The sequence below is a fragment of the Methylolobus aquaticus genome (assembly GCF_054172105.1).
Genome location: NZ_JBSYXP010000004.1, coordinates 230,687 through 343,971, shown reverse-complemented (window position 1 = coordinate 343,971; position 113,285 = coordinate 230,687). Strand labels below are relative to the sequence as shown.

General features: G+C 63.2%; 110 protein-coding genes, 2 tRNA genes and 2 pseudogenes (2 of these 114 running past the window's edge). 34 read left to right on the top strand and 80 right to left on the bottom strand.

Going from position 1 to position 113,285, the window contains the following annotated elements; all coding sequences use genetic code 11:
• Positions 1-1,919: the 5' portion of a Tex family protein gene (locus tag ACW73L_RS07655; RefSeq protein ID WP_498921141.1), read on the bottom strand. The gene continues 397 nt to the left of window position 1, outside the view; the window shows 1,919 of its 2,316 coding nt (coding positions 1-1,919); its start codon is at positions 1,917-1,919; its stop codon lies beyond the left edge, outside the window.
• Between the two features lie 328 nt (positions 1,920-2,247).
• Here ACW73L_RS07655 and ACW73L_RS07650 point away from each other — a divergent pair, with 328 nt between their 5' ends.
• On the top strand, positions 2,248-2,610 hold the full coding sequence (locus ACW73L_RS07650) for an HPF/RaiA family ribosome-associated protein (RefSeq protein WP_129883521.1): 363 nt from the start codon (positions 2,248-2,250) through the stop codon (positions 2,608-2,610).
• A gap of 193 nt (positions 2,611-2,803) precedes the next feature.
• Here ACW73L_RS07650 and ACW73L_RS07645 read toward each other — a convergent pair whose 3' ends face one another.
• On the bottom strand, positions 2,804-3,289 hold the full coding sequence (locus tag ACW73L_RS07645; protein WP_498921140.1) for an NUDIX hydrolase: 486 nt from the start codon (positions 3,287-3,289) through the stop codon (positions 2,804-2,806).
• 208 nt (positions 3,290-3,497) lie between these two features.
• On the opposite strand from ACW73L_RS07645, the gene ACW73L_RS07640 reads away from it, so the two are divergent.
• Positions 3,498-4,187, top strand: coding sequence for a hypothetical protein (locus ACW73L_RS07640; RefSeq protein WP_498921139.1), 690 nt, complete (start codon positions 3,498-3,500; stop codon positions 4,185-4,187).
• 211 nt (positions 4,188-4,398) lie between these two features.
• On the opposite strand, the gene thiS is transcribed toward ACW73L_RS07640, so the two are convergent.
• From thiS to ACW73L_RS07610, 6 genes are all read right to left on the bottom strand, one after another.
• Positions 4,399-5,382: a sulfur carrier protein ThiS gene (thiS, locus tag ACW73L_RS07635; protein ID WP_129883523.1), complete on the bottom strand. Its 984-nt coding sequence runs from the start codon at positions 5,380-5,382 to the stop codon at positions 4,399-4,401.
• A gap of 4 nt (positions 5,383-5,386) precedes the next feature.
• Positions 5,387-6,526 carry a 3-deoxy-7-phosphoheptulonate synthase AroG gene (gene aroG / locus ACW73L_RS07630; protein ID WP_129883524.1) on the bottom strand — a complete coding sequence of 380 codons (1,140 nt, stop codon included), beginning with the start codon at positions 6,524-6,526 and terminating at the stop codon, positions 5,387-5,389.
• A 150-nt stretch (positions 6,527-6,676) separates the two neighbouring features.
• Positions 6,677-8,593 (bottom strand): hybrid sensor histidine kinase/response regulator, encoded by a 1,917-nt coding sequence (locus ACW73L_RS07625; RefSeq protein ID WP_498921138.1) that lies wholly within the window; start codon positions 8,591-8,593, stop codon positions 6,677-6,679.
• Between the two features lie 283 nt (positions 8,594-8,876).
• Positions 8,877-9,551 (bottom strand): protein-methionine-sulfoxide reductase heme-binding subunit MsrQ, encoded by a 675-nt coding sequence (msrQ, locus tag ACW73L_RS07620; RefSeq protein ID WP_498921137.1) that lies wholly within the window; start codon positions 9,549-9,551, stop codon positions 8,877-8,879.
• Between the two features lie 11 nt (positions 9,552-9,562).
• Entirely contained in the window at positions 9,563-10,489 is a 927-nt protein-coding gene (msrP, locus tag ACW73L_RS07615) for a protein-methionine-sulfoxide reductase catalytic subunit MsrP (protein ID WP_498921168.1), read from the bottom strand.
• Positions 10,490-10,836: 347 nt separating this feature from the next.
• On the bottom strand, positions 10,837-13,296 hold the full coding sequence (locus ACW73L_RS07610) for an EAL domain-containing protein (protein WP_498921136.1): 2,460 nt from the start codon (positions 13,294-13,296) through the stop codon (positions 10,837-10,839).
• 467 nt (positions 13,297-13,763) lie between these two features.
• Here ACW73L_RS07610 and ACW73L_RS07605 point away from each other — a divergent pair, with 467 nt between their 5' ends.
• The 4 genes from ACW73L_RS07605 to ACW73L_RS07590 all read left to right on the top strand — a co-directional run bounded on the left by ACW73L_RS07605 (position 13,764) and on the right by ACW73L_RS07590 (position 23,710).
• Positions 13,764-14,624 carry a shikimate dehydrogenase family protein gene (locus ACW73L_RS07605; protein WP_498921135.1) on the top strand — a complete coding sequence of 287 codons (861 nt, stop codon included), beginning with the start codon at positions 13,764-13,766 and terminating at the stop codon, positions 14,622-14,624.
• A 293-nt stretch (positions 14,625-14,917) separates the two neighbouring features.
• Positions 14,918-17,860: a chemotaxis protein CheB gene (locus tag ACW73L_RS07600; protein ID WP_498921134.1), complete on the top strand. Its 2,943-nt coding sequence runs from the start codon at positions 14,918-14,920 to the stop codon at positions 17,858-17,860.
• A 178-nt stretch (positions 17,861-18,038) separates the two neighbouring features.
• Positions 18,039-20,954: a PAS domain S-box protein gene (locus tag ACW73L_RS07595; RefSeq protein WP_498921133.1), complete on the top strand. Its 2,916-nt coding sequence runs from the start codon at positions 18,039-18,041 to the stop codon at positions 20,952-20,954.
• A 185-nt stretch (positions 20,955-21,139) separates the two neighbouring features.
• Complete coding sequence (locus tag ACW73L_RS07590; protein ID WP_498921132.1) at positions 21,140-23,710, top strand: M12 family metallopeptidase; 2,571 nt, start codon at positions 21,140-21,142, stop codon at positions 23,708-23,710.
• A gap of 57 nt (positions 23,711-23,767) precedes the next feature.
• On the opposite strand, the gene ACW73L_RS07585 is transcribed toward ACW73L_RS07590, so the two are convergent.
• The 29 genes from ACW73L_RS07585 to ACW73L_RS07445 all read right to left on the bottom strand — a co-directional run bounded on the left by ACW73L_RS07585 (position 23,768) and on the right by ACW73L_RS07445 (position 49,641).
• Positions 23,768-24,805 (bottom strand): threonine aldolase family protein, encoded by a 1,038-nt coding sequence (locus ACW73L_RS07585; RefSeq protein ID WP_498921131.1) that lies wholly within the window; start codon positions 24,803-24,805, stop codon positions 23,768-23,770.
• 407 nt (positions 24,806-25,212) lie between these two features.
• Positions 25,213-25,578 (bottom strand): phage holin family protein, encoded by a 366-nt coding sequence (locus ACW73L_RS07580; RefSeq protein WP_498921130.1) that lies wholly within the window; start codon positions 25,576-25,578, stop codon positions 25,213-25,215.
• Complete coding sequence (locus ACW73L_RS07575) at positions 25,575-25,826, bottom strand: hypothetical protein (RefSeq protein WP_498921129.1); 252 nt, start codon at positions 25,824-25,826, stop codon at positions 25,575-25,577. The genes ACW73L_RS07580 and ACW73L_RS07575 overlap by 4 nt, the downstream gene beginning before the upstream one ends.
• Before the next feature lie 13 nt (positions 25,827-25,839).
• Entirely contained in the window at positions 25,840-28,530 is a 2,691-nt protein-coding gene (locus ACW73L_RS07570) for a hypothetical protein (RefSeq protein WP_498921128.1), read from the bottom strand.
• The gene (locus tag ACW73L_RS07565) at positions 28,530-28,865 is read right to left on the bottom strand and encodes a hypothetical protein (RefSeq protein WP_498921127.1); all 336 of its coding nucleotides are present in this window, start codon (positions 28,863-28,865) and stop codon (positions 28,530-28,532) included. The genes ACW73L_RS07570 and ACW73L_RS07565 overlap by 1 nt, the downstream gene beginning before the upstream one ends.
• A 12-nt stretch (positions 28,866-28,877) precedes the next feature.
• Complete coding sequence (locus ACW73L_RS07560) at positions 28,878-30,494, bottom strand: hypothetical protein (RefSeq protein WP_498921126.1); 1,617 nt, start codon at positions 30,492-30,494, stop codon at positions 28,878-28,880.
• On the bottom strand, positions 30,495-31,028 hold the full coding sequence (locus ACW73L_RS07555; RefSeq protein ID WP_498921125.1) for a hypothetical protein: 534 nt from the start codon (positions 31,026-31,028) through the stop codon (positions 30,495-30,497).
• Positions 31,028-32,272, bottom strand: a complete 1,245-nt coding sequence (locus ACW73L_RS07550) for a hypothetical protein (protein WP_498921124.1) — start codon at positions 32,270-32,272, stop codon at positions 31,028-31,030. Before ACW73L_RS07550 ends, ACW73L_RS07555 begins: the two co-directional genes overlap by 1 nt.
• A complete protein-coding gene (locus ACW73L_RS07545) occupies positions 32,272-33,360 on the bottom strand; it encodes a phage tail protein (RefSeq protein WP_498921123.1) in 1,089 nt (362 codons plus the stop codon). The genes ACW73L_RS07550 and ACW73L_RS07545 overlap by 1 nt, the downstream gene beginning before the upstream one ends.
• Before the next feature lie 2 nt (positions 33,361-33,362).
• Positions 33,363-34,091 carry a putative phage tail protein gene (locus tag ACW73L_RS07540; protein WP_498921122.1) on the bottom strand — a complete coding sequence of 243 codons (729 nt, stop codon included), beginning with the start codon at positions 34,089-34,091 and terminating at the stop codon, positions 33,363-33,365.
• Positions 34,088-35,152 carry a baseplate J/gp47 family protein gene (locus ACW73L_RS07535; RefSeq protein WP_498921121.1) on the bottom strand — a complete coding sequence of 355 codons (1,065 nt, stop codon included), beginning with the start codon at positions 35,150-35,152 and terminating at the stop codon, positions 34,088-34,090. Before ACW73L_RS07535 ends, ACW73L_RS07540 begins: the two co-directional genes overlap by 4 nt.
• Positions 35,152-35,577, bottom strand: a complete 426-nt coding sequence (locus ACW73L_RS07530; protein WP_498921120.1) for a phage GP46 family protein — start codon at positions 35,575-35,577, stop codon at positions 35,152-35,154. The genes ACW73L_RS07535 and ACW73L_RS07530 overlap by 1 nt, the downstream gene beginning before the upstream one ends.
• Entirely contained in the window at positions 35,574-36,071 is a 498-nt protein-coding gene (locus ACW73L_RS07525; protein ID WP_498921119.1) for a hypothetical protein, read from the bottom strand. Before ACW73L_RS07525 ends, ACW73L_RS07530 begins: the two co-directional genes overlap by 4 nt.
• A gap of 115 nt (positions 36,072-36,186) precedes the next feature.
• Positions 36,187-36,654, bottom strand: a complete 468-nt coding sequence (locus ACW73L_RS07520) for a phage baseplate assembly protein domain-containing protein (RefSeq protein ID WP_498921118.1) — start codon at positions 36,652-36,654, stop codon at positions 36,187-36,189.
• Positions 36,651-37,748 (bottom strand): phage baseplate assembly protein, encoded by a 1,098-nt coding sequence (locus ACW73L_RS07515; RefSeq protein WP_498921117.1) that lies wholly within the window; start codon positions 37,746-37,748, stop codon positions 36,651-36,653. The genes ACW73L_RS07520 and ACW73L_RS07515 overlap by 4 nt, the downstream gene beginning before the upstream one ends.
• Entirely contained in the window at positions 37,741-39,060 is a 1,320-nt protein-coding gene (locus ACW73L_RS07510) for a DNA circularization protein (protein ID WP_498921116.1), read from the bottom strand. The genes ACW73L_RS07515 and ACW73L_RS07510 overlap by 8 nt, the downstream gene beginning before the upstream one ends.
• Complete coding sequence (locus tag ACW73L_RS07505) at positions 39,057-41,324, bottom strand: tape measure protein (RefSeq protein ID WP_498921115.1); 2,268 nt, start codon at positions 41,322-41,324, stop codon at positions 39,057-39,059. Before ACW73L_RS07505 ends, ACW73L_RS07510 begins: the two co-directional genes overlap by 4 nt.
• Before the next feature lie 100 nt (positions 41,325-41,424).
• Positions 41,425-41,973 carry a phage tail assembly protein gene (locus ACW73L_RS07500; RefSeq protein ID WP_498921114.1) on the bottom strand — a complete coding sequence of 183 codons (549 nt, stop codon included), beginning with the start codon at positions 41,971-41,973 and terminating at the stop codon, positions 41,425-41,427.
• 7 nt (positions 41,974-41,980) lie between these two features.
• Positions 41,981-42,340, bottom strand: a complete 360-nt coding sequence (locus tag ACW73L_RS07495; protein WP_498921113.1) for a phage tail tube protein — start codon at positions 42,338-42,340, stop codon at positions 41,981-41,983.
• Positions 42,341-42,350: 10 nt separating this feature from the next.
• A complete protein-coding gene (locus ACW73L_RS07490) occupies positions 42,351-43,850 on the bottom strand; it encodes a phage tail sheath subtilisin-like domain-containing protein (RefSeq protein WP_498921112.1) in 1,500 nt (499 codons plus the stop codon).
• Positions 43,850-44,041: a hypothetical protein gene (locus tag ACW73L_RS07485; RefSeq protein ID WP_498921111.1), complete on the bottom strand. Its 192-nt coding sequence runs from the start codon at positions 44,039-44,041 to the stop codon at positions 43,850-43,852. The genes ACW73L_RS07490 and ACW73L_RS07485 overlap by 1 nt, the downstream gene beginning before the upstream one ends.
• Complete coding sequence (locus ACW73L_RS07480; RefSeq protein ID WP_498921110.1) at positions 44,038-44,724, bottom strand: hypothetical protein; 687 nt, start codon at positions 44,722-44,724, stop codon at positions 44,038-44,040. The genes ACW73L_RS07485 and ACW73L_RS07480 overlap by 4 nt, the downstream gene beginning before the upstream one ends.
• Positions 44,721-45,041 carry a head-tail joining protein gene (locus ACW73L_RS07475; protein ID WP_498921109.1) on the bottom strand — a complete coding sequence of 107 codons (321 nt, stop codon included), beginning with the start codon at positions 45,039-45,041 and terminating at the stop codon, positions 44,721-44,723. The genes ACW73L_RS07480 and ACW73L_RS07475 overlap by 4 nt, the downstream gene beginning before the upstream one ends.
• A gap of 12 nt (positions 45,042-45,053) precedes the next feature.
• Complete coding sequence (locus ACW73L_RS07470) at positions 45,054-45,209, bottom strand: hypothetical protein (protein ID WP_498921108.1); 156 nt, start codon at positions 45,207-45,209, stop codon at positions 45,054-45,056.
• A gap of 3 nt (positions 45,210-45,212) precedes the next feature.
• Positions 45,213-46,226 carry a major capsid protein gene (locus ACW73L_RS07465; RefSeq protein ID WP_498921107.1) on the bottom strand — a complete coding sequence of 338 codons (1,014 nt, stop codon included), beginning with the start codon at positions 46,224-46,226 and terminating at the stop codon, positions 45,213-45,215.
• A 3-nt stretch (positions 46,227-46,229) separates the two neighbouring features.
• On the bottom strand, positions 46,230-46,601 hold the full coding sequence (locus ACW73L_RS07460) for a head decoration protein (RefSeq protein ID WP_498921106.1): 372 nt from the start codon (positions 46,599-46,601) through the stop codon (positions 46,230-46,232).
• A gap of 12 nt (positions 46,602-46,613) precedes the next feature.
• Positions 46,614-47,936 carry a S49 family peptidase gene (locus ACW73L_RS07455; RefSeq protein ID WP_498921105.1) on the bottom strand — a complete coding sequence of 441 codons (1,323 nt, stop codon included), beginning with the start codon at positions 47,934-47,936 and terminating at the stop codon, positions 46,614-46,616.
• A complete protein-coding gene (locus ACW73L_RS07450; protein WP_498921104.1) occupies positions 47,933-49,429 on the bottom strand; it encodes a phage portal protein in 1,497 nt (498 codons plus the stop codon). Before ACW73L_RS07450 ends, ACW73L_RS07455 begins: the two co-directional genes overlap by 4 nt.
• Positions 49,429-49,641, bottom strand: a complete 213-nt coding sequence (locus tag ACW73L_RS07445; protein ID WP_498921103.1) for a DUF6148 family protein — start codon at positions 49,639-49,641, stop codon at positions 49,429-49,431. Before ACW73L_RS07445 ends, ACW73L_RS07450 begins: the two co-directional genes overlap by 1 nt.
• A 604-nt stretch (positions 49,642-50,245) precedes the next feature.
• Between ACW73L_RS07445 and ACW73L_RS07440 the strand changes: the two genes are divergently transcribed.
• Both ACW73L_RS07440 and ACW73L_RS07435 read left to right on the top strand, forming a co-directional pair.
• Positions 50,246-52,570 (top strand): sensor histidine kinase, encoded by a 2,325-nt coding sequence (locus ACW73L_RS07440; protein WP_498921102.1) that lies wholly within the window; start codon positions 50,246-50,248, stop codon positions 52,568-52,570.
• On the top strand, positions 52,567-53,499 hold the full coding sequence (locus ACW73L_RS07435) for a response regulator (RefSeq protein ID WP_498921101.1): 933 nt from the start codon (positions 52,567-52,569) through the stop codon (positions 53,497-53,499). Before ACW73L_RS07440 ends, ACW73L_RS07435 begins: the two co-directional genes overlap by 4 nt.
• On the opposite strand, the gene ACW73L_RS07430 is transcribed toward ACW73L_RS07435, so the two are convergent.
• The 13 genes and pseudogenes from ACW73L_RS07430 to ACW73L_RS07370 all read right to left on the bottom strand — a co-directional run bounded on the left by ACW73L_RS07430 (position 53,392) and on the right by ACW73L_RS07370 (position 65,368).
• Complete coding sequence (locus tag ACW73L_RS07430) at positions 53,392-54,735, bottom strand: DNA cytosine methyltransferase (protein ID WP_498921100.1); 1,344 nt, start codon at positions 54,733-54,735, stop codon at positions 53,392-53,394. The genes ACW73L_RS07435 and ACW73L_RS07430 overlap by 108 nt on opposite strands.
• Before the next feature lie 30 nt (positions 54,736-54,765).
• Positions 54,766-55,054, bottom strand: a pseudogene (locus ACW73L_RS07425) (transposase); the annotation flags it as partial.
• A 708-nt stretch (positions 55,055-55,762) separates the two neighbouring features.
• On the bottom strand, positions 55,763-56,050 hold the full coding sequence (locus ACW73L_RS07420) for a Mor transcription activator family protein (protein ID WP_498921099.1): 288 nt from the start codon (positions 56,048-56,050) through the stop codon (positions 55,763-55,765).
• A 3-nt stretch (positions 56,051-56,053) separates the two neighbouring features.
• Positions 56,054-58,117 (bottom strand): phage terminase large subunit family protein, encoded by a 2,064-nt coding sequence (locus ACW73L_RS07415; protein WP_498921098.1) that lies wholly within the window; start codon positions 58,115-58,117, stop codon positions 56,054-56,056.
• Positions 58,095-58,667, bottom strand: a complete 573-nt coding sequence (locus ACW73L_RS07410) for a terminase small subunit (protein ID WP_498921097.1) — start codon at positions 58,665-58,667, stop codon at positions 58,095-58,097. Before ACW73L_RS07410 ends, ACW73L_RS07415 begins: the two co-directional genes overlap by 23 nt.
• 115 nt (positions 58,668-58,782) lie before the next feature.
• The gene (locus ACW73L_RS07405) at positions 58,783-60,093 is read right to left on the bottom strand and encodes a site-specific DNA-methyltransferase (protein WP_498921096.1); all 1,311 of its coding nucleotides are present in this window, start codon (positions 60,091-60,093) and stop codon (positions 58,783-58,785) included.
• Positions 60,094-60,216: 123 nt separating this feature from the next.
• Positions 60,217-60,978, bottom strand: a complete 762-nt coding sequence (locus ACW73L_RS07400) for a hypothetical protein (protein WP_498921095.1) — start codon at positions 60,976-60,978, stop codon at positions 60,217-60,219.
• A 226-nt stretch (positions 60,979-61,204) separates the two neighbouring features.
• On the bottom strand, positions 61,205-61,402 hold the full coding sequence (locus tag ACW73L_RS07395) for a hypothetical protein (RefSeq protein ID WP_498921094.1): 198 nt from the start codon (positions 61,400-61,402) through the stop codon (positions 61,205-61,207).
• 417 nt (positions 61,403-61,819) lie between these two features.
• Positions 61,820-64,177 carry a VapE domain-containing protein gene (locus tag ACW73L_RS07390; protein WP_498921093.1) on the bottom strand — a complete coding sequence of 786 codons (2,358 nt, stop codon included), beginning with the start codon at positions 64,175-64,177 and terminating at the stop codon, positions 61,820-61,822.
• Positions 64,174-64,380 carry a hypothetical protein gene (locus ACW73L_RS07385; RefSeq protein WP_498921092.1) on the bottom strand — a complete coding sequence of 69 codons (207 nt, stop codon included), beginning with the start codon at positions 64,378-64,380 and terminating at the stop codon, positions 64,174-64,176. The genes ACW73L_RS07390 and ACW73L_RS07385 overlap by 4 nt, the downstream gene beginning before the upstream one ends.
• A 124-nt stretch (positions 64,381-64,504) precedes the next feature.
• Positions 64,505-64,651: a hypothetical protein gene (locus tag ACW73L_RS07380; RefSeq protein WP_498921091.1), complete on the bottom strand. Its 147-nt coding sequence runs from the start codon at positions 64,649-64,651 to the stop codon at positions 64,505-64,507.
• Positions 64,648-64,797 carry a hypothetical protein gene (locus ACW73L_RS07375; RefSeq protein ID WP_498921090.1) on the bottom strand — a complete coding sequence of 50 codons (150 nt, stop codon included), beginning with the start codon at positions 64,795-64,797 and terminating at the stop codon, positions 64,648-64,650. Before ACW73L_RS07375 ends, ACW73L_RS07380 begins: the two co-directional genes overlap by 4 nt.
• Before the next feature lie 199 nt (positions 64,798-64,996).
• Entirely contained in the window at positions 64,997-65,368 is a 372-nt protein-coding gene (locus ACW73L_RS07370) for a D-Ala-D-Ala carboxypeptidase family metallohydrolase (protein ID WP_498921089.1), read from the bottom strand.
• Positions 65,369-65,435: 67 nt separating this feature from the next.
• On the opposite strand from ACW73L_RS07370, the gene ACW73L_RS07365 reads away from it, so the two are divergent.
• Positions 65,436-65,666, top strand: a complete 231-nt coding sequence (locus ACW73L_RS07365) for a hypothetical protein (protein ID WP_498921087.1) — start codon at positions 65,436-65,438, stop codon at positions 65,664-65,666.
• Here the strand turns inward: ACW73L_RS07365 and ACW73L_RS07360 are convergent.
• Positions 65,653-66,099, bottom strand: a complete 447-nt coding sequence (locus tag ACW73L_RS07360; protein ID WP_498921085.1) for a hypothetical protein — start codon at positions 66,097-66,099, stop codon at positions 65,653-65,655. The genes ACW73L_RS07365 and ACW73L_RS07360 overlap by 14 nt on opposite strands.
• Before the next feature lie 218 nt (positions 66,100-66,317).
• On the opposite strand from ACW73L_RS07360, the gene ACW73L_RS07355 reads away from it, so the two are divergent.
• From ACW73L_RS07355 to ACW73L_RS07345, 3 genes are all read left to right on the top strand, one after another.
• A complete protein-coding gene (locus ACW73L_RS07355; protein WP_498921083.1) occupies positions 66,318-66,584 on the top strand; it encodes a hypothetical protein in 267 nt (88 codons plus the stop codon).
• A 100-nt stretch (positions 66,585-66,684) separates the two neighbouring features.
• Positions 66,685-66,891 carry a hypothetical protein gene (locus ACW73L_RS07350; protein WP_498921081.1) on the top strand — a complete coding sequence of 69 codons (207 nt, stop codon included), beginning with the start codon at positions 66,685-66,687 and terminating at the stop codon, positions 66,889-66,891.
• Positions 66,892-66,998: 107 nt separating this feature from the next.
• Positions 66,999-67,376, top strand: a complete 378-nt coding sequence (locus tag ACW73L_RS07345) for a hypothetical protein (protein ID WP_498921080.1) — start codon at positions 66,999-67,001, stop codon at positions 67,374-67,376.
• Positions 67,377-67,435: 59 nt separating this feature from the next.
• Here the strand turns inward: ACW73L_RS07345 and ACW73L_RS07340 are convergent, their stop codons facing one another.
• Positions 67,436-67,681 carry a Cro/CI family transcriptional regulator gene (locus ACW73L_RS07340; protein WP_498921078.1) on the bottom strand — a complete coding sequence of 82 codons (246 nt, stop codon included), beginning with the start codon at positions 67,679-67,681 and terminating at the stop codon, positions 67,436-67,438.
• On the opposite strand from ACW73L_RS07340, the gene ACW73L_RS07335 reads away from it, so the two are divergent.
• From ACW73L_RS07335 to ACW73L_RS07270, 14 genes and pseudogenes are all read left to right on the top strand, one after another.
• On the top strand, positions 67,662-68,138 hold the full coding sequence (locus tag ACW73L_RS07335) for a helix-turn-helix domain-containing protein (RefSeq protein ID WP_498921076.1): 477 nt from the start codon (positions 67,662-67,664) through the stop codon (positions 68,136-68,138). The two genes, ACW73L_RS07340 and ACW73L_RS07335, sit on opposite strands and share 20 nt — an antisense overlap.
• Positions 68,139-68,174: 36 nt before the next feature.
• Entirely contained in the window at positions 68,175-68,765 is a 591-nt protein-coding gene (locus tag ACW73L_RS07330) for a hypothetical protein (protein WP_498921074.1), read from the top strand.
• A 356-nt stretch (positions 68,766-69,121) separates the two neighbouring features.
• Positions 69,122-69,538, top strand: coding sequence for a hypothetical protein (locus ACW73L_RS07325; protein ID WP_498921072.1), 417 nt, complete (start codon positions 69,122-69,124; stop codon positions 69,536-69,538).
• Positions 69,539-69,663: 125 nt separating this feature from the next.
• Positions 69,664-69,936, top strand: coding sequence for a hypothetical protein (locus tag ACW73L_RS07320; RefSeq protein WP_498921070.1), 273 nt, complete (start codon positions 69,664-69,666; stop codon positions 69,934-69,936).
• 1 nt (position 69,937) lies between these two features.
• On the top strand, positions 69,938-70,516 hold the full coding sequence (locus ACW73L_RS07315) for a hypothetical protein (protein ID WP_498921068.1): 579 nt from the start codon (positions 69,938-69,940) through the stop codon (positions 70,514-70,516).
• Positions 70,513-70,707 (top strand): hypothetical protein, encoded by a 195-nt coding sequence (locus ACW73L_RS07310; protein WP_498921066.1) that lies wholly within the window; start codon positions 70,513-70,515, stop codon positions 70,705-70,707. The genes ACW73L_RS07315 and ACW73L_RS07310 overlap by 4 nt, the downstream gene beginning before the upstream one ends.
• Positions 70,707-70,928 (top strand): hypothetical protein, encoded by a 222-nt coding sequence (locus tag ACW73L_RS07305; RefSeq protein ID WP_498921064.1) that lies wholly within the window; start codon positions 70,707-70,709, stop codon positions 70,926-70,928. Before ACW73L_RS07310 ends, ACW73L_RS07305 begins: the two co-directional genes overlap by 1 nt.
• A 14-nt stretch (positions 70,929-70,942) precedes the next feature.
• Entirely contained in the window at positions 70,943-71,512 is a 570-nt protein-coding gene (locus ACW73L_RS07300) for a 3'-5' exonuclease (protein WP_498921062.1), read from the top strand.
• A 28-nt stretch (positions 71,513-71,540) separates the two neighbouring features.
• A complete protein-coding gene (locus ACW73L_RS07295) occupies positions 71,541-71,888 on the top strand; it encodes a YfdP family phage-associated protein (RefSeq protein ID WP_498921061.1) in 348 nt (115 codons plus the stop codon).
• 88 nt (positions 71,889-71,976) lie between these two features.
• Positions 71,977-72,723 (top strand): DUF2303 family protein, encoded by a 747-nt coding sequence (locus ACW73L_RS07290; protein WP_498921060.1) that lies wholly within the window; start codon positions 71,977-71,979, stop codon positions 72,721-72,723.
• On the top strand, positions 72,720-73,106 hold the full coding sequence (locus ACW73L_RS07285) for a DUF7768 domain-containing protein (protein ID WP_498921058.1): 387 nt from the start codon (positions 72,720-72,722) through the stop codon (positions 73,104-73,106). The genes ACW73L_RS07290 and ACW73L_RS07285 overlap by 4 nt, the downstream gene beginning before the upstream one ends.
• Positions 73,103-74,221 (top strand): DNA polymerase III subunit beta, encoded by a 1,119-nt coding sequence (dnaN, locus tag ACW73L_RS07280; protein WP_498921057.1) that lies wholly within the window; start codon positions 73,103-73,105, stop codon positions 74,219-74,221. The genes ACW73L_RS07285 and dnaN overlap by 4 nt, the downstream gene beginning before the upstream one ends.
• A 172-nt stretch (positions 74,222-74,393) precedes the next feature.
• A complete protein-coding gene (locus tag ACW73L_RS07275) occupies positions 74,394-74,609 on the top strand; it encodes a hypothetical protein (RefSeq protein WP_498921055.1) in 216 nt (71 codons plus the stop codon).
• A 212-nt stretch (positions 74,610-74,821) separates the two neighbouring features.
• Positions 74,822-75,829, top strand: a pseudogene (locus ACW73L_RS07270) (recombinase family protein); the annotation flags it as partial.
• A gap of 42 nt (positions 75,830-75,871) precedes the next feature.
• On the opposite strand, the gene ACW73L_RS07265 reads toward ACW73L_RS07270, so the two are convergent.
• From ACW73L_RS07265 to glyA, 11 genes are all read right to left on the bottom strand, one after another.
• On the bottom strand, positions 75,872-76,222 hold the full coding sequence (locus ACW73L_RS07265) for a hypothetical protein (protein ID WP_498921054.1): 351 nt from the start codon (positions 76,220-76,222) through the stop codon (positions 75,872-75,874).
• A gap of 127 nt (positions 76,223-76,349) precedes the next feature.
• Positions 76,350-76,426 (bottom strand) — tRNA-Met (locus ACW73L_RS07260).
• Between the two features lie 63 nt (positions 76,427-76,489).
• Positions 76,490-76,987: a phosphatidylglycerophosphatase A family protein gene (locus ACW73L_RS07255; protein ID WP_498921052.1), complete on the bottom strand. Its 498-nt coding sequence runs from the start codon at positions 76,985-76,987 to the stop codon at positions 76,490-76,492.
• Between the two features lie 4 nt (positions 76,988-76,991).
• A complete protein-coding gene (thiL, locus tag ACW73L_RS07250; RefSeq protein WP_498921050.1) occupies positions 76,992-77,972 on the bottom strand; it encodes a thiamine-phosphate kinase in 981 nt (326 codons plus the stop codon).
• Complete coding sequence (gene nusB, locus ACW73L_RS07245; protein WP_129883533.1) at positions 77,969-78,415, bottom strand: transcription antitermination factor NusB; 447 nt, start codon at positions 78,413-78,415, stop codon at positions 77,969-77,971. Before nusB ends, thiL begins: the two co-directional genes overlap by 4 nt.
• Positions 78,412-78,891, bottom strand: a complete 480-nt coding sequence (gene ribH, locus ACW73L_RS07240; protein WP_498921048.1) for a 6,7-dimethyl-8-ribityllumazine synthase — start codon at positions 78,889-78,891, stop codon at positions 78,412-78,414. The genes nusB and ribH overlap by 4 nt, the downstream gene beginning before the upstream one ends.
• Positions 78,892-78,904: 13 nt before the next feature.
• Positions 78,905-80,014, bottom strand: coding sequence for a bifunctional 3,4-dihydroxy-2-butanone-4-phosphate synthase/GTP cyclohydrolase II (gene ribBA, locus ACW73L_RS07235; protein WP_139556257.1), 1,110 nt, complete (start codon positions 80,012-80,014; stop codon positions 78,905-78,907).
• The gene (locus tag ACW73L_RS07230) at positions 80,001-80,675 is read right to left on the bottom strand and encodes a riboflavin synthase (RefSeq protein WP_498921046.1); all 675 of its coding nucleotides are present in this window, start codon (positions 80,673-80,675) and stop codon (positions 80,001-80,003) included. The genes ribBA and ACW73L_RS07230 overlap by 14 nt, the downstream gene beginning before the upstream one ends.
• Before the next feature lies 1 nt (position 80,676).
• Positions 80,677-81,795 carry a bifunctional diaminohydroxyphosphoribosylaminopyrimidine deaminase/5-amino-6-(5-phosphoribosylamino)uracil reductase RibD gene (gene ribD, locus ACW73L_RS07225; protein ID WP_498921045.1) on the bottom strand — a complete coding sequence of 373 codons (1,119 nt, stop codon included), beginning with the start codon at positions 81,793-81,795 and terminating at the stop codon, positions 80,677-80,679.
• A 123-nt stretch (positions 81,796-81,918) separates the two neighbouring features.
• Positions 81,919-82,416 (bottom strand): transcriptional regulator NrdR, encoded by a 498-nt coding sequence (gene nrdR / locus ACW73L_RS07220; RefSeq protein WP_498921043.1) that lies wholly within the window; start codon positions 82,414-82,416, stop codon positions 81,919-81,921.
• Between the two features lie 61 nt (positions 82,417-82,477).
• Positions 82,478-83,734: a serine hydroxymethyltransferase gene (gene glyA / locus ACW73L_RS07215; RefSeq protein ID WP_498921042.1), complete on the bottom strand. Its 1,257-nt coding sequence runs from the start codon at positions 83,732-83,734 to the stop codon at positions 82,478-82,480.
• Between the two features lie 332 nt (positions 83,735-84,066).
• Here glyA and nhaD (ACW73L_RS07210) point away from each other — a divergent pair, with 332 nt between their 5' ends.
• Genes nhaD (ACW73L_RS07210) through ACW73L_RS07200 form a run of 3 tightly spaced genes read left to right on the top strand, consistent with a single transcriptional unit; the run spans position 84,067 to position 87,852 of the window.
• Positions 84,067-85,509: a sodium:proton antiporter NhaD gene (gene nhaD / locus ACW73L_RS07210; protein ID WP_498921041.1), complete on the top strand. Its 1,443-nt coding sequence runs from the start codon at positions 84,067-84,069 to the stop codon at positions 85,507-85,509.
• Between the two features lie 16 nt (positions 85,510-85,525).
• Positions 85,526-87,145: an ATP-binding protein gene (locus tag ACW73L_RS07205; protein ID WP_498921039.1), complete on the top strand. Its 1,620-nt coding sequence runs from the start codon at positions 85,526-85,528 to the stop codon at positions 87,143-87,145.
• Positions 87,146-87,156: 11 nt separating this feature from the next.
• Positions 87,157-87,852, top strand: a complete 696-nt coding sequence (locus ACW73L_RS07200) for a response regulator (protein WP_498921037.1) — start codon at positions 87,157-87,159, stop codon at positions 87,850-87,852.
• Positions 87,853-87,931: 79 nt separating this feature from the next.
• On the opposite strand, the gene ACW73L_RS07195 is transcribed toward ACW73L_RS07200, so the two are convergent.
• From ACW73L_RS07195 to ACW73L_RS07185, 3 genes are all read right to left on the bottom strand, one after another.
• Positions 87,932-88,150, bottom strand: coding sequence for an FmdB family zinc ribbon protein (locus ACW73L_RS07195; protein ID WP_498921035.1), 219 nt, complete (start codon positions 88,148-88,150; stop codon positions 87,932-87,934).
• 99 nt (positions 88,151-88,249) lie between these two features.
• Positions 88,250-88,672, bottom strand: a complete 423-nt coding sequence (hemJ, locus tag ACW73L_RS07190) for a protoporphyrinogen oxidase HemJ (RefSeq protein ID WP_139556250.1) — start codon at positions 88,670-88,672, stop codon at positions 88,250-88,252.
• A 2-nt stretch (positions 88,673-88,674) separates the two neighbouring features.
• Positions 88,675-89,175 (bottom strand): TlpA family protein disulfide reductase, encoded by a 501-nt coding sequence (locus tag ACW73L_RS07185; RefSeq protein WP_498921034.1) that lies wholly within the window; start codon positions 89,173-89,175, stop codon positions 88,675-88,677.
• An 83-nt stretch (positions 89,176-89,258) separates the two neighbouring features.
• Between ACW73L_RS07185 and ACW73L_RS07180 the strand changes: the two genes are divergently transcribed.
• The gene (locus tag ACW73L_RS07180) at positions 89,259-89,672 is read left to right on the top strand and encodes a hypothetical protein (protein WP_498921032.1); all 414 of its coding nucleotides are present in this window, start codon (positions 89,259-89,261) and stop codon (positions 89,670-89,672) included.
• Positions 89,673-89,765: 93 nt separating this feature from the next.
• Here ACW73L_RS07180 and ACW73L_RS07175 read toward each other — a convergent pair whose 3' ends face one another.
• The 4 genes from ACW73L_RS07175 to ACW73L_RS07160 form a co-directional block, all read right to left on the bottom strand.
• The gene (locus ACW73L_RS07175) at positions 89,766-90,695 is read right to left on the bottom strand and encodes a Tim44 domain-containing protein (RefSeq protein WP_498921031.1); all 930 of its coding nucleotides are present in this window, start codon (positions 90,693-90,695) and stop codon (positions 89,766-89,768) included.
• Positions 90,696-91,175: 480 nt separating this feature from the next.
• Positions 91,176-91,472: a HesB/IscA family protein gene (locus tag ACW73L_RS07170; RefSeq protein ID WP_498921029.1), complete on the bottom strand. Its 297-nt coding sequence runs from the start codon at positions 91,470-91,472 to the stop codon at positions 91,176-91,178.
• A 287-nt stretch (positions 91,473-91,759) separates the two neighbouring features.
• Positions 91,760-92,737: an alpha-E domain-containing protein gene (locus tag ACW73L_RS07165; protein WP_498921027.1), complete on the bottom strand. Its 978-nt coding sequence runs from the start codon at positions 92,735-92,737 to the stop codon at positions 91,760-91,762.
• Between the two features lie 2 nt (positions 92,738-92,739).
• On the bottom strand, positions 92,740-94,194 hold the full coding sequence (locus ACW73L_RS07160; protein ID WP_498921025.1) for a circularly permuted type 2 ATP-grasp protein: 1,455 nt from the start codon (positions 94,192-94,194) through the stop codon (positions 92,740-92,742).
• A gap of 462 nt (positions 94,195-94,656) precedes the next feature.
• On the opposite strand from ACW73L_RS07160, the gene ACW73L_RS07155 reads away from it, so the two are divergent.
• The 4 genes from ACW73L_RS07155 (at position 94,657) to ACW73L_RS07140 (ending at position 100,253) form a co-directional block, all read left to right on the top strand.
• Entirely contained in the window at positions 94,657-95,781 is a 1,125-nt protein-coding gene (locus tag ACW73L_RS07155) for an aminotransferase class I/II-fold pyridoxal phosphate-dependent enzyme (protein WP_498921023.1), read from the top strand.
• 63 nt (positions 95,782-95,844) lie between these two features.
• The gene (nhaD, locus tag ACW73L_RS07150; RefSeq protein WP_498921022.1) at positions 95,845-97,521 is read left to right on the top strand and encodes a sodium:proton antiporter NhaD; all 1,677 of its coding nucleotides are present in this window, start codon (positions 95,845-95,847) and stop codon (positions 97,519-97,521) included.
• 53 nt (positions 97,522-97,574) lie between these two features.
• Complete coding sequence (locus tag ACW73L_RS07145; protein WP_498921020.1) at positions 97,575-98,978, top strand: amino acid permease; 1,404 nt, start codon at positions 97,575-97,577, stop codon at positions 98,976-98,978.
• 9 nt (positions 98,979-98,987) lie between these two features.
• Positions 98,988-100,253, top strand: a complete 1,266-nt coding sequence (locus tag ACW73L_RS07140; protein ID WP_498921018.1) for a cation:proton antiporter — start codon at positions 98,988-98,990, stop codon at positions 100,251-100,253.
• Positions 100,254-100,332: 79 nt separating this feature from the next.
• On the opposite strand, the gene ACW73L_RS07135 is transcribed toward ACW73L_RS07140, so the two are convergent.
• From ACW73L_RS07135 to dapA, 10 genes are all read right to left on the bottom strand, one after another.
• Positions 100,333-102,135, bottom strand: coding sequence for a SulP family inorganic anion transporter (locus ACW73L_RS07135; RefSeq protein WP_498921016.1), 1,803 nt, complete (start codon positions 102,133-102,135; stop codon positions 100,333-100,335).
• A 458-nt stretch (positions 102,136-102,593) separates the two neighbouring features.
• Positions 102,594-103,592 carry a protein translocase subunit SecF gene (gene secF, locus ACW73L_RS07130; RefSeq protein ID WP_498921014.1) on the bottom strand — a complete coding sequence of 333 codons (999 nt, stop codon included), beginning with the start codon at positions 103,590-103,592 and terminating at the stop codon, positions 102,594-102,596.
• 36 nt (positions 103,593-103,628) lie between these two features.
• The gene (gene secD / locus ACW73L_RS07125; protein WP_129883551.1) at positions 103,629-105,479 is read right to left on the bottom strand and encodes a protein translocase subunit SecD; all 1,851 of its coding nucleotides are present in this window, start codon (positions 105,477-105,479) and stop codon (positions 103,629-103,631) included.
• Positions 105,480-105,539: 60 nt separating this feature from the next.
• On the bottom strand, positions 105,540-105,908 hold the full coding sequence (gene yajC / locus ACW73L_RS07120) for a preprotein translocase subunit YajC (protein WP_498921012.1): 369 nt from the start codon (positions 105,906-105,908) through the stop codon (positions 105,540-105,542).
• A gap of 59 nt (positions 105,909-105,967) precedes the next feature.
• Entirely contained in the window at positions 105,968-107,068 is a 1,101-nt protein-coding gene (gene tgt / locus ACW73L_RS07115; protein WP_498921011.1) for a tRNA guanosine(34) transglycosylase Tgt, read from the bottom strand.
• Between the two features lie 60 nt (positions 107,069-107,128).
• Positions 107,129-107,213 (bottom strand) — tRNA-Leu (locus tag ACW73L_RS07110).
• 37 nt (positions 107,214-107,250) lie between these two features.
• The gene (gene secG, locus ACW73L_RS07105) at positions 107,251-107,625 is read right to left on the bottom strand and encodes a preprotein translocase subunit SecG (protein WP_498921009.1); all 375 of its coding nucleotides are present in this window, start codon (positions 107,623-107,625) and stop codon (positions 107,251-107,253) included.
• Between the two features lie 177 nt (positions 107,626-107,802).
• On the bottom strand, positions 107,803-111,675 hold the full coding sequence (gene purL / locus ACW73L_RS07100) for a phosphoribosylformylglycinamidine synthase (RefSeq protein WP_498921007.1): 3,873 nt from the start codon (positions 111,673-111,675) through the stop codon (positions 107,803-107,805).
• Between the two features lie 210 nt (positions 111,676-111,885).
• A complete protein-coding gene (gene bamC / locus ACW73L_RS07095) occupies positions 111,886-112,596 on the bottom strand; it encodes an NlpB/DapX family lipoprotein (RefSeq protein ID WP_498921006.1) in 711 nt (236 codons plus the stop codon).
• A gap of 19 nt (positions 112,597-112,615) precedes the next feature.
• On the bottom strand, positions 112,616-113,285 hold the 3' portion of the coding sequence (gene dapA / locus ACW73L_RS07090) for a 4-hydroxy-tetrahydrodipicolinate synthase (RefSeq protein ID WP_498921003.1). 206 nt of this gene lie beyond the right edge of the window; only the last 670 of its 876 coding nucleotides appear in the window; its start codon lies beyond the right edge, outside the window; it ends in the stop codon at positions 112,616-112,618.

The window sequence follows — 113,285 nt, the reverse complement described above, 5'->3', positions numbered from 1 at the left end:
TGCACGCCTTCCTTGAAGGTTGCGGTCTTGAAATCAGGACGCGGATCGCGCCCCGGCTTTTCCAGTTCGCTGAGAATGTCGCTCACCGTGGGCAGACCGAAACGCTCGTCGACGTAACGCGCCGGATCGACGCCGCGCAGGAAGGTCGGGTTGCCGATCAGGCCGCGGATATCCTTGCCCGTGTGTTGCATGATCTTCTCGACCACCGGATAGGCTTCCGGGTGCACCGACGAGGCATCCAGTGGATTGTCGCCATCGGCGATGCGCAGGAAGCCGGCGGCCTGCTCGAAGGTCTTCGCCCCGAGTCGCGGCACCTGCTTGAGCTGCTCCCTGCTCCGGAACGGCCCGTGCTCGTTGCGGAACTCGACGATGTTCTGGCCTATGGTCTGCGTCAGACCCGACACATAGCGCAGCAGCGACGTCGAGGCCGTGTTGACATCGACCCCCACCGCATTGACGCAGTCTTCGACGACGGCATCGAGGCTCCGGGCGAGCTGAGACTGATTGACGTCATGCTGATACTGCCCGACCCCGATCGCCTTGGGCTCAATCTTGACGAGTTCCGCGAGCGGATCCTGCAACCGGCGGGCGATCGAAACCGCCCCCCGCAACGACACGTCAAGATCGGGGAATTCCTTCGAGGCCAGTTCGGAAGCCGAATACACCGAAGCGCCGGCCTCGGATACGACGATCTTCAGCAGCTTCAGATCGGGGAAGCGCTTGATGACATCGGCGGCGAGCTGATCGGTTTCCCGTGACGCGGTGCCGTTGCCGATCGCGATCAGCTGGACGTCGTGGCGTTCGCAGAGCTGCGCCAACTGGGCAATCGACTGCTCCCACTGCCGGTGCGGGACGTGCGGGTAGATCGTGGCGGTCTCCAGCAGCTTGCCGGTTTTGTCGACGACCGCGACCTTGACGCCGGTTCGAAGGCCCGGATCGAGCCCCATCGTCGCCCGGGGACCCGCCGGCGCCGACAACAGCAAGTCCTTCAGGTTGCCCGCGAACACCCGAATCGCCTCCTGCTCCGCGGCCTCCCGCAGCCGCTGCAGCAAATCGAGTTCGATCCGCGTCAACAGCTTGATCTTCCAGGCCAGACGAACCGTCTCACGCAACCATGTGTCGGCGGGACGGCCCTGATCGGCAATCGCGAACGTAGCGGCGACTCGGCCCTGACAGTAGCCGTGGACTGCATCCTCGTCGGCGCCGACACGCAGATTCAGGTTCAGAACATCCTCATTGCGCCCACGGAACAGCGCCAGCGCTCGGTGCGACGGAATGACATGGATCGCTTCATCGTAGGCGAAGTAATCCTTGAACTTCGCGCCCGCCTCTTCCTTGCCACCCACGACCGTCGAGACCAGCAGGCCGTCGTTCCAGATCTTCTCGCGCAATTCGTGCAACAACGCGGCATCCTCGGCGAATCGCTCCATCAGGATCTGGCGCGCGCCGTCGAGCACTGCCGCGACATCGGCGAACCCCTGATCGGGCGCCAGATAGTCGGCCGCCAACAGCTCCGGTGTCTGGGCAGGATCGGACAGCAGGGCATCGGCCAGCGGTTCCAGTCCCGCCTCGCGGGCGATCTGCGCCTTGGTCCGGCGCTTCGGTTTGTACGGCAGATACAGGTCTTCGAGCAGCGTCTTGGTATCGGCGTCGAGAATGGCCCGTTCCAGTTCGGGGGTCAGCTTCTCCTGCGCGCGAATGGAGGCGAGGATGGTGTCGCGCCGCTCTTCGAGCTCGCGGAGATAGCCCAGTCGCATCTCGAGCTGGCGCAACTGAACATCGTCGAGGCCACCGGTAACTTCCTTACGATAGCGGGCGATGAAGGGCACGGTCGCACCCTCATCGAGCAGGGCCACGGCCTTGGCCACCTGCGTCGGCGCGACGCCGAGTTCCTGTGCGATACGCGCAATGATTTCCATAGAAAACCGTCCTAGAGTCCGAGGAGGCGGCATTCTAGCAGCAATTTTCTCGCGGCCTCGGCAAAGCCGCGCGCCCTGCTCCGGCGCCGTACAGCCCTCGAAAGGCGTAGGGTTGGACAGCCGGAATCACAAATGTGTAATAATGCGCGATTCGCCCGGCCCAGGTCCGGCCGCGTTGGGCGATGGGAAACGCCAGTTCGAATACCGAGGCCACCGACTGCTGGCGCCGCGCTCCGAAGGAGCCGGAACGCTCGCAAGGATCGCGTTGGGGCGCGAGTATTTTTTCATTACACACCGAAAAATCCTAAAAGAAGTAGTGGGATACACTATGCAAGTACCATTAGAGATCACCTTTCGCGGCTTCCCCCATTCCGATGCCGTCGAAACCAAGGTGCGCGAGAAAGTGGCCAAGCTCGAGCAGTTCTGCGACCACATCATCAGCTGCAAGGTCGCGGTTTCCGCCGAGCACCACCATCAGCATCAGGGCAACCTCTACAGCGTCCGGATCGATCTCGCCGTGCCGCAGAAGCATCTCGTAGTGAGCCGGGACCACCACGACAAGCAGGCGCATGAAGACCTGTACGTCGCGTTGCGCGACGCCTTCGAAGTCGCGAAGCGGCAATTGGAAGAATACGTCCGCATGCAGCGCGGTGACGTCAAGAGTCATCGCTCGCCCCCGCCCGCCGTCTGATCCCCTCGGGAGCATCCGAACAAAACACCTTCGCGGTTTTTGTTCCGGGCCGTGACGGCAAGAGCCGCTCTCGCCGTCACGCGCTCACCTGTTCATCGTGTCCACTGGTTTGAGCCGGTGTCCCCTCCACCGCCCGATACTTCCGAATAGCGCGACGCGACACCGTCTCTCGGTGGTACCGCACCGGATGGAATCACATGGCGACGAAGTCGCTGCCGCTGCCGCCACGATCGCACAAGCCCCCGCTGCCCGGTTTCCGACGGACCCGATCCGCAGCATCGATAACGGGCCGAAGGCCCTCCACGAGCGCGTAGGCGTCGAGTTCCCGCAGCGCGACCCAGCGGGCTTCCGCCGCATCGTCCGCGGCTTGAACCGCATAGTTGCCCTGGCCGACCGCACTGGCCAGAAAATCGATGATGACGTAATGGAAGCTTTCGATGCGTCGCTCCACAACCGCGATGATGGGGCCAACCGTCACGGCCAAGCCCGTCTCCTCGGCGATTTCGCGGCGGCACGTCTCTGCCAAGGTCTCGCCGGCGCACTGTTTTCCCCCGGGCACCGACCACAACCCCTGTGCTGGCGGCCGCCCGCGACGGATCAGCAACACCCGGCCCTGATCATCGAAAACAACGCCGGCGACGCCGGTTGCCGGCGTGGGCGCATACGGCTTGGCAGTCAAGGTTCGGCCCGTCCCGTAGCGCAGGCTGACCGGCCCGGCGGCGAGCACAAATCCCGGAGGGCGGGCGTTGGCGGCGAGGTACACTCTCGGTGGGGCATATGCTATAAACGGGCGCGAGGAAGTCAGCCGAGCGCCGCTGCAGGACGCCGGGTATGGTCGACCGGTCGTAAATCAAACAAAGTCAAATAATAAGGAAATGTGATTCCCCATGAAAACGTCGCGCGAGTCATCCACACGCAATACCCGTCGGGCGGGCGCCGGTTTCCGCGCCCTCGCGGCCCTGTCTATCGCCACTGCTCTGACCGCCTGCGATGACGGCAGCAGCGGCAGTGCATCCGGCCCATCGGCGATGGAAGCCAGGATCGAGGGCAACATCCAGGATCAGCATGGTCCGATCATGAACAGTCGCCTCGAAGTCACGGACAAGAGCGGCGCGGCCATCCAGAGCACCGAGCTGACGAACAACAATCACTACAACATCAAGGTCCCCGCCGGCACCGCTTACCCAATCGTGCTGACGGCTTATCCCCTCGGCGAATCGGCAGCCAATGCGACCCCGGTCAAAGCGGTCGTTACCAGTCCGCTGGCCGACCGGATGGACGTCACTGACGTGTCGACCATCGTGGTGGATTCCGCTCGCTCACTCGGCGGACTGACTGCCGAAAATATTGCGAAGGCCTCCGGAGCGGCGATTGGCTTGCGCCAGCGTGAAGGCGTCAGCGCCGGTGCGGGTGGCGGCGGAGCCGGTCCCGGACAGAGCGGCGGCGGCGTCAGCCGTGGTGGTCACGGCGGCCACGGGGCCCCGTCAGAGGCGGGGGCGCGACCGACCGACAAGCCGGCGACCGAGATGCCGCAGGGACAGCACACGATGCCGGAAGGCGGCACGATGAACCACTGATCGCAGGTCACAGATCCGTAACGATCGCGAGGCTGGCGCCCCAATGGACGGCCTCGCGATTCCGCCGCCTGGTTAGCAACTCCCGCAGCCACTCGCCACGAATCCGGGCACGAGCGGCTGGATCGCCGCCAACCTGGCCAGGATTCGGGCCTTCCATCAAGAGGAAACCCTTAATCCAGCCGGCATCTCCGATGCCGGCCCTATGGGCGGGCTAGAGTGGCAACCCCTCCGTGGGCGACGAGGCCGAAGCAAAACGGCGCCGCGGCATACGCCCGGCGAGAAAGGCCTCGCGACCGGCGTCGATCCCCTTCTTCATGGCCGAAGCCATCAGCACCGGGTTCTTGGCCTCGGCGATTGCCGTATTCATCAGCACGCCGTGACAGCCGAGCTCCATCGCGATGGCGGCATCCGATGCCGTCCCGACACCGGCGTCCACGATGATCGGCACGGACGCATTCTCGAGGATCGTCATGATGTTGTAGGGATTGCGTATCCCCAGCCCCGACCCGATCGGCGCCGCCAGCGGCATCACCGCCACGCAGCCGATATCTTCCAGGCGCTTCGCGACGATGGGATCATCATTCGTATACACCATGACCTCGAATCCTTCCGACACCAGCGCCCGCGCAGCCTCCAGCGTCGCGACCACATCCGGAAACAGGGTCTTCGGATCGCCGAGCACCTCCAGCTTGACCAGGCGGTGCCCGCCGAGCAGTTCGCGCGCCAGCCGACAGGTTCGCAACGCGTCCTCCGCCGTGTAGCAGCCGGCCGTGTTGGGCAGAATCGTGTAACGGTCGGGCGAAATGACATCCAGCAGATTCGGCTGGGAAGCATCCTGGCCGATATTCGTGCGGCGGATCGCGACCGTGACGATCTCGGCTCCGCTGGCCACGATCGCATCGCGGGTCTCGTCAAGGTCGCGGTATTTTCCGGTACCGACGAGCAGACGCGATCGGTACTCGCGTCCCGCTACGACCAGTGGATCGCCGGCGCCTTGTCCGCCACCGATCGCCTGAACGATCTCCACGCGGTCACCTTCTCGCAGCCGGCACTGCGCATAGGTGCCATGCGGCACGATATCCCGGTTCACTTCCACAGCGATACGCCGACCAGCATAGCCCATCGCCTCCACCAGGGTTTGCAGGCTGTCCGCTTCGCGGAGTTCCCGCATTTCGCCGTTTACAAAAACGTTCATGGTCTCACTTGATCGCAACATGAGGGTTGACGTGAGCCGATTCGCGCCGGCCATGTTGACGGCGGCGTTGCACGACGGCATCGGCCAGTAACTGAAGAACGGCCTCGCTGGCCTCCCACCCGAGACATCCATCGGTGATGCTGACACCGTAGGCGAGCGGTTTGCCGGCTTCCAGCGGTTGACTACCGGCGTTCAGGTGGCTTTCGATCATCACGCCGAAGATCCGGTAGTCGCCGTTCGCGATCTGCTCTCCGACGTCCTGGGCAACCAGGGTTTGCCGCTCGGGATCCTTCAGGCTGTTCGCATGACTGAAATCGATCATGATGTTCGCTGGCAGCTTCGCCGCCTCGAGCGCATCCGCCGCCGCGGCTACGCTCACCGCGTCATAGTTCGGCTTCCGGCCGCCACGCAGGATGATGTGGCTGTCTTCATTGCCCAGGGTCGAGACGATGGCCGAATGGCCCGCCTTCGTCACCGACAGGAAATGATGCGGACGCCGCGCGGCGCGAATGGCATCGACTGCGACCTTGACACTGCCGTCCGTGGCATTCTTGAAGCCCACGGGGCAGGAGAGGCCAGAGGCGAGTTCACGGTGCACCTGGCTCTCCGTCGTCCGCGCGCCGATGGCGCCCCAGGCGATCAGGTCGGACACGTATTGCGGGGTGATCAGATCAAGATACTCGGTCGCCGCCGGCATCCCCATCTGGTTCAGGTTTACCAGCAGCTTGCGCGCCAAACGGAGCCCCTTGTTGATGTTGAAGCTCTCATCCAGATCGGGGTCGTTGATCAGGCCTTTCCAGCCCACGGTCGTGCGCGGCTTCTCGAAATACACGCGCATCACGACGACCAGATCGCGCGCCAAACGGTGCTTCAACGACAGCAAGCGGCTGGCATAGTCGAGGGCGGCCTCCGGATCATGGATGGAGCACGGCCCGATGATCACCAGCAGGCGGTCGTCCTCGCCGGCCAGGACCTGATGAATGTCTCGTCGCGCCACCAGCGTGGTGGACGCGGCCTGCCGCGTGATCGGGAATTCCTCCAGCAACTGCTGCGGAGCCATGACCTCGCTGATGGCACGAATCCGAAGGTCGTCGGTGCCGAAATCGGCGCCTGGCGAATTGGGGTCTACCGAGTGATCTTTCATGATTTCTGGGGACGGAGCGCATGTGGCATGGGCCACCGCAGCCGCGGGAAAAGCCCGATATCATACTAGAGAACTTGCCGATTGAGTTAAGTGGCTGAGCCTCCTTGGAAAAGCCTCATCCACTCCTCGCCGCCCGCGACCGGCAAGCGCTCAGACTGATTGGTTCCGCACCAACTCCCCCAGCCGGCGGACCAGGGCATCGGGGTCGATTGGCTTGCGGCAGACTTCCCAAGGCGCGTCGAAACCGTCCGGCGGCGCGCGCCAGTCGACTTCGCCGGTCAGGAACACGACCGGGGTGGCCGTCGCCCATTCGAACCGTTCCCGCAGCACGGCGACGATATCGACACCGGTCTCACCATCCCGCAAGCGGTAGTCCGTTACGAGTGCATCCGGACAGCGGTCGCGGGTCGCCAACAGGCCACGGGCGGTCGCGACACGCTCCACCCCTTCGGCGACACAACCGGCCGAACGCAGTGACTCGACCAGCCCATCCAGGATCAGGCGCTCATCCTCGACGACGAACACGTACTTTCCCTGCAGCGCGTCGCAGCCCGCCCGCGCCGTGGCCCGGCGCGACGCCGCTTCCCCCGCGTCGACAGCCACAGCCAGCGGCATGGTCAGCGTGAAGCGCGAGCCCCGCCCGTCGCGCGACCAGAGGTTCACACGATGATCCGGAAGAACCTCCTGGATCCGGCGCACGATCGCGAGCCCGAGGCCCAGGCCCGGCTGCCTCTTCCCGGTGGGATGATTGACCCGGAAGAACTCATCGAACACCCGCGTCTGGCAGATGGCGGGGATGCCAACCCCGGTGTCGCGGACGACGACACGCACATGACTTCCCGCACCTACCGCGCCGACCACGAGTCCGCCGCGCTCGGTGTACTTGATCGCATTGCAGACGAGATTGCACACCGCCCGCTTCAGCAACGCGCGATCGCTGATAGCCAGGCAAGGCGCGCGGCGCGAAACCCGCAAACGAAGACGGAGCCCCTTTCCGGTGGCACAGGCGCGCAACTCTGCGGCAACCTCGCCCAGCAAACGGTTCACGTCAACCACGACGAGTTCGGGATCGCTGCGCCCGACGTCCCAGGCGTCGCTGACCTCCTTGAACATGGCCCCGATCTCGCGCGCTGCACCTTCGATGGCCGACAGATCGGCCTTGATTTGCCCGGCCGCTGCACGGCCGCATCGTCCCTTGGCGAGACGGACGTACAGTCCGATGATCGAGAGTGGCTGCTGCAAGTCATGAAACGCCGCCGAAAAGAGACGCTCGCGGACATCCGTGAGGTCGGTCAGCCCAGCGCTTGGTCGTTCCAGCCCCCCCGCGGAAAGCACGCCGCGCGCTAGCCCACAACCGGCACGCACTGCGGGTATGCCGATTTCCCTACCCCTGCTCCGCAGCGACACGGCACGCCCACGAGCACGCTGTCGAAGCCGGAACAGCAATCGCAAGCTGAATTCGTGGCGAACGCACAGGAGCATGCCTAAACCATTCGCGACCACCAGAACCGGCAGCCCGCCGAGTGCCGTCGCAGCGCTGACGTCGGCGGCGGAACCCGAGCCGAGGAGGACCAGCGCGCTGACAGCGCCCAGCATGAGCGCCGGTAGGAATAGCAGACCGAGCACGGCCTGGGCGAACAGCACGACACCGGCAAGGCCCGGGACCACCCCGACGGACGCCTGTTCCGAGCCCGCCGGCTCCACCACTCCCTGTATCAGTGCCAATCCGCCGACGGCCGCGAGTGGACCGCAGAGCAGATAGCACGACGCGCCTCTTCTGAAGGCGAGGGGCCGCGTCGCAACCAGCCACCACGTGGCGGCCAGAACCGGCGCCACCCACAGCAAGCCGATCACGCTCAGTTCGCGCGAGAATTCGGGAAAGCGATGAATGTCCCAGACCGTGAACAGGCACCAGACCAGGCAGCCGAGCGCCAGGGCACAGCGGGCCTGCGGATAGATGCGCTCCGCTTGGAATACGCGGAAGGCGGTTTCGTCACCGGCAGAAAACCGGTGGGGCCGCCAGCGGCGACGTAGCGGCAGCACGCTGCGCCGCAGGAGGCGCAGCAACGCGCGGCCCCCACTCCAACCGGATGGGGCCGTTCCTGGCGCCAGCCGCAACCAGTGCGGAAGAGTCTGGATTCGCAATGCCGCCTTCCCCCCGAAAAGACGATCGATCGCCCAGCGCGGATATCAACGTGCCGACATCGTGCTGCGGTACCAAGCAAACCATTGGAACTACACCTTATTGCTGCGGAAGTTGGCAATACGTAAAAACACGTAGAGGGGGTAATCCGGGGTGGGCAGCACGTTAGAGCGGCATAGCCGCAGCCGCCGGGCAGGTCGAGAGCGATCAGGAGCCGGGAGGGCTTGCCTGGCGCCGTTTGCGCGCTAGCGGCGCGGTCGGGTTAGGCGTGGGACGCGCCGCGTTGCTACATGCATCCACCGCACGCCAGCCGAGCAGAGCGGCGACGGCGAAGCCGAAAATCAGCGGCTCCGTGATGTCCTTCTTCACCAGCCACGCGAAATGCAGGACCCCGGCGCCGGCAATGACATAAACGAGTTTGTGCAATCGACGCCAGCCTTTGCCGCCGAGCCGACGGATCATGCCGTCGGTCGATGTTGCAGCGAGCGGGATCAACAGCACGAAGGCCGTAAAGCCGATCGTGATGTAGGGCCTTTTGAGTATGTCCTTGCCGATGGACATCCAGTCGAAAAACTGATCGAGAACGAAATACGTCAGGAAGTGCAGCAGGCCGTAGAAGAATGCGAAGAGTCCCAGCATCCGCCGCAACCGGCCCAGCCAGGGCCAGCCGGCGAGCTTGCGGGCCGGCGTCACGGCCAGCGTGACCGCCAGGAAAAACAGAGTCCACCAGCCGGTTGTCCGCGTGATCTTTTCGATCGGATTCGCTCCCAGCGCATCCCCAAGGCCCTTATGGACCAGCAGGGCCAAGGGCACCAGGCTGGCGGAGAAGACCGCCAGCCTGGCACTCGCCACGAAGGCAAGCGGGGGTTGGTTCCAGCGCATCCCCATCCGCCTCAAAAATACCGCTGCAGATCCATGCCGGCATAGAGTTGAGCGACCTGCTCGGCATAGCCATTGAACGGCAGTGTCGGCCGCTTGAAGAATTCGCCGATCCGGCGTTCCTTGGCCTGGCTCCAGCGAGGATGATCGACGTCCGGATTCACGTTCGAGTAGAAGCCGTACTCCTTCGGGCCGGCGAGATTCCAGGTGGTCTCGGGCTGGGTTTCGGTCAACCGGATACGGACGATCGACTTGGCGCTTTTGAAGCCGTACTTCCACGGCACGACGATACGGATCGGCGCCCCGTTCTGGTTCGGCAGGACTTCGCCATAAAGCCCGACCGTCAGCAGCGTCAAGGGATGCATCGCTTCATCGATCCGCAGCCCCTCACGGTAGGGCCAGTCGAGCACCGTGCCACGCTGACCCGGCATCTGCGTCGGATCCAGCAGCGTGGTGAACTCGACGAATTTGGCGCTGCCGGTGGGCTCCACGCGCTTCAGCAACTCCGCCAGCGAAAACCCGACCCAGGGTACGACCATCGACCAGGCTTCGACACAACGAAGTCGGTAGATGCGCTCCTCCAGCGGAGCCATCTTGAGGATTTCTTCGATGGCAAAGGTCCTGGGCTTGCCGACCGCCCCATCGACGACGACGGCCCACGGGCGTGTCCGCAGCGATCCCGCCCTTTTCGCAGGATCCTCCTTGCCGGTCCCGAATTCGTAGAAATTGTTGTAAGTCGTGACGGACTCGTACGGTGTCGGTTTCTCGTCGATGCGATACGCACCAGGCTTCAGATCGGCGAATTTCTCGGCCGCCGCAAGGCCTCGCGGCAACAGGGCCAGCGCCGATGCGCCCGCCGCCAGTTGCAGCCACCGCCGCCGATCACGGAATACCTCGGACGGTGTGATTTCCGACGGCCTGATATCGGACGCTTTCTTGATCAGCACGGCAAATCTCCTGAATTTGGTCAGCCACCGGCTGAGATTCGCAGATCGGGCTTCGGTTCCGCACCGGGGCCGGAAACACTATGACAAGGCGCCGCCCCGACGATTAAAAAGGCTCCCGGCCGGACATCGCCCCGCGGGCATCGACACGAAAGCGCATCGCTGGCAAGGAGGATCGGCGCATCTCGCTGATGCGCGGCGATCGCCCACCGAGCGGGTAGACAAAAATGTAACGGGGCGCGGCTCGAAACGCCAGACGCGATGAACACCGGGAACAGGCCGCAAAGCCCTCCGGAACGGCGTTGCGTCGAACGGGGCGGGAATGGCCGGACAGGTTGCAGCGCTCACATGGGCCTGGGGGAGCCCAAATGAAAACCCTGCGCGTAGTCGATGTTCATCGCGCTGACCTTCTGCAAGGTCTCGGCGTTCTCGACCCACTCGGCGACGGTCTTCAAGCCCATGACCTTGCCGAGGCGGTGGATGGCCTCGACCATGGTCTCGTCCACACGGTCGTTGGCGATCTCCTTGACGAAGCGCCCGTCGATCTTCAGGTAATCGACCGGCAACGTCTTCAGATAGCCGAAGGACGACAGGCCATTGCCGAAATCATCCAGTGAGAAGCGGCAGCCGAGTTCCCGAAGCTGCGTCATGAAAGGCAAGGCATTGGTCAGGTTCGAGATGGCGGCGGTTTCAGTGATCTCGAAGCACAGGCTGGAGGCCGCGATGCCGCTGTCCTTGATGCGCTCGCTGATGAAATCCAGCGCGTCAGGGTCGCCCAGCGACTGACCGGACAGATTGACAGACAGCCGCGTTCCAGCCCCCTGCACGGCACCGCCACCCTTCAGGGCAGTGATCGTCTCCCCTACGACCCAGCGATCGATCGCACCGATTTGTCCATAGCGTTCCGCCGCGGCCAGGAAGGCGCCCGGCAACACGATGTCGCCCTGCTCGTCCACGAGACGGACGAGCACCTCGCCGAGTTCCAGGCCCTGGTCGGCGGCCCGCACCGGAACGATGGGCTGCCGATAAAGCCGCAGACGGCCTTCCGCCAGCGCCTGCTGCAGCCGCGGCAGCCACTGCATGTCCCCCTGACGTTGCGCCTCGAGGCGATCGTCCGGTTCATAGACATGGACCCGATTCCGGCCGCGGTCCTTGGCCAGATAGCAGGCATTATCGGCCGCTCGCAGCACGCTGGCCGCGTTCTCCCAGCCCCCTGCGATCTTGACCAGACCGATACTGACCCCCACGCCGAAACTCTTGTCCTGCCAACCGAAGCGAAAATCCTGGGCCAGCTCACGCAGCGTATTCGCAATCCGGGTCGCCTCGTCGACACGGCAATGCTCCAGCAACACGCCGAATTCGTCACCGCCGAGCCGGCCGAACGTGTCTCGCGCCCTGATGCGATTTCGCATCAGGGCTGCAATCTGCCGCAGCAGTTCATCACCCGCGACATGCCCGCAGGTGTCGTTGACGACCTTGAATCGATCGAGGTCCATGAAGAGCAGCGCATGCGGATCATGGGGGGCGGCGTGCTGCAGGACACGCTCGAGGCGGCGCTCGAACTCCCGCCGATTGACCAGCCCGGTCAACGCATCATGGGTGGCCTGATGCGTGAGCTGCTGAGCGATGCGGCGCTCTTCGGAAATGTCGCGAAAGGTCAGAACCGTGCCGACCTTCGCGGCCTGCCGGTCGAGAATCGGCGCCGCGGTGTAATGGACATGACGACGGAACCCGCTGCGGTCGGTCAACAACAACTGTCCGGTCGAACGGGACTCAACCACCGGCGGCAAGGCCGTCACGGCGCGCTCGCGCTCATTTGGATCCGCGGCCTCATGCGCCACCTGGAATGCCTCCGCCAGAGGCCGACCGCTCACCTCATGACTGTGCCAGCCGGTTACCTGTTCGGCGATCGGGTTCAGAAAGGTGATGTGACCCTGACGATCGGTGGTGATCACGCCGTCGCCGATGCTGGCGAGGGTGATGCGGAACAATTCCTTCTCCATCTCCAGCCGATCACCGATCTGCTCGAGTTCCACCGTGCGCTGCGCGACGCGCTCCTCGAGCACCCCATGCGATTCCTCCAGCGCCCGCTGAACCTGCCGCTTCTGTTCGACCTGCGCGGCCAGCGCAGCGTGCACTTCGTCCTGCCGTTCCCTCGCCCGGCGAAGATCGTCGATCAGATCGAGGTTCTCGAAGCGCAGCCGGAGCGACCGTTCGACCGTCGCATGCAAACGCCGGGAGATGACCCACAGCGAGACGACGAAGAGCGCGAGCATGGTGCCCATCAACGCATGAGGCTGTTCCTCCTGCAAGAACATGCGGATCGTGAAGGGCACCAAGGCCGGGATCAGGAACAGTGGCGACGCGATCTTCAGCGGCGACAGCGTCGTGACGGCACCGGCCCCCATGCCGGCCAGCACGAAGGCCAGCAGCATCTGATGCGGAACGCTCTGGGGTGAGAAAAAGCCGACGCCGGCCACCCCCCAGAGTATGCCGTTGACTGCGACTCCGGCCAGGAACGGGCGCTGCCACACGGAGCTACTGTCGGCCACGGACGCCGAACGCCGGTACCGCAACAGTAACCCATAGCGCCACACGGTCCAGCCGATCACGATCACGAGCCAGATGCCCAGGAATGCAGGCGACACGCGTTCCCGTAAGCCGACGGCCAACAGCAGGCCCAGTATCACCGTGGCCAGCGCGGCGGACGGGAATTGCTCGTAAAGCAGAGCCACCTGACCGGATTCGATGGCGCGCCGCCACCGCACGGAGCTCGCGAGCCCGTCGTCGCGCGGTGTGTTCATGGCGATCCTATCCGGCCCGCTCCGCGGGCTGCCCGCTTGCGCCGGCTCACGGTTGCCGGCGCCACAGCAAATCCCACCCAAACCGGTCGGGTCGATCGAAGCACATGCCGTTCAAGGAGTCTCCGCGGGTTTCGGTCTGCCGGGTAGCGGCATCCGGTGAGAAATACGAGGCGGGCAATGAACAAAACGCGTTAAGGCTTTCGCTGAACTTTGACTAAGGGCTGGACCGGCCAGGGTTCGGGCTGGCTTACCGCAGATTAGCTTACACCGGATGCGGTGGCGAAGGCATCTCGTGGATTTCCTGAAATCGGGATCACGAGCCAAACGCGAACACCGCTGCCGGAGGCTATATCAATCTCTCCCTCGACCGTAACCATTGCGTCCTGTCAGGTCTACACTAGCCCTCCGTCCACGCTAACCTCGCGCGCCCGGAGAGCTGCGCCCGACTCAACCCACGGAGAACGCTCGTGTCACACCGCACCCTTCCCCCGCAGAAAAAGATGACCGGCATGTTTGGCCACCCGGTCGCCGAAAACCCCATCGACCGGATGTTCGACGCCGTCTACGCGCATTACGGACTCAATTGGCAGTTCTGGAAATGCGACATTCGGTCGGCCGACGAGTTACCCGCCGCGATCCGCGGCGCCGCGGCTCTGGGCTTGTCCGGTTTCTGCATCACCGTTCCTTACAAGATCGCGGCAATACCCAATCTCGATGACGTGGACGAAGATGTCCGCATCATAGGGGCGGCGAACTACGTCACCTTCGACGAGGGCCGCATGATCGGCCATAACAACGACGGGAAGGGTGTTGTGAAAGCCATAGAGAAGGTCACGCCCATCGCCGGCCGGCGCGTCGCGATGTTGGGGGCGGGCGGCGCGGGCAGAGCGATGGCAGTCGAAATTGCGCGGGCGGGCGCGGCCCAGATGACCCTCATCACCCGACGGGAATCCCAGGGAACCGAAGTTGCCGACCGAGTGACACGGGCGACCGGCGTCCCAGGTGTCTGGATGGCCTGGAAGGGTGACGTCACGATTCCGGAGGGCACCGACATCCTGCTGAACGCGACCCATCTGGGCTCGGCCCCCGAGCTGGAACCGGTACCAATCGACTGGAGCCGCATCGCCCCAGGCACCACCGTCGTGGACGTGATCACCAATCCCCGGATCACGCCCTTTCTCGAGACCGCTCTGGGCAGGGGCTGCAAGGTGGTCGACGGAGTGGAAATGCTGGTACAACTGGCCATGCAGATCTTCGAGGCATGGACCGGAATCTCCCCTGATGAGGCCGTGTTTCAGAAGGCCGTGGCGGCGGCTTTGGCGGAGTAATTCGGACGGTAAATCCGTCAAGGACCACGCAACCGAGCGCATAGGTGTGGGCACTGCGTCGGTATGACCCGGGCGCGAGCACTGCCGCAGATGGCCTTATCAGTCGGCTGTCTCCGCTCGTTCGCATCAGCCTTTTGGCGTAAACTTGGTTCGCGCGCAACGGGTGGCACGACGGAATTCCGGAGCCTGCGGGCCCCCGGTGAGGCGCGCCTCGGCGCCGATCTGCGCTGCTGCCAGCCTGGCAGGAAAGGTGAATTTGCGCTCGACCCAGGGGGCCCCGCCCTAGACCCATCATGATCACTGAGACTCAGAAGGACGACCGCCGAGCGCCAGGCCCACCCGATCGCTTTGGTGGACATGTCGTTTGTATTGGCGCCTCCGCAGGCGGCCTGGACGCACTCGAGAAATTCTTCGACGCCTGCCCCGTCGAGACTGGCGCTGCTTTCGTCGTGATCCAGCATCTGTCGCCGGATCACAAAAGCATGATGAGCAACCTGCTGGCGCGGCACACGCTGATGCCGGTCAAGCTCGTCGAAGAAGGCATGCGGCTCGAGGCCAATCAGATCTATCTGATACCACCGGGCGCGATCATGCATGCCAGCGCCGGTTGTCTGCACCTTACGCCGAAGAACCCCCGCGGGCTGACGCTGCCGATCGATATCTTTTTTGCATCGTTGTCGGATGTTTACGGTCCGAACGCCGTCGGCGTGATCTTGTCGGGCACCGGAACGGATGGCACCCGCGGGGCACGGGCGATCAACGCGGCGGGCGGGTTTTTGATGGCCCAGGATCCGGACTCCGCGAAATTCGACGGCATGCCGCGCTCCGCAATTGCGACCGGCGTCGTCGATGCGATCCTGCCGGTCGAGGACTTACCGGGCCGTCTGATCGCACATATCCAGAAACTACCGTACGACGTTGCCAAAGCGGCGCCCAAGGTCGTGCCCTATCAGGCCATGCCTTACGACCAGGTGTTCGCTGCGATTTTGCAGTTGCTGCACCAAGTGTGCAGTATCGACTTTTCGGAGTACAAGCCGGCCACGGTCCTGCGGCGTATCGAGCGGCGCATGCAGGTCCTGCGCATTGGCGAACTCTACCAATACCTCGACCTGCTGGAATCGGACCGCAGCGAAATTCTCGCCCTGCGGCGCGAAATGCTGATCGCCGTGACCAGTTTCTTTCGCGACCCGGAGGCCTTCGCGTTGCTGTCGGAGAAGGTCATCTCGCCAATGGTCGCCGCCAAGGAACGGGGCGATACGGTACGCGTCTGGACCGCCGGCGTGGCCACCGGCGAGGAAGCCTATACGCTCACCATGCTGTTCATCGAGGCCTTCGAGCGGGAGCGACGCTGGCCCAACCTGAAGGTCTTCGCGACGGACGTCGACCAACAATGCATCGAGACGGCCGGTGCCGGTCAATACCCGGAATCCGCCGCGGCGGAACTCTCGCCCGAGCGCCTGGAGCGTTTCTTTGTCCGCCGGGGCGACACCTTCGTCGTCAAGAACGAGTTGCGGCAGTGCATCGTGTTCGCGCGCCACAACGTCTTGGCCGACCCGCCGTTCACGCGCATGGATCTGGTGGTTTGCCGAAACACGCTGATCTATTTCAAGTCAACCGCACAGGAGCGTGTGCTGCGGGCGCTGCAATACGCCGTCAAACAAGGCGGCGCGCTGATGCTCGGTTCCAGTGAATCCCTTTCGGCCGTGTCTGAAGGACTGGAACCGATCAATGCCAAACACAAGCTGTTCCGGCGCAAGGGCGCCCTGTCGCTGCCGTTCATGGACCACAAGACAGGAACGGTTTATGCGCCGCCCGGACGCAGCGCCGCCGTGCCGGGTGCCTACCGGAACCGGCGTGCTCCGGTCGACAACGCCGTCGCCGATGCCGGCATGACCACCCTGCTGGGACTGTTCGCGCCACCGTCCGTCATCGTCAATCAACAGCACGAGGTCGTGCATCTTTACGGTGACGTGAACCCCTACCTGCAGACCCGCGAGGGCGCGGCCAGTCTGTCGGTCGACCGCCTGTTGCCGGACGCCCTCATCCCGGTCGCCTCGGCCCTGTTGTACAAATCCGGCCGCGACCAAAGCTCAATCGTTTCCGACGTGGTCGAGGCGCAGCTGATCAACGGCCAGCGGCGCCGGCTGCGACTGTCCGCACATCCGCTGCAGGGGGACAAGGAAGAGCACCGCGTCCTGTTGTGCTTCCAGGAAGAAGCAGGAGATGAGCGGAACGGGGAAGTCGAAGCGGTCAATGTCGATGCGGAAACGCTCGCCCGGGTCCAGATGCTCGAACGCGAACTCGCGGCCACGCGCGAAAGCCTGCAGGCGACCATCGAGGAGCTCGAAACCTCGAATGAAGAACTCCAGGCAACCAACGAAGAGCTGATGGCATCCAACGAGGAACTGCAAAGTTCGAACGAGGAATTGCAATCGGTCAACGAAGAGATGAGTACGGTCAACGCTGAATTCCAGGAGAAGCTCCTCCTGTTGAACCGCATCAACGCCGACCTCGACGGGATGGCCAAGGCGGCCGGAGTGGCCTCTGTCTTCGTCAATTCCCAACTGCAAATCACGCGGTTCAGCCCGGATGCGACCCAGATCTTCAAGCTGCGCGAGTCCGATCTCGGCCGGCCGCTGGACGACATAACGCACCGCCTGAACTACCCCGGTCTGATGGCGGACCTCGAAAACACACTGCGTACCGAACGGATGACGGAACGCGAGGTATCCTCGGCCACCGACGCGGCGGCCTATCTGGTCCGCATTCTGCCGTACATGATCCCGTCGACGACGGACCGCGGCGCCGTCGCGACCTTCATCGATGTGACTGCCTTTCACGATGCGAAGCGACTGCAGGCGATCCTCGATGCCCTGCCCGAACACATCGCGGTGGTCGATCCCACCGGCACCATCGTCGTCATCAATGCTGCCTGGCGCCGCTTTGCCCAGGCCAATGGTGATCCCGACCTGATCCACTCGGGACTCGGCGCCAACTATCTCGATGTCTGCCGGACGCAAGACGGTCAGGATAGAGAAATCGCCGAACGCGCGTATCAGGGCTTGCGCAGGGTCCTGGAAGGGTCTCTGCCCCACTTTTCGCTTGAGTATCCGTGTCACTCGCCGACCGAGGAACGTTGGTTCCTGATGAACGTGGCGCGGCTCATGGGGGAGGAACTGGGCGCCGTGATCAGCCACGTGAACATCAGCGCCTGGCAACGCGGAACACCGCGATGACCGCCCCGACCTCTGCGGACAGCGGTCGCATGGAGCGCTCAGCATCCGGGAAAAGACACCCGATACACCTCGGGCATTCGATGTGGGCAAGCATGCGGGGCAACGCCTCAATCGGTGATATTGAAGCCGCCGCGCGTTGCGGTTACACGTTGGGCCGCGGCCGGACGGAGACGAGGACATGACCGGCCGGTCCGTCAATCTCGATGCCTTGCGCCAGCGCGCCATGCGCGCACTGGAGCAGAGCCAGGCAGATCTGGGAGACCCTGCCCTGACGAGCGAACTCGACCTTGCGCGGCTGATCGAGGAACTGCGCATCTATCAGACCGAGCTCGAAATCCAGAACCAGGAATTGTCCGCGGCGCAGGAGACCATCGTCGGCGCCCTCGCCCGCTATCGCACGCTGTTCGAAGATCTGCCCCTGCCCAGCGTCGTGGTGGACGACAATGGATTCATCTCCGAGGCCAATAGCCGCGGCGTCGAGTTGCTCGGCCTGAGCCGCTCCTCGGCGCTGCAGCGCATGTCGGTTCTGCAATTCCTCGACCTCCCCAACCGCAGCCGGTTGTATCCACTGCTGCGCCACAAGCGCTACGGTGATCCGGTTTGCGTCGGAATGCTCCCGCTGCGTCTCCATCACAGTGGCGAGATCGTCTGCGACATTCATGTCATCAGTCTGCCCGAAGACTCTGCGCTCGGCGGCAAGACGCTGCTGGTTCTGGTCGATCAGACCACGACCCTCGCGCTGCGGGAACGCGAGCTCAATGAAGAACGCTATGAGCTGGCGAATCTCGCGAGCTTCTATGTGATCTGGGACTGGAACCTGATCACCGGACAGGTGTGGTGGAACAAGTCATTCGAGTCCACCTTCGGCTTCGACGCGGGTGAGCTGCACGCCAGCGCCGAAGCGCGCACGCTGCGTATCCATCCCGATGATCGCGCACGGGTCGAATCCGGTCTGCAGTCAGCGCTGGACTCCCGCGAAGAGACATGGTCCGAGGAGTACCGGTTCCGCCGTAAGGATGGCAGCTACGCCGACGTCGAAGACCGCTGCGTGATTCTCCGCGACGGGCGGGGCAAAGCGATCCGCATCGTCGGCGGCATCCGCGACATCACCGAGCGCAAGCGATCGGAGCAATCCCTGAGGTTCAGCCAGTTCGTGCTGGAGCGGGTCACCGACGCCGTCTACTGGATCCGCAGCGATGGCTCGTTCCTCTATGTCAACGAATCGGCCAGCCGCATGCTGGGCTATCCGCGGGACACGCTGCTGCATATGGTGGTCGCGGATCTGAATCCCGCCGTGCACGGCGCAGCGTGGGAAGCGCACTGGGCCGCGCTCAAGGAACAGGGCGCCATCCTGCTCGAAACCACGCATCGCACCCGCGACGGGCGGCTGCTCCCGGTCGAGGTGAGCGCCAATTTCATCTCCTACGAGGGGCTGGACTACAACTGCGCGATCGTTCGGGACATATCGAGCCGCAAGGCCGCCGAGCATCAACTCGTCGTCGCGGCCAACCGCTACGCCAAGATGCTCAGCACGACCAGCGACGCATTCTGGCTCGTCGACTGGGCCACGGGACGCCTGCTCGATGTCAACGACACGGCCGTCCGCATGAGCGGCTACTCGCGGGGTGAACTGCTGACGATGCGGATCTCGGACCTCGACGCCCGCTTCTCCGGACCCGAAATCGCTGCCGTCTCGGAGCAGGTTGTCAGCCAGGGGTGGCAACTGTTCGAGACGCAACACCGAACCCGGGACGGCCGGATCATCGATGTCGAGGTCAGCACCTCGCACGACGCCGAGACGGGAACAATGGTCGCGTTCCTACGCGACATCAGCGAGCGGAAGCGGACCGAACGCGAAATTCGCGAACTCAACGCCCATCTGGAGCAACGGGTTGCGGAACGGACCGTCGAGCTGGCGAGTGCTCGGGACGCAGCCGAGTCCGCCAATCGCGCCAAGAGCGCGTTCCTGGCCAACATGAGCCACGAAATACGGACGCCCATGAACGCGATCCTCGGTCTGGGGCACTTGTTGCGGCAAGATCCGCTAACCGCGACCCAGGCCGACCGACTGGCCAAGATCGAGGCTGCCGCCAATCACCTGATGGGGCTGCTGAAGGACATTCTCGAACTCTCGAAGATCGAAGCGGAGCGCCTGGTTCTGGAGCAGACCCGGTTCTCGCTCGCGGTGCTGCTCGACGAGGTCCACGGAATCATCGCGCACGAGGCCGCCAACAAGGGGCTGGCTGTCATCGTCGAGCGCAGCGACGCACCGGCCTGGCTGACGGGCGACCCGACCCGGCTCCGGCAGGCTCTCCTCAACTACACCAGTAACGCCGTCAAGTTCACGGAGCAGGGCGAGATCCGCATCCGCGCCCGCTTGTTCGAGGAACACGACGACACCGTGGTGGTCCGTTTCGAGGTCGAGGACAGCGGGCCGGGTCTCGCACCCGCCGATTGCGAACGGCTCTTCGACGCTTTCGTGCAGGCGGACGTCTCCACGACCCGGCGGCACGGGGGCACCGGTCTGGGGCTGACGATCACACGCCGCCTCGCGCGCCTGATGGGCGGTGAAGCCGGAGTCGACACGCAACTCGGACGGGGCAGCACGTTCTGGTTCACCGCATCCCTGAGAAAAGGTCAGGCGCCGGAGTTCCGCTGGGAGGACGCCGACCATCGGGAACCCGGCGATATCCTTCGGCAGCAACACCGCGACGCACGCATCCTGCTGGTCGAGGACAACCTGATCAACCGGGAGGTCGCTCTGGAGCTGCTGCTCAGCGCCGGCCTGCGAGTCGACACCGCCGAGGACGGCAACGCAGCCGTTACCCGTTGCCGGGCTGCGACCTACGCACTGGTTCTGATGGATCTGCAAATGCCGGTGATGGATGGATTCGAAGCGACCCGCGCCATCCGGGCGCTGCCGACCGGATCTTCCGTGCCGATCCTGGCGATGACCGCCAACGCGTTCGAAAACGAACGCAGCCTATGCGCTGCGGCGGGCATGGACGATTTCATCGCCAAGCCCTTCACGCAGAACGATCTGTACAAGCTGCTGCTGCGCTGGCTCCCCGCTACGAGGCCGGCGAGTCACTGACGGGTGCGGGTCGGCGCGCTCGAACGCGCGGCATCGGCACGCCAGGCGCCGCCACCGCCGCGCGCTCGGTTAAGCACCACACCATAAACTCCGTGACACGCGCTGCAGAGTGTGCTGTGATCCGCCGTTCCGCGGGCGGGCGGACGTACTATCCAAAACGATGGCTCCCAACTGGAGGCACTCGCATGATTACCGCGAACTCGACACCGCTCCGCATCACACTCACGCTTTGCCTGGCCGCTGTTCCGACGATGCTGCTCGCGCTCGGTAGCGCGGTCGCAGCCCCCGCCACTTCCGATCCCTCAGGCCCCGTTAGGCGGCCGAGCCTATCGCCGGAACTTTCAGGGGAATGGCGGACGGGCGAGTTCAGGGGCCGCATGCTGCCCTACCGGGTCGTCGGTGGCCTGGCACTGTTCGAGGGGGATATCGTGCTGGGACCGGCCTCGGAGCTTGAGACCGCGCTCACGCCGCCGGATGCCATCGCCCCAATGAGCATCGGTGTAGCCCATAACGGCTTCCTCTGGCCCAAGACCGGCACCGCCTACCGCGTGCCTTTCACCATCACTTACGGCAACGACGCCATACCGACGGCGATCGACCAATTCAACGCGACCTTCGCGGGCCTGATCCAGTGGGTACCACGGGCCGGGGAAGCCGACTACGTGGACTTCAACCTCGATCCCAACGACTTCAGCGGCGGCGGTTATTCGGCCGTGGGTCGCGTTGGCGGCAAGCAGACGCTGGGCGGCTCCATCGAGCAGTCCGTACCGACCCTGCTGCACGAGATGGGGCATGCCATCGGCCTGTGGCACGAGCAGTCCCGCAGCGACCGCGACGCGTACCTGACCGTCCAGACGGTCAACCTCATCAAGCGCGAGAAGCTCAACTTCGACACGCTGTTGGACAACGCCGAGAACCTCGGCCTGTTCGATTACCGCTCGGTGATGATGTACCACCCGTATGTGTTTACGAAGAACGGGGCGCCGACGCTGGAGACGATTCCCTCGGGGATTCCACTGACCAATACGGAGGGTTACTCGGTTGGGGATATCGACGGGGTCAAGCGGCTGTACAACGCGGCGCCGACATTGGTCACGGTGACCAGCAACCCGCCCGGATTGCAGGTCATCGTCGACGGCGTCACGATCACGACCCCGCAGACCTTCAATTTCGCGCTGAACTCGACGCATACCCTGAGCGTGGCATCGGCGCCGCAGGCCCTGGGCCAGCTCGCCTACACCTTCGGTCGCTGGAACGACAGTATGAACCGGACTCACACGATCAACGTGTTGCCCGGCAACGGCCTGCGAGGGTCGCCCGCGACATCGCCCGCCACGACGGTCTACAGCGCCGAATTTCGGGAACTGCTTCCGTTCAGCCCCTGGATTTACCCGCCCGGCTCGGGATCACTTTCCGCGAACCCAGCCCCTAAGAGCTATCCACCGCTGGCCGGCCAGTACCATATCCGCCGCCAGGCCGTGACCCTGCAGGCCACGCCCGCTCCGGGCTACAGCCATTACCGGACGTACACGGGCTATGACCGGGCGACCAGCGTCAACCCCAAAAGCACCACCGATTTCTGGCCGCAGTATGCCTACTTCACACCCGACCCGATCGTTCGCTTCTCGACCAATCCGACGGGTCTCGGGGTGTGGATCGATGTGCTGGACAACCGCGGGCTGCTGCACTGGTACGGACCGGTCAACCAGTCCCGCTTCTACCCGGCTGACGGGAACTGGTCGCCGGGTTCCGTGCACGCGATTGACATCCTGGACTCTCCGTACAGCCCTTACACGTGGACGATCCGTTACCCGTGGCTGAACTGGAGCGACGGTGGCGCGCGCGCGCGCACCATCACGGTTCCCAGTGGCAACCGGACGATCACGGCCAACTACGGGGCGGCCCAGATGTACGTCGAGACCCGCGCAACCGGCGGCGCGTATTGGTACTGCGGCGGCGGCGTGACGGTCACGCCGGCGTCCGGCGACGGGTTCTATACGAAGGGCAGTTCCGTGACCGTGTCGCAGACAGCCTGGCCCGGCTGGGTGTTCACCGGCTGGAAGGGCGACCTGACCGGCGCCGGCAACCCGCGGACGATTGCCGTCAACGATGAGCAGCTGATCCTGGCCGACTACAACACCATTGCCGCCCCACTGGGGATCATGGGCTTCAACCCGGTGTCGGCCGTCGTCGGCAGCAGCGGCTTTACGCTGACCATCACAGGCAGCGGCTTTACCGGGAACAGCATTGTCTATGTGAACGGCACGCTGCGATCCGGTGTGACCTATGTCAACGCCACGACGCTGCGAGTTCCGGTCACCAGCGCGGACGTCGCCCAGACCGGTGCATTCCAGGTCAGGGTCGAAAACTTCCCCCCGGGCTCGTCGTGCTCGGCAGCCGCCCTAAAGAGTTTCTTCGTGCGGTCGACTTCAGCCCAACCGCTGGCGGCCACCACGCCATCCGCGCTGACCTTCGCCCCGCGGGCTGTCGGGACAACCAGCGCCGCCCAGACGGTCACCCTGAGCAACAACGGAAATCGTGGGATGGGCCTCTACAACGTGTCCGTGGTCGGCACCCACGCGACCAATTTCATCCGCACCACGACCTGTGGCACCTCGCTGGCGGCCGGGGCATCCTGCACGATCAACGTCAGCTTCAAACCCTCGGCTGCGGGCAATCGCTCTGCGCAACTGATCCTCGTCAGCAGCGCCTTTGACAGCCCGCGCACACTGCCCTTGGCGGGCACGGGGCAGTAACCCCTTCGGTAACCCCGTGGCGCAGCGGTCTCTGCCGCCGCGCCACGGGCCTAGTGCTCAGCGAGCGCGGCAGGCGCCGAGAGCGGCCACCAGGGCATCGATACGCTCGGGCGTGGTATCCCAGCCGCACATGAAGCGCGCCGCCCCGTGGCACTGGCTGACATAAAAAGTCCAGCCCCGTTCCCGGAGCGCAGCGGCTTCCGCGGCCGACAACGCGATGAAGACGGCATTGGCTTGCGGAGGAAACGCCGGCTCGATGGCGTTCTCCGCCAGACGGCGGGCAAGATAAGCCGCGCAGTCATTCGCGTGTCTCGCGTTGCGCTGCCACGCACCGGTTTCGATCAGTCCCAGCAGCGGCGCCGTCATGAAGCGCATCTTGGCCGCCAGCTGTCCGCCCTGCTTGCAGCGATAATCGAAGCCGCGGGCAAGGTCCCGATCGAAGAACACCACCGTATCGCCGATCCCTCCACCGGTTTTCGATGCACCCAGGCTCAGCACGTCGACGCCACAGCGCCAGCTCAACGCGGCCGGGCTTACACCCTGCGCCATGACTGCATTCATGAACCGGGCGCCATCGACATGGACGGCCAAGCCGTGCGCCTTTGCCCAAGTGCACAGGCGGGTCAGTTCCTCGACGCTGTAGACGGTACCGACCTCGGTGGATTGGGTCAGACTGAGGGCCGCAGGACGCGGAAACCGCAAGTCGCCCTCGCCGCCGAGGAATGAGTCGGCCGACGCGGGGTCCAGCTTGCCGTAGCGACCCTGCCCCAGCAGCAACCGCGCTCCGTGGGAAAAGAAGCCCGGCGCACCGCATTCATCGGTCTCGATATGCGACCACTCATGACAAATGACCGCCTGATATGGCCGGCATAAATGCGCGAGTGCCATGCTGTTGGCGGCCGTGCCGTTAAAGGCGAAAAAGACCTCGGCATCGTGCTCGAACAATGCGCGGACGGCATCGGCCGCACGGGCCGTCCATTCATCGAATCCATAGGCCGGTGCGCTCCCGGCATTGGCACGAATCAGGTAATCCAGGGCTTCCGGACACAGTCCGGACCAGTTGTCGCTGGCAAATTCAGGCAAGGGATGCTTCATGATTCCGCTGAACGTTGAAGACCGCTCGATGGCACCAAGGGCTCGACGCCGCCTTGCTGGTGGTCCAAAGACGGCTTTACCGAGGACCGGCAACGGCCATGAAGGTTCCCGCTACGAGTCGGATCTCGCGGCAGGCGATCAGATACGGATACTCGGGGCAACGCCAAGAGATCCGGAGTGCGTCCGAGGCAGCGGAACGGCTGGCGCGTGTCGGGCACAAAGCGCTCCTCCAAGGGAGCCTAACGATTGTGGCGGCGTACAACAGACGCAAAAAAGCCCGCATCGTGCGGGCTTTTCGGGCTTTCTGACGTTTTCGGAAAGCTACATTTGGTAGCGGGGGCAGGATTTGAAACCCGGAGACGCACCATCACCCTGACGTGATCATAGGTCATGGCCGACAGCCAGGTCTACTTCAGCGTTCTCTCAATGAATCGCTTGCCGGCGTACCCCGCCAGGATCACGGACACCCACATCAGCCGGCGGTCACCGCCTGCCGCTTCCGACAATAGGAACGCGATCAGGCCGCATGCCGGCGCGGCCCATAACTCGATGAGGAACACCGACACCCGGAAGATCCGTGGATCCCCCTTGATCGTCTGCAGGTAGCGGATTGACGCGCCCCACAGGGACAGCCATCCGACCCACAGGTAGGTTCCGAGAGGGTAATCCCACGGGCCAGGTGGGACTGACGGATCGGGGAGGTCAATACTTGCGGCAGCCGACAGCGCGGCAGCAGTGAGGACGCCCCCCCAGGCATCCCCGTTCAAGCTCACGGGTCATCCGCCTTGCACTCCGCGCGAACGTCCGCGTGATGCTCGATGTGGGAATTGACCTTAGCCCGCAGCGAGTTCACATCGCCGGCCAGGACCTCGATATGCGAGGTCATGCCCGTTGTCAGGTTCCAGACCAGCCAACCAAGCAGGGCCGAGACACCCATCAAAACCACAATGACGGCTGAGAGCGCTCGCTCCTGACCACCGGCTGACTGAACGACACCAACAAGCTCACGTTCGTTGTCCATACGTGCCCCCTGGTTAAATGCTGGCGATCGTGGCCCGAGCCCGACCCGATATCCCGAGCGAGCGGCTCCGGCGATTGCCAAGCAGCTGCTTGGTCTCACCGGCGGACCATGACCGAAACAGCCGTCGCAGCACCCGCACGTCCCGTGTGGTGCCTTCGAGGCGCGCGTAGACCTCCGCCGCGATCGGAACGCCGGCCGCCGCCGAAGATGTCAGCAGGATCCGCTTCAGCGCCTTCGCCGACGCGAACTCGATCTTGATCACGACCTTCTGTGTCGCGGTCATGTCGGTAGCGGTCAACCCGTCGGTCAGGTTTCCGACATTGCTCCCGCCGGCGGACACGGTCACGGTGGCATCGCCGATCAGGCTCGGTCCGTTGGCACTTTCCATGACATCAAGCTCGGCAACGGCGAAGTCGGTATCGTCCGGCTCGGAACCCTCCAGGTAGACGTACCAGATCCTCGAGCTAAGCGCCAAAGGGTCGGCGTCTGGCGAGGACGGCGTCGGCCTCGACGGGTACACGAACAGGGCGTCACGATCGAAGGTCCCGGACGGCCGGCGCTCGTAGCGGGTGATCTGGTCGGTACGGAGGCAGACGTCGGGCGTCCCGAATCCAATCTCGTCGATGACCTTCCCGTAAGCCCCCACGGTCGGCGGCGGGTAGATGACGTGGTAGGCCGTGACCTTCGCGGGACTTTCAACTTCCAGCAACGACGAGGCGAAGTCGGTACCACCGCCCGGCGAGTACCCGCCGGTATACCCAATGACCACATCCGAGTCGCCGATAATCCGGCCGGCCGTGCCTACCGTCTCGGTCTTGAGGCACCCGATGTCGATAATCGAGTCCTCGATGATGAAAAACGGGTTATTCGAGAACTCGGAGATACCGCCGTGCTCGGGGTCCAGCATCCCGACGCGGAGGTTAATGCAGTCCTTGAAGTGAAACTTCACGTATCCCGCGTGGATAAGCCCGGCGTTGTTCGGCATCGCCTGCGAGTGATCGACCAAGCACGCGTGATCACCGCCCGAGCCTTCGAAGAAGTACGACTTGCGCGGCTTCAGCTCGCCGGTGGCAGACCACGACCCGAACTTGATGTCCATCGATCCCGAGTTGGCACCAGCGGTCCAGTGCAGCGCGCCGAGCGTGTGCGATGTGACCGCGCCATTCCAGGTCGTGGTCGGGTAGTCAAACACAAGATCATAGACCCAGGTCTGTGCATACTGGTCGTCGGAGTCACCCCTGCCGACCCGCCAGATCCAGTCGAGATCGGTCGCGGAAGCGGCCTGCCAGCTCGCCGTCGCCATGATCCGTGTCAGGCCACCGGGTACCCCGAATGACTGCACGTCGCCCCACTGCTGCGGCTGCTCCGAGACGTAGATTTGCCCTTTCGGAAACTTGATGCCAATCGCGACCCCGGTTTCGATCGAGGCCTGCCCGGCTTCGTCGAGCGCGGCCTGTATCTTGGCATAGTTGCTCTCGGCCTGTGCCGGGTCATTGGCCACGATTCCACGGGCCAGCATGTCGATTACGCCCGGCGTGGCAAAGTCCATCCGGTCGATCTGCCGCCGCCAGCGGGTATACAGGTTCGAAGGAATCGAGCCAGCAGACACAGGAACGATGCCTTGAACCGTGCCCGCCGTCCTCGTCCCGTTGACGAGGGCCACGGAGGCCATCGTAGACGCGAGTCCGTTGGTCGACAGTGCGGTCCAGGAGGTCCCCGGCACATAGACCCCATCCACCCGAATGATCGACCCGGGCGTGCCGGCGACGTCGGTCGCCTCTGCTGAGTTAGCCGGGTTCTGCGTCTCGATCACCTTGCCACAGTTCTGCAGGTAGACATTGACCAGCGCGGTGCCTTTGTCCTCCTCGGTATTCTGAATGAACGTCCCAGGCGCGTCGGCCCAGATGCACGACACGTCGCGCAGAGTAATGACCCCGCGCATCGGCGTGAGCTGGTTGCCCTGCATGATTGCGACCGGTGGCGCGTTGAGAATGCGGATGCCGTCGAACGTCGCGCCGCGGTAGCCGAAGTGATAGATGGCATTGACGCTCTGGCCATCGAGCGTCACCAACCGGTAGTGGTAGCTCGACCCGTTCTGGTTGGTGCCGAGCATCCGCTCGTTCCAGATGCCATACTGGCCGCCGACAATTTCGACGTCGTACAGGATGGCGCCGGGGCCTGCACCGCCCACCAGCCCAACATATCCGCCCGTCGCGGTGATCCGCAGATTCTCGAACGAGCAGTGCTGCGCGACGTTGGCGTGCAGCACAATACCTTTGCCATTCCCTGACCCAATACGCAGGTCCAGATTCCGCAGGATGGCGCCGTAAAAGCTCCGCGATTCCTCCGTTGTGACCACGTTACCGGAGGCGTAGGAGCCAACCCGGATCAATGCCTTGGCCGAGCCGGCAGACGGTGCGGCGCCGTCGATCATCTGGATGATCGGTCGGGTGCCGCGCGCCTCGCCCATCAACCGGCGGCGGTTGTTCCAGCCCTGGTTAGTGGCCTTGTGCGGCGACATCATCGAGACCTCGGTCGCCATAAACTGCACGCCGTTCGGGATCCAGGGTGCGATATTGTTCGCGGCGCCGTAGGCGATCGCAGCATTCAGACCATCGGTCGAGTCGTCATTGCCGAGCGGGTAGATCCCGTCGAACTGCGCGACGTCGAAATAACTGTCGTTGTCGTAGGTGTAGACCGGCATTACTCGGCACCCCCGGCTTCGTCAATCTCACGCGCCAGCGCCAAATACACGCAGCGCAACATGTGCGCGACTTCGTGATCGGTCACGAACTGGTCCGGCACTGGCTCGTCGGTCTCGGGATCGACCACCGGGATGAGTCGAGGCTCCAGCGGGTCGATCGTCAGCACCAACTCGCGGCCGGTCGGCTTTTCCGCCAACAGTACGCCGTCCACCGCGACCCTCTGCACTTCGGCGAACGTCGCCTGCCCGCGGCCGTTGTGCGGGTTATCGATGATGATCTGACGGGCCGCGTGCCAACTTTCGGATATGCCCGTCGTGGCTTTGTATAGGGGCATGCGTTGCTCCGGTTATGCTTGAATGACTTGTGATCCGGAACCACTCGCCGTCCACAGCAGGTTTGTGGCGGCGAGTCCGGTGACGGTGATCTTGAGGGAGTCGTTGGTATCGTCAGCCGTCACTGCCACGGTGCAGGCAGAAAGTGCCGCATCGACGGCCACGGCTGTTACGGTCGCCGACCCGACGATCCGCGTCGTGCCGGCGTTGTTGACGATGAATGCGGTGAATTCCCAGGCACCCGCTGCGGCGTAGTCCGAGCGCATGCACACGACATTGCCGCGCACAAAGAACCCGCCCTTAGCCGGCACTGAGAACCGGGAGTTGGTCACACCCGCAGCAAAAATTTCGGTTGGCGTGGCATTGGTCGTCGAGGCGCGACCGCCCATCATCTGCCACTGGTTGGCTCCGGCGCCCGACCCGCCGAATCCGTAGGCGAGACAGCCGCGACGGTTCGCGTACGCGTTGAAGCCGAGCGCCACCGCCCGCGGGGACGCGGCAGAGCTGGACGCGCCCAGCGCGACTGCCCCGTCACCCGTCGCACTGCAGGTGTCGCCGATCGCCACCGCGCCTATCGCTGTGGCCTTGCAGTCACGACCGAGCGCGACGGCATTGGCCCCGGAGGCTACGTTGGTCGCATCTGTCCGCAACGTCTGCAGATCGACCGCCCCAGCGCCGCGGGCATTGCCCGCCGTCTGGCCGGCAACCTCGCACCACAACCCGCCATCCGCCTTCAGCTGCCAGAATGTGTCGCCGACGACCAGCTGCAGATCGCGCTGCGTGCCAGTCCCGGTTTTCGACACGACCAGGCGCGCGAGGTTGGCGAGCCACTCCAACGCGATCCGCTCCCGGTTAGCGCCCGCCGTACCGGGGTTGTCGAGCGGGACGCTCGTGTCTGATGTCAGTACGGCAAGCCCGGCCGGCTTGGCGTCCGTGAGCCGCAGATAGAGCAAGTCAGCCTCATCGACCAACAGGTACTGCTCAAACGGGTCATCGTCGTCCAGGATCGCCTGGATCTGCGACAGCACCCATGACCGATCAGCCTTACTCGTCAGATCGACCAGGCGCGCATATTCCTCATGGTCAGCGATCGGCGCACCGTCCGCCCCGAACCGCACGAGCACCGGCTTTTCAAGCGCAACAGCGGTGTCGGGCATCGCGGCGATGGCGTCCAGTGCGTTGCTATGCGCCTGTACATCCTCGCCGGGGACCAGCCCCAGCAGCGCGGCAACAGCTGCCTGGTCAGTACATTCGAGCAACTCCGGAGCGATAACTCCCAGCGAAATCGGCTCCGCCGCCGGGCTGCCCGACTCCATCCGTAGCGCAAATAGCCTGCCTTCCGCGATCAGCGGGAGAGCCGAGAGCAAAGCCAGCAAGGCGCCATGCGCCATGACGTGCACGCCGGGTTGTAGCCCGAGCGCTTGCTGCGCCTCCTCTTCGTTGTTGGCCGAGAGGACTTGGCGGCCCACCAGTCCGGACTGCGCCAACACGTAGTGCAACACGCCGAGCGGCGTGATCTTTTTCGATACAGCACCATCGCGGGCGTGCCATTGCTCTCCACCCGTGAGGATCGTTTTTTCGGAAAGCTTGTTCGCGATGATATCGATCAAGCGCAATCGTTCAGCCGGCATTTACAGCGCCTCCAGGGTGGTGATGGCCGCATCGCGCGCCGCGGCAAGTTGCGCCAGTCCGGACGCGATAGTTACGGCACGCTTGCCCGCCATACGGGTGCGCTCAATCGCCACACCTACCGTTACCCACGCTTCAGCGGTGGTGATAATGGTGGCTGCAGCAGCCTGCGGGGATATTTCCAAGGCCTCCGCTTCGCCCGCGATGAATGGCCAAGGGCTGGCGTCCGGCGGCGCACCGGCAGCGACGTAGGCTTCCGCCTGAGCCAGCTTCTGCGCATAGGTTTGGGCCTGACCGGCCCCCGGCGTGATGTACCGCAACCGCGCGCCCTCCGCCGCTGCATCAATGGCCACCAACGCAGTGGCCCGTGTCGCATCCATGTCGGCCAAATCTGCGGGTGCTGCCCACGCCGCCGCGTCGACAGTGAGCGCCTCCTGTGCCAACGCAAAGTCGCGATTCTCCGGCTCCTTCGGGATCAGCGCGCCATCTGAAAGGCGCCGGAGATGTGTCCCGTGATCGATGTATAAAGCGCCCATCAATACCTCGCGTCCGCCACCCAATGGAATCCGTTGACGTCCCCCACCGCCGAGCCGGCAGCCGTCGTGAACTCGGCAACAAATGCGGACACCCCGGCCGCGCGGAACAGGCCGCTGGCTGAGCAGTCAGTCCCGCGCGTCAAATTCCTCACTTCGTTATTCGCGGCGCCCGGATTCAGGAGCGTCAGCGTCGGCGCGACCCGCTTTTGCTGCGCATAACGGACCGGCGCCGCGATGGTGGCGACCGACGCGCCCACCACCTGCGCCGTAATGCCGCCACCCGAGAACCAGTTACCCCCACCTGGCGCGGTGGTCCCACCAAACTCGTAGTAGCGCCTCAGCGCGGCAAGCTCGGTGCGGTCATCGCGCAACTCAATCGGCGGCACAGACGGGCCAATTACCAAGCGCACGTTGGTGAGCTGAAACTCCCACGATTGGTGACCAACCGTACCCCCCGTCAACGGACCGAGGTCGGCACCTGCGCTTAGCCACAGCTGAAGGTCCAGGTATGAGTTAACGACGTTGCTGCCACCCAGCACCTTGCCGGCAACGCTGGGTAGATTGATGGTGTGCACAAAGCGTTGCCAGGCGGGAGTGATGCTGAACAAGCGCCCTCCCAGTCCAGGCACAGGAGCGGACCCCCCCGGGCCGAATGACTGCTCCAGCGACAACCCGAGATTCCATGTGCCGCCGGCACTGCGGGCGTCGAAGGCGACTGTGACCGTGCGGGCAGAGAACCTTGTGCAGTCCTCGATCGGTTGCGACAACCGGACATAGTCGCCACCGGCGCCGGCACCCGCCGCGGCCGTGACGCGCAAGTACGCACGCGGATCGCCATCGACGGCCGTATGACCAATTGGGAAAATCGCCGTGTCCGCCGCGAAGGTCGAGCCCGCGGACTGCACCCGCCATTGATCGGGCCCGTACAGGTTGCCGGAGGATCCTGCTGGCAGCGGCTTCGGTGCCGTCCAATACTGGAACTGCCCGTTCAGCGCTTTGTTCTGCCGCGCGGCGATGACACCGATGGCCTGCAGCAACTGCATATCATCGTCATCGTCCAGCACCAGTCCGGCGGCCTCGATAGGCCGCACTAGCGTCTCTGTGACGCCGTTCGCCCATTCCGGCGTGGGTATCGTGGCAGGGATTCCCTGCGCTGGGTCGCCGCCGTGGAAATACCCTGGCGCGCCAGTCGCGGATGACGGCGGCCGGGTGGCGTAACTGGTGGGGTGGCGGTTGCGTTGCATTAGATGGCTCGGATCATGAATGCCAGCGTGATGTTTTTGGGCCGGGTCTCGGCGGCGCTGTTACCGGTCACGGTGATGCTGTGCGTGTGCGGCGGGATGTCGACGGCCGTCTGATGGCTGTGTGGGTCGTGAGCCGGAATCGCGACGAAATGCGTGTGAGCCGGAATCGCGGGAACGCTGACCGGGTGTGTGTGCGCTCCGCCTTGCGCTATGCCGGCCCAGTGTTTGTGATCGACGGTCTCGCCCTGCGTGTGGCCGCCGCCGTAGTACGGCTGGCCAGGCTGGATGCCGTTACCGATGAACTGCACCACGTTCACGCTGTTGGGCGCCTGAGCGTCGTATTTGACCGTCGTGTACTGGCAGTACAGGTTGTGCGTGTGACCCACCGTGCGGCCAGAAGTCTGCGACTCCACGCTATCTGTCGACACCAGATGCCCGTGCGTGGTCGACTGCGCCGTCAGCGTCTGCGCCCCAACCGCGCCCGCCGCGTCGGTATTCGCACCGTAATGGCCCAGCGCAGCCGACGTGCTAGTCAGTACACCGCTGTAGGCGCCGGACTGCTCGATGGTCGCTGAGAGCGCCGGCAATTTCGTCGCATCCGCCTGGGTCGAGCCAAACGGCCGTTCGGTGCGCGCGTCGTGGCAACGCGGAAAACGGTCGCGCAGATCGGGCACATTGAAGGTGGTGCTGCCGTCACCCCCACCGAAGGCCTCGCCGATGGCCGCGAACAATGCCGGATAGGCGGCACGGCCCAGTTCAGCGCCATCGCACATCAACCACCCTGCCGGCGCATTGTTCACAGCGCGCATCATGATGGCGCCGACGGGGAATACCGCCAGCGCCGCCAATTTTGCGTCGATCAGGATATGCAGGGCCTGGAGCAGCTGGGTATTGTCGGCTTCGTCCAGCTCAAGCCCGGCCGCTTCGATCACGGCGGCCGGCTCCTCCTGCATACCGTTAAGCCAGTCCGCCGACACGTGCGTCGGCGGATCGCCGCCGGGTGCGCCCTCACGGAAGAAACCGGGCTCGCCCGTTGACGAGTAGTCCGGCCTAACCGCCGCGGCCGTCGTGTGTCGTATGCGCTGCATCCTTATCCCCTGAAGTAAATTGGCTGGTCGTAGTCACCGAGCAGCACGATGCCGGCATCGTCCGTGACGAGCCCGTCCGCACCGAAGTCATCCTCCGCCCACTCCAACTCCTGCTCGTCGAGGACGAACCGAAAGATCACTCGGGTATGGGCTGGCTTTAAGGTATTGATCAAGCACACAATGGCCTGCGCGCTCCACTCCTGAAGTGGGTCGCCGGCCGTGCTGTTGCCGGCGCGGAAGTGTCGGTACGCCGTATCGACCGCCGATACCTGCCACCAATACGCCCACTGGTCGCTGTACAACGGCGCGCTGCCAATGGGCGTCTGTCCGATCCGAAAGGCCGGGAACTCGCGGATCCGAAACGGGATGTCCAGCTTGCTCAGGATGAACGCGAAATAGGCCGGACTGGCGCCTCCGAGTGCAGACCACGCGTACAGCACTTCGGCGCGCTGCTGATCCGGGTTGTCCGCGCGCGGCAGACAGGCGAACGGCAGCGAGGCCTCGTCGTAGCGAGCGGCCAACAGCTGCTTCGCCGTCATCGGGTTGGCTTCCTGGACGAGCGCTTGGCAGCGGTCGTCAAAGGCCTGTAGTGCCTGCGCGAAGGCATCCAGGAGCAGCGAGAGGTTGCCGCCAACGACCTTGCCCCGGCTATTGCGGCGCACCTCACGGCTCCATGCCGGGCCCGCCGGGAGCAGTGCCTGGAGCAGCGCCAGATAGTCGCGAGCGATCACGTAAAGGTCACCGTGCCCAGCACCGGGATCTGACCTGCTGCGACGGTCACATTGCCGGCAGGGGCAGCGATCACATGGTGCCGACAGCCGGTCGCCTGCGACACGGCCTCCCAAAACCAGCTTTGATACAGCGTGCCGCCCGGACTTCCTTCGCGGCGGATCATCTCCCGCAGCTCAGCCGTCGAGCTGGCGCGGACCTCTGGGTTGTCTGGGGTCAATGCGCTCACGGTGACATTCACCGGCGCGGCGACCGGCGCATAGACCGAGACGTCCGCGCACACCGGGCGGCGTGGCTCAAGATATGCCGCCAGATCGGTCACATCGCCCGCCTCGGGGATACCGTTGGCGCGGCCATCGTCCATCATGAAGCGCACCACAACAGTGCCTGGGCCATTTTCATTGGGGTAGCACCACGCGCGCGTCACGCCTGGCAGCTCCATGGCCCAGGTGACGTAATCCTGCGCCGCGCCACCGTGTGGTGCCTGGTGAATGCGCGCCAGAATACGGGCGCGATAGGCGGTGTCGCCCTCGATGTCGGAGCCCCCGGACATATCGACGATGGTGGCTCGGCCATTGATGCCGGCCACCGGCGTTACCAGCGCCAGCGTCACGCCCGCTGCGAGGTTGCCTCCTTCGCCGAACTCGCTCGCCTCCAATGCCAGTGTGGCCACACCGGCCACCACCGTGACCGGATCGGTGGTCATGTATATCATCCCGGTATCCGTCGTCCGCAGCTCGGCACCCTCCGGGATCACGGACCCATTCGCGCCGGGAATCGTCGCCGTGCCGGAGGCCAGGGTCGCCTGTTTCCGGGTAATGCCCCAGATCGTCCCGTACATATCCAGCGCCTCATCGGCGCAGTACAGCACGTTGGTCTGGTCCGCGATCCAGTCCAGGTACCCATAAAGCTGGTGCAAGCCAGCCGCCAAGGCACGCGTCAGCACGTAGAGCGGCGTGCCGGGCAACCGGTTGTCGATCGAGGGCAGCCGCGCCGCCACATCCGCCTCAAGTTGTCGGATGAGCTGATCGATCGGCGGACGCTTGAAACCGGTGAGCGACATCAGCGCAGGTAGTCGAAAAGGTTTTGGAACTGCAGCGTCAGCGCGCTGCTTTCATCTCGTGCCAGCCCGACCTGCGCATACAAGTGCCCGGTCTCCGAGTGCAGCTCAACATGCACGGCGATCGAGGACACGACGGCGCGATCCACTAGCCACTGCAAGGCCTCTTCGATGTACCCGCGCGCGACCGCGGCAAGTCCGGGCAACATCTTTGTCCGCTGCAACAAGTAGAGCCGTGAGCCGAAGTCTTCAGCCCACCAGCCGTACGTGTCGGACGCATTGTCATCTGGGCGCGCCCGGCGCCAACTGAATAGAGAGGCAATCACCGCCGACTCGATGTCATGCCCGGCAAAAGCGAGATCGCACTGCGCCCACCCGGTCATCGCGGTGGATTGGTCGCCGAAGCGGAGCTGTAGCGAGTGGCTCATTCGGATAGTGCCGACAGCAACAAGGAGCGCGTCTTGCAGCTCGCCGCGTCCTTTTGCGCGCCGAGCAGGCTCGGGGCCGTCGCGGCCATATCCTCAGCCTTCTGTAACCGCGCCATGTGATCAGCCAGCTGGCCCAAGAGTCCTGTTTTTTCCGCCTGCAGAGCGGCCAATTGCTCCGGCGTCAAACCGCCGGCCTCGATGGCGGCATTGATCGCCGCGATCTGGGCATTGAGCCCCTCGATGGCGGCATTCAGCGCACCCACCAGCGCACTCAGCGAGCTGACCACCGACCCGATAATCGCCTCGAGCTCGGCGGCCATGCCATCGACCAAGCCAACGGCCATTTCCATCATCAGCGCCTTGAAGGCGGCCGGATCGAGTGCGTCGATCAGCTTCTGCACCAACATGAACCCGGCTTCAAAACCGTTGTAAAACGGCATCATCACGGCGGCCGCTGCGGCGGCAGGCGTCTCTGCCAGTGCCGCCACCAGCATCGAGATTCCCTTGTAGTGCGCGGTGATGTTGTTCTCCGCCTGACTCAATCGCGCCTGCAGCCCCTGGATCTGCCGATTGAGTTCGCTGTTGCACGCCTGATCCGTACCGGCCACGCTAACCTCCTGCGGTGAAGTGGATCTGGCCGGCGGTCATCGTGATCGTCGCGCCACCGTACTGCAGCTTCAGATGCTCCTGATTCGCCGTGATTCGCGCCGCTCCGATCCGCACGAACAGCGCCGGACCCAGCGTTAGCGCGATGCGCGACACCGCGTCAGCGTGCTCCGCGTCAGGATCATCCGCGGCCGTATAAATGACCACGTCGCCCTCAGCGCAGGTGCGCGGCCGCGACCGGCGATCCGACGCCACTGCGACGATGCGATAGGTCGTGCCGCCGATGTCCAGCAGCAGGCACTCCGCGCCTTTCCCATCGGAGTCGATCGGCAGCGGGTGTGCGGTGTACCCGTACGGCTGCATATGCTCGATCTGGTCGAGCAGCTGGCGCGCCACACCGTGCACTTGCACCCGCTGGGCCTTGCCCGCGTCGTCCACCACCCGATCGATCACCCCGCGCCGCACCGTCATGCGGCCTCCCGGTCGGCATCCGACAACACACCATCGGTCGACACTGCGGCCGGCATGCGGGCCTCCGGCAGCACCAGCGCCAACCGGCAGGTCGTACCGCCGCTTTCGTCCTGGATGTAGTTCACGGTATCCACCAGCAACTGCCGGCGCACCCCGAGAATGTCGTCACGCACATTGACCCGCTCGTTCTCTCTCCAGAGTGCGCCCGCCGAGCCGCGCCACCCCTGCACGATGTACTCGATGCCGAAGGACTCCGCGATCGCCGCCTGGCGCTCCTGGATCGCGCGCGTCTGGGCTTGCACCGTCGTCAGGCCTGTTTCTGCCGTGATGATCTTCAACCGGTTGCGGCCGATGTCGGGGTCGGTGACTTCCGCCATGATCTGCGCGGCATCCAGGCCGAACGAATCGTCGGTCGGTGCGGCTTGTCCGATCACGCGGTACGTGTTGAAGCGGTGGGACTCATCATTGCGGTAGGACGCGCCGAGCGCGTTCACCTGCTGGCCCGGCATCACAATGATCTCGTTGCGGGTTACGGCGCCGGCGGTGCGCGACAGCACCAGATTGCCCTCGGGCGAGTCGGACAGATACCAGCCGGCACGACCTGCTGCATCCTGGATTGCCTCGAACGCCAGGCCGTCGCGCGCATGCACGGCGAAGTCCTGGTCCGGCACAGCCGAGAAGCCGTTCGAGCTCATCTGCAGCCCCGTCGCATCGCCGATGACGCTGAGCTCGACGCCAAACTGGCGCGCGATCCGGCGGACAATCTCTTCGACAGCCAACCCCCGAAACTGCAGCGGGTCCAACCACGAGTCGATGATGTCCCGCGTCCGACTACGTCCGGAGATCGCGATATCGTGCGAATCAGCGGTGTAACTGATTTCTACCGCATCGATGCTGCCCGTGATCAGCGTCTCGGCGCCACAGCGCACCTCGCAGGACTGGCTTGGATGCAGGTCCACGCGCAGCTCGGCCGAGTCGTTCAATGACAACTGGAAGGCCGAGCAGGCTTGCGTGATGGCGCGCGACACTTGCACCTGTGTCCAGCCGGTGTACTCCCTGCCATCCACGATCAGCATGACGCGCTCGTCAGCCATCGACTGCCCTCAGTAATTCCAAGCGGTCTGACTGCACGAACCCCGGGTGTCGCACACGATTGCGCTTGACGATCGCCGACTCGTGCGCGACGTCACCATATTCCCGGTAGCTGATCACCAGTGCCGGCAGTGGCTGTGGCACGGCCCGGTAAACGATGCGATCCAGCGTCGGGGCGCGCTCGCGAATGTCGTCCCCGACACGCGCTTTCTGCCCACTCAACTGCCGATACACCACATCCATGCCCTCGTCGGCGGCGCGCGACATCACCGCATCCAATGCGCCGAAGGCCCGCTCCCAGGCCCCTTGCGCTTCATCGAGGCTCTGGAAATCGATGTACGTCACGGCCCGAGAAATCTCCATGGCCGCCGCGGCCTTGAGGGCGACCTCGGCCGCGACGATCGACTGGCGTGCCAGCCGCTTGGTGGGCGTATTGGGGCGCAGAATGGTCGGCGGTACCGCAATCAACTCTTCCAGCGTAGTGATCGCCTGGTACGGTGTAATCAGGGCCGAATCGCCCACTGGCGCCGCGGCTGTGATGCTCCCGGACCGCTCGCGCAGATTGCGCGCCACGATGTCGGCCGTCAGGCTGCCGGGGATCGCGATCAGCCGCGCCACGGTCTCCGGCGATTCGATGTCGGTCGCATCGAGCCGGGACAGGGCCTTTTGCACGGCATTGCTTGGCACCCGCCGCACCGGCTTGGTTGAGGTGCCGAGGAAGGTCTGCACCGTAGCTTTGAGCGTGGCGGGCAGGCGGCTGACCACATAGGCCAACGTGAGCAGGTCCTTGATCGCAACGAACGCATCGGCAATCGCGTTGCGGATTTGCAGGGCAAAATTGACCACCGGCTGCGGGATCGCGTTTTTCCCGCTCTCCGTGAACCGCAGCTCGAAATCCGCCTTGAACAAGGCACCAACGCGGGATTCCGTGACGGCGCAGGATTCACAGATCACCTGGAACGCACCGTAGTCCGGGTGCTGCAGGGTGCCCAGCCCAGGCATCTCGCAAGCGGTGATCAGGTCGTTGCGGGCCGACTCCCAGGTAGGGCCGATCACAAAGCCGGTGATGCCGAACTCGCGCGCGCGCCGACCCATATCCTCCATGTACGGCACGTCGTACTTGGGGAACTGGTGCGGTGCCACCCGTCGTCCGAAATTGTTGGTCGTCACTACGGCGTAGAACGGCACGCCGCGGAACGCGCACGGCAACGGGTCCGGCCGACCGGCCAGCAGGTTGCGGATGTCATCCAGCGCCGAGCGGCCGGCACCAACCGCGCCTGCGACGCCCCGAATGGGATCGTAGGGCGTGCTCATGCCGTCCCCCGCACCGGACTCAGACCGAAGCGGTTTTTGCCCACGTTCACCCGAGTACGAGCAGCCCCGTCACCGCGCGTCTTGGTCAGCACACGCTGGCGCTGATCGTCCTGGATGATGGTGATTTCGTTCTCTACCCTGACGCTGCGTTCCGCTGCGCGCCCGATACGGTACTCGCGCGGGGCGTTGATCGGCTCGCCCCGATAGGTCGACCAGTGACTAGACTTGCCGTGGGCGAAGGCCCAGGACGCCACCGCGGCCTGCTGGTGCCAGTTTTTCCAGTCGCGCGGACCGAGCCGTTGCAATAGGTCGGACCGATCGCGCATCGCCTCCTTATATAAGCGGTTGAAGGTGGGCTCGATGAACTGAAAGGGCCCGTAACTGGGCGTGCCTTTCCGCGCATTGCTGTCCCAGCCATTGAATCCCGCATCTTTCCCGGACGACGACTCGCGGGCGAAGATCGTCCGCATCAGCTCATCGCGCACCCCGAACTCGCCGGCCATGCGCGAAATGAAGTCCGCGTAGCCGGGCGGCGCCGACGGGGAAACGACGAACGACTGCTTCAGCGCGCGCGGGACGCCGAACTCAGCACCGTCGCTGTTGTTCATGTAGTCCAGCACACTGCCCAGCCCGGACCGCACAGAGGCCACAGCGGAACGGATCCCTTCGACGAACGCGACTACCCGCGACTCAACGCCGTCGATCGCTGTGCTGATCTTTTTCCGCAGATCATCCCAGGCCCCGGTCAGATCATCGCGCATGCCCTTCAGCCCCGAGACCTGCCCGTCGAAGAACTCGCGAAACCACCTCTTCAGCGGATCCCAGTTCTGATAAATCGTCAGGCCAGCCGCCGCCACAGCCGCCAGCACTACGCCCCACCCGGCCAGCGGCGCGGATGCGGCAGCCAACAGGCCGACCGCCGACGCTACACCTCGCACCCATCCGGCTAGGCCTACGCCCGTGATCGCCCTGGACGTGACCTCCATCGTCGCCAACCAACCCAATGTCTCCCGTCCGCGGCCCCCAGTAATGGCATCCAGCGCGGAAACCACATTCCCCCAGGCGCTGCTCAACATCTCGACCGCGCCCGAGGCACCCCTCGTGACGGCCCGCAGGTCTGACCACCACTCACTGATCTCGTCGCGTGCCTGTCGTGGGATCAGTCGCTGAACCTGATCGGCGACGGCGCGCAGCGCATCACCGACCACGGCCATCGCACCCCTGACATCTCCGCCAGCCAGTCGCTCCACGAAGCGTTCGGTGGCGCCGATAGCACTTTCCATGTACCCACTTATCTGCCGCGCGACGCTGACACCAGCGCGGGACTCGGTAAACCGGGCAAAGCTGGCCAGTAATCGGCTGGCAGCGCGGCCAGCGGCCGCAAACGCGCCGGCGTCGCCAATCTGGCGCAGGAAGCCGGTCCATGTGTCGGACAAATTGCTGACGATGCCCTCCCATGTGCGGGACAGCCGATCCATACCTCCGGCATACTTCTCGTTCCAGATGGTCTGCAGCGTGCTGGCGATCAAGCGCTGATTGCTGCTATCGATCGTCTTCTCTCGCTCCTTTCCTGCCTTGTCCAGCCAGCGATAGGTCACCAAGTGATGTTTGGTGTCGACCGACGCCTTGATCCCGAACTCCTTCAGCCGCTCGTTCTCTCCCATGACCGCGTCAGCGATTGCCTCCACCGCTGCCATCATGGGCTTGTGGAGCCCAGCCGCGGCGTCACCCAGTGACCTGAGTGTGCCGTCCATGGGATCGATGCCGTAGGCCTTCAGGCGCACGAAAGCCTCGGTCACCCCCGCAACCTCATACGGCGTTGTCTTCGCAAACTGCTGAATCCACTGCAGCGCCGACTGTGCCTTATCCACCGATCCGAGCGTCGTCTCGAGCTGCGCCTGGTAGCCTTCGAATTGCGCACCAGTACCGATCACCGAGCGCACCAGACGCTGCACACCATAGGCGCCGGCTACCGCTCCGCCGAGTGCTGTTAGCTGGGCAGCTGTCCCGCTCAACACCGACCATGAGGCGCGCAGGCCGCCGACAAACAGGCTATTGGACCGGTGCGCTGACTCAAATAGGCGCCCCAACGACCCCAGCGGGCGGTAGGCATCCCGTACGCCTCTATCGAACAGCTGACCCGCAGTGCGCGCCAGGGCGGTCTTTTCGCGGAACTGATCTACTGTGTCCGTGATGCGCCGGAGACCCGGCGTCATCCGATCCGTCGCGCTGAAGATCGTCTCGATGGAGAACAGCTTGTTCATCGGTCGTCGTCGGTCAGCATCTCGGCTCCGCGGCCGAACAGGTCAAAGTCCTCTGCAGTCGCGCTGTAGAATTCCGCGCGCGACCAACCCCAAAACTTCGCTATGGCGAAGCAGGTTTCGAGGGGCGGGAAGTCAAAAAACGGCTCAGCACCTCCCGAGCCGTCGCAAAATCTGCGGCCGCCAGTTTGTGCATTTCCGCGGGCGACGCACCGCAGCACGCGGCCAGCTCACGCAAGTCTTTGGCGGCCTTGCCGCGCACGGCATCGCGCTCCAGCAGCGCGCGGGTGCGGGGGCGCTGAATCGTCAGCTCGTTGGCTTGCTTACCAGCCACCGTCACTGGCGCGCGGAGCTTCAGCACGACAGCGCCATCGGGGCCGGCTGGAGTCGTCGCCGCTGCCAACTTGTCTGCCGCGATATGCTCTTCGAGCATCTCCAGCACGGCCTCACGGTCGGACTTGTCCAGGTCGATCGACGCCATGTCGGTCCCGGCGAGCGTGGCGATGAGTGCTATCGCGGCGCCATCCACGTCGGTCGCGTTGTCCATCGCGAGGATGTCGCCAGCGATCGGCGCGCGGAGTGAAAGCTCGGTCACCGGGCGGCCGGCGATCGTGCATGGCCAGGACAGTGGGATCAGGATCGGCTCACTCATGGGTCACCTAGTTCGGCAGCCAGCGGCCGCGGCCGGAGAACTCCACCTGCATCACACCGGTCTTGGTGTTCGTGTCGCCGTCGCCCGTGAACATCGCGCCCTCCAGGACACCGACGGTCTCGCTCCCCATCGCCACCAGAATCGTGGCATTGGTCAGCTCCGTCAGTACGTCCGGATTGAACCCGGGGACCATGAACACGGTGCCAGTGACCACACCCGGCACGAGCTCTTCCGTGTGATGGCACTCGCCGTCACTCGACATGACCGGCGAGCGTTTCACCGGCTTCAGCCGTAGCGTAAAATCCCCCTCGGTCGAGAAGCTGGCCCCGTTTGCGGAAAACGTAGCCATGTTGCCAATACGTGACATGCTGATCTCCTTACAGTCGGAACTGGACCTTGGTCGCGACCACGCTGAGCGAGCTGGTCAGAATCGGCGGGTATAAGATGTTCATGCGGGAAGGGTCTTCGCCGTCGATCTCCACCTCCAGCAGGCTTTCGAACTGCTCCTGGTTGCGGCACCATCCGCGGCGGCAGAATCCCTCGTACTGCGAAATCAGCGTCGCCCGCATCATGCGCGGCGACACGTGGGGCACCCCGCCATCCAGCTTCGCGTTGTTCGGCACCACCTTGACTCGACCGTAGCGGCGCGTAATCAGGTTCTTCACGCGGCGGATGACGGCGGCGAGTGTGGCTAGCCGGGTGGTCTCCAGGAAGCTCGTGTCTTCCGCGCCATAGGCGTTGACCTGATACGTCGTGATGGAGCGCGCAATACGGACAGCCCCACCCTCATAGACGAGCGGTGAAATGCCCGCGTAGAGCAGGTTGTTGACCTGGTCCGTGTTCCAGCGCTTATCGAAAGGCGGTGGCAACACGCCGACGAGCTCCAGATCCTGCAGAGTCAAGGAGGGATCGGCGGCAAACGCGCGTGACGCCACACCCCCGTAGGCAGCGCCGATCTCCACATCCCATGTCGGCGACCCGTCCAGGCTGGAGATACTCAGGGTGCGCTCGTTCAGCGCCTCGCCGAAGGAGCGTATGTTGCTGTAAGTGTCGCGCTTGCCCGTCCAGATCTGGCCGTACAATTCCTTCATGGGCCCGTAGCGCGCCTCGAGGAAATCGGAAATCGTCGCCAGATCGCCCGGGGCGTTGAACGGTGTGATCCAATGGTCGAACGGCTCATCGCCGATGGCGGCGAGTGCCGAATCCAGACCCACGGTACCAGTGCCGGTGACCACCTGGGCAATGGTGGCCGTCAAGCCGGGCGGCAGACGCTCACCGGAATCCCGGTAGTAGTTCAGCTGAATATCGATTGCGTTGCCGTGAATGCCTTTGTTCTTCGCCGTAAAGGTGACTGTTTCCGTGCCGCTTTCGTCCACCTTGTTGGAGGCGTTGACCGGCAGGTCGCGGAACACATCCACCAGATTTTTCTGGCGATTGATGTACCGAGCCACCAGCGTGGCCGCGCTCACGGCCGACGTGCCGGCCGGAATCGGCACCTGCACCCGCTGACCGGCCACGTACAAGTACACGTGCCCGGCTTCGGTCGCTGGCCCGCTGAAAGTCAGTGCCCATGACGCCGCCGCGCCCGATGTCGGCTGCTGCAGGGGGTAGACCCACAGGTCGCCCGTAGGACGGTTGGCGCGAAACGCCGCGACCTGTCGCGCCAGCATTGAGCCCCAACCAAACTTTGCCCGCGCCTCATCCGGTGTGCTGATGGGCTGCAGATGCCCCGCCTCGCCCTGGTTGGCAAACAACACATACCCGAAGATGATCGACCGGAGATTCTGCGTGTAATAGCCGGCCCGCGAGTTGTCGATTTCCGCGTAGAACAGCGGGGCGCGAAGGTCGATCGGGATCTCGTTGAACGTCATGGTCATTATTTGTCACCTCCGGCGGACTTCTTCGGCGGCACCTCAACCACTTCAATCAGGTCGCCCTGATGATGCAGCCGCAGCAATGACAGCCGAGCGGCCGTCGTGGGAGCTGCATCGGTGTCGACGATGCCGTCGACCGGCAGCCCCGTGTGGGGGTCGATGACGGTCTGCCCGTCGCGCGCACGTAGTTTCATGCCGTTAACTCTTGCGTTGGTTCATGGACTGGAGGCCCACCTCGCGGCACCTCCCCAGCTTCTAACTCGGCGGAGTCCCGACTGATCACCGACTCCAGCGGCCAGTCCTCATCCAACATCACGGATTCCGACTGCACTTCGAACACCGGCTCGTCGAGCGCAATCTCCGTTTCGTCTACCACGTCGGCCATGACCGTGGCGCCGCCTCGGACCGTGCCGACCCTCGTCGTGATGTGCACTGACTCCAGGTCTGCCAGCGTCGGTGTGTACGTCTCTGCCCAGATGCAGGTAATCCGCACATAGGCGAGGGCAAGGTCGACGTTGCCTGCCGCGACGTATTCGTAATCGGTCACCAACGAGTCGATCGCCTCGAACTCGCTCACCCAGGCGAGATCTGTCAGTAGCGCGGCGTGCACTGCCAGCACCGTCTCATCGAGGACCTCCGGCGACAGCGCGCAGATCGCGACATCCAGCGTGCCCGCGGCGCGGAACATGGCCGCACTGCTGATCAGCTTCCGCTCCACCCGTGAAAAGGCGATCGCCACCAACGTCGTCTTCGTCTCCGCCACGATCGACGCCGCCTTGACCGGGTCGGTCAGGTTCTCCACCACGTTCGCCGTGGGCACCACCGCACGAACGCGGTTGGCGGTCATCGTGCGCAGCTCGGGGGTGCGCTCGCTCATGCCTTCTTCAGCGTGACACGCACGAAGCCGGCGCCGTCCGGCTGCATATCCCGGACCGTGTACGCAACTGCATTCACCATGAGCCCGTCACCCTGCCCGAGCCCGACAACGTCCGTGTCGGACGCCGTGATCACGGGAATCGGCCCAGAGAACAGGCCCGACACATCGCCCGGCATGTGGTCGAACACATCCTGTTCCGAGGTACGGTGATCGAACACGGCCTGAAACGGTGGATAGCCGGTGCGCGCCACGGTCGCATTCGCGAAGGTGCTCAGCGTTACCCGATTCAACCGTTCCAGCGCAGCACCGAACGCCATCAGGAGCGCCCCTCAGCCCGCCGCCCGGTCGAGCTTGTGCCCGATGCCGACGATCGCCAGACCCTCAATGATCCGGTTCGCGCCCTGCTCCGGCTGGCCATCGAGGATCAGGTACACACCGAACACGATGGCCGCGCCGCCGGCGGTGTAGGTCTTCCAGCCGATCATGGCTTACAGGACCGTCGCGGCCAGAGAACCGTTGACGCGAGTCGGCACGACCAACGGCGCGGACTGCATCAGCAGATTGCGCACCGATGGATCCTGCTCGACCCACGACTTCGGGTAGTACGGCATAGCCTGGAATCCGGCCGCCTCGTCGCGGATCGCGCCGAACGCCCGCACTCCTTCGATCTGGGAACCGGCCAGCAACACCGTTCCCGCCGGCAGGATCGGCTGTTCCGTGCCGTTGTCGTCCACATACCAACCGGCGTAAACGTAGATGTTGAAGCCGTCGATTTGGCCCATGAACACGCCGCCCTCGGCGATCTGCGCATCCACTACCATCGAGGTGTTGGCGCGGAAGCGGTCGAGCCGCGTTTTGATGTCGGCGTCGGCGCGGAACACCTTCCAGACGTCCACCGTCATGATGACGTCGGTGGGCATCGCGCCCGACTTCTGCAACACGAGCTGTGCCCAGTCTTGCAGCAGATCCAGCGGCTTCACACCGGCCTGGCCCCATCGAGCACCGCCGGACAGCGTCACCGACAATGCATTGTCACGACCGAACGACACGTTCTGCGTGGGGTACTGGTCGCCGGTCACGGTCACCGCGCCGGTGCGGAGCGCCTCGGCGGACATCACCTCCAAGCGCCGGTTGACCATGTCGACCTGGTCGGCCAAGTCCATCGCCAGCAGGGCCCGGACGCGGTCCATCGGCGACAGCGAACCGCCCATCTGCTCGCCGGCGGAACGCTTCAGCGGACGAGTCGTGTCGAAGACGCGCTTATCCTTGATGTACGCCGGCTTGAAGGTCTTGGTCGTGAAGCCCTGGCTCGCGACCACCTTGCCCGCAACGACCGGAGACACGAACGGCGCCAGCCGACGGGTCTTGGTCATCACGTCGAAGTGGATCTCTTCGCTCGTCTCGGTCTGCTCGATCGGGAAATAGCGGCTGAGCAGGAACTGCGGCGTCGCGATCAGCGACTGCACGACGCGGATCAGCACATTCGTGGAGAACAAATCCATGGGTTACGCTCCGACAGCGGGCAGCAGTGCGATGCCCTTGGTTCGTAGGCCCTCGGTGATGCTGGCCACGGTGTGGCCGGCGCCCAGGGTGAGTTTCGCGGCCAAGAAGTCGCCGCGACTGTAGGCCACGGTCACCTTGTCGCCGCCCGTGGCGTCGGTGTCCTCGGCCAGGATGAGGTCGGGCGTCTGCGAGCCGTCAGCGGACGCCGAGGCGCTCAGCTTGTACTTGCCGCCGGTCGTGATCTTGCCGAGTACCGCGCCGCGCGGCAGGTTCTCTCCGCTCAACAAGGTGATCGAACGCGAGATCAGCAGGCCCGAGTTACCGGCGACGATGTCACCGGGCGTATACGCTGCGCTGGAAAAAGAAGCTCCCATGGTCAACTCCCGTTATCGGATGGTGCGCTTGGGCAGGAACGCGATGACGCGCGCCGCCTCGTCGACCGCGCCTTCGCTCCCACCCTCGGCAGCAGACAGGTCGGCACCGACGGTCGGATTGGCGACGGCGGCCATCGCGGTCAGGAAGGGATTGTCGGCGGAGGCTGCCGGCTGCACCTTCGGCGACGCGGCCAGCACCTTGCCGGCCTGTTCCGCGGTCAGGTCCGTCTCCAGCGCCAAGGTCTGCGCCTGTGCCGAGCGGCCTTCCGCCTCGGTGTGGGTCAAAATGGCGGCGATGCGGGCGCGCTCGGTCGCGCTACCCTCAGCGCGCCCCTGCTGCACACCGGTGGCGTGCGCCTGGTCGACGTCGGCCTGCGAGCGGCCGCCATCCTGCGTGGGTTCATTCATGGATTGACTCCGTGGGTTGGTAATCCGGACGGCAGCCGCCCGCTTCGAAACCTGCTGTGCCATGTCGGCAATAACCTCGTCCGGCGTCGCGACACGGTCGGCCAGGCCGACCCGAACTGCTTCGGCGCCGCGATACATGCCGGCCTCGGTGCCGCGGATGGCGAGCGGATCAAGCCCGGTGTTGGCTGCGACCGTCTCGACAAAGAGGCCGTACAGATCGTTGATTTCCGCCTGGAAGCGATCGCGCACGGCGACGGGCAATTCGGCGTAGGGGTTGCCGTCGATCTTCTGTGCGCCGGCAAAAATGTGCGTCACGCGGATGCCCTCGTTGCTGAGGGCCTGGGAGAAGTCGACGTGGCGCATGACCACACCGATGGATCCGGCGTAACCGGTCTGGGTGATCGCGCGGGACTCGGCGGCCGAGGCGATCAGGTAGGCCGCCGAGGCGGACAGGTCCGCCATCACCGCCGCAATGGGCTTGATCGAGCGAGCGGCTTTGATTTTGGCCGCCAGGTCGAACGCACCGGCGACTTCACCGCCGGGCGAGTCGATATTCAGCACGATGCCGCGCACGTCGGTGTCGGCCAGCGCAGCATCGAGCTGCTGCGCGAAGTCGCCATACCCGGCCACATAACTGGACAGGCCCTGCAGGCGACCGTGGTGCGCCAGGACGCCCATGATGTCCAGCACAGCCACGCCATCGATCACTCGGTAGGGGTAGGTCTGCAGCTCGGCGCCGGCCATGCTGCCGGGGCGAGACGTAAATGCCGAGGGCTCCAGCGCATCAACGGGGGCGCTCGGGACCAAGCCCTGAGCATCCGGCCAGATGCGCCCCGACAGGCCCGCGATAATCGCGTCCAGCTTCGCCGGATGCACCATCAGCGGGGTGTTGAACAGCCGCGCGGCGATCTGCGGGTAGCGCATCATGCGGCCTCCGCCTCGGCCGGGTCGGCAGACACCGCGCTGCGCGGCGCCGACGGCTGGGCGAATTCAATCCCCAGTTCCTCAGCCCGGAGATTTTCCGCGGCGCGCTGTTCGAACACCTCTTCCCAATCCAAGCCCTGCTCGGCGCATTCCATCTCGTGCGTGGACAGGCCCGACTGGATGCGCAGCTGTGCGGCCTCGATTTCCTTCACCGGGTCGACCCAGCCGCGACCCGCGAAGATCCAGCGGCAACGGCGCCAGGCGAAAGGGTTCGCGTAGTATTCGGCGGGGGTGATCGGCACGCGGCCGAGGTTGATGGCTTCCTCCAGCCACAGCTCGTAGATCGGCGACAACCAGTAGTCGACCAGCCAGCGACGTCGGCCGAGGAAGTACCGCCACGCCTCGAGCATCGAGGCCCGGGCCGAGCTGTAGTTGGTCTTGCTGAAGTCTTTCATCAGCAATTCGTACGGAATGTTCAGCCCGGCCGCGATGTGGCGCAGGACCGACGTCATGAACCCATCGAAGGCCGTGTTCGGTCGGCCCGGCGTGAAACCTGACATGCGCGTGCCGACCGGCAATGTCATGAAGAGGCCGCTCTCCATCTTTTTGCGGTTGTACTTCTGGGCGACGTCCTTCCAGTAGTCGCCGTTCGCATCGGCACCAAAAAGGTCCGCCACCGCATCGGGCGAGAGATCGGATTCGAGGAAGCCGGCCACCAACGCGTTGGCCACGGCCGCGTGGAGCTCCGCGCCCAGGTAGTTGCCACTGAGTTTGAAGTCCGCCATCACGGCCGTCAGGATCGGCTTGCCGCGCGACTGCTCGGCTCGCTCCTTGTCGTGCAGATGGATGACCCGGCGACGGCCCCACTCAGTGAACGCGGGAATGCGCTCCCACTCCTCCGGCCCGCGGAAGCCCAAACCGTAGCGATCGCCGGGGTGCTGCTTCTGGATGTGATAGGCGACCGGCGCGCCATCGTCGTCGACCTCGACCCCGCCGCGAATGCGCGGGTCAGACACCAATCCGGGCGGTGTCGACAGCCGGTCGGCCTCGATCACCATCAGCCGGGTGGCCCAGCGCGCCATCGGGCGTGGGCGCCACAACGGCAGAGCCAGCGCATCGCTGTTCAGCAGCGTCCCGCGTAACGCCTGCGTGGTCAGGCCCAGCAGCGGCAGGGTGCGCGCAGCATCACACTCCGTCGAATCGGACCAGGTCCGGAATTCGCCCTCGATCACATTGCCGACCTCGCGGGCCCAGGCCTTGTCGCGGCCCAGCAGGCGGTAATCGATGGTGGCAGAGAGCCGGAGCTGCGCGCCGACGATGTTGTCCGTGAGGGTTTGCATCGCCCCGGAGGCGACGCCGTTGTTGCGCGCGAGATCCCGCGCCCGCGGGGTGATGACGGCCAGTTCGTCGAGCAGATCGGCATCGGCCGACCCGGGCAGCGGCGCCCAGGCCGCGATCTTCGCTTCGTCCAGTGCGGCAGCGTTGTGGGCGGTCATCAGAGCACCACCTGGACCGGACGGCGACGCGGCACGGTCGATCCGGTTTGCGGCTCGGTGCTCGCCCGCGCCTCCCACTCTTGCCGGCCAGCACGGATCTCGGCCAGGTCTTCCATCGTCAGGTCGCGATCGCCAAAGCGCACCCGCTTGCCGTCCAAAATGGCACTCTCGGCGGCCAGGTACTTCGCCACCATGTCGGAGGCTAGCGACATGCTAGCCTCCGCCCGGCCTGCGGGTCGTCGCTATGGGGTGTGAGGGCGCATCGTGCGTGCATGGCAAGATGCTAAGGCGGGTCGCTGTCCCATTTCGCCGGCTTTTGGGACGATTTTCGGGACTTTTGGGACGATTTTCGCCTGATAAGCTAATCGGTAGGCCCGAAGCCGCTGCCGGGTGGCGCGCGAAGCATCAAGGTGGCCGCTGTAGATAAGGCAAGCCGTGAACTCCCCGGGCGTCACTAAACTCCCGCCCAATCGGCCCGCGTTGGATCAGCGGCCGTTGTACCGTGCGGCGGGACGGCTACCACAAATCATACGATGCCGCTGCCATTCCCATGGCCACGCGTACGAGAAGCACCAATCGATTCCCGTGCAGCATCAGATCTTCATTTCCTAGGCGAAGCGCTGCCACACGAAGCATCCCTCAGCTTGCAGGTGACCGCCCAAGCGCCCAGTTTCAACCCGCAGATTCGGTGGGGGATGGGTGGCCGGGTCTGCGTTTACCGGTACCGCCGAAGAGCGCTTTTTTTTTGCCCGCCGACATGCGCCGTACGACTTTGCACTTCTCCGAGACCAGAATATAGGCTAAATTGCCGAAGTCATGACGTCACAGAATTTCAAAGTCAGTTCCCATCTCAAGGACATCATTGGCCGCGACCTCGTAACAAACGAGTTTGTAGCCATCTTTGAGCTTGTAAAGAATTCTTTCGATGCTGCTGCGACTAGAGTAGACATCGAGTTCTCCCCGGACGATCACAAGATTTCTATCGTCGACGACGGCCGTGGAATGTCCCGCTCTGACATTCTAAACAAATGGCTGTTCGTCGCGTACTCCGAAAAGGCACAGGCCGAACCTGAGTCTTATCGCGACAAGATTAAACCACAAGGCCAGTTCGCCGGTAGCAAAGGCATCGGCAGGTTTGCGTGCGATACGCTGGGAACACAACTAGAGCTATACAGCCGGGTCACTGGTCAGAGTGACGTGTCAAAGCTTGAAATCGATTGGACCAAATTTGAATCAGACAGCAAACAGGAGTTCAAGGATATAGAAGTCGAGTTATTTAGCGCACAGGATTTCCCAAAGATCTACAACGCTAAAGCTCCTTCAATTCAAGGAACTATTCTCGTAATTCGAGGTACCCGGCATCACTGGAACGAAGAGGCAATCGGGAGGTTGCGGAGAGACCTTGCAAAGCTAATCGACCCATTCGGAACGACGCCTCGCGTAGCCGTATCCACATGGCTGGTAGATTCTACCGATCGGAAATCCGAAGGAGTTGATGGCCCGATCGGTAATGACATTGCCGACCTCCTCCGAGAGAAGACTAGTCGTATCGAAGTTGTCATCGAAGATCGAACTATCACGACTGATCTCTACGATCGCGGCAGAAGAATTTACAAAATTCGCGAGCCATCACCGTATGAAGAGTTGATTGATAGCCGAGTTGCCGGCCAGATATATTTTTTGAACCGATCTGCTAAGCATACGTTTACCAGTCGAATGGGCGTTAGGCCTGTGGAGTTCGGAAGCGTTTTTCTTTTCCTCAACGGGTTCCGAATATTCCCTATCGGAGAGGAGAACGATGACACACTTGGGCTAAACCGCCGAAAGCAGCAGGGCCAATCTAGATACCTTGGTACTCGCGACCTCTTAGGTCGCGTAGATGTAAGAGCACGGCCCAAGATTTTCCGAGAAGTGTCGAGTAGAGACGCGGGGCTAGTTAAAGATGCACGTAGCCGCGCTCTATTCGAGGCGATCCGGAAATACATGATATTTCGCCTAGAGCGATACGTAGTTGGCGTAAATTGGAAGGATAAGCTCGATCAGAATCGTGACACTCCAGAGGGCTTGGAAACCGACAGAGCTCGAGCGAGAATTCTGGACATCGTGGGTTCTCTCGCGAGGTCGAAAGACGTCGAAATTCTAGAGTACGACGAGGATCTAGTAAGAGTTTCGGACGACCCTGATCAAATCACCGACAACGCAATAAAGGCAATGTCCGCATTGGCTGAGATTCGCGGAGATACTTCTTTACTCGCGCAAATCGAACATGCCAGGCGCCGGATCGAGGAGCTTAGGTTATCCAGAGAGGAAGCAGAACAGGAAGCTAAACAGGCAATAGCAGAACGGCAGCGCGCCGACTCCCGTATCGCACTACTTGAGAAACAGGCAGCGTTTTTAGGAAGCAGCCATGATTTGAACGTAGAACGGGTGCAGCTGTTAATGCACCAAGCCACAATTCATATGGGGCACTTGCGCTCCGCGGTGACAAATGCAGCGCACGAAATTCGAACCATATTAGCTATGGCAATTATGCCGAATGATTTGGAGGCGGTTAGCGACATTGAGGACCTGTTAGCTGCTATCCGGCAGTCTGGGAGACGGGTTTCGGCATCATTAGCAGGCGCGAGCCTTTCTGGCGACAGGCTTCGCACCGTTCTATCCTTCGCGCCGAATATACGGGTAGATTTACAAACGGATAAGGTGCGTGGCGACCTGCTGCAATTCTTGACGGAATACTTCCATGTCCGTTTGCTTGGGATCCCGGATTTCCCGAATGTCACTTTCGATGCGTGCGGCCTCTCGCTTCAGCGAGAATTCTCCCCTGTCGACATTGCGGTAATCATCGACAATCTCGTAGACAATGCTCGCAAGGCTAAGGCGAGCAAAGTCGAGTTCAAAGCTGCGCGTAAAGGACCAAATTTAGTAAAGATCATGGTCATTGACGATGGATTAGGTATTGATGATAGAAAAGTTGACCCGTCCAAGATCTTTGAGCGAGGTTATTCTGGAACGGCTAATGGCCAAGGCTTAGGCCTATATAGTGTTCGCCAACTCCTTCACGAAATGGGCGGAAATATCGAGATCGTCGGTGACGGAAGCCGTGCAGATTTTGAAATCGTAATCCCAGAGGAGAAATCATGAATCTCGACTTCGGTATCCTTTGGATTGAGGACTCCTACTCCCAGCAGGAGGATGAAAGTCTCAGGCGCCGTATCAGTGAAGCCGGATTTATCGCTCGCATCGAGTCAATCCCCAACGGTCTTGACCTTGAGAAACATGCCAGAGCGCATCGACTGTTCCATCGCTACGACATGATACTTCTCGACTATCATCTCACGAATGAGAATGGCGATGAACTAGCATTGACCATTCGGGAGTTATTCCCTTCGACCACCATACTATTTTACTCAGGAAGCGCTCCAGAAAACTCTCTACGGCAGATGATCGCAGAGAAACAAGTAGAGGGTGTCTACTGTAGCGCACGGGAACGCTTCATTGAGCGCACAGGAACACTCATTGACCAAACGGCACGGGCTCTGGATCGGCTCTCGGGTATGCGAGGTTTGGCAATGAAGGTGGTGGCGGAGTGCGACGAGCTTATGAAGGGGGCATTGCTATCGATGAGCGATCGTGACCCGAATTTCGCGGCCAAAGTCAACGAACTTGATAACGATGTTCTTAGCTTTCTGACGGAGTGCACCGATAAATACAGGGAAGCTATCGATTGCGATCTAAGGAGGCGCTTTGAGACCCGTGTAGTCGATAGCGCTAAGTTGTTTAAGCATTTCAGACGCCTTACAGACTATGTTGCGAAATGCCCGGACACAGTCGGCCTAAATACAGATCAAGTTGAAACGCTACGTGCACTAAGAAGATCGAGCGCGCAATACGTTGAACACGTGCTAAAAAAGAGAAATATGCTCGGCCATGTTAATGAAATAGAGAGCGATGCTGGGTGGCTGTTACAGGGCAGCGACGAAATCAGTGTCGCGGATTTTCCTGAGATTCGAAGAGTCTTTTCCAATTACGTCGGCGCGTTCCGAGACATCTGCAATTTGGTCGGGGGCTAGGAGTGGCAGCAACTCGATCAACATTTCACCAAGAGCTTCCGCCAGAAGCGGCGGGACTGCGTTCGCAACCTGAGTGAATCTTGGGCATGCACCTTGCCTCCCTCTCCCTCCCGCCGTGTAGGGCCCTTGGAACGAGAACCAGTCAGGGAAGGACTGAAGGCGCGCCTGTTCTCGCACCGTCATAGATCTGGGCCGAGAATAGTGGATAAAATCATCAGGCAAGGTGCTGATTGTCAGTGCTGGAGCATCAGGATCAAGCGGAGCCGTGGCACGCTTCTTGATGCCAAACCGTTTTCTGTGCTCAATTGTCAGGTTTTTTCCTCGCTCGCAGTTCTCAAGAATGGCTTGCATCCGCTGTATAGATGCCAAGCCATGCCTCGGGAGCCGCATATCCTTCGGTTGATCCGGGCACCCTTCCCTCATCAATTGCTGATACGCGCTACCTGCTTCAGCCGCCCGCTCTAACGTCCTGAATCCAGCATGCCCCCATTCCGGATCTGGAATTGTCTGTCCGTCGCGTTCTTCAAGATCTGAAAGGGCTGATTTTGCGGTGGTAAATCTGGAGCAAAGACCTCGCGCTTCGAGGAATTTCTTGCGCCCTACACGCATGCGCTGAATCGGGTCAATTCCCCGCAACGCTCCCTTTGGCGCCGCGATGAGAACGAACCTTGGTCTACGTTGAGGGACCCCCCAGTCGACGGCCTTCAAGATAGAGGACCAAGTGTCGTAACCCATGTCACACAATACTGTTGTAACGTATTCGCTATAGGTCCCGCCTGTCCGGTGTTTCATGGAACAAAACCCGACTACGTTTTCGAACAAAACAAGGCGCGGCCTAATGGTCTCAACATATTTCAGATATACGTCGACCATTTGGCTTCTGGGATCGTCGGACCTCCTTAACCCGTTCGTACTGAATCCTTGACACGGTGGCCCCCCGGCGATTAAGTCGATTCTTCCGCTTAGTGCTGCGAGTTCCTCCCTGTGCTGTTGAAGGAGTTCTTTAGCACACCAAGGGCGCTGCTCGAGCCACGTTGGCCACTTATGCCTTTCCGCAAACCTTTCTAGAAGATTGTACCGATAGGTTGCAAATGCATGGGAGTGCACCTCGACGCAGAACGCGGTTGAGAACCCGGCAGCCGCTAATCCGAGCGAGAGGCCACCACAACCGGAAAATAGATCGATGCATGTCGGTTTCACGCGGGCAACTTCGTAGGTTGGCCTGAAATTGTCCATGGCGGGATCACGAAGATTTGATTGTGTGCGTCAAGGCGTGCAAAAGGCGGTCATGGTTAAGGTGACTGGACGGGCGACGCAATCCGCCAATCTCGGCAGTACCTTTTTCTGCTCGACGAGCAGGGTTATCTTCAGGTACAGTTATCCTTGAGCGAGGCCTCGTGGGTCTCGACGCATAATGCGCCAAACAATCGCAGGCAGAACGCGCTGTCGGGGAAAATCGGTACCACCCGGTCGCGAGACGTTTGATCTCCTCGTTCAAACGCTCCAACATTTTGGTGCTTTTCATGTGCGTGTGGTGCTGCCGCGGTGAGCGATATAACAAGGGTGGGAACCGCACGCGGGTTAGCAGACCGGTCACAGGTAACCGGCCACCCCGAAGGGTGCCCACGCACGGCCCCAAAAGCTAGGAATCCGCGCATGCGAAAGGCGCCCGTAGCGCCTTTGTCGGGCCTGTGTGTTCGGGCTGCTAATCCCGGGTCGCCGTTGTGCGGCCACCACCACAGCCTAAACCCAAGGCCAGACCTACGTCAATCAGTGTTGTCGAGGAGCGCCAGCTGACTGCACGCGCCAGCCGTGACGTTCCAGCAAGCGGCGCGCGCGGTCCAGCTCCGCGGCAGTCACCTTCCGTGGTGGCCGCTCATACGGCGCCACACCAAGCCAGCGCGCACCTCGTTCAGGACGGAAAAGCGGCAGTGGGTGAGCATCCTTTCCGCTGGTATGGACCGAGTTCAAGTAATTGCGCCTAAGTACCAACTCATCCGCGGCACACGCCAAGCATTCCTCGCGGCTGTAGAAGCCCTTGCATTGCAGCGCGTCGGGAGTTTTGTTCGGCATGCCGTCCCACCATGGGGCAGGGTGCCGCCGGATTCACGGCCTCACAGGTAAGCCACTCATCTCTAGGTCGAACTGCCTCGACCATTACCCGAACTCTTGAGGCGCTTAGGCCCATAGCCACGCCCACCGCATAACTTCCCTTCATCAGAAGACAGCATGCCAGGAATACTTACCCTTGAAAGGTAAGTAGTCATCCCTCAGCCCGGCTAACAATTCGGTACAGCGTCGTCCGGCCGACCTGGTACTTCTCCATCAGCTCTGGCACATTCCGCCCGTTCCAGTCACGGCGGATCAGCGCGTTCCGCTCCGCCTTTGAAGCCCACTGCGGCTGCCCACCGATGGCAATTGTCAGCCGCTCTTCCACCCGCGCCGCGACGTCCAGGGCCGACCGCACGCTGATCCCGACATAGACCGACGCAGCGACAATCTCAGCCCGCAACGCCTTCAGCAGTTCCCGATCGATAGGCGGCTGTTCCATGACTCAGGCGGGAATGTAGTAGGCCTGACGGGGCCCTTCCGGGGGCACCGAGACAAGCGGATTGTTGGGGCCGGCGGTCTCATCGCCTCCCCCTTCATCTGGGATAACCTCGTAGGCATCCGGGGCCAGAGTGAAAATATCGTGCTGGGCGTGGCGGCGCTCCATCTCATCCCAGAAGCGATCGATATCCCGGTAGCGCTCCACCAGCATCTCCAGCCCCCACAGCGCGCCCACGGTGCAGTCCAGAACCTCGTTGCGGGTCGTTGGGTGGGGCTTGACCCACTTGTAGACATGCTGGCCACCGACGGGCCGCTGGATCCGGACCTCAGAAACCAATTGCTCGAAGAACGCGGGCGGGAGCTGGGCCGAGAAGTGGACATAGCCCGGGCCAGGCGCCTCGACCTGCAGCCGGCCCCAGATCGTGTCCTTCGCGGCGTCGGTGCCGATCCAGTGCAGCTTGCAGCCATTCCGGATGGGTTTGCCGCTGCGCTGGCGCACGTCGACCAGGGTGCGGCGGCTCTTGATCGGCCTGTTGTCCTGGGTCTCACCCTTGGTGGCATGGACCCGCTTCCGGTCGCGTTGGCGACAGAACCGATACGCCTGGTGCGTGGCATAGCCGGTGTCGACGCCGGTGATCTCGATACCCATCACGCCGCCGCCGGCATGCCGGTATTTCCGTGCCAGGTGCTCATCGAGTTGCTCCCACTGCTCATCGACGAAGGGGTTCACATCGTCGAGGATGCGGTAGTCGATCACCCACATCTGCTCGCCGCGGCCGACGCCCCACACGACCAGCTCAAAGCGGTCGCCCTGCACGTCGACGAAGGCGACCAGGACCAGGACCTCCCGCGGGCAGGTGCGGAGCGGATAGGGCTCGACGCGGCGCATCAGCTCCTGGGCGTCGCCCTTCTCCACCTCCTCCTCGTACGGCTCGCCGAGCGTGGTGTTGGTGAAGGTTTTCAGCGCGGTCTTGTCGCCCGTAGCCGCGCGAGCCCTGGCCGCAACAAACTCGCGGACGATGCCGGGCCAAGTCGCCTGGGGGCTGTAGGCGGTCCAGATCAGGAACGCGACGTGGGCCGGCGCCGGTATCACTTCCCCTTCAGCATCGCGGAACACCGGGCCAGGGTCGACCGAGACGCCAGTCGAGGGGTTGATCCAACGGCCACGGTCCCATACGGAGAGGTACTCTGACTGGGTGTAGATCACGCCGCAGCCGGGGCAGATATGGCCCGCGGTCTCAGGGTCATCGTCACGCCATACGAATCCTGTCGGATCCTTCTTCTCGCCCTTGCCGCCCCAGGTGATCGGGTGCATGTGTCCGCAGTGCGGGCACGGGATGTGGCGCACGAAGACTTCCTGCGCGCGCTTTACCCGATCTTCGATATGGGACAGGTTTTTGGTCTTCGGCGTCGTGCCCGCGATGATCTTCGGGAACACCGCGCCCTCGAGGCGCTTGAACGCGAGCAGAAAGGGCGAGCCTTCGCCCTCAATGTCCTGGTCGAATCCGTCCAGCTCGTCCAGGATGCAGACGTCCACCGAGATTCGGCGGTAGTTTTTCGCTGCCGTACCACCGCGCAGGTGGAGCATACCGGTGAGGAACTTCTTGGCCTTGAGCGTGTTGTCCTTGTGGCGGGCCAGGAACGCGGGAAAGATCTTCTCCATGATCGGCACGTCGCGCAGCATGGGCTCGAGCTCGACCTTCGTGAACTCGTCGCGGTCAGCGTCTGATGGCTGCCACAGCGCCTGGTTGCGCTTCTTGTGCTCCGCAAAGTACCCGACCGCGGCCAACACCATCTTGGTGTAACCCACCCGAGCCGATTTCATGAAATCGATCTCGACGATGTCGTCGTGCCCCATGCAATCCATGATCGCCACCTGGAACGGGTACGCGACGAAGCGCCCCTCGGTGTACGATGATTCGGCCGACAGGTAGAAGTGCCGCGCTGCCCACCCCGAGAGCGTCACCGGCGCCTCGACCCGTAGCGGTTCGAGACCGGACGCGACCGCCGAGACGACGCGGCTCGCCGCAGCGTGGCGGGCGACATTAATCGCCAGGACTGCAGCCATCGTCGTACTCATCGACATAGTCGACCAAGTCCATCGCCTCCGCCTCGATGGCCTTAGTCCCAGCGGATACCAGCAGATTCCGGGCCTTCGCCAACTCCTCGCGGATGACGCCCATCTGCTCGGCGGTGACGCCGGGAAACCGCCGCTTCAGTTGCACCGGGATCCCGTCGAAGGTGGACGCCATTTGCGACGTCACACGCGAGAGCACGAGAGTGATGTTCTCGATCGGCGCCCACTCGCCCAGCTCGCGCCGTTTCCTGATCCGCGCCAAAAGCTTCTGCTCGCGGGCGAGGCCAGCCCGCTCCTCGGATAGACTTAGATCACCGCTCGTCGCGCGCCCCGCGGCTTGCTCGCGCAACCGCCGAATGTACGCGACGCGGACTTCGTCTCGGGTGCACTGTTTGTGATCGATCCCCAGGTCGGACAGCAGGTCGCGGAGCGCGCGTTCCGACAAATCCAAGTGCTCCGCCAATTCGCGCTGTTTCGGCCGCTGGTTCCTGCGATCGTCTTCGGATCGGAGATGGTCCATATAGTCTCTGACCAGGGTCACAATTTGATATTCGTTGCGCCCAACGCGCCCCACCACCCCAGATGAACCAAGCCGGTCGAGCTCGACCGGCGCTATGCCTAACAACTTCGCAGCGGTATCGAGTGAGATGTTGCCGCTACTCATGCCGGGCCGCAGTCACCTCCGAGAACGTCCGGCCGTCCCCGTCGAGCAGTGCGTCCTTACCGACAAAGGACTGCCAACGCCTTACGATCATGTCGGTGAACCTGGGGCTCAGCTCGCACCCATAGCAGACGCGGCCAGAAGTCTCGGCCGCGATCACGGAGGTCCCGGAACCGAGGAATGCGTCGTAAACGATGGCACCGACCGCTGAGTTGTTTTCCATCGGTCGACGCATGCACTCTACCGGCTTCTGCGTGCTGTGGCCGGTGTCGTTCTTCACGTTTTCGATGAACCAGACGGTCGACTGCTTCCGCCCGCCAACCCAGCCCGCGGTCCGACCGGTGCGGACGACATAGGCCGCCAGATCGTGTTCGTTCGCTGCCGCTTCACTGGCAGGCTCGCCGAGATCCTTTGACCTGTCCACGGCGAAGCACGGCTCATGCTGCGCGTGATAGTGCCCACGCGACAGCACGTGCCGGTGCTTGACCCAGACGATCTGCGCCCTAATCTCGAAGCCGCTCGACAGCAGGCTCTCCGCGACGATGTGCGCCTTCGTCCCCGCGTGCCAGACATAGGCGACATCACCCCGATACAGCTGCCACGCCGCGCGCCAGTCCGCGCGGTCATCGTTCAAGACGAGGCCCCTTGCGGCGTCGCTGTGCTGCGCCCCCGCTATGGCGATCCGCCAGGCAGGGTTGTACTCGACCCCATAGGGCGGATCAGTGACCATCAGCGCGGGAGTCGCACTCCCGCAGAGCCGCGCCACCGTCGCGGGGTCGGTGCAATCGCCACAGATCACCCGGTGTTCCCCGAGCAGCCAAAGATCCCCCGCGACAGAAATGGCACGCTCTTCGAGCTCGGGAGTCTGGTCCTCATCAACCAGCCCGCCACGCCGGAGGCCTCGAAGGCACGCGGCAATCTCATCCGAACTGAACCCAGTAACCGAGAGATCGAAGTCGAGCGCGCTCAGGTCCCCCAGCTCGAGGCGCAGCAGTTCCTCGTCCCAACCCGCATCCTCGGCCAAGCGGTTGTCGGCCAGGATGTAAGCTCGTCGATCCGCGTCGCTGAGGTGTGTGATCTCGATCACCGGCACGGTCGACATGCCCATCCGCGTCGCTGCCAGAAGGCGGCCGTGGCCCGCGATCACGGTGCCCGTAGGGTCCACCAGGATCGGGTTCACGAACCCGAACCGACGGATCGACTCCACCAGCTTCTCAACCTGCTCGGCGCTGTGCGTGCGGGCATTCCGCTCGTAGGGGACCAGCATCCGTGGATCGCGGTACTCAACCCCAACAATCTGATTCATATCCACAAAAAACCGGAACCCCCCTAGAAAAAGTTGGTGACTAGCGAAACATCGGGGGCCGCATGACTCGCGTGCAGCAGGCCTCGGAAGGACCCACCACGGGGCTGGCGATGGGATCGGCTCTCATTTGACCACCGACGCCAGCGCCTCGACCATCAGCGCACCCCACCGCCGGTCGGCGACAGACTGGGCGACGCGGTGCAGATCGATGCGCTGTTTGTAGCGGGGCCCCTTCTGGAATAGCAGCACAGGCCGTATCGACGGCTGATCGTCCGACCACTGCTTGTCGTCTGTCGCCCAAATCCCAGGCTTGAGCCCCCTCGTGCGTGGATCCGACCGTAATGCGAGAAAGAAGAACTTCTTGGTCTTCTTCCTGAATACCTTGCGGCGTTCGTCGGACATGTTTGCCCGGTAGCCAGACTCGCGCCATGCCTGCATGTACGACATCAGCTGCGTCAGCTTGCCACGCGGCAGATTGCCGAACGGATCGGTGCGTTCATCTCGGAATGGCACGGCATAATGGCCGGGAGGAAGAAGCCGCGCCTTCATCATTGCGCGCTCGAATCGCTTCACTGTGCGACCTCCGCCCGTGAACTGGTGACCGAGCACCTCGGACCAGTAGCCGCCCTTGCCCAAGGTCTCATCCTGCAGGCCTACGCGGGACCGCAGCGTCTGTTTCGTCGCCTTCTCGATCGCAATGGCCCGCATTGCCCACGGTGTCGGGCGGTCAAACTTAGAGCGCATCTCGGCGTCGATGGCCCGCTTCGACTCGCTTGCCAGCCGCGTGAGACCGACTGCCGCGATGAACGGCGCCTCCGCCTGCAGCTTTTTCGGCAGGTTCAACAGCTGCTCCAGACCCTTCACCTCGACCGTGACGCTGCTCACTCCCTCTCCCCCTCTTGGGCCTGTTGTAGCGGGGCCAGGAGATCGGGAGGGTATGGCATCCAACCCCAGCATTTAGCAGTGGGAAAGGCCAGCGACTGCGGCCGGTTGACCCATGCCTGCAACTCTTCAGCCCAGAACGCGATCTCCACCGTCCCCCTCATGCCGCCGAAATAGACAATGACATCGGTCCCGTCTTTTGGCGCAGTCGCCATCGGTCGCCACTCGCTCACTCCGTCCCCTCCTCGAACAACACCCGACCACCCAGCGGCTTCGTGCCGATCTCGTGGCCCGCCTCACTTGCCCAGAACATCGGATCACCCCGCATTCCCGCTCGGATCTGCGCGTCGACAGATTCCTTACCGAACACGGCCCGCAGATCGTCGATGAAGGCCGCGGTCTGCGGCATCTGCTCCCGGAGGCTCATCCGTCCCACCCCCAAAGGTACTGGGACGAACCCAGGACGTTATCTATCTCGCTGATACCTAGAGAGAAATGATCATACGTCCATACGTCCCGCCACGCGCGTGTATGTGCGGGTGTGCGCGAGTGCCACTCGCGGGCGGGCGCCCGCAGGTGCGCGCATTGGGCTGGGACGCTGGGACGCGAAGGCCGCAAGCCGCCAGCGGCGCGGCTTCCCGCTCCGTCCCAGTTCCGTCCCAGCATCACCGCCACTGGGACGGATTGCCTGAAACGCACGGCTGGCGCGGCTCTCAGCCGTCCCAGTATGATTTTCAACAACATACGAATATCGGCGCACAGCGACAGATCACCGCCCCGCAGGACGGCTTGATACGAGGTTTCTGCGCGCCCATTCCGGCGCGCCAGGCCCTGCCGTAGCGTCTCAGAGCGGCAGATTCGCATCTGCGGCCCCCTCTGACGTCTGTCTGGCTGTTGGTGCCTCCATCACGTACGCCCACTCGCGACGACCCGTTGCACGGCGCCTGCGGGCGTACCCCAGGCGCTTCATGATCGTCCCAACCCGCGCGGATTCCACCCGCGCACCACCGATCTTCGAGGCGTCCATCTTGATCGCCTCCTTCAACACCCGAGCGACGGTCACCCCGTCGTGCTTCAAATCGAACTGCGCATCCGGCGAGTCGCACCAATCCGCGATCGTCGTCTCCCACGGATCGTCCAACAGCCGCCTGTCGATCTCGGGCTCAAAATGCGTCTCGAACTCCTCACGGTCGGGGTACCAGCGCTGACCGGCGCGATACGCCACACAGGCCTCCGCGAAGAGCTGCTCGCGCCATGCGGCGAGCTTAGTCAGGTCGATCTCATGGCATCGCACCGGCCAGAACCGGCGATTGCCGGTCAGATCGCGCAGGTACTCGTACTGATTCGTTGTCGCGGCGAAGACGCACTGCCGCTTGTGATTCTCGGGCCGCGCCTCGTAGGGCGCCCGGTAGTTGTCCACCTGGCTCGACAGGAAGGCCTTGGCGCGGGTGATATCGGCCCGGTTCAGCGAGTCAAGCTCGCTGATCTCGTACAACCAGCGCCCCCGCAGCGCCAGGAATGAATCCTTGTCGCCCATCACGAAGGGCGTATCCGAAAAATGCTCTCCGGCCAGCAGGCGCAGACTGGACGACTTCCCGCCCCCCTGCTCGCCCTCCAGCACCACCATCGCGTCGACCTTGCACCCCGGATCGAAAATCCGGGCCACCATCGAAATCAGCCAGAAGCGCCCCGCCAGGGCGTGGTACGTCGTCGGCGCAGCGCCCATGCACTGCGCCAGCCACTCACTCAGCCGTGCCGTGCCGTCCCAAGACAGGCCCTGCAGCCAGTCCCGGACCGGGTGAATGCGGCGCTCAGAGGCCGCCAGCGTCACCCCGTGGCGCAGCGCCTCGGTACTGCGGATCAACAGCCCGTTGCTGTCAGCCAGCCAATACCCCAGCCGCAAATCGTCGATTTCCTGCCACTCAGCATCGTGCGAGGCCCATGGCAGCTTGTCCGTCTTGACGATCGCGTTCGCGAACTCGTCGACCGCGATCCGCTCGGCGAGGGCTGGGTGATTCGACAGGAACAGGTAGACGTTCTCCCGACACTCCTGGAGCTCTCCGGTGCGCGGCTTCCGCAGCAGGAGCTCTCGCCACGGCAGCGCAGCGTCAGCGGGATCGGCCTTTTCTTCAGGTTTCGGACTATTCACCGGCTCGGCGTGCTCGACGACCCACGCCGCAAGCCGTTCGCCCGTCACGCCAGCCTCGATGGCATCCGCCACATCCCAACCGCTTGGCTTCGTGCCAGGCGCCGGAATGGTCATTCTGAGCACCTCGCAGCCCAGCCCTTGCAGCGTCTTGGCGATAGCGGCCATCGCCTTCGTGCCGGGCTGCTCCTTCTCGGCCAGGATGTCACCGGCCTTATCCGTCTGCGCGTCGCAATCGGGCCATAGGATCACCCGCCGACCGGACAGCGGCGTCCAATCGGCCAACTTGACCGCCTTCCCTCCACCGGGCCAAGACAGCACCGAGAAGTCCCCGCCGATCTCTTTGTGCGCCGCATCGCGGCACTTCTCGCCCTCGACCACGAGCACGTCGCCATCCGGCCGCAGATCCCACAGCCCGTACAGCGGGCGCGGTGCAGGAAACGCCATCCAGCGCCACTGACGGACGCCGGTTGTCTCGTGTTCGGCGTAGACACACGGCAACACTTCCTTACCGCCGTCCGATGTCGTAAACCGGCAGACGATGCCAAGGAGATGACCGGCCTGGTCGTGATAAGCCCATGTGTAATCAGGGCGACCGCGGAACGTGTGCGCCTTCGGCACAGGTCCCGAATCTGCTGGAACGGGCACGATCGGCCGCCATGGCGACGCCGTCTTCGGTTTCTTTTCCGGCTCCGGTACTGAGCCGCGCGGCGTCTTATCCTCCGGCCAATCAGGACCGCGCTGGCTCCGATCATGGAACGGCGACAACGTCTCGCCCAGGTGCTCCGCCAGTTGCTTCAGCGCGGCCAGCTGATCGCCGGCATGGAACAAATAGGCGCACAGCGCGACCAGATCGCCGCCAGAATCGCCCGTCGCAAAATCAGACCATTTCCCCGTGGCGAGGTTGACCGAGAACGACCCCCTCGACGTATCGCCGCGCGTCGGATTCAGCGCCGACCATTCGGACCCTGACCGGCGCCCATCGGGCAGCCACATCGGCACCAGCGAATCGGCGCGGGCCAGCGCGGCATCCGCAATGCGGCGAAAATCACTCATCCCTGCAGATCCTCTGAGACCGAGAAACTCACCCTGTCAGGCGGAGTCGCGATGCGGCGGTTCGTCACCTGGTCGATCACCGAATCCATAGATCCGGCCGTAACCGTGATCGTGACGACACGGCCATCGAGGCACTCCACACGCACCTTGAAGCGCCGTTGCGGGCTCACGCTGATCGAATCCGTGTCACGCCAATCGCTCATCGCCCGCACTCTGTCATCGCCCGCATGACGCGCGATAACCCCGAGCAGAAATCATCAGCGGCGCGCCACTCGACGGCACTGCATGACACCAGTACGCAGACGATCGCCAGAGATAGCACCCGACTCATCTCGCACCCAACAGGCCGGCGATCAGCGGTGCCAGCGTCCAGAACAGGAACCATGCCACTAGAGTCCGCAGCGCCAGCCTCGCGGCGTGGTACTCCCAATGCCGCCGGGTGCGCGCGAGCGCGGCACTGATCGGGCTGCTCATGCGGGCACCCAGAACACAGCCAACGCGAGTGGGAGCAGGCACAACGACAGGCACACCCGAGTCCATCCCCACCGGTCAGCGGCCAGAGACGCCAGCAGATACACCACCATCACCACGATGCCCGCAAGCTTCCAAATCGCACTCATCTCAACCCCCCGAGAATTGACGCCAGCCGCCAACCGGTACAGCTGATGTCGCAAGGCCCGCATCGGTCAGCATCCAACTTCATGCTGATGCGTCCGGTTGTCGCCGCTACGGTGGGTTGTAAGGAGCCCGCTATGGTAGGAACGGCACAGCCGCGCGAAGAGGCGCACGCGGCAGCACCGTGAGCGGGCATTGGGATCATCAATTCGTCCCCCACCGAGACGGTGACAGCCGCACATCGACGTGTGTCCAGGTCCGATACCGGCCTACCCCGTACGTGCGCGGATACGCCTGGCACAGCCAGTCGGCAACCTGTCGCGGCGTCACACCCTGCACCTTGATGTCGGCCGCAGTGCCGCGCAGATGCTGGGAGGCTGCGGCGCCCCCGACATTCCGGTTATGCCGCTGGCAACGACAGCCCGACACCACCGTCACGGGCGCATCGAACTGCTGCCGGATCTGCTCCAGAAGCACCAGCAGCCGCGGCGACACGTCGCCCGGCCGGGTGCCAAATCCGCAGCCGCAGTGGCAAGCGAATTCGGCCTTCGAGAAATGCACACTCAGATCGCCCATGGCCTATCCCCCGTCCGTGCCGTTAATCACGCTAGAATCGCGAGGGCACCACCACCGAAGACCCACCATGAAGCACCCCAATCCCTTTGATACCAAGCTCGAAATCCAGTCAAAGAACATTCCGGAAGACCTCCGCGTCGCCGCCGTCTACGTCACCGACACACTGGATCTGGCATGGGCGGCCGCGCAGTCCGTCTTCGAAGACCAGGCGCAGCCCGAGCATGCCATCGCCATCCTCAAGCTCTGGCTCGATCGACTTCCCCCGCGCAGCGCATCTGCACGACTCACCCGCAGTTGACGAACTCCGTTGAAAACGGCCGTCGCACCCGCGTCGGCCGGTCCGCCTCTGCCGCGTCACGCATAGCCGCCGCACAGTGACAGTTGACGAACTCCGCTGAAAACGGCAGGCGTACCCGCGGCCCATCGCACACCGGACGCTCGCACGCCGGATTAGGCCACGCAGACCGGTCAGCCTCTGCGGCGACCAGCGCCGCCGCGTCCTGGTAACTGAGCGCGACCGCGTCGGGCACGCTCGCATAGGGCGGCGGTGCCCCGGTATCCGCGATAGAGTCCGCATCCAGCGTCGACGCGCCAGCGCCATCCCACCATTCCTCGACGATTCTCGTCTTGCCACAGAGCGCGGCGAGACGCGGCAGCAGCCTCGTCTTTCCACACCCCTGCGGGCCGTAAATCACCACCGGCCGTCCGGCGTACTGCGCTGCATTGCTCATCGGCTACTGCTCCTACACACGTTGATGTTGTCGCCACGCCACCGCGCCGGCACAGAGACAGCGGGCGGGTGGGCGCGGCATCAGGCAAAACGGGCACCGCAGCAATGGCTCGCTGCCCGACCGGGTAATACGCACCGGGAAATCCGGTAATTTTTCACAGCCCGACGATGGGCGTTCAGGGAGACTGGGACCCACACGTTCCATCGTCACCAGCAGCCATGACCAAAGCCCAAATCGAAGCCGTCATCGGACTCATTGCCGGCCTTGAGATCGCGATCGTCCACCTGGCGCGCATCGTCGCAGCACGCGCGGGACTGAGTCCCGAGCAAGTCGCAGACTCGTTCCGAGCCACCGCGACATCCCTGCCCGCAGATTTCCGGCAGCGCGACGAAGCGGCGCTAGCCCTAACCCAGCTGGCGGATGGCATCGACGGCAGCACGGGTGGCCAGACCCTGGCTGACACGGCTCGCCGAACGCTGCAGTGAGCGCGGCGGCCGACCCATTGGCCCACGCGACATCGACCACTGTCGCCGGGACGTCCAGCGAGCATTGCTGCGACCGCTCCGTACTACCCAGGATCCTGTCATGAGCCTGCTCGACCTCCACGAGATCGAAATCACCTGCCCCAATTGCCGCGCACAGATCAAGCGCCCACTGCGTTGGTTTAAGCAGCACGGCAACGCCTGTCGGTGTGGGGCGGGTTTCGAAACAGACGAGTTGCGCCGCGTGCTTGAGCAAGCTGAGCGCTCGCTGGCGGACACCCTCCGGCGCCTCGGCAATTTCCGCCTCTAATCGAGGAAGGAAGCCCAACAGATCGGAACTGTCGGCGGTGATCGTCACGGTGTTCTTTGTCACGTCGAATACTCCATCAAGCCCAGCATTCACCCACGGAGAAGCCCATGGACCTGTCACCCGACAAGAGAACGCTGCGCGTGGCGCTCACGGCCGAGCTCTCTGCCACCGAGGTTGACGAACTGATTGCCAAGCTGGCCGCCCACCGCGCATCAATGGAGCCGCCGGTTCCCAAATACCCGCCACGGCCCGGCAGCGGCGTGACGCTCTCGGTGCAGAATGACCCATCAGTCACCGCCCGTTCGCTCGTCGATGGGGGCGTCCGCCTCTACATGAGAAGTGGCGGACTCGGCTGGCTCGCCTTCAATTTCACCGCCTCCCAGGGCATCGCATTGCGGCACCTCTTTACGGCTTGCGCCCTGGATGAAAAACACGGGCCCAACCTCAGCGCGGACGAGCTCGTCAAGCGAGGCACGGCGCATTGATGCCCGCGGGTCTCCGACCAGCGAAATTACGCCGTCCCGCCATTTCGAGGCTTGATGAGTCATGCGGCTTCTGCAGGCTGGGAAGTTGGCTGATGCCTGTCGGTATCCGGCGAAGGACCACCAGCCTCGGCGACTGGTGGCGCCCATTCGTCCCGAAGTTGACCCCCAGTGATCCGCTCTATTTGGAGTGCGCGGCCCCATGGAACCCTGTCAGGCCACTTGCTAACTGCGGATTTCGAGACGCCCAGCGCCGCTGCTGTTTTCGATACCCCCCCGAAGAATTCGATGACACGCTTCTTTTCCATGATCAAAGTTGAGCATACGAAACCTTTCGCGTCAACCATGCTCCACTCATGCCGTGCTATTTACGTCGCCATGAACACCATGGCGGAACGCATCAAGCTGATCTGCGACGAACTCGAACGTGAGCGCGGAATGACGCGCGAGCGCGTTGCCACCGCACTGAATGTCAGCAAGAGCGCGGTCAGCAAATGGGAGGGGGGGCAGACGAAGAACCTCAAGAACGAACACCTGTTCTTGTTTGAGGATCGGTTCGGCTACTCGGCGCGATGGATTGCTACTGGGCAAGGGCCCCAGCGCGCGGCTGACGTTCGCGAGGTAATGTGTCGTGACTACCTAGCGGACAAGCTCACATCAGGCGACATGATCGACATAAGCGCGCTGCCACCGGAAGCCAAGAGCGCGCTTGAGGCGACAGTGGATGCGTTTGTGGGCACGCATGTCAAAAAAAAAGCGGGATGAGGTGCCGATGGCGGCCGATCGCGCGCGGGACCAACAATGGAAGTGGAGACCATGATGTTTTTAGTCGCCGGCCGGCTTACCGCGATCACAACCTCTCTTTTCATGGCATGCGCACCACAGGCCGCCACAATGGTGCCCGCGGATGGGCTTCGCGTCCTTTCCTATGACGGAGTTGAAGTTACCGACGCGACCGGCGCACCAATCGGGAGGAATGGCGACGGCAGGGTATCTCTTCTAATCAACGGGCGCGCTTATGCGTTCTCTGCAGGGGACGGCGGATATATGCCAAGCGGCGAGGTCTATTACTCCAAGAGCGACTGCTTCGGCGACGCCTACTTGCAAGTTACTCCGCCACCGACGCCTAGCATCCATGCCGATTACGCGGTGCTGGACGACGAGATCAGCACAGTGCTCTTCGCGAGGCGGACAGAAAAGGTCCGACGGGCAGTCATCTTATCGTCATGGTCGGCGCACCCGACCCCGGCATGCCGGCCGTACTTCGCCGGCACCGGCACGGTGGTTTACTGGCTGAAGCCAGCCACCAAGCTAACGGACCTACGATCACTCCTGTCCTACGTTCCACCATTCCGGATGGCTGTAAAAACGTCGCCGTTCACGGGGCGGTGAGGATATTGCGACGCCCAGGTGTAGGATGCATGTCTGCGTCACGCAATGCGCGCCCCCTGAAATTGCAGCGCAGTTCGACATAGCGCGCCGGTATATCTGTGCCATAATCCAAGATGCCGCGCCGAACATTGCCATCGGCACGAAGTGACCGCCCACCGAGAGTCCAAGATGAAAACCCTATCCGCGAAACGATTGGAGAGGCAGCGCATCACCGTCGAGACATTTCTTAAACTGAGCGATGCGCAACGAAGGGATATCAAGAGCGTTCGCATCTTACCCCCGAGCCTCGAACAAAAAGACGACTTCGGCTCACTTCTGATCTACTGGAAACACCCAGTGTACAGGGCAGAGTGCCAGTGAGCAGCCGCAACAACACCCAGCAAATCCCTGCGATGCAGGTCTCCCCGGAGGTTATAGCGAAGTTCATCGAGAACCAAGGCAGAGAGTTGGACCTGAAGGCACGCGAGCTGCAGCTTCAGGAGCAACAGGACAAGCACAGCTTCGAATACAGCAAACAAGCGTTGGCCGCGAAAGCGGACGACCTGGAGCGCCAGCGCGCACACGAGCACAAAGCCCATACCAGCTGGCTCATTTTCCTGGGCGCGCTTGCGCTCCTGATCACCAGCATTGTCCTGGTAGCCCTCTTTCTGAACCAAAGCGCGATCGCCACGGAGATCATAAAGGCCATCGTATTGGTCGCTGGCGGTGGTTTCGGTGGATACGGATTGGGCCGCAGAGCAAAAGCCAAACAATCAGGCACCGACGACGAGTAGCGCTAGAGACAAGCCGGACCAGCCCGCACCCGCGGGCTTTTTTGTGCGGCCTAGTTGAGCATAGTTGACATCCGAATTTTCGAGTGGTCCACTATACTCAACCCTCACCCCGACAGGACCACGCCATGACCCACACCGAACTGATCTCCCGTACCGAGCACCTGCTGATGATGCTCAAGGTGCACCAGCAGCTCGTACCTGATCACGCCCCGCCAAGAGCCCTGTGTCGCGCGATCCGGCGGATCGACGACATGGCCCTTGAGACGGTGCGGTCGGCAGCCGCCGCCGTGGCAGCCCGCGAAGCCAGTGGTGAGACCTGCCAACTACCCCCTGTTCCCTCCTCCTCTAGCCTGGTCGCGACACGACGAGGACCGGCCGGGCATCTTTTGGGAGCCTGACATGCACATCAAAGAATCAAGCACGCTGGGGCTTATCTCTCGCACGTGGCGCACGGCCCGCGCAGGCATTGAGGCCAATCCGATGGACGCCGTCACGATCGGAACGCAGGCGGTCGACACGCTGGAGGGCGTCGTCCAACTGCTGAAGGAGGCTCACCAAAGCCCCGACGTCGTGCGGGCGATCACAGCCGCCACCGTGGCACAAGCCCGGATCCAGACCCACATGTCCGAGGCAGGCCAAGACCGGCCACGCCACACGCCGCCCCCGGCAGTCACGGGCGTACTCGCACTCCAGGTCACCCAGAACGACTTGGCAGAACTGCTGGAGGCATTGGAGATGGGTGCGCGCCAGGCCGTCCAGCAGCACCCCAATGACGCGGATTACTGGACCGGTCACGCCATTGGCAAGTGCGACATCCTGATCACCCTGCTGTCGAGCTCTCCCGGGGGCGCCCACCTCGTCGAATCCGCCGAAAAAGCGAAAAGGCGTATCCGGTCCTACGGCGAGGTGACGGCGAGCCACCGCACCTTGCACACCCAACCCAGCCGCGCCGCATCTGGCACAGGAATCTTGCGATGAGCGATTACGACCGTCCGCCAGGCCCGCTGGCGAAACTTCTAATCGCATTCTGCCTGGCCGTCATCGCGGTGATGACCTCCGCCAGCATCATCGGCATGACCGGCGCGCTGGATCGAATGCACAACGCCTATCCCGACGACGAGTGCGGGCTGGCGCGCGAATTCTGCGACGAGCGGCGAAGGGTGCACTGATGCGCAGCGCCCTGCGACGGCTCACCGACGATTACGGGGCGACGCTGATTGTCGGGGCCCTGGCCTGTGCGTGCTGGGCCATCGTCGGCAAGAGTGTCGCCGCGGCGTGGTTGACCTGCGCCACGCTCGCGGTGGCCTATTTCGAAACCGAAATCCGTGCCGACGACTCACTCAGCCGCCCGGCCGACCTTACGAAAGATCCCGAGGACCACTACCGATGACTACCGACTGCGCCATGCGCGACATCCTGATCGACATCGAAACCATGGGCACCGGACCCAACGCAGCAATCGCCTCGATCGGCGCAGTCGCGTTTGACCTGGGGTCGCTGGAGCTCACCGAGAACTTCTATTGCGTCCTCGACCTGCAGGCCGATATACGCGCCGGGGGCGAAGTGGACGGTAACACGATCGGTTTCTGGCTCGGCCAGCCGGACGCAGCGCGGCTTGCCATCACCGAGGATTTCGTGCTGCCGACGCACCCCGGCGAGGCGCTGCTGAACTTTCGCATGTTCGTCACCAAGGCCGTTCCCGGTGCAATCGACAACGTCCGTGTCTGGGGCAACGGTGCGGCCTTCGACAACGTCGTGCTGCGCCAGTGCTACCGTCGCCACCACCTGCCGGAACCGTGGCAATACTGGAACGACCGCTGCTACCGCACCATCGCCTCAGCGTTCCCCGACATCCAGAAAAACCCCTTCGGCACCAAACACCATGCCGGTGACGACGCGATCGCTGAAGCCAAGCACCTGCTCGACATCTTCCGAGCTCACCCCGAGTTGCGATCTGCGGCCGAGGCCGCCTAAGCGCAGCCCACCACCAACGGAGTCCCCCATGCACATCCGAACCGACCTGTTCAACTTCGTCGTCGCCCACCTCAACTACGGACAGACGCTCGATGAACTGAGCGAGAAGCTCAACGCCTGCGTGCAGGCCAGCCGCGACACCGGCAAGCAGGCCAAGCTCACGCTGGAGCTGACCATCAAACCGAACGGGGCCAGCGGACAGTATGAGCTCACCGAGCAAATTAAAACCAAGATCCCCGAAATGGCCCGAGCCTCCACGCTGATGTTCGGCACCCCCGAAGGCAACCTGGTGCGCGATGACCCACGGCAAACGTCGCTGGATCTCCGCACCGTCGACGAGCAACCCAAACCCACCACGCTGAAAGAGGTCATCTGATATGGACTTTGAGCACAACTACGACGGCATCAACCACCCGGCCATCAAGTCGCTACTGGCGACCGGCGCGGCACTGAGCGCCGGCGAGATGTCCCTCGACATCGACGGCACCCCGGCCCATCTGGTGCCCGAAGGGTGGACCCTGGTCGAACACGTCGAAGCCCGCGGGGCACCGCGGCGCGTAGAAGCCGACGTCACCCTGACGACGCTCGAGTCCTTCATCGCGTTTGTCAGCGCGCACGGCGACGCGCAGTCGGCCATCTTCGTCGACACACTGTCCGGCAAGACGGAGTTTTGCGCCATCCTCGACTATCACCTCGGCCAGAAGGCCGACTGGTGCAAGTTCAAGGCGCGCTACGAATGCCCACGCACGCCCGAGTTCCAGGACTGGCAGGAGAAAAGCGGCAAGTCCATGCCGCAGACAGACTTCGCGGAATTCATCGAAGATCACCTGCCGGACATTGTCGACCCGCCGGCGGCGGAGATGGCCGAAATCGCGCGCGGTCTGGTCGCCGACATCAAGATCAAATTCACCAAGGCCGTGCGCCTCGACAACGGCGAAACGCAGCTGCAGTACCGGGAGGAAATCAACGGCGCCGCCGGACCATCAGGCCAGTTGAAAATCCCGCAGACGATAAAGCTGGGCCTGCCGCTATTCATGGGCGGCGAACCCTACGCCGTCGAGGCTCGCTTCAAGTACCGCATCCGCGACGGTGTGCTCAGCATGTGGTACGAGCTGATCCGCCCCCACCGGCTGATTGACGACGCGGTCGACACCATGGTCAAGGCTGTGCGCGCCGAGTGGCCAGGCCACATTTACTTCGGCAAGCCATGATCAAGCCCTCCCGTCAGATCCTGGCTTACGTCGCCGGTCCCTACCGTGACCGGCGCGGAACCTACTACGTCGACCAGAACATCTGGGCGGCGCGCCAACTCGCTGCGGGGCTCTGGGCCCGTGGTTTCACCGCCGTCTGCCCGCACTTAAACACCAGCCACTTCGACGGTCTGGTCAGCGATCAGGCCTTTCTCGACGGTACGCTTGAAATGATGCGCCGCTGCGACCTGGTCGTCATCACCAGCACCTGGCACACCAGCGCCGGGACGATCGGCGAGATCCGCGAGGCCCTGCGACTGGGCATTCCTGTCTACATCTGGCCGGATCTGACCTACCCGCTGACCGCCGATTGCTTCAACTTTCCGGATGAGTGCGTCGCATGAAATTCGCCATCACCCGCGAGCGTCTGCTGCGCCCGCTCAAGGCCGCCGCGCCGGTGGCACGACCAACATCCACACTGCCCATCCTCAGCCATGTGCTGCTGAAGTTGGACGACGACACCCTCACCATCACCGCCAGCGACATCGAGTCGCAGATCGAATGCCGGCAGCGCGTCGACGGCGGCGACCCCGGTGCGCTGGGTGAGGTCTGTGTACCGCACGCCAAACTTTTCCAGATCGCGCGGCTGGCAGACCCCGAGCGCGTCATCACACTGGAACAGGAAGCCGGGCGAATGATCGTCCGCTATGGCCGCTCGCGCTTCCAGCTGCAGACCTTGCCCGCTACCAACTTCCCGGCCTTCGACGCTGACGATCTCGTCCACCGCATCGACATCGAGGCCGAGCAGCTGCTGCGTGCGCTCAGCGCGGTAGCCCACGCCCAGGGCATCAAGGACGTCCGCTACTACCTCAATGGCACGCTGCTCCGCGCCGAGGGCGACCGACTGACCGTCGTGGCCAGCGATGGCCACCGCGTGGCGCGCTATATCGTCAGCGACTGCGCCACGCCCTGCAGCGAGGTGGACGGTGTGCTGGACGCCATCCTCTCGCGCGATGCGGCCGGCGACATCGTCAAATTGCTGCGCGACGCCACCGGGCCCGTCACTCTTAGCCTCGGCCACCGCAGCGTCACGCTGACCGCCGGCGGCGACAGCTTCAGCAGCCGCACCATCGAGGGCCGCTACGCCGATTACGAACGCGTCCTGCCCAAATCCTACGTGACCGAATGCACTGCTGGCCGCGCCGCATTGCTAGCCGCGTTGCAACGCGTCGCCGCCCTGACGGCCGACTCAGGCGCCGTGAAAATCATCAGTGCGGACGGCGGCCTGTCGCTGTCATCGGCGAACAAAGAGAACGAAACCGGCGAAGACTTCGCCGAGGCCGAGATCGATGGCGCACCGCTGCTGGCCGGATTCAACGTCGACTACTTGATCCAGACCATCAGCGAAGTGACCGGCGATACGGCACGACTGGAGTTCACCGAACACCCCGGCTCCTGCGTCGTCACCGACCCGGCCAACGACGCATTCCTCGCCATGATCTCGCCGATGAGGTTGTGATGCGCTTTGACATGACCCGCGAAGAAATTCAGGCCCGTCGCCAACGCGCTGGCCGGAAGCGTGACGCGCAACAGAAATCCGACAAGGCTGCCGGCTGGACCAAACACACCCGCGAGCGGACGAGGCTGTCCGTTGAGAGACCGACCCACCAGCCCCAGTCGGAGGTCGACCGATGAAAAGACTTGCGATACCTCTGGCGGTAGCGCTGACGGCCTGCGACCCATCAGCCTACTCCGAACAGGACCAATGCTTCCGCACCGAGATATTCATCCGATGCCTGCAGTCAATCCCTGACGCGGCTGATGACGTCGTCCGTGAGTGTGCGAATGCTGCGGATTTTCAGTCGCTGCGGATGCGCAAGCACATCGACGAGGACTGCCGAGCATGAAACAACGACGACCCGATCCCGGCGGCGTGGCCGGCGTCTGTTTTGCCCTTGCGGCACTGATCGCCATTGTGGCGCAGCTCGTCGATCTCGTACGCTGATCTGCGCACCCTACCCTATGACTGACCCATCCACCCGAGACGCCGCACGCCTCGACATGCTCCGATTCCTCGGTGCCATTGTCCTCGATCGGCTCATGGTCCAGAATCCGGCCAATGAACAGAGCAGCACTCTACGCCCGCTTCAGCACCGACAGACAGCGCGAAACGTCGATCGCCGATCAGCTACGACTCTGCCGCCTGCGTGCGACTGACCTCGGGCTTACTGTCGTCGCCGAGTTCCGCGACGAGGCGACAAGCGGCAGCACTCGCATCATGGACCGGCCCGGGTCGCGGGCGCTGATGTCAGCCAGCTATGACGTCCTGATCGTCGAATCGCTCGATCGTCTCAGCCGCGACATGATCGACCAGGAGACCACCGTCCGTCGTCTCGAACATCGCGGCATTCGTCTCATCGGTGTGTCGGACGGCTACGACTCAGAGTCCTCCTCGAGGAAACTGCAACGCGGCATGCGCGGCATCATCAGCGAGGTCTACCTCGATGACCTCCGCTACCGCACCCACAGGGGGCTCAGCGGTCAGGTCTCGCGCGGACTGTTCGCCGGCGGACTCCCGTTCGGTTACCGCACCATATCCGTCGACGGTGGCCACATACTGGAGATCGACGAGCCACGCGCCGCCATCGTGCAGCGTATCTTCGCCGAGTTTGTCTCTGGCACCTCGATCACCCGCATCGCGCACGACCTCAACCGGGACCGACTACCCTCGCCGCGCGGATCCACGTGGGCCGTCTCCGCCATCTACGGCAGCCCCAACAAGGGCACCGGCATCCTCAACAATGAACTGTATCGCGGACGGTACACATGGAACCGTAGCCAGTGGGTCAAAGACCCCGACACCGGCAAGCGACGGCGCATCGAGCGACCCGAGTCGGATTGGCAAAGTGAGGACCGCCCCGATCTGCGCATCATTGACGATGCGACGTGGCTCGCCACCCGCGACCGCATGAACACCCCCGCAAGACTCAACGGATCCCAGCGCGGCAGGCGCCCCACCACCCTATTTGGCGGACTGCTCATCTGCGGCCACTGCGGCGGTGCCGTCGTCTCGATCAACGCCCGCGCCTACGGCTGCGCGGCCCGCAAGGATCGGGGGCCCACCGTCTGCGTGGGTGTCATGGCTCGCCGTGACCGGGTCGATGCGCGGCTACTCGCCGAGGTCCGGTCGATACTCATGGAGCCCCAATCGATCCGCGACCTGGTCCAGATCGTCGAAACCGCAGCCAGGCAGATGACGGACCCGACCGCGACGGCTAGCACTGCCCGGCGCCTCCGCGAGCTGGATGGTGAGATTGGCCGCATCGTCGACGCCATCGCCTCTATCGGACTGTCGCCCGCACTGCAGTCGCGGCTGAAACTCCTCGAATCCGAACGCACCGAACTCGAACGGCGCAGCGCGAACGCGCAAACCGTGCGCGTACCCACCGCCAGCGAGATCCGCCGGGTGTTTCGCGAGGTCGTGATTGATTTGCAGGACGCATTGAGCAGCGACATCCATCGCGCTCGGCAGTTACTGCTGGGATTGATTGGTCGGGTTGAAGTCACCCACGAACGGGGTGACACCCATCTGACATTTGACGAGCCAGTTGCAGCGCTTGCGGCCGCATCCGGACTATCTCTAGGACTGGTAGCGGGGGCAGGATTTGAACCTACGACCTTCGGGTTATGAGCCCGACGAGCTACCGGACTGCTCCACCCCGCGTCAGATAAGAGTATCTTAGGGCAATCGCCCGATTCTTGCAAGCGAAATGACGGGCACTGCCCGTCAGAGTGGGACCAGGGCGCGAAGGACCAGCAATGCCGCCCAGGCAAAAAGGCCCGCCAGTATGTCGTCCAGCATGATTCCCAGTCCCCCGCCGACCCGGCGGTCAGCCCAGGCGATTGGCCAGGGCTTGGCGATATCGAATAGGCGGAACAGCAGAAAACCGCATGCGACCGCAGTCCAGGAGAACGGCACGCCCCACATTGTGATCAGGAAGCCAACGATCTCGTCCCAGACGATGCCGGGATGATCGCCGATCTTGTGGCGGCGTGCTGCGGCAGCACAGAACCAGACCCCGGCGAGCGCAAGGACCAGAACGAGCGCACCGTACGCCGGCATGGACAGGTCGGCCCACAGCCAATAAAACGGAATCCCGAGCAGCGTCCCGAAGGTTCCCGGGGCAAACGGCACCAGCCCTACCCCCAGGCCGAACGCGAGCAATGAGGGAGGATGCATCAGTACCGACCGCACCGGGACAGGTTGCCGCGATTTTTCTCCCATGGCGTTACCGTCCTGCGAAATGATCGTATCCGCCGGGCCCAAAGGCATCGACGCGGCCTTCGCGGCTGAGCCGCAGGCCCGGCTCGCGCTGGATGCGGCCGATCACCGTACAGGCGCATCCGATCGAGGCGAGCGCCGTTTCGATCGCGACCCGTTCGCGCTCAGGCAGCGTGAAGCACAGTTCGTAATCGTCGCCGGCAACCAGCGGCATGCACCAATCACCGGTGCGCTCGATGTAGTCGAGCACGGCTGCGGACAACGGCAAGCGCTCCCATTCGAGCGTTGCCCCTGCTCCGCTCGCCGCCAGGATGTGGCCGAGATCGGCGGCCAGTCCATCCGACACGTCGATGCAGGCGCTGGCCCGTCCCAGCAGTTGCTGACCGGCCGCTACGCGAGGCTCGGGACAAAGCAGCCGCCGGGCGGGCTCGTCATCGCGGCATTCCCATCGGCCCTGCAGTTGCTTGAGACCCAGGCCGGCGCTGCCGACTTGACCGGTCACGAAAATGAGATCACCGACATTCGCGCCCGAGCGGCGGAGGCTGCTGCCTGCCGGAAGCTGCCCGATGGCCTGCACGGTGATGCTGAGCGGTCCGCGCGTCGTGTCGCCGCCTACCAGCTCGACGCCCTGTGCCTGCGCCAGTTGGGTGAACCCGGCGGCAAAACCCTCGAGCCAATCCTGATCGAGCTCGGGCAGGGTCAGGCATAGGGTGACCCAAGCCGGCGTTGCCCCCATGGCCGCTAGGTCGCTGAGATTCACCGCGAGACTCTTGTGGCCCAGATCGTGGGGATGCACATCCGCAAAGAAATGGACGCCCGCCACCAGTGTGTCGGCCGTCACCGCAAGCAAGGCGCCGGCGGACGGTTGCAACAGAGCGCAGTCGTCGCCGACGCCGAGCACGGTCTGCGGGTGCGGCGCGCTGCCCCGGGCGAAATAGCGGCGGATGAGGTCGAACTCGCCGAACGACCCTGACGGAGGGGGCGTCAAGCGCGGCGAGCGTTAGGCCGGGCGCCGATTTCTAGCGCCCGATGCTGTCGCGCGACGCGATCGAGGATCCCGTTGACGTACCGGTAACCCTGCTCGGCTCCGAACTCCTTCGCAAACTTGATCGCCTCGTTCAAGACAACCCGATAAGGCAACTGCGGACGGAACAGCAATTCGAACGCACCGATACGCAGGATCGCGCGCTCGACCGGATCCACCTCCGCAATCGGCCGGTCCAGATATTCAGCCAGCGCCGCATCGAGCCGGGCCACATGTTCCGGTATGCCGTGCAGCAGCGCCTTGAACGTGTCGGGATCCCCTTTGCCAATCCCATGTTCCTCAAAGAACTGGCGCTCGATCTCGGCAGGGCTCAAACCGGTGATCTGCCACTGGTAAATTGCCTGCACCGCCGCACGACGCGCCAGACTGAGCCCGGCCGGATTCATGCCTCCTCCAGGGCACGGACCAGATTCACCATCTCGATGGCGGTCACGGCCGCTTCTGCACCCTTGTTGCCGGCCTTGGTGCCCGCACGCTCGACCGCCTGTTCGATCGTATCCACGGTCAGCACGCCGAAGGCCACCGGAATTCCATACTTCAGCGACGTGGCCGTCAGCCCCTTCACGCACTCTCCCGCGACGTAGTCGAAATGCGGCGTCGCGCCGCGGATGACCGCGCCGATGGCGATGACGGCATCGCAGCTGCCGCTCGCGGCGACCCGGTCGACCGCCAACGGCAGTTCGAACGCGCCGGGTGTCTTGACGATGCGGATCGCATCGGACTGCGCCCCATGGCGATGGAGCGCATCCACGGCACCAGCGATCAAGTGATCGACGATGAAGCTGTTGAAGCGCGATGCCACGATACAGAAGCGCCGCCCCTGGGCCGACAAATGGCCCTCTATCGTCTTGATATTGCTCATGGTTCAAATCACCTCATTCTGACGAAACGTAATCGACGACTTCGAGATCGTAACCAGACAGTCCCAGGTATTTCTTTTGCGAACCCAGGATCCGCAGCTTGCGTACACCGAGATCGGCCAGGATCTGGGCGCCCGTGCCGGTGGTGCGCCAGTCGTCGCCACGCTCTTCACTGACCCCGAGGGCGATACCGTGGTCCTCCATCTGATAGTGATGGATGCGCTCGACCAGCGACTTGTCGTCCTCCTCGTTCCGGATCACGACCAGCACGCCGGCGCCTTCCTGGGCGATCCGCTTCATCGACGCGCGCAGGGACATCGTCGCATCGCCCCGCTTCGCGCCGAACAGATCCCCGAGCAGGTTGCGCCCATGCACGCGCACCAGCGTCGGGGCATCGCCGGACACGGCCCCCAGGGTCAGCGCCAGGTGCAGTTTGTTGTCGATGCGATCCTGGTAGGCATGCAGGCGAAAATCGCCGAACTCGGTCGGGAAGGCGCAACTGCAGATGCGCTCCACCGTCTGCTCATTCTGCATGCGGTAATGGATCAGGTCCGCGATCGTCCCGATCTTCAGCCCGTGCTTCGCGGCGAAGGCCTCGAGATCGGGCCGTCGCGCGAGCGAGCCGTCCTCGTTCAGGATCTCGACGATCACCGCGGCCGGCTCCGTCCCGGCGAGACGGGCCAGATCGCAGCCGGCCTCGGTATGCCCGGCCCGGTTCAGGACACCGCCCGGCTGGGCCATCAGCGGGAACACGTGGCCGGGCTGAACCAGGTCCTCGGGTTTGCAGCCGGGCGCGACGGCGCACTGGATGGTCCGCGCACGGTCAGCCGCCGAGATGCCGGTCGTCACACCGGTCGCCGCTTCGATCGAAACCGTGAAATTGGTCGAATGGGGCGTGCGGTTGTCGTTGACCATCAGCGGCAAACGCAGCTGCTGGCAGCGATCGCGGGTCAGCGTCAGGCAAATCAGGCCGCGCCCGTAGCGCGCCATGAAGTTCACATCCTCGGGCCGGACGTGCGATGCGGCCATGACCAGATCGCCCTCGTTCTCGCGCGCCTCGTCATCCATGATGATGACCATCCGGCCTTCCCGGATGTCGGCGATGATTTCTTCAATCGTGTTCATGGGTCCCCTGGACGAAACCCGCCCGCATCAGCTGTTCGTGCGTCAGACCGCCTGGCGCGGCAGCGACGTCCGTGCCCGTCAGCAGGCGCTCCAGATAGCGCGCCAGCAGGTCGACTTCGAGATTGACCTCACGCCCCGGCATGGCGCTGCCCAGCGTCGTGACGGCGAGTGTGTGGGGCACGATATTGACCTCGCACCAGTCCGGACCTACGGCATTGACGGTCAGGCTGATGCCGTCCACGCAGATCGACCCCTTCTCGGCGACATATTTCGCAAGACCCGCCGGCACCGTGATGCGGAACCGCACCGATCGCGCGTCCTCCGTACGCGCGGCGATCGCGCCGATGCCGTCGACGTGACCGCTGACGATGTGTCCTCCCAAGCGGCTGGACGGCGTCAGCGCGAGCTCCAGATTCACCGGATCGCCCGGACGCAGGCGCCCGATTATCGTCCGGGCGAGCGTTTCCCGCGAGACATCGGCGGCAAAGCCATTGGCCGACCGGCTGATGACCGTCAGGCACACGCCGCTGACTGCGACACTGTCACCCAGCGCCAGATCTTCGACCGGAAGCGTGCCGGTCGCGACGCTGAGTCGCTGATCGCCGCCGCGCGGTTCGATGGCAGTGATCCGTCCCACCGCCTGCACGATACCCGTAAACATCTCAGTCCTGGTTCTCCTCAGTTGCCGCAGCAACACTCGCCAGCGTCAAACGCAGATCGTTACCGATCTGCCTGACGTCCGTATAGCGCAGTTCGGGCCGGTCGCTCATTCGCCCCAGACCGCTCAGCTCGAACAGGCCGCGGCCGTCACTGCCCAACACACATGGGGCGACGTAGACCCGCCATTCATCGACCAAACCCGCTCGCAACAGTGCCCCGTTCAGGACCGCGCCGGCTTCCACCAGCGCCTCGTTGAACTCGGCATCGCCCAGAAAGCGGACCAGCTGCGCCAGATCGACACCGCGACCCTGCGCAGCGCCCGGCAGCGTCACGACCTCGGCCCCGGCATCGCCCAGCGCCTGCCGACGTCGCGCATCGGGGGATGTCGTCACGACCACCGTTCGGCCTGGTTGCCGCAGCAGTTTCGCCGTGACCGGCAGGCGGAGCCGCGAGTCCAGCACGACACGCACCGGCTGCAGCACCGGTTCCCCCGGATCGAGCCGGGCCGTCAAAGCGGGATCGTCGGCGAGCACCGTATCGATGCCGGTCACGATCACGGAACTCCGTGCCCGCAGCCGGTGCACGTCATCGCGCGCCGCCGGGCCAGTGATCCAGCGACTCTCCCCGGAGGCCAGTGCGGTACGTCCGTCGAGGCTCATCGCGAGCTTGCTGCGCACGAAGGGCCGTCCGGTGCGCATCCGGGTACAGAAACCGACATTCAGCGCCTCGGCCTCGCGGCTCAGAGCGCCGCATTCGACCCTCAATCCGCCCTGTCTCAGAATCTCGAGACCACGCCCGGCAATCGCCGGATTGGGATCTTCCATTGCGGCGACCACGCGCACCACCCCGGCCGCGATCAGGGCCTCGGTGCAGGGCGGTGTTTTCCCGTAGTGGCAGCAGGGCTCCAGACTGACATAAGCCGTGGCGCCACGCGCTTCCGCACCGGCGGCGCGCAAGGCTTCGATCTCGGCATGCGGACCGCCGACACGGCGATGCCAGCCCTCACCGACGATACGGCCGTCCTTGACCAGCACGCAACCGACGCGCGGATTCGGGTCGGTCGTGAACAGCGCGCGCGCCGCCAGATCCAGCGCCCGCCGCATGAATTGAGCGTCGTCCATCAGGCGTGAATCCGGCACAAATACGTGAGGAGGGGCGCCGCGTCCATACCGAATAAAGTGTCGCGGCGCACCGATTGCCGCGCGCAGGATGGTAGCAGGTGAGCGCCCCCTGTGGGAGCCGAACTATTCGTCGAACAGGTCGGGCTGTCCCGCCACCGCGTTCGAACGTGGGTCATTTTCGAGGTGATCGATGACTTCGCGAAATTCGTTGACGTCCTCGAAACGGCGGTAAACAGATGCGAAACGGACATAGGCCACATGGTCGAGGCGACTCAATTCATGCATGACACGCTCCCCGATCAGGCGCGAGCGGACTTCGCGGTCACCGCGTGCAAGCAGGCTCTTCTTGATCCTGGCGATCGCGGCTTCGATCAAATCGCTGTCGACCGGCCGCTTCTCGAGGGCGCGCAAGAATCCGTTGCGCAACTTCTCTTCCTTGAACGGTTCACGATGGCCGTTGCTCTTGACCACCCGCGGCATGTTGAGCTCGGCACTTTCGTAGGTCGTGAAGCGCTCCTTGCACTCGGCGCATTCCCGACGCCGACGAACCTGATCCCCATCCTGAGACAGGCGCGAGTCGATGACCCGGGTGTCACCGGCACCACAAAAAGGACAATGCATGATCGCGCGCGGAACGTAAGGTCAGCGAAACCCGGGCTGATCGAAATGTCGCGGCCGTTGGTCAGGAAGGATACACGGGGAAGCGATGACACAAATGCTGGACTTCGCCCCGGACCCGCGCGACGACCGCTTCGTTTTCCGGATCGTCCAGCACATCGCAAATCCATCCGGCCAGCGTTCGGCATTCCCCTTCGCCGAAACCGCGCGTCGTCGATGCCGGCGTTCCCATGCGCACACCACTGGTCACGAACGGCGACTGTGGATCATTCGGCACGGCATTCTTGTTGACGGTGATGTGCGCCCGGCCAAGCACCTCTTCCGCGAGTTTTCCGGTCAGACCCTTCCCAATCAGGTCCAGCAGGAACAGGTGGTTGTCGGTACCGCCCGAAACGATCCGATATCCCCGCTCGATGAAGGTGCCCGCCATGACGCGCGCATTGCGGATCACTTCTTCCTGGTAGGCCTTGAATTCAGGCTGCAGCGCCTCCTTCAGCGCCACGGCCTTGGCGGCGATCACGTGCATCAGCGGTCCGCCCTGGATGCCCGGAAACACCAGAGAGTTCAGCTTCTTCTCGATGTCCGGATTGGACTTCGCGAGAATCATGCCGCCGCGCGGGCCGCGCAGCGTCTTGTGCGTGGTGGTCGTCGTGACGTCTGCGATCTGCACCGGATTTGGATAGACGCCCGCGGCCACCAGACCCGCGACATGCGCCATATCGACGACGAACAACGCGCCGACTTCGTCGGCAATGTCACGGAAACGCTGCCAGTCGACGACGCGCGAGTAGGCGGAGAATCCGGCGATGATCATCTTGGGCCGGTGTTCCTTCGCCAGCGACGCCACCTGTTCGTAGTCGATCTCGCCGGTCGCGGGGTCCAGGCCGTACTGGATCGCGTTGTAGATCTTGCCGGAGAAATTGACCTTGGCACCGTGAGTCAGATGCCCGCCATGCGCGAGGCTCATCCCCAATATCGTATCGCCGGGGCTGATCAGCGCCATATAGGCCGCGGCGTTCGCCTGGGAGCCCGAGTGCGGCTGGACGTTGGCGTAGTCGGCACCGAACAGTTCCTTGGCCCGCTCGATGGCCAGCGACTCGACGATGTCGACGAATTCGCAGCCACCATAGTAACGCTTGCCCGGGTAACCCTCGGCATACTTGTTGGTCAGCACGCTGCCCTGCGCCTGCAACACCCGCGGGCTCGCATAATTCTCGGACGCGATCAGCTCGACGTGGTCCTCCTGGCGAGTGACTTCGTCCTCAATCGCCTGCCAGAGTTCGTCATCGAACCCCGCTATCTCCATCCCCTTGCTGAACATAACTACCGCCTGGATCAGTGTGCTGTGTTTCCAGCTATGTATTCTACCGCACCCGACCCACCATGACCTAGCTCACACCAGGGTTATTCCGGTCGACAGCCTATCCACTCAGCGTATCGGACCCTGACTCGAGGACGCTGACGTCCCTCGGGCAAGCTCCCTTTATGCCGTCTTTATGCCGTTCCCGTTAGTCTTTTCTCCACTGGCGAGGCCAACGACGTGACCCGACCGAAGCCCGGGGTCAACGCGCGGCGCCCCGACGCGAGACACCACGGATCTGTCTGCCCGTCCCCCGGCCGTTCTTTCTTGTGCCGCGCTTCATTTGGAGACCTATGTTCAAAAATCGCTCCTGGCTCCTGTGCGGGCTGCTGTTTCTGTGGCCCACTGTTTCGCTGGCCGAAGGAGTGCATCAGTCCACGGCGATCGATCTGACGCACCATTGGGTGGGTTACCTTTCGCTGGCAGTCATCGTCCTGGCCTACGCAGCCGCAATGCTTGAAGACATGACCATGCTGCGCAAATCCAAACCGATGTTGTTCGGGGCAACCCTGGTCTGGCTCGCGATCGTGCTCGCGTACCGGCAGCAAGGGAACGGCGACGCCGGACCGGCGGTCGCCGCATTCAAGGCCAACTTGCAGGCCTACATGGAACTGTTGCTGTTCATCATGGTTTCCATGACCTATTTGAACGCCATGGAAGACATGCGCGTGTTCGAGGCACTGCGCAACCGTTTGGTCGGTGCCCGGCTCGGCTACCGGCATGTGTTCTGGATCACGGGAGCGCTCGTGTTCATCCTCTCCTGCGTCGTCAACGGCTTGACCTCGGGTTTACTGATGGGGGCTGTCGTGATGGCCGTCGGCAAACACAACCCGCGCTTCGTGACCCTTGCCTGCATCAACATCGTCGTGGCCACCAATGCCGGCGGGTCACTGAGCCCGCTGGGGGGAATCTCGACCCTGTTCGTGTGGCAGAGCGGCAAACTTCAGTTCACGGAGTTCTTTACGCTGCTGTTACCCTGCTTTGTCAACTTCCTGGTTCCCGCGTTGATCATGAGCTTCTTCGTACCCAAGGAGCGTCCGGCTCTGCAAGCCGCCACGGTGAACCTGCAGCGCGGCGCCAAACGCGTCATCGCTCTGTTCGGCGTGACCATCGCACTCGCTGTGCTGTTCGACATGAAACTGCGCCTGCCGCCTGCGGCAGGAATGATGGCGGGACTCAGCCTGTTGCAGTTCCTCAGCTTCTATCTGGAACGATCCCAATCTCGAGATGCCTTCGAGAAGACCCCGGCCCCCATCGAGGTACCCGACGTGGCGTCTCACCTCGTTCAGGAGCGGCCTTACGACATCTTCCAGAAGGTCGCAAGGCTGGAATGGGACACCCTGCTTTTCTTCTACGGTGCCATGCTCGGAATCGGCGGACTCGGGTTCATTGGTTATCTGGACATGATTTCGACTTGGCTGTACGGTCAACATGACCCAACGGTAGCCAACGTCTTGATCGGCCTGTCGTCGGCGTTCGTCGACAACGGAACGTTGATGTTCGCGGTACTCAGCATGAACCCCGACATCCCGCAGGGCCAGTGGCTGCTGGTCACGCTGACCTTGGGCGTCGGGGGCAGTTTGCTCGCGATCGGCTCGGCTCCGGGCATCGGCCTGATGGGAATCAGCCAGGGACGTTATTCTTTCATGGCACACTTGCGTTGGTGTCCGGCGATCCTGCTGGGCTATTTCTCCGCCATCGGTGTTCATTTCGTCGTGAATGCCGGCTCCTTTTGAACGTAGAGCCAACGACTTGAAGGCAAGGCCAACACCCTGCTCAGCGGACAGCCGTCACGCGGCAACCTACGGCAACCTATCACCAGCGGTCGCAGAGCCCGAGGCGGGGGATGCGAAGATCCGGCGATCTCACAACGGCTGGCTCGACTGGTGCGCCGCAGGCTTTGTCGCCCCGGCTCTATGCACCGTATTGATCTGGCCGCTGCGCGACCATTTCCTTTCGTCCAGCATCCTGATCTTCTATCTGCTCGGCGTGTTGCTGGTCGCGGCCCGGAAGGGCCGGGCCGCATCCTTCCTCGCGTCGCTCATGAGCGCAGCGGCCTTTGCCTATTTCTTCGCACCACCGATCTTTTCACTGGCAGTCGCCGACACCGAGAACGTCATCGCGCTGGCTGCGATGCTGATCGTCGCCCAGGTCACTGGAGCCCTCGTGGAGGCCCTTCAAATACAGGTCGGCATCGCAGCTCAACGCGAATCGCACGCTGCGGCACTGTATCGGCTTAGCGCGGCCCTCGCGCAGGCGCGCCACGAGACGGAGGTGATCGAGACAGCGGTGCGCAAACTGCACGAGCAATTCGGCGTTCGGGCCGTTCTATTGTTCCCTGACCGCGATGGTCGCCTGCGCTACCCGACCGCCCCGCCACTGCCCGAGTCCCTGCGCAGCGCGGATTTGACTACGGCCGGACACGCCCTGCATACCGGCCTGCGGACAACAGACCAGCCTGACAAAGGCGATATGCTGCGTTACCACGCAATCGAAGGCTCAGGCAGCGTCTTCGGCGTCATGGTTCTGGCAGGGCGGGACTCGGTTAGTGCCAGCCGCCCGCAACCTGGGCAGAATGCGTTCCTCGACCTGTTTCGAACCCAGATCGCACAGGCACTGGAGCGGACGCGGCTCGCCGAACAGGCCAAAGAGGCGTCGCTGAAAGTCGAGGCGGAAGCACTGCGGAACTCATTGCTCGGCGCCATTTCCCATGACCTGCGGACGCCGCTCACTCGCATCATGAGCGCAGCCGGAATTCTGGCTGAGCAACAGGACCAACTGACTTGCGATGAGCAAAGGGAACTCAGCACCTTCATTCAGGACGAGGCTGAGCGCATTTCAGAACTCACGACCAAGATCCTCGACATGGCGCGTATTGCCGGCGGCACCATCGCGCTACAACGGGAATGGAATACCGCAGAGGAAATCGTCGGCGCCACGCTGACCCGCCTGGACCGTGTGCTCGATGGGCGACCGGTCAACATTCAACTGGCTGACACGATGCCACTGCTATGGGCAGATCCGGTGCTATTGCAGCAGGTGCTGAGCAACCTGATCGAGAACGCGATCAAGTACACGCCCGCATCGAGCCCGATTGACATCAGCGGTAACCGCACCGCAGACGGACTCAAACTCGAGGTCGCCGATCGTGGCCCAGGCATCCCTGACGGATTCGAGGCCCGAATCTTCGACAAGTTCTTTCGGATCGAACCGGAAAGTCCCCACGGCGGGGCCGGACTGGGCTTGGCGCTTTGTCGGGCAATAGTGGAGGCTCACGACGGGCACATCAGCGCGGCCAATCGGACCGGCGGTGGCACCGTGTTCACGCTTTCGCTACCGATTCACGAACCGCCTGCGATGGCCTTCGAGTAAGGAGCGGAATCATGAGCCCGAATTGCCCCTTGATTCTGCTGATCGAGGATGATCCCCATACACGACGATTCCTCAACACCAGCCTTGCAGGATGGGGTTGGCACACGCTGGAAACCGGGACCGGCAGGGATGGCCTTGCAGCGGCTCGATCGGCTCGCCCCGACCTCGTCATCCTTGATCTGGGGCTGCCCGACATCGACGGCATCTCGTTGATCCGGACGCTCCGGCTGACCGCCGACATTCCCACGCTTGTCCTCTCGGCACGGGGCCGCGAAAGGGACAAGATCGAAGCGCTAGACTCGGGTGCCGACGACTATCTGACCAAACCGTTCAGCACCGGCGAACTGGCTGCCCGCTTGCGGGCCTTGCTGCGCCGCTCTTCGAAGCCGGAAGACACAGGAGAACCCTTCGTGGCAGGACCGCTGAAAGTCGATTTGAGGCACCGCCGTGTCTACAAGGACTCCGTCGAAGTTCGCCTGACTCCGATCGAATTCCGTCTGGTTGCAATGCTCGTGCGCCATGCAGGGCGGGTCGTGACACACCGCCAGTTGCTAAAGGAGGTCTGGGGTCCCGATCACGTCCATGACAGCCACTATCTGCGTATTTATATGAGCCAGTTGCGGCACAAACTCGAACGTGACCCGGCTCGTCCCCGCTACCTGTTAACCGAAGTGGGGGTCGGCTACCGGCTGGTTGGTGACGAGTGAGGTCCGTCTGAGCAAGCCCGCGAACCGATCATTGGCTGGCTCCGGGTACGCCACCAGAGCAAAGACTCGAGATGTGATTTCAGTGACGGTGCCCACAACCGGCACCGCAACTATGGACCGGCGCAGAGCTGGGCGCCGATGCGGCCTTTGCGCCCCCGCCGCCGTGCACCGCCGGTGCAGAAAGCTGCTTTTGAACCGGACCGCCGCAGTTGGGACAAGCCGGGGCCGGGTCGGCAATCTTGTGCATCGCGGTAAAGTCGTGATGGCAGCTATCGCATCGATAATCGTATGTAGGCATGGTCGTTTACACCTTGTCAGAAGAACGCCTGGCGCTTTACGGTCCTGGGGCTCGCTCTGTCGCACCGACGGAACGCCGCGATATGGCGGGCCCACCCGATCAGAACGGCTTCAGCGTCGCGAGAAACACGATGGCGAACAGAAACAGTACGGGAACTTCATTGATCCATCGGTAGAACACATGGCTGCGTCGGTTGCGGTCGGCCTGGAAATCCCGCAACCATAGTCCGCAAGCCACATGGTAGGCAACCAACAGCGCGATCAACAGCAGTTTCGCGTGCAGCCACCCGGACGTACCGAAGGCCTCCCAGGCATAATCGGCCAACATCCAGAAGCCGAATAACAGTGTCAGCACCATGCCCGGCGTCATGATCCCGTAGTAGAGCTTGCGCTCCATGATCTTGAAGCGCTCGATGCTGACGACGTCACCGCTCATCGCATGGTAGACGAATAGCCGCGGGAGGTAAAAGAGCCCGGCAAACCAGGTCACCATGAAGATCAAATGCAAGGCCTTAAACCACATGCTCAAGACGCTCCCAACAGGGTCTCAATTTCTTGCCGCACCCGCCCAAAATCGACGGCGCCCGCAATCCTGTGCCGGATAAATCCATGCGAATCGATCACGAACGTGCTGGGCACCCATTCCACTCCGCCGAAGGCGGCCGCCAGACGCCCGTCCAAATCCAACGCAACTGTATACCCCAGGCCGGTCTCCCTGACCAGAGAGAGCACGCGGCTCGGAACGTCGTAGCCCATCGCCACTGCGAAAACGCGGACGCCACGCGCTCGGTAGTCCTCGCTCAACCGGTTGAAATCAGGTATCTCGAGCAGGCACGTCCGGCAGTCGCTGGCCCAGAACGTCACGACGACAGGATGCCCACGCAACTGCCCCAATTCGGTACGTTCCCCGCCAAGGCTCGTAAACGTCGCAGTCGGTCGGTCCTGACGCCATACGGCGAACAGCACCGCCGCCAGCGCGATGGCACCAAACGCCGCAAGCACGATCCGACGCGCTGTCCTATTCATGCCGCGCGACCGTGCCGGCACTTGGCGCTGGGGAACGCAGCGCGTAATCTTAAGTTCCCTACCAAATTGCCAGGAGATGTTCGATGAAGGATTTCCCCGGCGCATGGATTCTGCTTATTGGCAGCCTCTTCGCGATACAGACCTGGGTCGTTCCGGCGGTCATCAATGGGGCGACGGGAACGACCTTGATGAAGGGCACGCCCGAGGAAGGTGGCAGCAGCCTGCCGGTATCGAATGCCTATACGGATCGCGCGTTCGCGGCCTGCAACCATCACGCGGAGACCCGCGACCGTTCGACGCGGCTGACGCTGGCTCCGTCGCCGGAGAAGAGCTGGGACATCGGGTTCGGCCGGTATGTCATCCAGGCTTCGGTAGCCGTCGGGGACGAAACCAGGCCCCAACGGCGCGATTATGTTTGCCGAGTCCATTTCGCCGGGGGCGATGAGCAGGATCCGGGGAACTGGACCGTGGACGGCCTCGAATTCAGCCAGCCCTGAGCCGTTTCCGCGCACACCTAGCACCGAGGTGAACTGACGATCCGAGCGAGCTCACCTCGGCCTGCGCGGGAATTTTGCCCTCGGGAAGCCGGATCAGTCCTCGACTTGCTGGATACCGTCCAGATACCAGGTTGGCTGGCGGCTGGCTTCGCTGCGAGTGAAATGCCAGACCTCGCGAGTCATGGACGGTTCCTGGCTGGCGCCTTCACGCAACCGGGCAGCGAACAGCACACTGGCAATCAGTTGATCGCCGGATCGTTCCACGCCCAGCAGCTGTGCATCGAGGCCCAACACCTGCGTGGGCTCGTCATCAGTGCGCTCACGCAGCTGGGCTTCCAACTCGGCATACACACGCTCGGTGGCCAGTGCCCGCAGTTCTGAATAATCGCGCGCATCCCAGGCCTGCTGCAGATGCCGGTACGCTTGCTTGGCACCGGCAAGGAAAGCAGCGTGGTCGAACCCGGCCGGGACGTCCTGTGCACCGACGGGGGCGGCGCCGCCGCGGAACATTACGTCGGTATCAAATCCGGCCGGAGCGCCGGCATGCGGAGCCCGCCGCGATGAACTCTGATCCGGTCCACCGCCGAAGCCGCCTGCCGTCCCACGCCCGGTATCCCACTGCGGTGCGCCCCGACGCGCTGCCAGCAAGCGGAAGGCCAGATAGGCGACGAAACCCATCACGACGATATCGAGGAAATTGATGTGCTCGAAAGCGCCGCCGAAGAACATGGCGCCGAGCAGGCCACCGAGTGCGAGTCCTCCGAGCATGCCCATGAGGCCGCCCCGGTTGCGGAATGATTCGCGCATGGCCTGATTCCGCTGGACCGGCGCGGGCGCAGCCGAGGGTGCGCTGCGCGGCATTGCGCCGTAATCCGGTCCGGGACGGTAAGGCTGGCTGTACGAGGGTCGCCCACCGAAAGACTTGCCACCGCCGAGGCGCTTCGCGAACGCATCCCCGGGCTGAGCGAGCATAAGCACCAGGCCGACCAACACAAACAGAGAGATCTTCAAATACGGTTTCATACGGGCCTCAGGCAATTTCAACGGCTACGGTTTCCGGGACTTTACGGTTCGGACAGTTCTCGCCGCGGCGCCGGACCCAGCGGGCGCAGAGCATAGCACACGCCAGGGTCAGCTACGTCGAGTGACCGCGAACACAGACTCCAAGCTTCGGACTGATGGAAATTCAGGAGGTTCCCCCGGGAGACCGTGAGGACGACAGCGCGTGCCAAGAGAAATGTGCGGCTCGGCGGGTGCGGATTCAAGAGAGAGTTACGAGTCGCAGATGGACCCGTTGTTTGGCTGTCACCGCGTGTGAACGATCACCGGCGGCGGGGAAGTAAGTCTGGACGGGCCCGCCGGGACCCAGATCAGGGCCACGAAGCGATATGACGAAAGCCCAGTGTTGCGGCATGCATTCGGCAAACGCAATGCCCCGTCGCGCGGGTCGTCCAGGTCCGCTACGGGATCAAGCGCTCAGCAGCGAGGACGCCGCACGGAAGCTCAGTTGTGCATTGACCGCAGGTTGGAGAATCTGAAACCCGAAGCGTCCCTCTCATCCACGAAGTCGATTACGGCGCCCTCGACGTAGGGAACGCTCTTCGGATCGATGAACAACTTGACTGCACCACAATCGACCACCTCGTCGTTGGGCTGCGCATGTTCCTCCAACCTCACCCCGCACTGCAGCGTATCGCCGCAGAGAGAGGAAACGATGATCCGAATCCCCGTCGCTTCGAAACCAGAGGTTTTTACGAACTGCCTGGCGGCGCTGATCGCTTTGTCGGTGAGCGTGACCACGGCTTCGACCCTCATCTGCTATGAAATCTCCTTATATTCTGCAGGGTCTGTGCCAAGCCTTGATGCCGGGCGAGGTCACCTCGTGAGCACTTGATTTTCCGGGATCTCAGTCTTCCGTCATTCGCGCGGGGCTGGTCGTGTGAACCGCCGACCCGGCCGACGGCGCGCCAAAGCTGTGCGCCCCGCCGTGCCGACGTCCTTTCACGGTGCACGATTGGCAGGGCACTCGAGGCATAGCCCACCCCGTCCGGGTTTCGCCAGGAGTGCGCAGAAAGGAGAAACCCGACTCACGCGGCGCGGGGGCGACTGATCGTCGCGGCATCGGGACCGGCCGGCGCCTCGAAATAGCACGCGCTGACCGAATCGTGGATATGCCCAAGGCAGATCTGGAGTTCGTCCACGAATTCATGCAGTTCCTTCTGGGTTACTGCATCCGAGGAAAATGCGCGCAGGAGCCGATCGACCGGTTCCAGCACCTTCAGCGGTTCTTCGGAGCGGGGAAGCCGGCGCAGACTGTCTTCCATCTCGAGGACGCAGAATCGCACAGAGCGGGGAAAGGATTCATCCTTCATGAGGAAATCGACCGCCTCCGTGCGGCGGACCGCCGCCTGTCGGTGGCGCCGGTACATCTGGTAGGCAGTCAGTGATTTCAGCACGCTGGTCCACAGGATGTTCTCGAACGGCTTCACCGCATCGGCGGTTCCCAGTTCGTAATCCTTATAGCGCACATCCAGAATTCGGGTCGTCATATCCGCCCGTTCCAGATTGCAGCCCAAGCGATAAAACTCATAGCCGGCATCGTGGCTCATCGTGCCGGCACCTATGCCGGCAATCTGCTGCACGCCGAGTATCGTATCCTGCAGATAGCCGAAGCGCCGACGGGCGGACAACCCGTCCGCTAGGCGCTCACTGGCATGCAGGTAAAGGCCGTTGATCTGCTCCCACAACTCGCGCGGCACGATATCCCGGATCGTTCGTGCGTTCTCACGCGCGAAGCGCAGGGCCGACAGAATCGAGCCTTGCCCCCGGTCATCCCCGATCAGGAACCGCAGCACGTTGTTTTCATTGGTGACTGTGTGGCGATCGTAAAAGCGCTCGTGTGACCCGGTGATCGCGATCAAGGCGTCCCATCCAGGGCGAATATCTTTTGGCAGGTCCAGAATCAGGTTGCCATTGGCGGTGATCAAACGGGCCATGTTTTCGGCCCGCTCCAGGTACCTAGCCATCCAGTACAGATGCTCGGCTACACGCGACAGCATCGCCATGCTCAGGTCTCCTCGCTTTCGACGATCCAGGTATCCTTGCTACCGCCACCCTGTGACGAATTCACGACGGTCGAGCCCTTCTTCAATGCGACCCGGGTCAATCCGCCGTTGGTGACATACGTATCCCGTCCGGACAGGATGAACGGCCGCAGGTCCAAATGTCGGGGTTCGACGTGTTCGTCGACCAGCGTAGGCGCGGTCGACAGCAACAACAAGGGCTGAGCCATGTAATTCCGCGGGTCTTTCTTGATCAGGGTGGCGAAGCTGTCCCGCTCCTTCTTGGTCGACTTGGGACCGATCAGGATACCGTAGCCGCCCGACTCGTTGGCCGGCTTGACCACCAACTGGTCCAGATGGGCCAACACGTACTCCCGGTCCGCCTTGTCGCTGCAGCGATAAGAGGGCACGTTGGCCAGGATAGGCTCCTCGTTGAGGTAATAGCGGATGATTTCCGGCACATAGGTGTACACCACCTTGTCGTCGGCAACGCCGGCGCCCGGCGCATTGGCCAGCGCAACCTTGCCCTTCTTCCAGGACCGCAGCAGACCCGGCACGCCCAGGACCGAATCCGGGTTGAATGCCTCCGGATCCAGGAACAGGTCGTCGATGCGCCGATAGATCACGTGCACGCGACACAGGCCCTCGATCGTGCGCATGTAGACGCAGTCGTCGTCGCCGACGATCAGGTCCGTACCCTCGACCAGTTCCGCGCCCATTTGCTGCGCCAGATAACAATGTTCGAAGTACGCGGAGTTATAGATGCCGGGCGTCAGCACGACGACCTCGGGCACCTCGACCTCCGGGGGCGCCAGCGAGGCCAGGCAGCTGTAAAGCTTGGATGGGTAATCGTCGACCGGTTGTATGCTGATGTTCTCGAACAGTTCGGGAAACACCCGCTTCATGACGAGCCGGTTCTCCAACATGTAGGACACACCGGACGGCACCCGCAGATTGTCTTCCAGGACGTAGACCGTTCCATCCTTGTCCCGCACCAAATCGGAACCGCAGATATGTGCCCAGATGCCCTGCGGTGGGTCGATACCCACGCATTCGGGCAGGAAGTTCTTCGAATCTGCCAGCAACTCCCCGGGAAAGACACCATCGCGCACGATCTTCTGATCGTGGTAAACGTCGTCGATGAAACGGTTCAGCGCGCTGACACGCTGCACGAGTCCCTTCTCGATAGTGGCCCATTCCCGCGCGCCAATGATGCGCGGGATGATGTCGAACGGCCAGTTCCGGTCGATCGAACCTTCGTTTTCCGAATAGACCGTGAAGGTGATGCCCATGCTCTTGATCTGGGCCTCGGCCGCGGCTTTCCGTTCCCTGATTTCCTGGTCGGAGAGCTCGCCGAAGTGGGCGATCACCGACTGTGCGGCGGCCCGTGATCCGCCGTTCGCTGCGATCAGTTCGTCGAAGAAGCCGCTTGCATCGTAATCCTGCCAAGCGATAGTCATGCGGGTGGGTAAATTGAGGTTGGGTTGTTCAATGGCGTCTTGGGGCGGAGCGCATTAACCCGGGCATCCTGGGGTCATCGCGACTCTAAACTTCGGTTAAGCAAATTACACGCCATGGTGTTGTGTGCGAGATTCCCTTAACGCGCGCGGTCGTGTGATCCGCCCGCCGAACAATCGCGCGCCGTAGCCTCGGCCGAAAACGTCTCCGGACAAGATATTACGATGAAACGACCCGCTCGATGCGCTGCACATCGGCGGGACGAGTCGCGTATGATCTTCATAGTCGATGGACGCGGCTAGCATCTGCGCGTCCGCGCCGTCGTCAGTGGCAAGCCCTCAGTGCACCAGGAAAGAGCACGTGCACCGACACGATACACCGTCTCTGCCCGAGGGCGCACCACATCCTCTCGCCTCGGTCCTAACCGATCCATCCAACCCAGGCTTTTTTTGCCGATGCGTGCAATGACGCCTTTCTTCGTCATGGAAATCCTCGCCCGCGCCAAGGAGCTGGAACGCCTCGGCCGCGATGTGATCCATCTCGAAATCGGCGAGCCCGATTTCCCCACTCCGGCCCCGGTCATCGCCGCCGCGACTGAGTTCCTGCGCACCGGCCGCGTCGCCTACACGCCCGCGATCGGGCTGGCATCGCTGCGCGAGACCATCGCCGCGCACTACCTCGAGCGCTACGGGGTCGAGGTTCCACCGCATCGCATCATCGTGACGCCAGGCGCGTCGGGCGGTTTCCTGATCGCACTCGGCCTGATCATGACGCCTGGCCGACGCCTGCTGCTCAGCGATCCAGGCTATCCCTGCTACGCGAACCTCGTCACCCTGTTTGGCGGGAACAGCCGATTGATACCGGTGGAGGCCGAGACGCGCTTCCACCTGAGTGTCGACGCGGTGCTGGACCATTGGGATGCAGACACCGTCGGCACCATCGTGGCGTCCCCGGCGAACCCGACCGGCACCGTCATCGACCCACCGATGTTCGAGCGCTTGATCACTGCGGTCATCGAGCGCGGCGGCCACTTCATTTCCGACGAGATCTACCACGGACTGGAGTATGGAAGTTCCAGCCCTTCTGCCCTGAATTTTTCCGATCAGGCCTTCGTCGTCAACAGTTTCTCGAAATATTTCGGCCTGACCGGCTGGCGCATCGGCTGGGTGATCGTACCGGAGTCCTTCGCTCGTGCCGCAGAGACTGTCGCACAGAACCTGTTCATCTCGGCCCCGACACCGAGCCAGCACGCCGCGCTCGCCGCCCTGGGGCCCGAGTGTCGAGCCGAACTCGAAGGTCGCCGACAGGAGTTTCAGGCCCGGCGCGATTATCTGGTCAGTGCCCTCCGGGCTCTCGGCTTCGGCATACAGGCCGTACCGGAGGGTGCCTTCTACGTCTTTGCGGACGCCAGCGCCCACACCGACGACAGCTTCGAGTTCGCCCGGCGCCTGCTCGAGGACCAGGCCGTCGCCGTCACGCCGGGCAAGGATTTCGGTCGGTATCGGCACGAGCGCTATGTAAGGTTCGCCTACACGACGTCGATACCCCGGATGGCCGAGGCGATCGAACGGATACGCCGATCTTTATAGGATCTTTACGCCGGCAACGGATTCCGTCTGTTAGCATCCGGCCGAGTAAGGCAGGCATTCCTGATGCAGACTCCTGCCGAACCCCAGGCCCGCAACCTGTTCAAGCTCGCTCTCGGCGTCGTTTACGGTGACGTCGGGACCAGTCCTCTGTACACCATGAAGGAGGTCTTCAACGGCACCCACGCAGCGACGGTCAATGCCGCCAATGTCCTGGGGACGCTGTCGCTGATCTTCCGACAGTTTATCCCCATCCGTTCGACGTCAAAACTTGAGGAAACCTTGTCTGAGATGAACGCTGCCGTCCGAATTCTCGCTGCATTGCTGCCGGCTGCGCTGCCCGGCCTTGCCAACGCGACCGAGGCTGATGCTTCGCGCACCATCGATCTGAGCGGAAACTGGGTCGGGATCGCCGCCATCGTCATCTTCTTCCTCGCCTATGTCTTTGCGATGCTCGAAGAGAGCACGATGCTCCGCAAGTCGAAGCCGATGGTGCTCGCCGCAAGCCTGATCTGGGCGCTGATCGCGGCTGTGTACGTCTCCGGCGGACTGGGCGAGATTTCTGGCAGCGCGTTCCGACGCTCGCTGGAGGGTTATGCCGAGTTGTTCCTGTTCATACTGGTATCGATGACCTATCTCAACGCCATGGAGCAGCGCGGCGTTTTCGACACCTTACGCATCTGGCTGTTAAGCAAAGGTTTCGGTTATCGCAATCTGTTCTGGATCACGGGGATCCAGTCGTTCTTCCTGTCTTCCGTCTGCAACAATCTGACGACCGCCCTGCTGATGGGCGCGGTCCTGATGGCGATGGCGAAGAACAATCGCCGCTTCATCACCATCGCCTGCGTCAACGTCGTGGTGGCGACCAATGCCGGCGGATCGTTCAGCCCCTTTGGCGATATCACTACCCTTCTGGTCTGGCAAAAGGGCGTCGTACCCTTCGTCGATTTCTTTACGCTGTTCATTCCGTCGGTGGTCAACTTCCTGGTACCCGCGTTGATCATGCAATTCTGGATCCCGACGGGCAAGCCGGCATCGGCCGGCAAGGCCGTACCCTTGCGCAGGGGCGCATCGGGCATCATCATCCTATTCCTGTTGACGATTCTGACCGCGGTCTCGTTCGAGCATTTCCTCCAGCTTCCGCCCGCGGCCGGCATGCTCGCCGGCCTGAGCTACCTGAAATTCTACTTTTACTATCTCTACCGAACGCGCATCCGACCTTCGTCAACCATACCGGCCCAAAGGGACACCGACGATCTGGAAGGGGCGGAGATACCGGGGGATCCGGGTGAGACGAAGCAGTTTTTTGATGTGTTCCACAACGTCGCTCAGCTTGAGTGGGACACCCTGCTGTTCTTCTACGGTGTCATGGTCAGCGTCGGCGGCCTCAGCTTCATCGGCTACGGGACCCTGGCGTCGCAACTCCTTTACACGGACCTGGACCCCACGGTCGCCAACGTGCTGGTGGGCATCGTTTCAGCCTTTGTCGACAACGGCACCATCATGTATGCGGTATTGACCATGCAACCCGCCCTGTCCGAGGGGCAGTGGCTGCTGGTCACGCTGACTGCCGGCTGCGGCGGCAGTCTGCTCGCCATCGGATCGGCGGCGGGTGTAGGACTACTGGGACAAACCCGCGGCCTCTACAATTTCGTTTCGCATCTGAAATGGGCGCCGGTTATTGCCCTGGGCTACGCTGCCAGCATCCTGGTCCATTTCGCGATGAATGCTCGATTCTTCTGACCCGCGCGATTGTTCGACGCCGCATCCCACCCCCGCAGTCCAGGAGTAGCCATATGCAGATGTTTCGCACCAAGACCAGCACGCCGGACGATTTCGAGGAGAGCGGGCTCCGGCGCTGTCTCAGCGCGACCGACCTGACGCTTCTCGGCATCGGCGCCATCATCGGCACCGGAATCTTTGTGTTGACCGGTATCGCCGCGGCCACGCAGGCTGGGCCGGCGGTCACGATTTCGTTCGTCATCGCGGGTCTGGCCTGCGCCTTCGCCGCCCTGTCCTACGCCGAACTCGCCTCCAGCGTCGGCGGTTGCGGTAGCGCCTATGGCTATAGTTACGCCGCCTTCGGCGAGATCATCGCCTGGATCATCGGTTGGGACTTGATGCTCGAGTATGCGATTTCGGTCGCCGCGGTCGCGAACGGCTGGTCCGGGTACCTCTGCCAGGCGCTGAATGCGATCGGCTTCCCGCTACCGGATGCGCTGACCAAAGCGCCCGAGCTCGGCGGCATCATCAACCTGCCCGCCTCGGCCATCATCTTTTTCCTGATGGCGCTGCTGATCGTCGGGGCCAAGGAAAGTGCCAGACTCAATGCCGTGATGGTCTCGGTCAAGCTGATCACGATCACGGTCTTCGTGACCATCGCCGTATTCAACGTCAATCCGGCGAACTGGGATCCTTTCATGCCCTTTGGCTGGTTCAGCCACAACGCCGACGGCAAGCCCGTGGGTGTAATGGCCGGCGCATCCATCGTGTTCTTTGCATACGTGGGCTTCGATGCGGTCTCGACCGCCGCCGAGGAAGCGCACAATCCGAAACGGGACGTCCCGATTGGCATCCTCGGCTCCCTGGCCTTCTGCACGACGGTCTACATCATCGTGGCCGGCCTGCTGACCGCGATCGTGCCCTACGCCGATCTCAACGTGGCATCGCCCGTGGCTCATGCGCTGCAGTTGATCGGCTTTCGGTGGGCCTCGGCGCTCGTGTCCACCGGGGTTATCGCCGGGCTCACCACCGTCATGCTGGTGCTCTATTACGGCCTGACCCGGATCATCTTTGCCATGTCCCGCGACGGGCTTTTGTCGGACTGGTTCTCCACGGTGAACGCGCGCACGCAGACACCGATCCGCGTCATTGTGATCTGCGGGCTGTTCATCGCGGCAGTCGCCGGACTGGTACCGCTCGGAGAACTCGCCGAACTGGTCAACATCGGTACCCTGTTCGCGTTCGTTCTGGTCTGTTTCGGCGTGATCACGCTACGTATCACCCAGCCCGAAATGAAGCGTCCGTTCCGTACCCCGATCAATCCCGTTTTCCCGCTGCTCGGTGCGGCGATGTGCCTCGCGCTGATGGGCTTTCTGCCGACCCTGACCTGGGTGCGTTTTGTCGTCTGGCTGGGCATCGGGCTGCTGATCTATTTCGGCTATTCCTACCGGCATAGCCGTCTCCGCCAGCCGACCTGAGCCGCGCGCATGGCGCCTCAGGGAGCCCCTCCAGGCCAGGGACTGGAGGAGGTTCTCCTGTTCGTTCTCCTGCAACTCAGCCTCATCATCGTAATGGGGCGAGTTGCCGGCGGGCTCGCCCAGAGGCTGGGACAACCCCGGGCCGTCGGCGAGATGCTGGCGGGCCTGTTGCTGGGCCCCTCCCTCTTCGGGCGGCTGGCACCGGCCGCGCAGGCCTTCGTCTTCGAATCGACCGATACGCTCCCGATCGGCATCATCAGCCAAATCGGACTCATCCTGCTGATGTTCCAGATCGGCCTCGAGTTCGACTTCAGCCACCTTCAGGCCGGACGCAATAAGCGCGCGGCGATTGCCGTGGCCCTGGTCGGCATCGTCTGCCCCTTCATTTTCGGCTTTGGTTTCGGCTTCGGATCATCCGCCACCCTGGCCCCATTCATCGACAGGTCGGCCTATTCCCTGTTCCTGGCGACCGCGTTCTCGATCACCGCAGTTCCGGTCCTCGGGCGCATCATGATGGAGTACGGACTGACACAGACCCGCATCGGCGTGATCACCATCGCGGCAGCAGCCATCACCGATGCCATCGGCTGGACCTTGCTGGCCCTGATCAGCACCTGGGTGACGAGCCGGCTGGCGCCTCTCGACACGCTGCTACAGCTCGGCTACCTCGGCCTCTATGGCTTGGCGTGCTGGTCGCTGCTGAGACCGCTGCTCCGCTGGCTGGTGCGTGTCATGCGCCGGGGCGACGACGTTCTGACGCAGGACCTGATGGCGCTGTTGCTGGCGGCCGTGTTTCTGTCTGCGATCGTTACCAACTGGCTGGGTCTGTTCGCGATCTTCGGTGGCTTTGTGATCGGTATGCTGCTACACGACCAGCGCGCCTTGGTCGACGCCTGGAAAGCCAGGGCAGCCGACCTGGTCATGGTGTTCTTCATGCCGGTTTTCTTCACTTACACGGGGCTGCGCACGGATGTGGGCCACCTCGACAGCCCTCAACTGTGGGGCGCCTTTGCGCTCGCGCTGCTACTCGCCGTCACGGGAAAGTTCGGCGGCTGCTATCTCGCCGCGCGCTGGAGCGGGCTGGATGCGTCTTCGTCACGGAATGTCGCGATCATGATGAATACGCGTGGCCTGTTGGAACTGGTCATCGCGAATGTCGGGCTGGACCTCGGCGTCATTCCACCATCGGTCTTCACCATGCTGGTGCTGATGGCGGTGCTGAGTACGATGATGACGGCTCCGGCACTGCGGCGTTGGCTCCCGCGGTCCGCCTAGCCCACCGACGGCAGGCATCTGTCGGCCGGCTGAGACGCGGAGGGGCGGAACCGAATCCGCCCCTCCGCGGGGGACTACGTCAAGGAACGAAGTAGAGCGGGGTCTCGCCGATCGGCGTGTCGCGACGCGGACAGGTGGGGCACGGCTCCGAGATCAGCTCGTAGGCATGGCGGACGGCCAGGATGGTGCTCGTCAGCCGAACCGGTTGCTCCAAAAAGAACTCCTTCTCCCCGAGACGGTCGGCAAAGCCCGTTCTCTTCATCACGTCGTACAAGTGCCGGCTGACACCGCACAAAATGACCTTGATGCCGCGCTCCCTGATCCTGTCCAGAAACTCTTCTATCAGCCCCAGCGCAACGGCATCCGGGTTTCGCGCTCTCTTCATGCGGAGGAGCAGCACTTCCGTATCTCTGCCGACTCGGCTTTCGATATACGCGAAATGCCTTTCCAGTGCCGCCGAAGACCCAAAGAACAATTCGCCTTCCAGGCCGAAGAGCAAAATCTTCGTACAGGGAACGTCTTCCGGCAGGCATTCGTGAATGGCCCCCTCACCGGTGACGACAAACTCCGTCAAGCGCATACGGCCTGCCCTGGGCACCGCAAGGAGGAACGACATGAAGATGCCGATCAATACGCAGAACTCGATCGAGATACCCACGGCAGAGAAGGCGGTCACGCCAACGATTACTGCGTCGAAGCGGGTCGCGCGGAAATGCAGCGAAAGCGCGTGCCAATCCACCATCTTCCACGCGGAAACCAGCAGAATCCCCGCCAGGACAGCCTTAGGTATGAAACGCGCGTACGGTGCGAGAACGAGCATGATGACCGCCACCGCAACCGCAGACACGACGCCAGACCACTGGGTTACGGCACCCGCCTGCTGATTGATCGCCGAGCGCGTCAGCGATCCAGAGCCCGGAATGCACTGGAAGAAGCTACCGACCAAATTCGCCAGCCCTTCGCTGAGACATTGCTGGTTCATGTCGAGCTTCTCACGAGTGGCTGAGGCTAGGGCCTTCGCCATCGACAAGGCTTCCAGCAAACCCAAAACGGATATGGCAAGTGCCCCTGTGGCGAAATCGCGCATCATTGCCGCGTCGAAAACCGGAACCTCGAACGATGGCAGCTTGGCGGGGATCTCACCGATGACCTTTACGCCCCGGCTTTCCATACCCAAGTAGGTCGCCAAGCAGGACATTGTGACCACCACAATGAACAGGTCCGGTAGAAGTCCCCAGCTCAACCGCCCCTTGATCCAACGCAACACTACGACCAGAGCGATTGTTGCGATGCCCAGAAGCAGAGTCTCTTGATGGATGTCACCACCTTCGGTGAGAGTTCGCCAAAATCGGTAGAGGAAGTGATCATGCACGTCACCGACGGCCTTCAGCCCCAGGAGGTTCTTGAGCTGATCCAGCACGATCAAACTGCCCGCACCGAGCGTGAAGCCAATAATTACCGAATGCGAGATGTAGCCGGTGAGGTCTCCCAGGCGGAGCATGGTGATCGCGAGCTGTATCGCTCCGACCATGAACGTCAGCAGTATGCATGCCTGAATCTTCAGGTCGGGAGGGACCGATGCCACCACGCTCAGGACCGCGATCGAAATCGCGTTAGTTGGCCCATTGATGAGTTGTCGTGACGACGCAAACACCGCGCCCACAACCGTCATCACGATGGCGGTGTAGAGTCCATACTCGCCCGGCAATCCCGCCACCAGTGCGTAAGCCATCGCCTGGGGTACTGCAACGGTTGCGACCGTCAAGCCTGCGATGAGATCAGCTCTCGCATCCTTGAAGGAGTAGTCATGGAGTAAATGAATCGCAGGGATTAATCTGGCGATGCTCATTGAACGATCTTCGCGCGTTTGGCCTTGGGGCATCGAATCTCCCTTTTGAAGTCTTCGAAATGAGTGGAAACCGACGGGTCCACCGCGAAGGGCCGCACCGGCGGTGCATGGCGATACCCGAACCGAACCAGGCTGTCATTCCCCGCGGACTCTCAGAATCACGCAAATAACAGGCCAAGGTGCAGCGCTGTCAGCGTATCGCACCCGGCTAAGAACACCTAATAATAAAAAGTAATTTCGTCATTCCAAAATGTAAGCATGAATCCATTGCTGGCGACACTGTCCGGCAGGAAGACGAGGGCTAGCGGGTGCGAGTTGACGCGGTTTTGGGTCTGGGGACCGAATTCCCCCCGAGCTCGACGAGCCCGTCAAGTGGCGACTGAGGCTGCACGCCCTCGGTGCAGGGCAAGCGTGGGGACATGAGAGCGCTCCGGGAGCACTCTGGCATACGAGCGCGATACCCGGGCAACCGGGCACCGCGCCATGAGAGATCAGGGTCGGGTGTCGACCGCGCCTTCCTTTTCCGGCAGCAGCAGATCCGCGCGGCTGACGCCCAGACGCAGAGCCAGCGCGCTGGCGACGTAGATCGACGAATAGGTACCCACGACGATACCGATGATAAGCGCGATCGCGAAGTTGTGGATGATCTCGCCACCCCAGATCGCCATCGCCAGGACCGTGACGAACGTCAGGAAGGAGGTCATCAGCGTACGGCTCAGGGTTTCGTTGATCGACAGGTTCATGATGTCGATCACCTCGCCACGACGGTACTTCCGGAAATTCTCGCGAATCCGGTCGAACACGACGATGGTGTCATTGAGCGAATAGCCCATGACCGCAAGAATTGCGGCCAGCACGCTCAGATCAAAGTCCAGCTGGAAAAACGAGAAGATCCCGAAAATCATGATGATGTCGTGCAGCGTCGCCAGAATCGCGCCCAGCGAGAATCGGTATTCGAAACGCCACGCGACGTATACGAGAATCCCGATCGTCGCCAGCACCAGCGCGAGGATGCTGCTCTCCGTCAGGTCATCGCCCACCTGGGGCCCGACGAATTCCACCCGCGTAATCGTGGCCTTGAACGCCGGATCGGTGTTCAGGGCGGCTGAGACGCGGCTCTTAAGGTCGTTCTGGGCCAGCCCGAGATCTTCGGCGACCGAGTCCTTGGCGGTTCCCTCCGCGGCCGGTGCGCCCTCGGCATTCGCCTCCGGCGGCAGCCGGATCAGGACGGTCCGGGCGGTACCGAAGTGCTGCGCGGTCGGCCCGTGGAATCCGGCCGTCTCGAGTTGCGCCCTGATCGCGTTCAGGTCGGGCGGGTTGTCATAGGTCGCTTCGACCACGGTACCACCGGTGAAGTCGATCGCGAAGTTCAGGCCCTTGACGAACAGCGAGACGATCGCGGCCAGGCTCAGGATGACCGACAGGCCCACGGCTATGGTCCGCTTGCCGAGAAAGTCGATCTTGTAGTTGCGGGTGATGGTTTCAGCCACGGGTGCGGGTCCTCAATGAAATTCGGCGAGCTCGATTCAAATCCACAGCTTCGCGGCGCGGCGCTGCCCGTAGACCCAGTTCACCATCATGCGCGTGCACATGACGGCGGTGAACATCGACGTCAGGATACCGATGGTTAGCGTGACGGCGAAACCCTTGACTGGCCCCGATCCGATGCCGAACAGCATCACGGCGGCCAGCAGGGTCGTGATGTTCGAATCGAAGATCGTGCTGAAAGCGCGCTCGAAGCCGGCATAGATCGCGGATTGCGGAGAGTTGCCGTTGCGCAATTCTTCCTTGATGCGCTCATAGATCAGCACGTTGGCGTCGACCGCCATGCCGATGGTCAGGGTGATGCCGGCGATACCGGGCAAGGTCAGCGTCGCCTGCAGTAGCGACAGGATCGCCAGAATCAATGCCACGTTGAATATCAGCGTGAAGGCGGCGATCAGCCCGAACACCTTGTAGTAAACCAGCATGATGACGATGATCGCCGCGAAGCCGATCATGAAGGAACGCACGCCCTGATCGATGTTCTCCTTCCCGAGGCTCGGACCCACGGTGCGCTCCTCGACGATGTCCACCGGCGCCGCCAGGGCCCCTGCTCGCAGCAGCAGCGCGAGATTGCGGGCTTCGTCCGCGGTGTCGAGTCCGGTGATCTGGAAGCGCTTGGTCAATCGGTCGCGGATCGTCGCCACGTTGATGACCTCTTCGACCTTCTTGCGTGTCGTGACTTTCTTACCGTTGATTTCCTTGGTCTCGGACTTGTTCTCGATGAAAACGACGGCCATCGGTTTGCCGATGTTGACGGCGCTGGTATCCGCCATCCGTTTCGCGCCGATGCTGTTGAGCGTCACGAACACGGCGGGCGTCCCCGACTGCTGATCCATACCGGAGGCCGCGTCGACCACCTGATCGCCCGTCACGATGATCTTCCGCTGCAGCAGAATCGGCTGTCCGGCACGGTCGCGATACAACTGTGCCGTCAGGGGCACCCGTGAATCGGCCGCCGACGGAACGCTGTGCTCGGTATCGACCAGCCGGAACTCCAGGGTCGCCGTGGCACCGAGGATTTCCTTGGCTCGGGCCGTGTCCTGCACGCCGGGCAACTGCACGACGATCCGGTCCGTCCCCTGCTGCTGGATCACCGGTTCGGCCACGCCCAGTTCATTCACACGGTTGCGCAGGGTCGTGATGTTCTGGCCCACCGCGAACTTCTGCACTTCCCGCTTCTCGACCTCGGACAAGGTCGCAAGCAGGACATTCTGACTCTCGTCGGTATCGATCAGCAGCCCGCGGAACTCCCGACCCAGCACACTTTGCGCCTGCGCCAGCGTCGCGGTGTCGTCGAACTGCGCGCGGATGGTACCGTTCTGGCGGTCGACCGAGCGGTAGCGCAGTTTGTTCTCGCGCAACAGGGTCCGCACGTCCTCGGCGTAGCGCTCTTCGCGCTGTTTGATCGCGGCTTCCATGTCGACCTGCATCATGAAATGCACGCCGCCCCGCAGATCCAGACCCAGGTACATGGGCTGGGCACCGATCGCCCGCAGCCAGCCCGGTGTCGCGGGTGCCAGATTTAGCGCGACCGTGTAATTGGTGCCCATGGCCTTCTCGATCGCATCAGCTGCCTTGAGCTGGGCATCGGTATCGGCAAAGCGGATCAGCAGCCTCTTGTCGTTCAGTTCGACCTTTTGCGGCTTCAGGCCCTGCCCCTGCAGCAACTCTTCGACCTGCTTCCGGACCGTGTCGTCGACCTTGGCGGACCGCACCGGCGACAACTGCACGGAAGGGTCTTCGCCGAAGAAATTCGGCAACGCATAGATGAAGGCCCAGAGCAGGACGCCCAGGATCAGCAGATTTTTCCAGAGAGGGAACGAATTGCGCATAGTGTCTTCCAGTACTCAGCCGGACGAATGGAATCCCTTCGTCCAACGCGGGCCGCGCGGCTAGGAGGCGGGTTTATCCAGTTTGTCCTGCTTTCGCTTGCTCGCCTTGTAGGTGCCCTTCGGCATCAGCGAGGCCACAGCGTGACGCTGGACGTTTACCTGCACGTTGTCGCCCACTTCCAGCACGATGAAGTTCTCGTCCAGGTCGACGATCTTGCCGAGCAGCCCCCCATTGGTGACAACCTCCACGCCCTTTGCCAGCGACTCGATCATTTTCTTCTGTTCGCGGCCACGCCGATGCTGGGGCAGCACGAATAACAGAAAAAACATCAGCAGGATCGCGATCGGCAGAATGAGTCCGGCGAATCCGGGCTCCTGCGCGGCAGGGCCGGCAGCCTGCGCATGTGCACTCGATATCAGGAAATCCATACGGGTCTTAGCCTCGCGGCGGTCATCGTTAAAAGCGCGGCATTATGGCACAAAACGCGCTAAGCGGCGCCGCGATTCCGCAAAAAGTCAGCCACGAAAGCAGACCACGCATCGGCTTCGATGGCGTCACGAATACCGCGCATCAGGTCCTGGTAGTAATACAGGTTGTGTATCGTGTTCAGGCGGGCGCCGAGGATCTCGCCGCATTTGTCCAGATGCCGCAAATAGGCGCGGCTGTAGTTACGGCAGGTGTAGCAGCCGCACTGTTCGTCGATGGGGCGCCGGTCGTCTCGGAAACAGGCGTTACGAATCCGCAGGTCACCGAAGCGGGTGAACAGATGGCCGTTCCGCGCATTGCGGGTCGGCAGCACGCAGTCGAACATGTCGATGCCCAGGCCAACGGCTTCGACGATATCCTCGGGCGTCCCAACCCCCATCAGGTAACGCGGCCGATCCCATGGCATTGCGGGTAGCAGCGCGCCGAGCACACGCCGCCGGTCCTCCTTGGGCTCCCCCACCGAGAGTCCGCCGATCGCGTACCCATCGAAACCCAGGCTGACCAGCCCCGTCAGCGACTCCTGTCGCAGCGTCTCGTAGATACCGCCCTGAACGATGCCGAACAGCGCATTCGGATTGCCCTGGTGGGCACGCAGGCTACGCTCGGCCCAGCGCAGTGAGAGCTGCATCGAGGCTCGCGCTGCCTCGTAGCTGGCCGGATAGGGGGTGCATTCGTCGAAGATCATCACGATGTCCGACCCGAGCGCACGCTGCACGGCCATCGAGTCCTCGGGCCCCAGGAATACCGGCGAGCCATCGATCGGCGAGCGGAAACGGACGCCCTCCTCCGTGATCTTCCGCATCGCCCCGAGGCTGAACACCTGGAAACCGCCGGAATCGGTCAGGATCGGACCGTCCCAATGCATGAAACCGTGCAGCCCCCCGTGCAGACCGACGATGTCGGTGCCCGGGCGCAGCATCAGGTGAAAGGTATTGCCGAGGATGATTTCGGCGCCCAACCCCCGCAGTTCTTCCGGGGTCATGGCCTTGACTGTGCCGTAGGTGCCGACCGGCATGAAGGCGGGAGTCTGCACCGTGCCGTGGCTGAGCGACAGCTCACCGCGTCGCGCCGCTCCGGCGCTGGCTGCAATGGAAAATTGCATGGTGCTTCAGGCAATGCGCCGGGTCGGCAGGAAACCGACCACGTCGCCTATGGAAACTGTTGGTGCCGATGGTCGGACTTGAACCGACACGACTTGCGTCACCACCCCCTCAAGATGGCGTGTCTACCAATTCCACCACATCGGCTAGGAAACTGATCAGGAAAGATCCTGCCCCGGCAAGCTCACTTGGCCGGTGCGGGGCCCCCGGTCGGGACGTCTGCAGACTGCGGCAGGTCGCTCGGCGCCTTCGCAGGCTGTTGTACCGGCGGCAAGTCCGACGAGGTCTTGGGAGCGGCCGGCGTGTCCATGATGTCAGCCGACTTATTGTCCCTGTGATCGGACAAATAGGCAAGCGTGAGGCTGGTGCTGAAGAACACCACGGCCGCGATCGCCGTCGACTTCGACAGAAACGTGGCAGCACCCCGGGCACCGAAGAAGGTGTTTGAGGAACCACCGAAGCCCGCGCCGGCATCAGCCCCCCGGCCCCTCTGGATCATGACCAGACCAATGATCGCCAGAGCAACCAGTACATGCAGAACCGTTAGCGCTTGAACCATGAACACACCCAAAGGAAACCGTACGACAATCGGGGCGCTGCGATGAAGGCGGTGCCTCCAAATGCACAGCACACCAAGGAATCGGGGCGAGTGCTCACAGCGTTTCTCGCGCCGACCCGGGAAAGCCGCGTAGAGTACCCTGCGGCCCGCCCGGTTGGCAAGGATCGTTCTCCGGTTTCAGCGCAGGAACGCCCGCGCGTTCCGGAACATCCGGCGCCATGCGCCTTCCTGCTCGCTGCTGACCGATCGCCAATTGTTCTGCAAGCCGCGGTAGCAACGTTCCGGATGCGGCATCATGATCGTGAAACGCCCGTCCGGCGTTGTGAGTCCGGCAATGCCGAGCGGCGAACCGTTGGGATTTTCCGGAAAGCGCTCTGTCGGGGCGCCTACAGCGTCCACATACTGCAGCGCAACCAGCGGGCCAGCGGCTGCGAGTGCCGCAGGCGTGTCGAACTGTGCCCGCCCCTCGCCATGCGCCACGACCACCGGCATGCGTGAGCCCGCCATGCCGTTGAAGAATAGCGAAGGCGATCCGCCGACGCGCACCGGTACCCAGCGCGCCTCGAATTGTTCCGATACGTTACGCACGAAGCGTGGCCAGTGTTCGGCGCCCGGAATCAGCTCCCTGATCTGCGCCATCATCTGGCAGCCATTGCAGACGCCCAGCGCGAAGGTGCCCGAACGCTGGAAGAAGGCTTCGAAGTCGTCGCGCAACCGCGCGTCGAACAGAATCGACTTCGCCCACCCCCCGCCGGCACCGAGCACGTCACCGAACGAGAAACCGCCGCAGGCCGCAAATCCCGCGAAATCGGCGAGTTTGACCCGGCCTGCCGCCAGGTCGCTCATGTGGACGTCGACGCTGACGAAGCCGGCCTGCTCGAATGCGGCCGCCATTTCCACATGACCGTTGACGCCCTGCTCGCGCAGCACGGCTACCCTCGGGCGCGCCAGATGCAGATAGGGCGCCGCAGGATCTTCCGCGGGGTCGAAACTCAACGCCTCGTGCAAGGCGGCGCTCCCGCCATCGACGATGGCCGCGTACTGCTGCGCAGCGCAGCCGGGATCGTCGCGCAGCGCCTGCATCCGGTAGCTGGTCTCTGCCCAGCAAGCCTGCAATTCGGCGCGCGTCGCCTCGAAGCACACCGTCCCGCGGTTCCGGATCGAGATCCGACCCGAATCGGTCGGCGCACCGAGCACCCTGACGCAAGTACCAAGACCCGCCCGCTCGAGCAGCGTCCGGACGGCGTCGAGCTCTGCGGCCCGCACTTGCAGCACGGCGCCGAGTTCCTCGGCGAACAGCAGCGGGAGCAGCTCGGCGTCATCGCACTCGAGGTCGATGTCGATGCCGCAGTGGCCGGCGAATGCCATCTCGCACAAGCTTGCGAGCAGCCCGCCATCCGAGCGATCGTGATACGCGAGCAGTGCGCCCGCTGCGTTGAGATCCTGAATCGCGGCGAAGAACGCGCGAAACAGCCGCGGGTCGTCGAGATCCGGACAGGCCCCGCCGGTCTGGCCGTAGACCTGCGCCAGAACCGAGCCACCCAGTCGATGTCGGCCGCACCCCAGATCGACCAGCAGCAGCACCGTGTCGCCGGATTGCAACTGTGGGGTCAGGGTGCGGCGCACGTCACTGACGGGCGCAAACGCCGAGACGATCAACGATACCGGCGCGGTCATGGTTTGCTGCACGCCCCGCTCGGACCAGACCGTCTTCATCGACAGCGAATCCTTACCCACCGGAATCGCGATACCCAGGGCCGGGCATAGCTCGTGCCCCACGGCCTCGACCGTATCGAACAGGCGTGCGTCCTCGCCCGGCGCGCCGCAAGCCGCCATCCAGTTCGCTGACAGCTTGACGTCGCCAAGAGCTCCGATCCGGGCGGCCGCGATATTCGTCAGCGCTTCGCCGACGGCCATCCGCCCCGATGCCGGTGCGTCGGTGACGGCCAGCGGCGCGCGTTCGCCCATCGCCATCGCCTCACCATGGACCGCCCGGAAACCGGCGGCAGTCACGGCCACGTCGGCGACCGGAACCTGCCAGGGCCCGACCATTTGATCGCGCACGACCAGCCCGCCGACCGAGCGGTCGCCGATATGGATCAGGAAACTCTTGTCGGCCACGGCCGGGAAGCGCAGGACGCGCCGCACGGCCTCGCCCAGTTCGACCTCCGAAAAGTCGAACTCGGCACAGGCACGGGTTACCCGCGCGACGGATCGATGCATCTTCGGCGGCTTGCCGAACAGCAGCGACATGGGCAAGTCGACGGGCGCGTTATCAAAACGCGCATCGGTCAACTGCAGAACTTCCTCTTCGGTCGCGTAGCCGAGCACCGAATACGGACAACGCTCCCGCTCACAAAACTCCTGGAACGCGGTGAGAGATTCCCGGGCCACCGCGAGTACATACCGCTCCTGCGACTCGTTGCACCAGATTTGCATCGGCGACATGCCGGGGTCGTCATTAGGGATGGCCCGCAGTTCGAAACGCCCGCCCCGGCTGGCGTCGTGGATAATCTCCGGCACCGCGTTGGAGAGCCCGCCGGCACCCACGTCGTGAATCGCCAGGATGGGATTTTCTTCGCCGAGCGCCGCACAGCGATTGATGACCTCCTGGCAGCGACGCTGCATTTCCGGATTCTCGCGCTGGACCGACGCGTAATCGAGTGCCTCGGCGCTGGCGCCTGACGCCACCGACGACGCGGCGCCGCCACCCAGCCCGATCAGCATGGCCGGACCGCCCAGCACGATGATCGCGGCGCCGGGCGGAATCTTCAGCTTGTGGATGTTCGGCGAACGGATGGTTCCCATCCCGCCGGCGATCATGATCGGCTTGTGGTAACCGCGAAGTGACTCCGGATCGCCAGAGTCCTGTTCGTAGGTGCGGAAGTAGCCGCACAGATTCGGTCGCCCGAATTCATTGTTGAAGGCCGCGGAGCCGATCGGTCCTTCGAGCATGATCTGCAGCGCCGACGCGATGCGTTCCGGCTTGCCGAGTGCGCTCTCCCAGGGCTGGGGAAAGCCGGGGATGCGCAGATGAGAAACCGAGAACCCGGCCAGACCGGCTTTGGTCTGCGAACCGCGCCCAGTCGCCGCCTCGTCGCGAATTTCGCCACCGGACCCGGTCGCGGCCCCCGGGTGGGGCGAGATCGCCGTCGGGTGGTTGTGCGTCTCCACCTTCATCAACAGGTGGGACGGCTCATCCACGTAATGGTAATCGCCGGTCTTCGGGTCCCGCAGCAGCACCGCCGTGTCCCGCCCCTCCACGACCGCCGCATTGTCATGGTAAGCCGAGAGAATGCCGGCCGGGCTCACGGCGCTGGTGTGGCGGATCATCCCGAACAGCGTCTCGGGCCGGGGGACGCCGTCGATCGTCCAGCTGCCGTTGAAAATCTTGTGCCGGCAATGTTCCGAGTTGGCCTGGGCGAACATCATCAGCTCCACGTCGGTCGGATCCCGTCCCAGGCCTTGAAAGCTGTCCGCCAGATAGTCGAGCTCGTCCTCCGACAGGGCGAGTCCGAGGGAATGGTTGGCGGCCGCGAGCGCAGGTCGCCCCTGTGCGAGCAGTGGCACCGTCGCCAGGGGTGCCGGTTCATGATGCGCGAAAATCGCCGCTTCGTCGCCATCAGCCAGGACGGTTTGCGTCATGCGGTCGTGTAGCCGCGCCGTCAGGCCGTTCCACGCTTCCGCAGGCAGTTCACCTGCGTGGTCGAAACGGTAGCGTATGCCGCGCTCGACCCGCCGCACGGCCGTCAGGCCACAGCGTTGGACGATCTCGCTCGCCTTGCTCGACCACGGCGAGATCGTCCCGAGGCGAGGCACGACCAGCGCGGTCAGCGAATAAGTGATGTCCTCGGCCGCCGCCTCGCCATACGTCAATACCTGTTCCAGCCTTTCCCGCTCCTCGGTCCGGAGCGGTCGTTCCAGCTCCACGAAGTGCTCGTAGTGTGCCTGGAGGTTACGCAGAGCGGGGATCGCTGCGCGCAGCTCGTCGAGCCACCGCCGCCGGCGCCCCGCCGACAGGGCTGTTGATCCGGTAAGCCTGATGTACATCGTGATACGTAGGGTTTAGGAAGTGCTCGAGGATGGACGGCGAAACCAACGGCGACCGACGGCGGCACCAGCGAGAAGCCTGCGGATTACACGACAAAACGCATCGCGCAGTTGCCACGCGCGGAGCGGCAAGCAGTCACGCGTAGTCAACCCGGCTGGCCCCACGCGCCAACGTTAGGCCGACGGCCTCACGGCAACGGTCAAGCCGAATCAGTCGCTCGATGGTTCGGCGGCGGAACCGTCATCGGACTTCGCGAATTCGGTCAGCTGCGCATGCAGTTTCTTCAACAGTTCGAGCGCCTGCCCGCCGGTCACCGGTCGACCCTCGTCATCGAACATAAAGACGTCCGTGGACGCGCCCTTCTTGGTCTTGTGTTCCTCGAGCTTGAGGCGGAATTCCATGGCCTTTGGACCACCGCCCGAGAAGAGATCACCAATGTCCCCCCACATGCCGCGGTCTTCATAGGCTTTGGTCGGGCCGCCATAGAACACGTAGTACACGCCTTCGGAACGGTTCTGGTCACTGACCTCAACCTTCAGGCGACCCAACGCCCGTCCCACGTCGTTCCAGGCCTGAGCGAATGGGCTCGCCAACTCGATCAACGGCACGTCCTCGGTATTCTGCGCGAGCGTCGGAACCTTGGGCTCGGACTGCCCCCCAGCTGCGGCTGCCTTCGACGTTGATTCATCCTCACCTTCGGCAGGCGCTGCAGTGTCACGTGCGGCGGCCGGCCCCGCCCCTCGATTGATCTTGGCACCTGTCATGGTCGACATCGACAGGTCAGGCGGCACTTCGAGAGCTGGAATTTCCGTCGTGTACTGATACTGCCGCTGCTTATCAGGGAACAGCGAACCCAGGACGCTACAGCCGCTCAACACGAGCGAAGACGCAACCGAGACGACGATCAGGCATCTGTTCATCGGCGACCTCGAGACCCGATCAAAGAACGCCGGCCTGGCGCATGGCCAATCGAACGTTCTCTTCGCAGCCGGGCGACAGCCACGTGAGCGGAAGACGGATACCGCGGTCGATCAGGCCCATCGCATGCAGCGCCCATTTCACCGGTATCGGATTGGACTCGATGAAAAGGTTCCGGTGCAGGCCTGCCAGCCGAGCGTCGATTTCCTCCGCCTCGGCACGCTGGCCGGCAATGGCCGCGTCGCACAGGTCGTGCATCGCCCTCGGTGCGACATTGGCCGTCACGGAGATGACGCCGTGGCCACCCATCAAACAGAACTCGGCAGCGGTCGCGTCATCGCCCGAATACAGCGCGAAGTCGGGCGGACACAGCGCCCGGAGGGTGCCGACGCGCCCCAGGTCACCGGTGGCTTCCTTGATCCCGACGATGTTCGGGACACTGGCGAGGCGCCCGACCGTCTCCGGGAGCATGTCGCAAGCCGTTCTACCCGGTACGTTGTAGAGGATCTGCGGTATCGCGACGGCCTGTGCGACGGCGCTGAAATGCCGGAACAAGCCCTCCTGCGTTGGTTTGTTGTAGTAGGGAGTGACCAACAGACAGGCATCGGCGCCGACGCCCTGAGCGCGTTCGGTCAGTTCGATCGCCTCCCGCGTTGCGTTCGCACCGGTGCCGGCGATGACCGGCACGCGT

What these genes read in the sequence shown, in the direction of transcription:
- ACW73L_RS07415 (WP_498921098.1), bottom strand. Translation starts at nt 58,117, where the DNA reads ATGGCTGCAGTCCTGGCGATTAATGTCGCCCGCCACGCTGCGGCGAGC.
- ACW73L_RS07590 (WP_498921132.1), top strand. Translation starts at nt 21,140, where the DNA reads ATGATTACCGCGAACTCGACACCGCTCCGCATCACACTCACGCTTTGC.
- ACW73L_RS07145 (WP_498921020.1), top strand. Translation starts at nt 97,575, where the DNA reads ATGCAGATGTTTCGCACCAAGACCAGCACGCCGGACGATTTCGAGGAG.
- ACW73L_RS07165 (WP_498921027.1), bottom strand. Translation starts at nt 92,737, where the DNA reads ATGGCGATGCTGTCGCGTGTAGCCGAGCATCTGTACTGGATGGCTAGG.
- ACW73L_RS07320 (WP_498921070.1), top strand. Translation starts at nt 69,664, where the DNA reads ATGACCCACACCGAACTGATCTCCCGTACCGAGCACCTGCTGATGATG.
- ACW73L_RS07640 (WP_498921139.1), top strand. Translation starts at nt 3,498, where the DNA reads ATGAAAACGTCGCGCGAGTCATCCACACGCAATACCCGTCGGGCGGGC.
- nrdR (WP_498921043.1), bottom strand. Translation starts at nt 82,416, where the DNA reads ATGCATTGTCCTTTTTGTGGTGCCGGTGACACCCGGGTCATCGACTCG.
- nhaD (WP_498921041.1), top strand. Translation starts at nt 84,067, where the DNA reads ATGTTCAAAAATCGCTCCTGGCTCCTGTGCGGGCTGCTGTTTCTGTGG.
- ACW73L_RS07380 (WP_498921091.1), bottom strand. Translation starts at nt 64,651, where the DNA reads ATGAGCAGCCCGATCAGTGCCGCGCTCGCGCGCACCCGGCGGCATTGG.
- ACW73L_RS07140 (WP_498921018.1), top strand. Translation starts at nt 98,988, where the DNA reads ATGGCGCCTCAGGGAGCCCCTCCAGGCCAGGGACTGGAGGAGGTTCTC.
- ACW73L_RS07460 (WP_498921106.1), bottom strand. Translation starts at nt 46,601, where the DNA reads ATGGGAGCTTCTTTTTCCAGCGCAGCGTATACGCCCGGTGACATCGTC.
- ACW73L_RS07595 (WP_498921133.1), top strand. Translation starts at nt 18,039, where the DNA reads ATGACCGGCCGGTCCGTCAATCTCGATGCCTTGCGCCAGCGCGCCATG.
- ACW73L_RS07565 (WP_498921127.1), bottom strand. Translation starts at nt 28,865, where the DNA reads ATGCCCCTATACAAAGCCACGACGGGCATATCCGAAAGTTGGCACGCG.
- ACW73L_RS07155 (WP_498921023.1), top strand. Translation starts at nt 94,657, where the DNA reads ATGACGCCTTTCTTCGTCATGGAAATCCTCGCCCGCGCCAAGGAGCTG.
- msrQ (WP_498921137.1), bottom strand. Translation starts at nt 9,551, where the DNA reads ATGCGCTGGAACCAACCCCCGCTTGCCTTCGTGGCGAGTGCCAGGCTG.
- ACW73L_RS07360 (WP_498921085.1), bottom strand. Translation starts at nt 66,099, where the DNA reads ATGAGCAATGCAGCGCAGTACGCCGGACGGCCGGTGGTGATTTACGGC.
- aroG (WP_129883524.1), bottom strand. Translation starts at nt 6,526, where the DNA reads ATGAAAGATCACTCGGTAGACCCCAATTCGCCAGGCGCCGATTTCGGC.
- ACW73L_RS07295 (WP_498921061.1), top strand. Translation starts at nt 71,541, where the DNA reads ATGCACATCCGAACCGACCTGTTCAACTTCGTCGTCGCCCACCTCAAC.
- ACW73L_RS07345 (WP_498921080.1), top strand. Translation starts at nt 66,999, where the DNA reads ATGGACCTGTCACCCGACAAGAGAACGCTGCGCGTGGCGCTCACGGCC.
- dnaN (WP_498921057.1), top strand. Translation starts at nt 73,103, where the DNA reads ATGAAATTCGCCATCACCCGCGAGCGTCTGCTGCGCCCGCTCAAGGCC.
- ACW73L_RS07535 (WP_498921121.1), bottom strand. Translation starts at nt 35,152, where the DNA reads ATGTCGCTCACCGGTTTCAAGCGTCCGCCGATCGATCAGCTCATCCGA.
- purL (WP_498921007.1), bottom strand. Translation starts at nt 111,675, where the DNA reads ATGTACATCAGGCTTACCGGATCAACAGCCCTGTCGGCGGGGCGCCGG.
- nusB (WP_129883533.1), bottom strand. Translation starts at nt 78,415, where the DNA reads ATGAATCCGGCCGGGCTCAGTCTGGCGCGTCGTGCGGCGGTGCAGGCA.
- ACW73L_RS07375 (WP_498921090.1), bottom strand. Translation starts at nt 64,797, where the DNA reads ATGAGTGCGATTTGGAAGCTTGCGGGCATCGTGGTGATGGTGGTGTAT.
- ACW73L_RS07510 (WP_498921116.1), bottom strand. Translation starts at nt 39,060, where the DNA reads ATGAGCACGCCCTACGATCCCATTCGGGGCGTCGCAGGCGCGGTTGGT.
- ACW73L_RS07185 (WP_498921034.1), bottom strand. Translation starts at nt 89,175, where the DNA reads ATGAATAGGACAGCGCGTCGGATCGTGCTTGCGGCGTTTGGTGCCATC.
- ACW73L_RS07470 (WP_498921108.1), bottom strand. Translation starts at nt 45,209, where the DNA reads ATGATCGGCTGGAAGACCTACACCGCCGGCGGCGCGGCCATCGTGTTC.
- ACW73L_RS07370 (WP_498921089.1), bottom strand. Translation starts at nt 65,368, where the DNA reads ATGGGCGATCTGAGTGTGCATTTCTCGAAGGCCGAATTCGCTTGCCAC.
- ACW73L_RS07385 (WP_498921092.1), bottom strand. Translation starts at nt 64,380, where the DNA reads ATGAGCGATTGGCGTGACACGGATTCGATCAGCGTGAGCCCGCAACGG.
- ACW73L_RS07255 (WP_498921052.1), bottom strand. Translation starts at nt 76,987, where the DNA reads ATGGGAGAAAAATCGCGGCAACCTGTCCCGGTGCGGTCGGTACTGATG.
- ACW73L_RS07285 (WP_498921058.1), top strand. Translation starts at nt 72,720, where the DNA reads ATGATCAAGCCCTCCCGTCAGATCCTGGCTTACGTCGCCGGTCCCTAC.
- ACW73L_RS07575 (WP_498921129.1), bottom strand. Translation starts at nt 25,826, where the DNA reads ATGGACAACGAACGTGAGCTTGTTGGTGTCGTTCAGTCAGCCGGTGGT.
- ACW73L_RS07195 (WP_498921035.1), bottom strand. Translation starts at nt 88,150, where the DNA reads ATGCCTACATACGATTATCGATGCGATAGCTGCCATCACGACTTTACC.
- ACW73L_RS07585 (WP_498921131.1), bottom strand. Translation starts at nt 24,805, where the DNA reads ATGAAGCATCCCTTGCCTGAATTTGCCAGCGACAACTGGTCCGGACTG.
- ACW73L_RS07200 (WP_498921037.1), top strand. Translation starts at nt 87,157, where the DNA reads ATGAGCCCGAATTGCCCCTTGATTCTGCTGATCGAGGATGATCCCCAT.
- ACW73L_RS07480 (WP_498921110.1), bottom strand. Translation starts at nt 44,724, where the DNA reads ATGAGCGAGCGCACCCCCGAGCTGCGCACGATGACCGCCAACCGCGTT.
- ribD (WP_498921045.1), bottom strand. Translation starts at nt 81,795, where the DNA reads ATGGACGACGCTCAATTCATGCGGCGGGCGCTGGATCTGGCGGCGCGC.
- ACW73L_RS07570 (WP_498921128.1), bottom strand. Translation starts at nt 28,530, where the DNA reads ATGCCGGTCTACACCTACGACAACGACAGTTATTTCGACGTCGCGCAG.
- ACW73L_RS07310 (WP_498921066.1), top strand. Translation starts at nt 70,513, where the DNA reads ATGAGCGATTACGACCGTCCGCCAGGCCCGCTGGCGAAACTTCTAATC.
- ACW73L_RS07315 (WP_498921068.1), top strand. Translation starts at nt 69,938, where the DNA reads ATGCACATCAAAGAATCAAGCACGCTGGGGCTTATCTCTCGCACGTGG.
- ACW73L_RS07175 (WP_498921031.1), bottom strand. Translation starts at nt 90,695, where the DNA reads ATGAAACCGTATTTGAAGATCTCTCTGTTTGTGTTGGTCGGCCTGGTG.
- ACW73L_RS07455 (WP_498921105.1), bottom strand. Translation starts at nt 47,936, where the DNA reads ATGATGCGCTACCCGCAGATCGCCGCGCGGCTGTTCAACACCCCGCTG.
- ACW73L_RS07290 (WP_498921060.1), top strand. Translation starts at nt 71,977, where the DNA reads ATGTCCCTCGACATCGACGGCACCCCGGCCCATCTGGTGCCCGAAGGG.
- ACW73L_RS07500 (WP_498921114.1), bottom strand. Translation starts at nt 41,973, where the DNA reads ATGAGTGAGCCGATCCTGATCCCACTGTCCTGGCCATGCACGATCGCC.
- yajC (WP_498921012.1), bottom strand. Translation starts at nt 105,908, where the DNA reads ATGGATTTCCTGATATCGAGTGCACATGCGCAGGCTGCCGGCCCTGCC.
- ACW73L_RS07390 (WP_498921093.1), bottom strand. Translation starts at nt 64,177, where the DNA reads ATGAGTGATTTTCGCCGCATTGCGGATGCCGCGCTGGCCCGCGCCGAT.
- ACW73L_RS07340 (WP_498921078.1), bottom strand. Translation starts at nt 67,681, where the DNA reads ATGGAAAAGAAGCGTGTCATCGAATTCTTCGGGGGGGTATCGAAAACA.
- ACW73L_RS07350 (WP_498921081.1), top strand. Translation starts at nt 66,685, where the DNA reads ATGAGCCTGCTCGACCTCCACGAGATCGAAATCACCTGCCCCAATTGC.
- bamC (WP_498921006.1), bottom strand. Translation starts at nt 112,596, where the DNA reads ATGAACAGATGCCTGATCGTCGTCTCGGTTGCGTCTTCGCTCGTGTTG.
- ACW73L_RS07365 (WP_498921087.1), top strand. Translation starts at nt 65,436, where the DNA reads ATGAAGCACCCCAATCCCTTTGATACCAAGCTCGAAATCCAGTCAAAG.
- ACW73L_RS07230 (WP_498921046.1), bottom strand. Translation starts at nt 80,675, where the DNA reads ATGTTTACGGGTATCGTGCAGGCGGTGGGACGGATCACTGCCATCGAA.
- ACW73L_RS07550 (WP_498921124.1), bottom strand. Translation starts at nt 32,272, where the DNA reads ATGCAACGCAACCGCCACCCCACCAGTTACGCCACCCGGCCGCCGTCA.
- ACW73L_RS07300 (WP_498921062.1), top strand. Translation starts at nt 70,943, where the DNA reads ATGCGCGACATCCTGATCGACATCGAAACCATGGGCACCGGACCCAAC.
- ACW73L_RS07430 (WP_498921100.1), bottom strand. Translation starts at nt 54,735, where the DNA reads ATGGACAATTTCAGGCCAACCTACGAAGTTGCCCGCGTGAAACCGACA.
- ACW73L_RS07475 (WP_498921109.1), bottom strand. Translation starts at nt 45,041, where the DNA reads ATGGCGTTCGGTGCTGCGCTGGAACGGTTGAATCGGGTAACGCTGAGC.
- ACW73L_RS07495 (WP_498921113.1), bottom strand. Translation starts at nt 42,340, where the DNA reads ATGTCACGTATTGGCAACATGGCTACGTTTTCCGCAAACGGGGCCAGC.
- ACW73L_RS07530 (WP_498921120.1), bottom strand. Translation starts at nt 35,577, where the DNA reads ATGAGCCACTCGCTACAGCTCCGCTTCGGCGACCAATCCACCGCGATG.
- ACW73L_RS07265 (WP_498921054.1), bottom strand. Translation starts at nt 76,222, where the DNA reads ATGGATGTCGCTGCTCAATGCGTCCTGCAAATCAATCACGACCTCGCG.
- ACW73L_RS07440 (WP_498921102.1), top strand. Translation starts at nt 50,246, where the DNA reads ATGACGTCACAGAATTTCAAAGTCAGTTCCCATCTCAAGGACATCATT.
- ACW73L_RS07505 (WP_498921115.1), bottom strand. Translation starts at nt 41,324, where the DNA reads ATGAACAAGCTGTTCTCCATCGAGACGATCTTCAGCGCGACGGATCGG.
- ACW73L_RS07135 (WP_498921016.1), bottom strand. Translation starts at nt 102,135, where the DNA reads ATGCCCCAAGGCCAAACGCGCGAAGATCGTTCAATGAGCATCGCCAGA.
- ACW73L_RS07355 (WP_498921083.1), top strand. Translation starts at nt 66,318, where the DNA reads ATGACCAAAGCCCAAATCGAAGCCGTCATCGGACTCATTGCCGGCCTT.
- ACW73L_RS07485 (WP_498921111.1), bottom strand. Translation starts at nt 44,041, where the DNA reads ATGAAACTACGTGCGCGCGACGGGCAGACCGTCATCGACCCCCACACG.
- glyA (WP_498921042.1), bottom strand. Translation starts at nt 83,734, where the DNA reads ATGTTCAGCAAGGGGATGGAGATAGCGGGGTTCGATGACGAACTCTGG.
- ACW73L_RS07160 (WP_498921025.1), bottom strand. Translation starts at nt 94,194, where the DNA reads ATGACTATCGCTTGGCAGGATTACGATGCAAGCGGCTTCTTCGACGAA.
- ACW73L_RS07490 (WP_498921112.1), bottom strand. Translation starts at nt 43,850, where the DNA reads ATGACCATGACGTTCAACGAGATCCCGATCGACCTTCGCGCCCCGCTG.
- thiS (WP_129883523.1), bottom strand. Translation starts at nt 5,382, where the DNA reads ATGAACGTTTTTGTAAACGGCGAAATGCGGGAACTCCGCGAAGCGGAC.
- ACW73L_RS07330 (WP_498921074.1), top strand. Translation starts at nt 68,175, where the DNA reads ATGGAAGTGGAGACCATGATGTTTTTAGTCGCCGGCCGGCTTACCGCG.
- ACW73L_RS07420 (WP_498921099.1), bottom strand. Translation starts at nt 56,050, where the DNA reads ATGGAACAGCCGCCTATCGATCGGGAACTGCTGAAGGCGTTGCGGGCT.
- ACW73L_RS07395 (WP_498921094.1), bottom strand. Translation starts at nt 61,402, where the DNA reads ATGAGCCTCCGGGAGCAGATGCCGCAGACCGCGGCCTTCATCGACGAT.
- secG (WP_498921009.1), bottom strand. Translation starts at nt 107,625, where the DNA reads ATGGTTCAAGCGCTAACGGTTCTGCATGTACTGGTTGCTCTGGCGATC.
- ACW73L_RS07520 (WP_498921118.1), bottom strand. Translation starts at nt 36,654, where the DNA reads ATGACGGTGCGGCGCGGGGTGATCGATCGGGTGGTGGACGACGCGGGC.
- ACW73L_RS07450 (WP_498921104.1), bottom strand. Translation starts at nt 49,429, where the DNA reads ATGACCGCCCACAACGCTGCCGCACTGGACGAAGCGAAGATCGCGGCC.
- tgt (WP_498921011.1), bottom strand. Translation starts at nt 107,068, where the DNA reads ATGCAATTTTCCATTGCAGCCAGCGCCGGAGCGGCGCGACGCGGTGAG.
- ACW73L_RS07445 (WP_498921103.1), bottom strand. Translation starts at nt 49,641, where the DNA reads ATGTCGCTAGCCTCCGACATGGTGGCGAAGTACCTGGCCGCCGAGAGT.
- ACW73L_RS07180 (WP_498921032.1), top strand. Translation starts at nt 89,259, where the DNA reads ATGAAGGATTTCCCCGGCGCATGGATTCTGCTTATTGGCAGCCTCTTC.
- nhaD (WP_498921022.1), top strand. Translation starts at nt 95,845, where the DNA reads ATGCAGACTCCTGCCGAACCCCAGGCCCGCAACCTGTTCAAGCTCGCT.
- ACW73L_RS07515 (WP_498921117.1), bottom strand. Translation starts at nt 37,748, where the DNA reads ATGGCTGACGAGCGCGTCATGCTGATCGTGGATGGCAGGGAGTACACC.
- ribBA (WP_139556257.1), bottom strand. Translation starts at nt 80,014, where the DNA reads ATGAACACGATTGAAGAAATCATCGCCGACATCCGGGAAGGCCGGATG.
- ACW73L_RS07335 (WP_498921076.1), top strand. Translation starts at nt 67,662, where the DNA reads ATGACACGCTTCTTTTCCATGATCAAAGTTGAGCATACGAAACCTTTC.
- ACW73L_RS07560 (WP_498921126.1), bottom strand. Translation starts at nt 30,494, where the DNA reads ATGCCGGCTGAACGATTGCGCTTGATCGATATCATCGCGAACAAGCTT.
- hemJ (WP_139556250.1), bottom strand. Translation starts at nt 88,672, where the DNA reads ATGTGGTTTAAGGCCTTGCATTTGATCTTCATGGTGACCTGGTTTGCC.
- secD (WP_129883551.1), bottom strand. Translation starts at nt 105,479, where the DNA reads ATGCGCAATTCGTTCCCTCTCTGGAAAAATCTGCTGATCCTGGGCGTC.
- ACW73L_RS07555 (WP_498921125.1), bottom strand. Translation starts at nt 31,028, where the DNA reads ATGGGCGCTTTATACATCGATCACGGGACACATCTCCGGCGCCTTTCA.
- ribH (WP_498921048.1), bottom strand. Translation starts at nt 78,891, where the DNA reads ATGAGCAATATCAAGACGATAGAGGGCCATTTGTCGGCCCAGGGGCGG.
- ACW73L_RS07525 (WP_498921119.1), bottom strand. Translation starts at nt 36,071, where the DNA reads ATGCTGGTGGCGGCACTGGCAGAGACGCCTGCCGCCGCAGCGGCCGCC.
- ACW73L_RS07465 (WP_498921107.1), bottom strand. Translation starts at nt 46,226, where the DNA reads ATGGATTTGTTCTCCACGAATGTGCTGATCCGCGTCGTGCAGTCGCTG.
- ACW73L_RS07405 (WP_498921096.1), bottom strand. Translation starts at nt 60,093, where the DNA reads ATGAATCAGATTGTTGGGGTTGAGTACCGCGATCCACGGATGCTGGTC.
- ACW73L_RS07305 (WP_498921064.1), top strand. Translation starts at nt 70,707, where the DNA reads ATGCGCAGCGCCCTGCGACGGCTCACCGACGATTACGGGGCGACGCTG.
- ACW73L_RS07600 (WP_498921134.1), top strand. Translation starts at nt 14,918, where the DNA reads ATGATCACTGAGACTCAGAAGGACGACCGCCGAGCGCCAGGCCCACCC.
- ACW73L_RS07275 (WP_498921055.1), top strand. Translation starts at nt 74,394, where the DNA reads ATGAAAAGACTTGCGATACCTCTGGCGGTAGCGCTGACGGCCTGCGAC.
- ACW73L_RS07610 (WP_498921136.1), bottom strand. Translation starts at nt 13,296, where the DNA reads ATGAACACACCGCGCGACGACGGGCTCGCGAGCTCCGTGCGGTGGCGG.
- ACW73L_RS07545 (WP_498921123.1), bottom strand. Translation starts at nt 33,360, where the DNA reads ATGCAGCGCATACGACACACGACGGCCGCGGCGGTTAGGCCGGACTAC.
- ACW73L_RS07435 (WP_498921101.1), top strand. Translation starts at nt 52,567, where the DNA reads ATGAATCTCGACTTCGGTATCCTTTGGATTGAGGACTCCTACTCCCAG.
- ACW73L_RS07650 (WP_129883521.1), top strand. Translation starts at nt 2,248, where the DNA reads ATGCAAGTACCATTAGAGATCACCTTTCGCGGCTTCCCCCATTCCGAT.